At 71.6% G+C, this 112,760-nt stretch carries 104 protein-coding genes, 2 tRNA genes, 1 pseudogene and 1 riboswitch (2 of these 108 only partly in view); of the genes and pseudogenes, 57 read left to right on the forward strand and 50 right to left on the reverse strand.

Going from position 1 to position 112,760, the window contains the following annotated elements:
* The 5 genes from ACYVHU_RS15145 to ACYVHU_RS15165 all read left to right on the forward strand — a co-directional run.
* Window positions 1–1,631, forward strand: partial view of a polymorphic toxin-type HINT domain-containing protein gene (locus ACYVHU_RS15145; protein WP_498948814.1) — the 3' portion only. The gene continues 178 nt to the left of window position 1, outside the view; the window shows 1,631 of its 1,809 coding nt (coding positions 179–1,809); its start codon lies off the left edge, out of view; it ends in the stop codon at window positions 1,629–1,631.
* 21 nt (window positions 1,632–1,652) lie between these two features.
* Window positions 1,653–1,979: a contact-dependent growth inhibition system immunity protein gene (locus tag ACYVHU_RS15150; protein ID WP_432937609.1), complete on the forward strand. Its 327-nt coding sequence runs from the start codon at window positions 1,653–1,655 to the stop codon at window positions 1,977–1,979.
* Between the two features lie 692 nt (window positions 1,980–2,671).
* Window positions 2,672–2,998, forward strand: coding sequence for a contact-dependent growth inhibition system immunity protein (locus tag ACYVHU_RS15155; RefSeq protein ID WP_432937606.1), 327 nt, complete (start codon window positions 2,672–2,674; stop codon window positions 2,996–2,998).
* Between the two features lie 1,160 nt (window positions 2,999–4,158).
* Entirely contained in the window at window positions 4,159–4,476 is a 318-nt protein-coding gene (locus tag ACYVHU_RS15160) for a hypothetical protein (protein WP_078761901.1), read from the forward strand.
* A gap of 391 nt (window positions 4,477–4,867) precedes the next feature.
* Window positions 4,868–5,482, forward strand: coding sequence for a PIN domain-containing protein (locus tag ACYVHU_RS15165; RefSeq protein ID WP_078761900.1), 615 nt, complete (start codon window positions 4,868–4,870; stop codon window positions 5,480–5,482).
* A 148-nt stretch (window positions 5,483–5,630) separates the two neighbouring features.
* On the opposite strand, the gene ACYVHU_RS15170 is transcribed toward ACYVHU_RS15165, so the two are convergent.
* The 3 genes from ACYVHU_RS15170 to ACYVHU_RS15180 are packed head-to-tail and all read right to left on the reverse strand — an operon-like array spanning window position 5,631 to window position 8,283.
* Complete coding sequence (locus ACYVHU_RS15170) at window positions 5,631–6,290, reverse strand: response regulator (protein WP_078761899.1); 660 nt, start codon at window positions 6,288–6,290, stop codon at window positions 5,631–5,633.
* Window positions 6,287–7,447 (reverse strand): sensor histidine kinase, encoded by a 1,161-nt coding sequence (locus ACYVHU_RS15175; RefSeq protein ID WP_078761898.1) that lies wholly within the window; start codon window positions 7,445–7,447, stop codon window positions 6,287–6,289. The genes ACYVHU_RS15170 and ACYVHU_RS15175 overlap by 4 nt, the downstream gene beginning before the upstream one ends.
* Window positions 7,444–8,283, reverse strand: coding sequence for a type II CAAX endopeptidase family protein (locus ACYVHU_RS15180; protein ID WP_078761897.1), 840 nt, complete (start codon window positions 8,281–8,283; stop codon window positions 7,444–7,446). Before ACYVHU_RS15180 ends, ACYVHU_RS15175 begins: the two co-directional genes overlap by 4 nt.
* 682 nt (window positions 8,284–8,965) lie before the next feature.
* Here ACYVHU_RS15180 and ACYVHU_RS15185 point away from each other — a divergent pair.
* The 5 genes from ACYVHU_RS15185 to ACYVHU_RS15205 all read left to right on the forward strand — a co-directional run bounded on the left by ACYVHU_RS15185 (window position 8,966) and on the right by ACYVHU_RS15205 (window position 15,441).
* Entirely contained in the window at window positions 8,966–9,355 is a 390-nt protein-coding gene (locus ACYVHU_RS15185; protein WP_078761896.1) for an integrase core domain-containing protein, read from the forward strand.
* A gap of 150 nt (window positions 9,356–9,505) precedes the next feature.
* The gene (locus ACYVHU_RS15190; RefSeq protein ID WP_078761895.1) at window positions 9,506–12,199 is read left to right on the forward strand and encodes a helix-turn-helix transcriptional regulator; all 2,694 of its coding nucleotides are present in this window, start codon (window positions 9,506–9,508) and stop codon (window positions 12,197–12,199) included.
* Window positions 12,200–12,202: 3 nt separating this feature from the next.
* Window positions 12,203–13,081: an alpha/beta hydrolase gene (locus ACYVHU_RS15195; RefSeq protein WP_078761894.1), complete on the forward strand. Its 879-nt coding sequence runs from the start codon at window positions 12,203–12,205 to the stop codon at window positions 13,079–13,081.
* 9 nt (window positions 13,082–13,090) lie between these two features.
* Entirely contained in the window at window positions 13,091–13,846 is a 756-nt protein-coding gene (locus tag ACYVHU_RS15200) for an ABC transporter ATP-binding protein (RefSeq protein ID WP_078761893.1), read from the forward strand.
* A complete protein-coding gene (locus ACYVHU_RS15205) occupies window positions 13,843–15,441 on the forward strand; it encodes a hypothetical protein (RefSeq protein ID WP_498948815.1) in 1,599 nt (532 codons plus the stop codon). The genes ACYVHU_RS15200 and ACYVHU_RS15205 overlap by 4 nt, the downstream gene beginning before the upstream one ends.
* Window positions 15,442–16,617: 1,176 nt before the next feature.
* Here the strand turns inward: ACYVHU_RS15205 and ACYVHU_RS15210 are convergent.
* Window positions 16,618–17,829 (reverse strand): helix-turn-helix transcriptional regulator, encoded by a 1,212-nt coding sequence (locus ACYVHU_RS15210; RefSeq protein ID WP_432937582.1) that lies wholly within the window; start codon window positions 17,827–17,829, stop codon window positions 16,618–16,620.
* Window positions 17,830–18,087: 258 nt separating this feature from the next.
* Here ACYVHU_RS15210 and ACYVHU_RS15215 point away from each other — a divergent pair, with 258 nt between their 5' ends.
* From ACYVHU_RS15215 to ACYVHU_RS15230, 4 genes are all read left to right on the forward strand, one after another.
* On the forward strand, window positions 18,088–18,228 hold the full coding sequence (locus tag ACYVHU_RS15215) for a hypothetical protein (protein ID WP_235000959.1): 141 nt from the start codon (window positions 18,088–18,090) through the stop codon (window positions 18,226–18,228).
* Complete coding sequence (locus tag ACYVHU_RS15220) at window positions 18,225–18,623, forward strand: hypothetical protein (RefSeq protein WP_078761889.1); 399 nt, start codon at window positions 18,225–18,227, stop codon at window positions 18,621–18,623. Before ACYVHU_RS15215 ends, ACYVHU_RS15220 begins: the two co-directional genes overlap by 4 nt.
* A gap of 322 nt (window positions 18,624–18,945) precedes the next feature.
* A complete protein-coding gene (locus tag ACYVHU_RS15225; RefSeq protein WP_498948816.1) occupies window positions 18,946–19,227 on the forward strand; it encodes a hypothetical protein in 282 nt (93 codons plus the stop codon).
* Entirely contained in the window at window positions 19,227–20,438 is a 1,212-nt protein-coding gene (locus ACYVHU_RS15230; protein WP_498948817.1) for a tyrosine-type recombinase/integrase, read from the forward strand. The genes ACYVHU_RS15225 and ACYVHU_RS15230 overlap by 1 nt, the downstream gene beginning before the upstream one ends.
* Before the next feature lie 130 nt (window positions 20,439–20,568).
* Here the strand turns inward: ACYVHU_RS15230 and ACYVHU_RS15235 are convergent.
* Window positions 20,569–20,641: transfer RNA gene (locus tag ACYVHU_RS15235), tRNA-Arg, on the reverse strand.
* A gap of 314 nt (window positions 20,642–20,955) precedes the next feature.
* Window positions 20,956–22,221 carry an aspartate aminotransferase family protein gene (locus ACYVHU_RS15240; protein ID WP_498948819.1) on the reverse strand — a complete coding sequence of 422 codons (1,266 nt, stop codon included), beginning with the start codon at window positions 22,219–22,221 and terminating at the stop codon, window positions 20,956–20,958.
* 187 nt (window positions 22,222–22,408) lie between these two features.
* Between ACYVHU_RS15240 and ACYVHU_RS15245 the strand changes: the two genes are divergently transcribed.
* A complete protein-coding gene (locus tag ACYVHU_RS15245; protein WP_078761885.1) occupies window positions 22,409–23,878 on the forward strand; it encodes an NAD-dependent succinate-semialdehyde dehydrogenase in 1,470 nt (489 codons plus the stop codon).
* 42 nt (window positions 23,879–23,920) lie between these two features.
* On the opposite strand, the gene ACYVHU_RS15250 is transcribed toward ACYVHU_RS15245, so the two are convergent.
* The 4 genes from ACYVHU_RS15250 to ACYVHU_RS15265 form a co-directional block, all read right to left on the reverse strand.
* Window positions 23,921–24,601, reverse strand: coding sequence for a GntR family transcriptional regulator (locus ACYVHU_RS15250; RefSeq protein WP_078761884.1), 681 nt, complete (start codon window positions 24,599–24,601; stop codon window positions 23,921–23,923).
* Window positions 24,602–24,670: 69 nt separating this feature from the next.
* Window positions 24,671–25,420 (reverse strand): maleate cis-trans isomerase family protein, encoded by a 750-nt coding sequence (locus ACYVHU_RS15255; protein WP_078761883.1) that lies wholly within the window; start codon window positions 25,418–25,420, stop codon window positions 24,671–24,673.
* A gap of 28 nt (window positions 25,421–25,448) precedes the next feature.
* Window positions 25,449–26,399, reverse strand: coding sequence for a maleate cis-trans isomerase family protein (locus ACYVHU_RS15260; protein WP_432937569.1), 951 nt, complete (start codon window positions 26,397–26,399; stop codon window positions 25,449–25,451).
* Between the two features lie 60 nt (window positions 26,400–26,459).
* Window positions 26,460–26,942 (reverse strand): DUF3830 family protein, encoded by a 483-nt coding sequence (locus tag ACYVHU_RS15265; RefSeq protein ID WP_498948822.1) that lies wholly within the window; start codon window positions 26,940–26,942, stop codon window positions 26,460–26,462.
* 408 nt (window positions 26,943–27,350) lie between these two features.
* Between ACYVHU_RS15265 and ACYVHU_RS15270 the strand changes: the two genes are divergently transcribed.
* The 4 genes from ACYVHU_RS15270 (at window position 27,351) to ACYVHU_RS15285 (ending at window position 31,657) form a co-directional block, all read left to right on the forward strand.
* Window positions 27,351–28,331, forward strand: coding sequence for a D-2-hydroxyacid dehydrogenase (locus tag ACYVHU_RS15270; protein ID WP_078761881.1), 981 nt, complete (start codon window positions 27,351–27,353; stop codon window positions 28,329–28,331).
* A 55-nt stretch (window positions 28,332–28,386) separates the two neighbouring features.
* Window positions 28,387–29,871 (forward strand): amidase, encoded by a 1,485-nt coding sequence (locus ACYVHU_RS15275; RefSeq protein ID WP_078761880.1) that lies wholly within the window; start codon window positions 28,387–28,389, stop codon window positions 29,869–29,871.
* A gap of 656 nt (window positions 29,872–30,527) precedes the next feature.
* A complete protein-coding gene (locus tag ACYVHU_RS15280; RefSeq protein ID WP_078761879.1) occupies window positions 30,528–31,190 on the forward strand; it encodes a response regulator in 663 nt (220 codons plus the stop codon).
* Window positions 31,191–31,249: 59 nt separating this feature from the next.
* A complete protein-coding gene (locus ACYVHU_RS15285) occupies window positions 31,250–31,657 on the forward strand; it encodes a pyridoxamine 5'-phosphate oxidase family protein (protein WP_078761878.1) in 408 nt (135 codons plus the stop codon).
* On the opposite strand, the gene ACYVHU_RS15290 is transcribed toward ACYVHU_RS15285, so the two are convergent.
* A complete protein-coding gene (locus tag ACYVHU_RS15290; protein ID WP_078762070.1) occupies window positions 31,654–33,324 on the reverse strand; it encodes a sensor histidine kinase in 1,671 nt (556 codons plus the stop codon). The genes ACYVHU_RS15285 and ACYVHU_RS15290 overlap by 4 nt on opposite strands.
* A gap of 608 nt (window positions 33,325–33,932) precedes the next feature.
* Here ACYVHU_RS15290 and ACYVHU_RS15295 point away from each other — a divergent pair.
* Both ACYVHU_RS15295 and ACYVHU_RS15300 read left to right on the forward strand, forming a co-directional pair.
* Entirely contained in the window at window positions 33,933–34,754 is an 822-nt protein-coding gene (locus ACYVHU_RS15295; protein WP_498948823.1) for a hypothetical protein, read from the forward strand.
* A gap of 316 nt (window positions 34,755–35,070) precedes the next feature.
* The gene (locus ACYVHU_RS15300; protein ID WP_078761876.1) at window positions 35,071–35,820 is read left to right on the forward strand and encodes a hypothetical protein; all 750 of its coding nucleotides are present in this window, start codon (window positions 35,071–35,073) and stop codon (window positions 35,818–35,820) included.
* A 446-nt stretch (window positions 35,821–36,266) separates the two neighbouring features.
* On the opposite strand, the gene ACYVHU_RS15305 is transcribed toward ACYVHU_RS15300, so the two are convergent.
* The 4 genes from ACYVHU_RS15305 to ACYVHU_RS15320 form a co-directional block, all read right to left on the reverse strand.
* On the reverse strand, window positions 36,267–37,088 hold the full coding sequence (locus tag ACYVHU_RS15305; RefSeq protein ID WP_078762069.1) for a hypothetical protein: 822 nt from the start codon (window positions 37,086–37,088) through the stop codon (window positions 36,267–36,269).
* Between the two features lie 631 nt (window positions 37,089–37,719).
* Complete coding sequence (locus ACYVHU_RS15310; RefSeq protein ID WP_144390102.1) at window positions 37,720–37,950, reverse strand: hypothetical protein; 231 nt, start codon at window positions 37,948–37,950, stop codon at window positions 37,720–37,722.
* Window positions 37,951–37,974: 24 nt separating this feature from the next.
* Window positions 37,975–38,769 (reverse strand): RelA/SpoT-related domain-containing protein, encoded by a 795-nt coding sequence (locus ACYVHU_RS15315; RefSeq protein ID WP_159457260.1) that lies wholly within the window; start codon window positions 38,767–38,769, stop codon window positions 37,975–37,977.
* Between the two features lie 124 nt (window positions 38,770–38,893).
* Window positions 38,894–39,871: an LCP family protein gene (locus ACYVHU_RS15320; protein WP_490722752.1), complete on the reverse strand. Its 978-nt coding sequence runs from the start codon at window positions 39,869–39,871 to the stop codon at window positions 38,894–38,896.
* 668 nt (window positions 39,872–40,539) lie between these two features.
* Between ACYVHU_RS15320 and ACYVHU_RS15325 the strand changes: the two genes are divergently transcribed.
* The 5 genes from ACYVHU_RS15325 to ACYVHU_RS15345 all read left to right on the forward strand — a co-directional run bounded on the left by ACYVHU_RS15325 (window position 40,540) and on the right by ACYVHU_RS15345 (window position 45,840).
* Window positions 40,540–42,027, forward strand: a complete 1,488-nt coding sequence (locus ACYVHU_RS15325; protein WP_078761872.1) for a hypothetical protein — start codon at window positions 40,540–40,542, stop codon at window positions 42,025–42,027.
* Between the two features lie 153 nt (window positions 42,028–42,180).
* Complete coding sequence (locus ACYVHU_RS15330) at window positions 42,181–43,446, forward strand: ABC transporter substrate-binding protein (protein ID WP_078761871.1); 1,266 nt, start codon at window positions 42,181–42,183, stop codon at window positions 43,444–43,446.
* Between the two features lie 14 nt (window positions 43,447–43,460).
* Complete coding sequence (locus ACYVHU_RS15335; RefSeq protein ID WP_078761870.1) at window positions 43,461–44,393, forward strand: carbohydrate ABC transporter permease; 933 nt, start codon at window positions 43,461–43,463, stop codon at window positions 44,391–44,393.
* A 35-nt stretch (window positions 44,394–44,428) separates the two neighbouring features.
* A complete protein-coding gene (locus tag ACYVHU_RS15340) occupies window positions 44,429–45,250 on the forward strand; it encodes a carbohydrate ABC transporter permease (RefSeq protein ID WP_200813627.1) in 822 nt (273 codons plus the stop codon).
* Between the two features lie 185 nt (window positions 45,251–45,435).
* Window positions 45,436–45,840: a hypothetical protein gene (locus ACYVHU_RS15345; protein ID WP_078761869.1), complete on the forward strand. Its 405-nt coding sequence runs from the start codon at window positions 45,436–45,438 to the stop codon at window positions 45,838–45,840.
* A 13-nt stretch (window positions 45,841–45,853) separates the two neighbouring features.
* Here the strand turns inward: ACYVHU_RS15345 and ACYVHU_RS15350 are convergent, their stop codons facing one another.
* A complete protein-coding gene (locus tag ACYVHU_RS15350) occupies window positions 45,854–46,411 on the reverse strand; it encodes a hypothetical protein (RefSeq protein WP_078761868.1) in 558 nt (185 codons plus the stop codon).
* Between the two features lie 919 nt (window positions 46,412–47,330).
* Between ACYVHU_RS15350 and ACYVHU_RS15355 the strand changes: the two genes are divergently transcribed.
* From ACYVHU_RS15355 to ACYVHU_RS15385, 7 genes are all read left to right on the forward strand, one after another.
* Window positions 47,331–48,854, forward strand: a complete 1,524-nt coding sequence (locus tag ACYVHU_RS15355) for a sensor histidine kinase (protein ID WP_498948826.1) — start codon at window positions 47,331–47,333, stop codon at window positions 48,852–48,854.
* The gene (locus ACYVHU_RS15360) at window positions 48,847–49,587 is read left to right on the forward strand and encodes a helix-turn-helix transcriptional regulator (protein ID WP_498948828.1); all 741 of its coding nucleotides are present in this window, start codon (window positions 48,847–48,849) and stop codon (window positions 49,585–49,587) included. Before ACYVHU_RS15355 ends, ACYVHU_RS15360 begins: the two co-directional genes overlap by 8 nt.
* A 59-nt stretch (window positions 49,588–49,646) precedes the next feature.
* A complete protein-coding gene (locus tag ACYVHU_RS15365) occupies window positions 49,647–49,904 on the forward strand; it encodes a DUF6343 family protein (protein ID WP_078761866.1) in 258 nt (85 codons plus the stop codon).
* Between the two features lie 37 nt (window positions 49,905–49,941).
* Window positions 49,942–50,175, forward strand: a complete 234-nt coding sequence (locus ACYVHU_RS15370) for a hypothetical protein (protein ID WP_432937546.1) — start codon at window positions 49,942–49,944, stop codon at window positions 50,173–50,175.
* A gap of 70 nt (window positions 50,176–50,245) precedes the next feature.
* Window positions 50,246–51,169: a Rieske (2Fe-2S) protein gene (locus ACYVHU_RS15375; RefSeq protein WP_078762066.1), complete on the forward strand. Its 924-nt coding sequence runs from the start codon at window positions 50,246–50,248 to the stop codon at window positions 51,167–51,169.
* Entirely contained in the window at window positions 51,162–52,622 is a 1,461-nt protein-coding gene (locus ACYVHU_RS15380) for an aldehyde dehydrogenase family protein (protein WP_498948829.1), read from the forward strand. Before ACYVHU_RS15375 ends, ACYVHU_RS15380 begins: the two co-directional genes overlap by 8 nt.
* Window positions 52,623–52,765: 143 nt before the next feature.
* The gene (locus ACYVHU_RS15385) at window positions 52,766–53,002 is read left to right on the forward strand and encodes a hypothetical protein (protein WP_078761863.1); all 237 of its coding nucleotides are present in this window, start codon (window positions 52,766–52,768) and stop codon (window positions 53,000–53,002) included.
* A gap of 484 nt (window positions 53,003–53,486) precedes the next feature.
* Here ACYVHU_RS15385 and ACYVHU_RS15390 read toward each other — a convergent pair whose 3' ends face one another.
* Entirely contained in the window at window positions 53,487–53,786 is a 300-nt protein-coding gene (locus tag ACYVHU_RS15390; RefSeq protein WP_078761862.1) for an NIPSNAP family protein, read from the reverse strand.
* A 115-nt stretch (window positions 53,787–53,901) separates the two neighbouring features.
* On the opposite strand from ACYVHU_RS15390, the gene ACYVHU_RS15395 reads away from it, so the two are divergent.
* Window positions 53,902–54,792: an NAD(P)-dependent oxidoreductase gene (locus ACYVHU_RS15395; RefSeq protein WP_432937538.1), complete on the forward strand. Its 891-nt coding sequence runs from the start codon at window positions 53,902–53,904 to the stop codon at window positions 54,790–54,792.
* Window positions 54,793–55,004: 212 nt separating this feature from the next.
* Here the strand turns inward: ACYVHU_RS15395 and ACYVHU_RS15400 are convergent, their stop codons facing one another.
* From ACYVHU_RS15400 to ACYVHU_RS15440, 9 genes are all read right to left on the reverse strand, one after another.
* Window positions 55,005–56,264 (reverse strand): tetratricopeptide repeat protein, encoded by a 1,260-nt coding sequence (locus ACYVHU_RS15400; RefSeq protein WP_159457259.1) that lies wholly within the window; start codon window positions 56,262–56,264, stop codon window positions 55,005–55,007.
* Between the two features lie 134 nt (window positions 56,265–56,398).
* On the reverse strand, window positions 56,399–57,700 hold the full coding sequence (locus ACYVHU_RS15405; protein ID WP_235000955.1) for an ATP-binding protein: 1,302 nt from the start codon (window positions 57,698–57,700) through the stop codon (window positions 56,399–56,401).
* Window positions 57,701–58,257: 557 nt separating this feature from the next.
* Complete coding sequence (locus tag ACYVHU_RS15410; RefSeq protein WP_078761858.1) at window positions 58,258–58,518, reverse strand: GlsB/YeaQ/YmgE family stress response membrane protein; 261 nt, start codon at window positions 58,516–58,518, stop codon at window positions 58,258–58,260.
* Window positions 58,519–58,708: 190 nt separating this feature from the next.
* Window positions 58,709–58,981, reverse strand: a complete 273-nt coding sequence (locus ACYVHU_RS15415) for a GlsB/YeaQ/YmgE family stress response membrane protein (RefSeq protein ID WP_078761857.1) — start codon at window positions 58,979–58,981, stop codon at window positions 58,709–58,711.
* A gap of 115 nt (window positions 58,982–59,096) precedes the next feature.
* On the reverse strand, window positions 59,097–59,837 hold the full coding sequence (locus ACYVHU_RS15420; protein WP_432937530.1) for a GAF and ANTAR domain-containing protein: 741 nt from the start codon (window positions 59,835–59,837) through the stop codon (window positions 59,097–59,099).
* 153 nt (window positions 59,838–59,990) lie between these two features.
* Window positions 59,991–60,767 (reverse strand): ANTAR domain-containing response regulator, encoded by a 777-nt coding sequence (locus ACYVHU_RS15425; protein WP_078761855.1) that lies wholly within the window; start codon window positions 60,765–60,767, stop codon window positions 59,991–59,993.
* 595 nt (window positions 60,768–61,362) lie between these two features.
* Complete coding sequence (locus ACYVHU_RS15430) at window positions 61,363–62,520, reverse strand: glycerol dehydrogenase (protein WP_078761854.1); 1,158 nt, start codon at window positions 62,518–62,520, stop codon at window positions 61,363–61,365.
* A gap of 172 nt (window positions 62,521–62,692) precedes the next feature.
* Entirely contained in the window at window positions 62,693–64,804 is a 2,112-nt protein-coding gene (locus tag ACYVHU_RS15435; RefSeq protein ID WP_498948830.1) for a YhgE/Pip family protein, read from the reverse strand.
* Window positions 64,801–65,505, reverse strand: coding sequence for an ABC transporter ATP-binding protein (locus ACYVHU_RS15440; protein ID WP_078761852.1), 705 nt, complete (start codon window positions 65,503–65,505; stop codon window positions 64,801–64,803). Before ACYVHU_RS15440 ends, ACYVHU_RS15435 begins: the two co-directional genes overlap by 4 nt.
* Window positions 65,506–65,734: 229 nt before the next feature.
* Between ACYVHU_RS15440 and ACYVHU_RS15445 the strand changes: the two genes are divergently transcribed.
* The 4 genes from ACYVHU_RS15445 to ACYVHU_RS15460 all read left to right on the forward strand — a co-directional run bounded on the left by ACYVHU_RS15445 (window position 65,735) and on the right by ACYVHU_RS15460 (window position 69,288).
* Window positions 65,735–66,184, forward strand: coding sequence for a DNA-binding protein (locus tag ACYVHU_RS15445; RefSeq protein WP_078761851.1), 450 nt, complete (start codon window positions 65,735–65,737; stop codon window positions 66,182–66,184).
* Window positions 66,185–66,687: 503 nt separating this feature from the next.
* Complete coding sequence (locus ACYVHU_RS15450; RefSeq protein ID WP_078761850.1) at window positions 66,688–67,320, forward strand: pyridoxamine 5'-phosphate oxidase family protein; 633 nt, start codon at window positions 66,688–66,690, stop codon at window positions 67,318–67,320.
* Window positions 67,321–67,923: 603 nt separating this feature from the next.
* Entirely contained in the window at window positions 67,924–68,529 is a 606-nt protein-coding gene (locus ACYVHU_RS15455; RefSeq protein WP_078761849.1) for a methylated-DNA--[protein]-cysteine S-methyltransferase, read from the forward strand.
* Window positions 68,530–68,610: 81 nt separating this feature from the next.
* Window positions 68,611–69,288, forward strand: coding sequence for a DNA-3-methyladenine glycosylase I (locus tag ACYVHU_RS15460; RefSeq protein ID WP_078761848.1), 678 nt, complete (start codon window positions 68,611–68,613; stop codon window positions 69,286–69,288).
* A 178-nt stretch (window positions 69,289–69,466) separates the two neighbouring features.
* Here the strand turns inward: ACYVHU_RS15460 and ACYVHU_RS15465 are convergent, their stop codons facing one another.
* Window positions 69,467–69,757: a WhiB family transcriptional regulator gene (locus tag ACYVHU_RS15465; RefSeq protein ID WP_078762065.1), complete on the reverse strand. Its 291-nt coding sequence runs from the start codon at window positions 69,755–69,757 to the stop codon at window positions 69,467–69,469.
* A 499-nt stretch (window positions 69,758–70,256) separates the two neighbouring features.
* On the opposite strand from ACYVHU_RS15465, the gene ACYVHU_RS15470 reads away from it, so the two are divergent.
* Window positions 70,257–70,817, forward strand: coding sequence for a DUF4232 domain-containing protein (locus ACYVHU_RS15470; RefSeq protein WP_078762064.1), 561 nt, complete (start codon window positions 70,257–70,259; stop codon window positions 70,815–70,817).
* A gap of 387 nt (window positions 70,818–71,204) precedes the next feature.
* Window positions 71,205–71,792 (forward strand): DUF1918 domain-containing protein, encoded by a 588-nt coding sequence (locus ACYVHU_RS15475; RefSeq protein ID WP_078761847.1) that lies wholly within the window; start codon window positions 71,205–71,207, stop codon window positions 71,790–71,792.
* Window positions 71,793–71,889: 97 nt separating this feature from the next.
* Here the strand turns inward: ACYVHU_RS15475 and ACYVHU_RS15480 are convergent, their stop codons facing one another.
* Entirely contained in the window at window positions 71,890–72,480 is a 591-nt protein-coding gene (locus ACYVHU_RS15480; RefSeq protein WP_078761846.1) for a hypothetical protein, read from the reverse strand.
* A gap of 491 nt (window positions 72,481–72,971) precedes the next feature.
* Between ACYVHU_RS15480 and ACYVHU_RS15485 the strand changes: the two genes are divergently transcribed.
* The gene (locus ACYVHU_RS15485; RefSeq protein WP_498948831.1) at window positions 72,972–73,409 is read left to right on the forward strand and encodes a hypothetical protein; all 438 of its coding nucleotides are present in this window, start codon (window positions 72,972–72,974) and stop codon (window positions 73,407–73,409) included.
* Window positions 73,410–73,521: 112 nt separating this feature from the next.
* Here the strand turns inward: ACYVHU_RS15485 and ACYVHU_RS15490 are convergent, their stop codons facing one another.
* Window positions 73,522–73,824: a helix-turn-helix transcriptional regulator gene (locus ACYVHU_RS15490; RefSeq protein ID WP_078761844.1), complete on the reverse strand. Its 303-nt coding sequence runs from the start codon at window positions 73,822–73,824 to the stop codon at window positions 73,522–73,524.
* Window positions 73,825–73,889: 65 nt separating this feature from the next.
* On the opposite strand from ACYVHU_RS15490, the gene map reads away from it, so the two are divergent.
* The 3 genes and pseudogenes from map (at window position 73,890) to ACYVHU_RS15505 (ending at window position 75,457) form a co-directional block, all read left to right on the forward strand.
* Window positions 73,890–74,660: a type I methionyl aminopeptidase gene (map, locus tag ACYVHU_RS15495; protein WP_078761843.1), complete on the forward strand. Its 771-nt coding sequence runs from the start codon at window positions 73,890–73,892 to the stop codon at window positions 74,658–74,660.
* Window positions 74,661–74,771: 111 nt separating this feature from the next.
* A pseudogene (locus ACYVHU_RS15500) lies at window positions 74,772–74,963 on the forward strand (helix-turn-helix domain-containing protein); the annotation flags it as partial.
* Window positions 74,964–75,118: 155 nt separating this feature from the next.
* Complete coding sequence (locus tag ACYVHU_RS15505) at window positions 75,119–75,457, forward strand: lasso peptide biosynthesis B2 protein (RefSeq protein ID WP_078761841.1); 339 nt, start codon at window positions 75,119–75,121, stop codon at window positions 75,455–75,457.
* Window positions 75,458–75,650: 193 nt separating this feature from the next.
* On the opposite strand, the gene ACYVHU_RS15510 is transcribed toward ACYVHU_RS15505, so the two are convergent.
* On the reverse strand, window positions 75,651–76,889 hold the full coding sequence (locus tag ACYVHU_RS15510) for an MFS transporter (RefSeq protein WP_498948832.1): 1,239 nt from the start codon (window positions 76,887–76,889) through the stop codon (window positions 75,651–75,653).
* A gap of 497 nt (window positions 76,890–77,386) precedes the next feature.
* Between ACYVHU_RS15510 and ACYVHU_RS15515 the strand changes: the two genes are divergently transcribed.
* On the forward strand, window positions 77,387–77,848 hold the full coding sequence (locus ACYVHU_RS15515) for a serine hydrolase (RefSeq protein ID WP_498948833.1): 462 nt from the start codon (window positions 77,387–77,389) through the stop codon (window positions 77,846–77,848).
* A 307-nt stretch (window positions 77,849–78,155) separates the two neighbouring features.
* On the opposite strand, the gene ACYVHU_RS15520 is transcribed toward ACYVHU_RS15515, so the two are convergent.
* Window positions 78,156–78,244, reverse strand: a tRNA-Ser gene (locus tag ACYVHU_RS15520).
* A gap of 70 nt (window positions 78,245–78,314) precedes the next feature.
* Window positions 78,315–78,833, reverse strand: a complete 519-nt coding sequence (locus tag ACYVHU_RS15525; protein ID WP_078762063.1) for a SigE family RNA polymerase sigma factor — start codon at window positions 78,831–78,833, stop codon at window positions 78,315–78,317.
* A 477-nt stretch (window positions 78,834–79,310) separates the two neighbouring features.
* Here ACYVHU_RS15525 and ACYVHU_RS15530 point away from each other — a divergent pair, with 477 nt between their 5' ends.
* Together ACYVHU_RS15530 and ACYVHU_RS15535 are read left to right on the forward strand one after the other, a co-directional pair.
* Window positions 79,311–80,258: a hypothetical protein gene (locus tag ACYVHU_RS15530; RefSeq protein ID WP_432937514.1), complete on the forward strand. Its 948-nt coding sequence runs from the start codon at window positions 79,311–79,313 to the stop codon at window positions 80,256–80,258.
* A gap of 2 nt (window positions 80,259–80,260) precedes the next feature.
* Window positions 80,261–81,133, forward strand: coding sequence for a MauE/DoxX family redox-associated membrane protein (locus ACYVHU_RS15535; RefSeq protein WP_432937511.1), 873 nt, complete (start codon window positions 80,261–80,263; stop codon window positions 81,131–81,133).
* On the opposite strand, the gene ACYVHU_RS15540 is transcribed toward ACYVHU_RS15535, so the two are convergent.
* The gene (locus ACYVHU_RS15540; protein ID WP_498948835.1) at window positions 81,118–82,362 is read right to left on the reverse strand and encodes an ATP-binding protein; all 1,245 of its coding nucleotides are present in this window, start codon (window positions 82,360–82,362) and stop codon (window positions 81,118–81,120) included. The two genes, ACYVHU_RS15535 and ACYVHU_RS15540, sit on opposite strands and share 16 nt — an antisense overlap.
* 221 nt (window positions 82,363–82,583) lie before the next feature.
* Window positions 82,584–83,288: a hypothetical protein gene (locus ACYVHU_RS15545; RefSeq protein ID WP_078761836.1), complete on the reverse strand. Its 705-nt coding sequence runs from the start codon at window positions 83,286–83,288 to the stop codon at window positions 82,584–82,586.
* Between the two features lie 112 nt (window positions 83,289–83,400).
* Between ACYVHU_RS15545 and hisC the strand changes: the two genes are divergently transcribed.
* Window positions 83,401–84,480 carry a histidinol-phosphate transaminase gene (gene hisC, locus ACYVHU_RS15550; protein ID WP_078761835.1) on the forward strand — a complete coding sequence of 360 codons (1,080 nt, stop codon included), beginning with the start codon at window positions 83,401–83,403 and terminating at the stop codon, window positions 84,478–84,480.
* 69 nt (window positions 84,481–84,549) lie between these two features.
* Here the strand turns inward: hisC and ACYVHU_RS15555 are convergent, their stop codons facing one another.
* From ACYVHU_RS15555 to fbaA, 10 genes are all read right to left on the reverse strand, one after another.
* Window positions 84,550–85,815 (reverse strand): transcriptional regulator, encoded by a 1,266-nt coding sequence (locus tag ACYVHU_RS15555; RefSeq protein WP_078762061.1) that lies wholly within the window; start codon window positions 85,813–85,815, stop codon window positions 84,550–84,552.
* Between the two features lie 249 nt (window positions 85,816–86,064).
* A complete protein-coding gene (murA, locus tag ACYVHU_RS15560; RefSeq protein WP_078761834.1) occupies window positions 86,065–87,366 on the reverse strand; it encodes a UDP-N-acetylglucosamine 1-carboxyvinyltransferase in 1,302 nt (433 codons plus the stop codon).
* A 329-nt stretch (window positions 87,367–87,695) separates the two neighbouring features.
* Window positions 87,696–88,604, reverse strand: a complete 909-nt coding sequence (locus ACYVHU_RS15565; RefSeq protein ID WP_432937503.1) for a phosphoribosylaminoimidazolesuccinocarboxamide synthase — start codon at window positions 88,602–88,604, stop codon at window positions 87,696–87,698.
* A gap of 47 nt (window positions 88,605–88,651) precedes the next feature.
* Window positions 88,652–89,287 carry a hypothetical protein gene (locus ACYVHU_RS15570; protein WP_078761832.1) on the reverse strand — a complete coding sequence of 212 codons (636 nt, stop codon included), beginning with the start codon at window positions 89,285–89,287 and terminating at the stop codon, window positions 88,652–88,654.
* Window positions 89,287–90,594 carry an adenylosuccinate lyase gene (gene purB / locus ACYVHU_RS15575; protein ID WP_078761831.1) on the reverse strand — a complete coding sequence of 436 codons (1,308 nt, stop codon included), beginning with the start codon at window positions 90,592–90,594 and terminating at the stop codon, window positions 89,287–89,289. The genes ACYVHU_RS15570 and purB overlap by 1 nt, the downstream gene beginning before the upstream one ends.
* A 76-nt stretch (window positions 90,595–90,670) precedes the next feature.
* Window positions 90,671–90,931, reverse strand: a complete 261-nt coding sequence (locus ACYVHU_RS15580; protein WP_078761830.1) for a hypothetical protein — start codon at window positions 90,929–90,931, stop codon at window positions 90,671–90,673.
* Between the two features lie 87 nt (window positions 90,932–91,018).
* On the reverse strand, window positions 91,019–92,269 hold the full coding sequence (gene purD, locus ACYVHU_RS15585) for a phosphoribosylamine--glycine ligase (RefSeq protein WP_498948836.1): 1,251 nt from the start codon (window positions 92,267–92,269) through the stop codon (window positions 91,019–91,021).
* Between the two features lie 123 nt (window positions 92,270–92,392).
* Window positions 92,393–93,676, reverse strand: coding sequence for an adenylosuccinate synthase (locus ACYVHU_RS15590; protein ID WP_078761828.1), 1,284 nt, complete (start codon window positions 93,674–93,676; stop codon window positions 92,393–92,395).
* Between the two features lie 175 nt (window positions 93,677–93,851).
* Window positions 93,852–94,265, reverse strand: a complete 414-nt coding sequence (locus ACYVHU_RS15595; protein ID WP_078761827.1) for a DUF3151 domain-containing protein — start codon at window positions 94,263–94,265, stop codon at window positions 93,852–93,854.
* Window positions 94,266–94,349: 84 nt separating this feature from the next.
* Complete coding sequence (gene fbaA, locus ACYVHU_RS15600; protein ID WP_078761826.1) at window positions 94,350–95,372, reverse strand: class II fructose-bisphosphate aldolase; 1,023 nt, start codon at window positions 95,370–95,372, stop codon at window positions 94,350–94,352.
* Between the two features lie 356 nt (window positions 95,373–95,728).
* Here fbaA and ACYVHU_RS15605 point away from each other — a divergent pair, with 356 nt between their 5' ends.
* The gene (locus tag ACYVHU_RS15605; protein ID WP_078762060.1) at window positions 95,729–96,115 is read left to right on the forward strand and encodes a RodZ domain-containing protein; all 387 of its coding nucleotides are present in this window, start codon (window positions 95,729–95,731) and stop codon (window positions 96,113–96,115) included.
* Here the strand turns inward: ACYVHU_RS15605 and pyrE are convergent.
* The gene (gene pyrE, locus ACYVHU_RS15610) at window positions 96,112–96,657 is read right to left on the reverse strand and encodes an orotate phosphoribosyltransferase (protein WP_432937494.1); all 546 of its coding nucleotides are present in this window, start codon (window positions 96,655–96,657) and stop codon (window positions 96,112–96,114) included. The two genes, ACYVHU_RS15605 and pyrE, sit on opposite strands and share 4 nt — an antisense overlap.
* Window positions 96,658–96,713: 56 nt before the next feature.
* Here pyrE and cutA point away from each other — a divergent pair, with 56 nt between their 5' ends.
* The 5 genes from cutA to ACYVHU_RS15635 all read left to right on the forward strand — a co-directional run bounded on the left by cutA (window position 96,714) and on the right by ACYVHU_RS15635 (window position 101,425).
* The gene (cutA, locus tag ACYVHU_RS15615; protein WP_078761824.1) at window positions 96,714–97,058 is read left to right on the forward strand and encodes a divalent-cation tolerance protein CutA; all 345 of its coding nucleotides are present in this window, start codon (window positions 96,714–96,716) and stop codon (window positions 97,056–97,058) included.
* The gene (locus ACYVHU_RS15620) at window positions 97,055–97,651 is read left to right on the forward strand and encodes a hypothetical protein (RefSeq protein ID WP_498948837.1); all 597 of its coding nucleotides are present in this window, start codon (window positions 97,055–97,057) and stop codon (window positions 97,649–97,651) included. The genes cutA and ACYVHU_RS15620 overlap by 4 nt, the downstream gene beginning before the upstream one ends.
* Before the next feature lie 673 nt (window positions 97,652–98,324).
* Window positions 98,325–98,987 (forward strand): hypothetical protein, encoded by a 663-nt coding sequence (locus ACYVHU_RS15625; protein WP_432937490.1) that lies wholly within the window; start codon window positions 98,325–98,327, stop codon window positions 98,985–98,987.
* A 229-nt stretch (window positions 98,988–99,216) separates the two neighbouring features.
* A complete protein-coding gene (locus tag ACYVHU_RS15630; RefSeq protein WP_078761821.1) occupies window positions 99,217–100,839 on the forward strand; it encodes an NYN domain-containing protein in 1,623 nt (540 codons plus the stop codon).
* Between the two features lie 31 nt (window positions 100,840–100,870).
* On the forward strand, window positions 100,871–101,425 hold the full coding sequence (locus ACYVHU_RS15635) for a hypothetical protein (protein WP_200813626.1): 555 nt from the start codon (window positions 100,871–100,873) through the stop codon (window positions 101,423–101,425).
* Between the two features lie 59 nt (window positions 101,426–101,484).
* Here ACYVHU_RS15635 and ACYVHU_RS15640 read toward each other — a convergent pair whose 3' ends face one another.
* Window positions 101,485–101,826: a DUF5713 family protein gene (locus ACYVHU_RS15640; RefSeq protein ID WP_498948838.1), complete on the reverse strand. Its 342-nt coding sequence runs from the start codon at window positions 101,824–101,826 to the stop codon at window positions 101,485–101,487.
* A gap of 252 nt (window positions 101,827–102,078) precedes the next feature.
* Entirely contained in the window at window positions 102,079–104,352 is a 2,274-nt protein-coding gene (locus ACYVHU_RS15645; RefSeq protein WP_498948839.1) for an ATP-binding cassette domain-containing protein, read from the reverse strand.
* Between the two features lie 62 nt (window positions 104,353–104,414).
* On the opposite strand from ACYVHU_RS15645, the gene ACYVHU_RS15650 reads away from it, so the two are divergent.
* The 3 genes from ACYVHU_RS15650 (at window position 104,415) to ACYVHU_RS15660 (ending at window position 109,733) form a co-directional block, all read left to right on the forward strand.
* The gene (locus ACYVHU_RS15650) at window positions 104,415–105,416 is read left to right on the forward strand and encodes a helix-turn-helix transcriptional regulator (protein ID WP_078761818.1); all 1,002 of its coding nucleotides are present in this window, start codon (window positions 104,415–104,417) and stop codon (window positions 105,414–105,416) included.
* 356 nt (window positions 105,417–105,772) lie between these two features.
* Window positions 105,773–105,990, forward strand: a riboswitch (cobalamin riboswitch).
* Window positions 105,991–106,126: 136 nt separating this feature from the next.
* Window positions 106,127–108,589 (forward strand): ribonucleoside-diphosphate reductase subunit alpha, encoded by a 2,463-nt coding sequence (locus ACYVHU_RS15655; RefSeq protein WP_078761816.1) that lies wholly within the window; start codon window positions 106,127–106,129, stop codon window positions 108,587–108,589.
* Between the two features lie 70 nt (window positions 108,590–108,659).
* The gene (locus tag ACYVHU_RS15660) at window positions 108,660–109,733 is read left to right on the forward strand and encodes a ribonucleotide-diphosphate reductase subunit beta (protein WP_078761815.1); all 1,074 of its coding nucleotides are present in this window, start codon (window positions 108,660–108,662) and stop codon (window positions 109,731–109,733) included.
* Between the two features lie 77 nt (window positions 109,734–109,810).
* Here the strand turns inward: ACYVHU_RS15660 and ACYVHU_RS15665 are convergent, their stop codons facing one another.
* From ACYVHU_RS15665 to ACYVHU_RS15675, 3 genes are all read right to left on the reverse strand, one after another.
* A complete protein-coding gene (locus ACYVHU_RS15665) occupies window positions 109,811–110,602 on the reverse strand; it encodes an ABC transporter ATP-binding protein (protein WP_498948840.1) in 792 nt (263 codons plus the stop codon).
* A gap of 70 nt (window positions 110,603–110,672) precedes the next feature.
* Entirely contained in the window at window positions 110,673–111,773 is a 1,101-nt protein-coding gene (locus ACYVHU_RS15670) for a FecCD family ABC transporter permease (protein WP_078762057.1), read from the reverse strand.
* A 14-nt stretch (window positions 111,774–111,787) separates the two neighbouring features.
* Window positions 111,788–112,760: the 3' portion of an ABC transporter substrate-binding protein gene (locus ACYVHU_RS15675; protein WP_078761814.1), read on the reverse strand. It continues 26 nt past the right edge of the window; 973 of the gene's 999 nt are visible here — the last part of the coding sequence; its start codon lies beyond the right edge, outside the window; it ends in the stop codon at window positions 111,788–111,790.

The following is a 112,760-nucleotide window of genomic DNA, read 5'->3' on the forward strand; positions in this document are numbered from 1 at the left end:
GGAACGTGCCCGTCGCCGGCAACGAGGAACAGGATCCCCTCGACAGTCCGCCCGCTGAGGAGGAGCAGGAGGATGCCTCCTCACGGGACGACGAGGAGACTGTGCCGGGGCCGGCCGAGCCGCAGATCCAGCCCGCCGCCGACACCTCCGAGAACACCGCTGACGCCGGCGGTGGGCTCCTGGACAGCACGTGGCGCTTCCTCACCGGCGCCGGCGGGGGGATCGCCGACGACGCCACCGACCTGGTCGACACCGTCCTCAACCCCATCGACACCGCCACCGAGATGGCCACCAGCCTGGCCGGCGACGTCTGGGCCCACGGCCTCGAAACCGCCGACCAGGTCCGCGAGCGGCTTGACGAGGGCGACTACCTCGGCGCCGCGGAGACCTTCCTGAAGGAGAACATCCGCTACGGGGCGTGGGAGTCCCCGCTGAGCGTGGGCAGCCTGTACCGCAGCGTGGTCGACGAGGAGGTCACCGGCTCCTGGAGCAGCGGCGATTACGCCGGGGCCCTGGGGCGCGGCGCGTGGAACCTCGGCTCCTACTTCATTCCCGGCGTGGGGTGGCTGGGCCGAGGCGGCAAGCTGACCCAGGCCATCGCCGAGGGCACCCCCGACCCGCCCGGAGCCAACACCCCCCACTTCCACGCCGACGGTGCCGATCCCGGCCAGCCTCCCCCCAACTCCCCGGACGACCGGCCTGACCAGGACGGCCAGGACAGCCAGGACGGCGACGGATCCTCGTGCGCCCGTAACAGCTTCGTCCCCGGCACTCTCGTGCTGATGGCCGACGGCGCCCACCGCCCCATCGAGGACGTCGGAGTCGGCGATCATGTCTGGGCCACCGACCCTCTCACCGGGGAGTCCGGGCCGCGCCCCGTCACCGACCTCATCGACGGCCACGGCCCCACGACGCTGGTGGAGATCACTGTCACCGACACCGACGGCGACACCGGCCGGCTCACCGCCACCGACGGCCACCCCTTCTGGGTTCCCACCGCCCAGACCTGGACCGACGCCATCGACCTGACGCCGGGCGCCTGGCTGCAGACATCCGCCGGCACCTGGATCCAGGTCACCGCCCTGGACATCCGCACCGCCCACCAGCGGGTCCACAACCTCACCGTCGCCGACCTGCACACCTACCACGTCGCGGCAGGCCGGACAGACGTCCTCGTTCACAACGACGCCTGCCGTCTTGTACCAGGCGGAGGCCTACAGGCCCACGAGGATATGGGAGGCCATACCTTGGAGCGCCATGTCGGCGTCAGTGATGAGTATTTGCGTAATCGGACGATAGGAATCGGTCCCCCTTCGGGGAGGGTCGCGACGAGATGGACTGATAGGGAAACCGCGGAGCGTGCGGTCGCGACCGTCCTTGATCAGGAGAAAGTGAAGATCGAGGAGTGGCTGGAGAGGGTGGATACGGGATCGAAGGGCTATGTTCGACTAGAACTTGAGAATATAGATGTCGATCAGGGAGTTCTGGGTACATCTTTCGCTCGACAGGGGAGTAAGAAGAACCCGACCGGATGGGTGGAGGGAGCTCCAGAGAGGGTCACCGTGGTTCTGGAGAGGGATCCGGATAGTCCATTGGGGTACAGTATCTACACTGCTTACCCGGTTGAGTGATCCAGAGGTGCGAGAGGAGAGATGATGTACGAATATCTGAGAAAATTCTTTGCGGGGGGCATGCATCAGGACTGGGATCTCGATGGCGATAGTCTTGAGGAAATCTTTCGGAAGAGGCATGTAAATGCATTGGATGAATCGCGGAGGATACTCCACGAGATCGAGATGATGCTGTCCTCTGATCTCAGTGAGGAGGAGATCGACCACCTTGTCACCATCCAGTGGAGCAGCGGGTACGAGCCCGATGAGGACACGGAGACCTGGCGGGGTGTTCTGCGGGACATGATCGGATACATCCATGACATGCATCCGGAATTGGCAGATGGAGAGAGGCGAGAGAAGGAGTAGCAGAGGCATCCGGGAGGTACGCGAAGGATCGTATCGGCGCGCTCTGGAACCTTCGGGACGAGTGCGGGCTCCGGCTGGTCCTGGCCTACCTTCTCAACAGGGCCGATACGCATGGTCGTCATTCACAGGGGGTATGCCGCTGTGGCCGGTGGCCGTGGAGACTCTCTGTGAGATGACCGTGGATCCACGCCATCCGGGCCGGCCGTCCGGAGGGGGCCGGCGTGGGAACTCCCCGCCGAAGAGCTGGGCCGCGCGCTGCGGGAGTGTCCGCCGGGGTTGCCGCTGCCCGTGTCCGGCCGGTGTGCGGAGGAAGCGCCGGCGTGCGTGTTCATGTTCGCGCACCGGCGTCCTGGATAAGGAGACGACCGGTCCGGAGAAGGGCTGACCGCGGGCCTGCGCGCGCCAGGGCACCGGCGCCGATAACGCGCTCGCCGACGACGCCACCGACCTGGTCGACAGCGTCCTCAACCCCATCGATACCGTCACCGAGATGACCACCAGCCTGGCCGGCGACGTCTGGGCCCACGGCCTCGAATTTCACTCGGCAGGGGAGTGAGAAGAATCCGGCCGGATGGGTGGAGGGGGCTCCGGAGAGGGCCACCGTGGTCCTGGACAGGGAACCGGATAGTCCATTGGGGTGCAGTGTCTGCACTGATTACCCGGTTGACTGATCCACAGGTGTGAGAGGAGAGATGATGTACGAATATCTGGAGGACTTCTTTGCGGGAAGCATGCACCAGGACTGGGACATCGAGGGCGATGGTCTTGAGGACATCTTCCGGAAGAGGCATTCAAAATCACTGGATAAATCGCGGATAATTCTTCAGGAGATCGAGATGATGCTGTCCTCTGATCTCAGTGAGGAGGAGATCGGCCACCTTGTCACCATCGAGTGGAGGAGTGGGTATGAGCCCGATGAGGACACGGAGACCTGGCGGGGTGTTCTGCGGGACATGATCGGATACATCCATGACATGCATCCGGAATTGGCGGATGAAGAGAGGCGAGAGAAGGGGTAGAGGCATTCGGACGAGTGCGGGCTCCGGCTGGTCCTGGCCTACCTTGTCAACAGGGCCGATGCGCATGGTCGTCATTCACAGGGGTATGCCGCTGTGGCCGGTGGCCGTGGAGACTCTCTGTGAGATGACCGTGGATCCACGCCATCGGGGCCGGCCGTCCGGAGGGAAGCCGAAGTGGGCGGACACGCCGACGTGGGAACTCCCCGCCGAAGAGCTGGGCCGTGCGCTGCGGGAGTGTCCGCAGGGGTTGCCGCTGCCCGTGTCCGGCCGGGGCGCGGAGGAAGCGCCGGCGTGCGTGTTCATGTTCGCGCACCGGCGTCCTGGATAAGGAGACGACCGGTCCGGAGAAGGGCTGACCGCGGGCCTGCGCGCGCCAGGTGTGACGGAGGCCGGCAACCCTGGGAGGGATGAGAGACATACCGGTACCAGGGGAGGGAGCCCTGATGAGTTGCGCGAACGGTGACCGGACGCGGGGCTGGGGAAACGGCCGGTCGTCTCGGTGAGCACCGTGGGGAGGAACCGCGCCTCGGATGACGGCCCGCCGCCGGTCGAGAGGTCCGGGTCTTCGCCCCGCCCTCTGGGCGTGAGGGGGCGGCGGCTCTCGTGGCCTCCCCGGTGGGCCGCCCGGACCGGATCGGGCCGGCTCCGCGCGAACCGCGGCACCGCGTCCCCGCCACGTTGTGCGACGGCGCCGGCGCCGATGAGGAGGACGCGTCCGCCGCCGGCCCGCACACCTGGCACGGCGCGGCAGGCCGGACGGACATCCTCGTACACGACACCAACGAGGATCGTGGCGACAGCGGAGCGGGAGGCGAGACGCGAGAACAGGCTCCGGCCACCACCCGGCCGCGTGACACCCTCGGAACGGCGGCAGATGGAGAGCGTCCCGGTGATCACCGGGAGGTGGCCGGGAGAAGGTGAAGGATGTACCGGCCGGGTACCCCGGCAGGTCGTCGATCACCTTGGAGGAAGGAGCGCTTCCGCCCTCGGAGTCTTCCGTGAAGCCTGCTGGAAAGCGGTGGCGAATACCCTGAACTCGCCCGGCGGTCCGGTCCGGAAGACCAAGGGGGTCCGGCACCGTCCGTGGTCCCGGAACGGGGAATTCCAGGCCACGGTCCATATGAGCCGCATCATGGAACCCCGCCGATCAAGGAGGCGGTGTGCGTGGGATCGGCGATATCCAGGTCGTCACGTCCCCATGCCGCCGTGACATCCTTGACGGCGGTTACCGCTACGGAGGTGATCCGCCCGTGGGGCTGTCCAGAGAAGAGATCATGGGACTCGTCGAGAGGATCTTGGAGAACGATCAGAACGGTGTTGAAAGCGAGGAGGAGATGGCCAGGTTGGAGCGAGGAGTTCTCTGCCCTTATGTGACGGGCCTCATCTACCATCCGAATAGGTATGTCGAGGGCAGGGAGGAGTTGTCACCTGAGGAGATCGCCGAAATCGCGATGCGGTATGAGCCCATCGCCCTCTGAAGGGTGATGGAAGAACCTCTCACGGTGGTCGGCGCATTAAAGAGGAGAGACCGGTGGTCTGCGGCCACGGGGATCGTGGTCCGCTTGGCGCCGGACGGGGCGCGGCGACCGCTCCAGCGGGTGGTACCGCCTGCCCCGGCGCGCCCTCGTAGTGGCGGCCGGCGCACGCCCTGCCGGACCTGACACCGGACGGGACCGCTCTCGGTCCCGGTCGTCCTCACGCTCCGAGGCGGCGGGGAGCGGAGGCCGCTGACCGACGCGAACGGCCGGTCGCGTGGGCCGACTCCACCGAGCCGCCGGATGCCGAAGCCGGCCTCGCGGCTTTGGACGAGGCTCTCAACGCGCCTGAGCGCGATGTCGAGACTCCTGACACGACAACGAGTGGGAATGGATGAGTCATCGGCCGATCATCGACGCCGGTCCCGGCCTGAACTTCCTCTCGATCGATCAAGAGCGTCTCCTCATCGGCGTTCTGGGCAAGCTCAGTGCTCCAGAGGCTGTACAGAGCGAGGTTTTCGACAAATCCCGGCAGGATGAGCGTTTCCGCGCCGCCGCAGGTGTCCGGCGGAAGCCGGCCCTCGAGTGGATGCGGATCCTGTCCGACGACCAGACTCCCGAACTCGCAGCCGTCATCCAGCGCATCTCCCACCAGCCCATGGCTGAACGGCTGAAACGTCCCAAGGATTTGGGCGAGGTTATGGTCATCGCGCACGCGGTCGTCATTGCCGAGGCCGGCCAGAAGGTGACCGTGCTCATCGACGACGGAGAAGGAGCGCGGACGGCCACCTCGGAGATCAACCGCCTCGAACGGCTCCGCCGCAGCGGGCGTCCGGTGGGGTCGATCACCCTGGTCAGCACGCTGGCCATCTTGGAACGTGCAGTGCAGAAGAAGTACGTCCCGGGCAAAGCGGACATGCGTCAGCTCTACCGGCGACTGCGTGAACTGGATGACGGGCTTCCACCGATCGAGGCGACCCGGCTCCTGTCGTCCGATCTCTGGCCCTGACCGCCTGTTCCCACCGCACATGAGTGCGACGTGCACGCCCGGCGCCTCCCACTGAAAGGGACCAGCTCCACGGCAGGCGGTCGCCAAGTGTCCAAGAGCAGGCGGCCACGGTGGCCGACACTTTCGCGAGGATCCCACGCGGGACGGGCTAGGTCACCAGTCCGTGTCGGTAGGCGTAGACGACGGCCTGGACGCGGTCGCGTAGGCCGAGTTTGGTGAGGATGCGGGATACGAAGGTCTTGACGGTCTCGTGGCTGATGACGAGCGTCGCGGCGATCTCGCTGTTGGACAGCCCGTCCGCGATGAGGCGGAGGACCTCCAGTTCGCGGGGTGTCAGCGGGGTGTCCCGCGCGCCGTTCTCGACGGGCCGGATACGGGCGGCGTAACGGCCCACGAGCTGACGTGTCACCTGGGGGTCCAACAGCGCCGTGCCCATGGCCACGGTCCGGATTCCGTGGAGCAGCCGGTCCGGCGGCGCGTCCTTGAGCAGGAACCCGCTGGCTCCGGCCCGCAATGCCTCGTAGACGTACTCGTCCAGGTTGAACGTCGTCACCACGAGCACTTTCACGGGGTGTTCGACCCCGGCGCCGGCGAGCAGCCGGGTGGCCTCGATGCCGTCGAGGATCGGCATGCGCACGTCCATCACCACGACGTCGGGGCGCAGTCGGCGGGCGAGCTCCACGGCGGTGCGCCCGTCTCCGCACTCGCCCGCCACCGCCAGGTCGGGCTGCGCGTCGATGATGGTCGACAGCCCGGTGCGGATCAGCGCCTGGTCGTCGCAGACCAGCACTCGGATGGGCGTGCTCACGCCGGGCTTCCCGCGGGTATCCGCGCCCGGACGAGGAAGCCGCCGCCGCTCTGCTGGCCCGCGCTGAAGTCGCCGCCCAGGACGTTGACCCGTTCGCGCAGGTTCTCCAGTCCCCGCCCGCTGCCGCCGGGGGAGCCGGCCCGCGAACCGGAGCCGTCCGTGCCGACCTCCACGGTGATGTCCCTTTCGCTGTGGCGCACCAGGACCGAGGTCCGGCCGCCGTGGTCGTACTTGAGCGCGTTCGTCAGGGCCTCCTGAACGACCCGGTAGGCCACGAGGTCGGCGCTGCCGGTCGAGGTCGGCGGCGTGCCCTCCTCGGTCAGCTCCACCGGCTGCCCGGCCAGCCGCGTCTGCTCGACGAGCGTGAGCACCCGGCCGACGGGTGGTGTCCTGTCCTCGCCACCGGTGCCGTGGTCGGGGTCGAGCAGGTCGAGCAGGTGCCGCAGGTCCGTGATGGCCCGCCGGCCGGTGTCGCTGATGGCGACCAGGGTCTGGTCGAGGCGGTCGGGCGAGGCGGTCAGGTACCGGGCGGCCTCGGACTGCACCACCATCGCCGTCACGTGATGGGTCACGACGTCGTGGAGCTCGCGGGCGATCCGGGTGCGCTCGGCGGCGCGGGCGGCCTCGGCGACGTGGATGCGGCGTTCGGCCTCCGCGATCCGGGCGGAGCGCAACCCCGCGCCGACGCCCCATATAAGGGCCAGCACCAGGTAGAACGACAGGAACTCGGCCACCCCTTTGCCGGGCCCGAGGTGGTGGAGCGCGACCGCCAGGGCCGCGAACGCCACGGACGAGGCGATCATGGTGCTGCGCCGGTACCGCTCCAGATACGACCCTGCGCTCAGCAGCGCGATGGGCAGCGCGGTGCCGGCCACGAGGTGGTAGCCGCGCAACTGGTCGAGGACGAAGCCGCCCGACACCAGGATGAGACAGACGAGCGGCCACCGCCGGCGCACGGCGAGCGGAAGGCACTGCAGGACGGCCGCCACACCGGCCAGCAGATCAGCGGGACGGGTCGGCAGGCCGCCGACCTCCGTCCCGTTGCCGTGGAGCGCCGGCACGGTCGACGCCACGAGGAGCAGTATCCCCAGCGGGAGATCCCGGACCGTGACATCGAGCCGGTGCCACAGCTCCATGACACGTCGACGATCGATCACCGGGGCAGTGTAGCGGCGGAGTCGGCTCCCGCGGTCCGCCGGGAACCGAAGGGCACGATGTTTCCACGCCGGTGGGCCAGCCACAGGAACACCAGGGTCAGCAACGCCCCGAAGGCCACCGAGTACACGCTGCCCTCCGGTCCGAAGTCGCCGCCGGTGAGCAGCGCCGGACCCGACATCGTGCCCTCCAGGAGGCCCTGGTTGGTGCCGTTGCCGGAGACCACGGTGCTGAAGATGCCGGCCGCGGCGAAGTTCCAGCCGAAGTGCACGCCGATCGCCACCCAGAGGCTGCGGGTGGCGGCGTACACGGCGGCGAGCATGAAGCCGGCCTCGATCGCGATGGCGATGGCGCCCCACAGGGTCGCGTGCTCGTTGAACAGGTGCGAGAGGCCGAACACGAGGCCGGTCAGCGCCAGGGCCAAGTACGTGCCGATGTGCTCCTCGACGATCCGGAACAGCACGCCTCGGTACACCACTTCCTCGGTCACCGCGGCGGCGAGCATGAAGCCGAGCAGCCCCAGCGTGCCGGTCACCGAGCCCAGACCGATGACGTCGTAGTACCCGGAGGCGAAGAGGATCGCGATGACGGCCGCGAACATGCCGACGCCGATCAGGACGCCCCAGCCGGTCCGGGAGGCGGCGCCCTTCCAAGCCGCGTCCGTGGCGGGCCGGTGCTCGGTCCGCCGCACCACCCACCTGTACCCGAGCACGATCAGTATGGCGACCACTATGCCGAGGACGAGCGTGAGCCAGTCGTTCTCCACCACCGCGCTGACGCTGATGCCGCCCAGGGCGTATATCGCCATCACGGTCAGGAACTGCCAGACGAACCTCATGGAAACCCTTCTGCCGGGCCGCGACCGATGCGCCGCGGGCTGCACTGAACGCTACGGATCCGGCAGCCGGAAATCGTCACCTCACGGTGGACACCTGGCTGTAGCTCGCATGGGGGACAAGCCCTCGGGTGGCTCCGCCCCGACCCGCCGTCACCGGGGCCGGCCGGGGCCCTCGGGCGTTGGTGGGTGTACCCGGGGAGGCAACGCCTCAAGCGTCGCGGGGGCCTGGACGGAGACGGATCACGTGTTCACCGGGGACACGGGGCGCCGTGGCATCCGGTGGCGGGCCGTCGCTGCGTTCGCGCACCGATGCGGCCACCACCGTCGAGATCCGGCAGGTGCACCGGCTACGGGGTCGACAAGGTCCACGCCGGGCTGAACCGGCAGGGCCACCGCGCGGCCCGCCGCACCGTTCACCTGCTGACGCGCCAAGCCGGTTCGCGGGGCATCGCCCGCGGCAGGAGCCCGCGCACCACCACCCCGGCCCCGGGACCGGACATGCGCCCGGACCTGGTCGAGAGAGCGTTCACCGCGGATGCTCCGAACCGGTTGCGGGTCGCCGATATCACCTACATCCGCACCTTCGCCGGGTGGGTCTACGCCGCGTTCGTGATCGATGTGTTCTCTCGCCGGGTGATGGGCCGCGGTCGTTGCGCCCCGATCCGGCGCTGGCGCGTTGGAGATGGCGGTGTGGAACCGCGAGCACGTCGGGCGCAGGTTGGACGGGCTGGTCCACCACTCCGACCGCGCAGTGCAGTATCCGGTGGTGCGCTGCACCCAGCGGTCGGCCGAGGCGGGCGTGGTGGCTTCCGTCGGCGCCACCGGCGATTCCTACGGCAACGCTCTGGCCGAGGCGTCGCACTCGCTGTTCAAGGCCGAGCTGATCCGTGACCGCGGCCCGTGGAAGAACCTGGGGGAGGGGGAGATCGCGGTGGCCGGGTACGTGGACTGGTTCGACCACCGCCGCCTGCACGGCGAGATCGGCCTGATCCTCCCAGCGGAGTTCGTGGACGGCTTCTACCGGCAACAGAACGGGTCAACACAGGACGAGGCGTTGATTCCGCGCCTCTAAAGAACCCGACACGAGACAGCGCGGACAGCCCCGCGCTCTCGGCGGTGTCGAGGATGAGCCGCCCTGGGACGGGAAGCCGATCAGGCGCCGCCCGTTCGTCTCCCCGGAGCGGCGATCCGTATTCCGATCGCCCCTCTACAGTGGGTTTTTGTGCTCTACGGAAGGTTTGCGGAACTCAGTGCGCTCGACGAGGTGATCGCACAGGCCCGCCAAGGCTGCGGCGGGGCGGTTGTGCTCCGGGGTGAGGCCGGCGCGGGCAAGACCGCCCTGCTCGACGCGGCGGCCGGGCGGGGCGAGGCGATGAGGGTGCTGCGGACCAGCGGCGTCGAGTCCGAGTCCGACCTGGCGTTCGCGGCACTGCACCAGTTGCTCTGGCCGGTAGCGGGATCGCTGGAGGCGCTGCCCGGGCCGCAGCGCGACGCCGTGCGAGCGATCCTGGGGCACTCCGCCGACGGTGCGGGCGACCGCTTCCTCCTGGGCGCCGGCGTGCTGTCGCTGCTGGCCGAGGCCGCCGGTCCGGAGGGCCTGATCTGCGTGGTCGACGACTTCCAATGGGCCGACCGGGCCTCGGCCGACGCGCTGCTGTTCGCCGCCCGGCGGCTGGCCACCGAACGGATCGCGATGTTGATCGCCGTCCGCGGCGACGCTCCAGTCAAGGGAGTGCCGACGACGGTGGACGTGCGCGGCCTGCCCGAGGATGCTGCGGCCGAGCTGCTGGAATCCCGGCACGGGCTGCTCCTGGCCGCCTCGGTGAGACGGGAACTCATCACGCTGACCGGGGCGAACCCCCTGGCCCTGAACGAGATCGCGGCCCGGCTGACGCCCGCGCAACTCGCCGGCCGCCAGCCGCTGCCCGACCCGCTGCCCGGCGGCGCCCGGCTCTTCGGCGGCCGGGTGACCGCGTTGTCGGCCCCCGCGCGGCTGGTCGCGCTGCTCGCCGCCGTCGAGGCCGACCTTGAGGCGGTCCTGCGTAGCGCCGAGCGGTTGGTGGCCGGGGCGGGATCGGAGGCGGCGGCGTCAGTGGTGGCGGCGGCCTTCGCCGAACTGGAGGAGAGCGGGCTGGCCGAGGTTTCGGGCACCGACGTGCGCTTCCGTCACCCGCTCATGCGATCCGCGGTCCACGAGGCGGCCACCCCCGCCGAGGTCCGCCACGTGCACGCCGCCCTGGCGGAGCAGACCGCGGGCGACCGTAGGGCCTGGCATCTGGCTGGAGCCGCCCTGGGACAGACCGAGCCGGTCGCTCTCGCGCTGGCGGAGGCCGCCGCGCGGGCACGTGACCGCGGCGGATACGGTGCCGCCGCCACCGCCCTGTCCAGGGCCGCCGAGCTGACCCCCGGGCCGCGCGCCCGCGCCGTCCGGCTGAAGGACGCCGCCGTGGCGGCCTGGCTCGGCGGCCGCCCGGGGCAGGCGGAGTCGCTGCTGGCCGAGGCGCGCGAACGGGCCGAGGGGGACACCACCCTCGCCATGGAGATCGCCCAGCTTCGGGGCCGGTTCGAGCTGAACTCGGGCAATGCCGCCGAGGCCGTGCGGATCCTGGCCGCGGGCGACACCCTGGACATGCTGGCCGACGCCGTGGAGGCGGCCTCATACGTCGGCGACACGGCGGCCATCGTCGAGCTCGGCCGACGGGCGGCGGCGCACCCCGAGGGGTTCCTGCGGGACACGGTGGCCGGGATCGGGCTGACGCTGAGCGGCGACCCTGCCGGGCCGGGCCTCCTGCGGCGGGCACTGGCGCGGGCCGGCGAGCTGGAGGACGCGGCGGGCCGCCTGTGGGCGACGGCCGCGGCCAGCGCTCTGGGCGAATCGGACCTGGCGACCGAGATGGCCGAGCGGGCCGGGCGTGTGGCCAGGGTGTCGGGGATGACCGGGCAGCTGCCCGTCGTGCTGGAGTTCGTGGCGACAGCCGACCGCCTCGCCGGTCGGCTGTCGCGCAGCCAGGCCGTCTCAGAAGAGGGCCTGGCGCTGGCCCGGGAGGCCGGATATGAGAACACGGTGGCCGCGCACCTGGCCAACCTGGCCGTGCTGGCGGCGCTGCGGGGCGAGGCGGAGTCATGCGAGCGGCAGGCCCGCGAGGCGCTGGCCATCGCCATCCCCCACCGGGTGGGATTGAGCGCGGGGGTGGCGTCGTACGCGCTGGCACTGCTGGAGTTGTGCCTGGGCCGGTTCGCGGCGGCGCACGACCGCTTCACGGCCATCGCCGCGGCGGGACCGGGCGCCGGACATCCGACCGTGGTGTGGCGGACTGCGCCGGACCGCGTCGAGGCCGCGGTGGGCGCGGGCGACGAGGCCGGTGCCCGAGCGGCGCTTTCGGACTACGAGCGATCGACCGAGCACGCCGCGACGTCCGAATCCCGCGCGCTGCTGGCCCGCTGCCGGGGCCTGGCCGAATCGTCGGAGGACGCCTTCGGCGAGGCGCTGCGGCTGCACACCAACCCTTTCGAGGCGGCCAGAACGGCTCTGCTGCTGGGTGAACGCCTGCGGCGCGCGCAGCGCCCAGGCCAGGCGCGAGCGCACCTGCGGATGGCGTGGGAGATTTTCGAGCAGGCAGGTGCCCGGCCGTGGGCCCGGCGCGCGCGGGAGGAGCTGCGGGCGGCGGGCGAGAGCGGGCAGGCACCGCCCACACCCGTGCGCGACGCCCTGTCCCCGCAGGAGTTGCGCATCGCGGGCCTGGTCGCCGACGGGCTGTCGAGCAAGCAGATCGCCGCCCGGCTCTTCCTGAGCCCGCGTACGGTCGAGTACCACCTGTACAAGATCTATCCGAAGCTGGGCATCAGCTCCCGTACGGAACTGGCGCGACTAGTAGTTCTACAGAAGGCGTCCGCACCCGAAGACGGCATGCTCTGAGACATGCGCAGCACAGACATCTGGAGCGAAGAGTTCGGCGCCGCGACGGACACGCCGATCCTGCTGATCATGGGTTCGATGTCGCAGGGCGTCCTGTGGCCGGACGAGTTCGTCGGTCGCCTGACCGCCGGAGGCCGCCGGGTGATCCGGTACGACCACCGTGACACCGGCATGTCAGGCACCGCCGACTTCGCGACGGAGCCCTACACCTGGAACGACATCAAGAACGACGTCTACCGCGTGATGGACACCCACGGCCTGGACAGCGCGCACCTGGTCGGCCACTCAGCGGGCGGTCTGCTCGGCCAGCTCATCGCGGTGGAACAGCCGAAGCGGGTGCGTTCGCTGACCGCCATCGCCTCCTCGCCACTCGGCGGCGGCGAGGGCCAGGTCCTTATGCGGGCACTGACGGGCCAGCCGCAGCCCGAGGGCAGCCTGCCCGAGCCGACGCCGGAGTTCGTGGCCTTCTACCGCGCGTTGATGGCCGCCCCACCGCCGGAGAGCAGGCGTGCGCGGATCGACGGCATGATCGCCGAGCAGCGCGTGCTGCACGGCACCGGGCTGCCCTTCGACGAGGACGCGGCGCGCCGGCTGCAGGAACGCGTCTACGACCGGGCCCGCGACCTATCGGCAGTGGCCAACCATCGGTTGGCCGCGATGGCCGATCCTGATTTCGAGCCGGTGGGGGTGCTGGACCAGGTGAAGGCGCCCACGCTGGTCATCGAGGGCAGCCACGAGCCGGCCAAGCCGGGCCACGGTGCGGTCATCGCCGAGCAGATCCCGGGTGCGCGGCTGATGATCGTGGCGGGTATGGGGCACACGCTGCCGCTGGAGACCCACCGGGAGCTGGCCGATGCGATCCTCACGCACACGGCCGAGTGAGGGAGTCTGTTGCGGAATTCCTGCGTCCCCGCCGTCGAAGTGGCGGGCCTGACTCAGCGCTTCGGCACCGTGCTCGCCGTCGACCGGCTCAACCTCACTATTCCACCGGGGATGTTCTACGGCATCGTGGGCCCCAACGGCGCCGGTAAGACCACGATCCTGACGGCCATGTGCGGGTTGCGCCGTCCGACCGCGGGCACGGTCAGGGTCGCCGGCCATGATCTGCGCACCGCGCGCGAGGCAGCACTCGCACAGCTCGGTGTCATGACGGACGGGCTGTCCCTGCCCGAACGGCTGACCGCCGTCGAGGTCCTGCGCTACAGCGCCGGGCTGCGCGGCCTGGACGGCGGCTGGCGGGCGCGGGCGGGCGACCTGTTGGAGATCCTCGGGCTCGACGCGGTTCCCCGGACGCTGATCGTTGAGTACTCCACGGGCATGCGCAAGAAGATCAATCTTGCGCTGGCGCTCCTGCACCGGCCCCGGGTGCTGGTGCTGGACGAGCCGTTCGAGGCGATCGACCCGGTTTCGGCCCGTTCCATCGAGCAGGTGCTCAAGCAGTACGTCGAGGCCGGCGGCACGGTGGTGCTGTCGAGCCACATCATGGACTTCGTCGAGCGCAACTGCCGTCGGGTGGCGGTGGTGGCCGGCGGCCGGGTGCTGGTCGAGGGGCCGGTGGAGCAGGTGGCCGCGGGCTCAACGCTGAACGAGCGGTTCGTCGAGCTGGTGGGCGCCGATCCGGTGCGTACGCTGGAGTGGCTGGCATGACCCGCGCCTTGTTCGCGCTCAAGCTGCGATTGTTCCGCAACGGCTCACACAACGAGCGCGCTTTCAGCCTGGTCGCCGGGCTGATCCTGGCGGCCCTGGTGATCGCGGGCGCGTCCTTGAGCACCCGAGGCGTGATCCACGAGGGCTGGATCGCCGTGGCGCTCACGGTCTGGGGTGGCATGTGGCTGTTCGGGCCGCTGGCCCAGCCCCGCCATGACCCCTCCGTGATCTCCCGTGAGTGGCTGCGCGGTTACCCGCTGCGGCAGTGGCGGCTGGCGCGGGCGCTGTCGTGGACCGAACTGCTGGGCGTCGGCCCGCTGATCACACTGGCGTGCCTGTCGTCGCTGGTGGTGCTGGCCGCGCCGGGCGGCACGGTGGCGGTGGCGGCCGCCGTGGCCGCGGTGGTGGCCCAGCTGTATCTGCTCGTCTGGGCGGGCAAGACGGTGGCGGCACTGGCGGCCTGGCTGCTGCAGACCCGGGTCGGGATGACTCTGGCCGCCGTCCAGACCGCGATCATGCTCGCGCTGTCGTTCGCCGGATGGGTGCCGGTCGCGGCCTGGCTGCTGCCGCTCCTCGGCGTGGGGGACACCACCCTGGTGATCCCCACGGCCGGGCGACTGCCCGAGCCGATGGTCGACGTGCTCGCCGCATCGCCTACCGGCTGGGGGTACGGCGCGGCACTCGCCGCCCGCGACGGCGCCGGTGCGGGGCCGGTCCTGCTGCCACTTGCCGCACTGCTGGCATTGGGCGCCCTGTTGCAGCTCTGCTGGATCGCGCTGACGGTTCGCGTCCTGCGCCGGCCGCCTCGCCAGGCGAGAGCGCGGCGGCCCGCCGTACCGGGACGTGCGCTGTCCTTGCCGTTCACGACGCCGCAGGTGGCCGCGGTCGTCTCGCGAGAGCTGGCCACCTGGCTGCGGGACCCGGCGCGCGGCGTCGAGCTGCGCAGCGCCTGGCTGACACCGCTGCTGATGGCGCTCGTCATCGCCGCCACCGACTGGATCTGGGCGCTGCCCCTGGTCGGCCCGGCGGCAGCCGTGTTCGGCGCGATGGCCGCGGTCAACACCTACGCCCTGGACGGCACGGCCCAGTGGCAACTCCTCACCACACCGGGCGCCCTCAAGGCCGACGTGCACGGGCGAATGGCGGCGTGGGCGCTGATGTTCGGCCTGCCGTCCATCGCGCTGGCGGCTGTGCTGTGGGCCGCGACCGGCTCTCCCTTGGGAGGCGCCGCCGTTGGCGGCGCCATCGCCGCGGCCGCCGCGGGCTGCGCCGGGGCACCGCTGCTCGCGCTCGTGATGCCGGCCGTGGGCGCCGACGCCCGCGATCGCGTCTACCCGGGGCAGCAAGCGGGCGATCCGACGGGCGGGCAGATGACGATCTTCCCAGTAGTCCTGCTGGGTGCCATCCTGCCCGGCGTTATCGGTGGTCCGTGGTGGGGGAGCGTCCTGGTCGCCGGCCTGCTGGCCGCCATCGTCCTGGGCGTGACACCCGCGCTCAGCGTGCGCCTGCTCCGGCAGCGCGGCGCCGGCCTGCTGGAGGCGATGGCCGCCCGCGACACCGCGGTCCTGCGCGCAGCCACCGGCACCAGGAGCTGACTCACCCGACCGCTGGATACTCTCCGACACGGTCGGCTCGGAGCGACGCCGTGAGGTGCACCGGTGTACGCGGCGCGTGGGGGCTCCGCGGAACTCTGTGCCCCATCGGAGGCGGGGCGCGGTTTCCCGGACCGGTTCCGCGACGCCCCTACCACCGCCCGAACCTACGCCGAAATGCTCATCGTCCTCTCCGCGGTGTTTGGCCCGCAGGCGCGTCCACGCCATGGCCCGCTGGAGGGCTCGGGCGAACAGCCACGCTCAGCCCTGCCGACCGAGGCCGCTGAGCGCCGGCCGAGGGCCCGCCCCCTCGTGCAGGCGGCTCTCGGGCTCGTCGTCGCAGGCCTGGACCAAGGCAGGGATTCCGGCGGTGTTGTCGCCGGTGGGAACGGAGCGGCCGGTGACGGCACCGAACCGGCCGCCGCGGTGCGGGGTCCGCCGGGCCGAGTTAACGTGGCCCCGTTCAGGCGTACTCCCGGGGTGGTTCACCGCCATGGTCCGCTCGGCTCGGCGGAACGCCGCGGTCGATCCGCCGGTCCATGCCGTTTGGTGACCTCCCACACATGAGGGTGCGGGTCGACGGGGACGGCTTGCCACTCGACGACCACATCCGCTCCGCGCCATCCCGGTGCCCAGCGCTGAAAAGCCCGTGGGGATGGCCGCGCGTGAAAGAAGGAGCAACCTTCCGACTTCTTTTGCACCCAGCCCAGTGCTTCGTGTAGCCGCAGGCCAGAGGGCCTGTTGTCGGCGTCTTACTGTCATGCGAGGCCCGGCAGTCGCCGTCGGAGTCGCCGACACGAAACGAGACCCTGACCTGTAGCCGCAGCTCAGGGTCTCGTTCCGTGATTTCATGTGGCGCACTCGGGAGGATTCGAACCCCCGACCTTCTGTTCGGTCGAGGGGACTTCCGGACTCGCGAGGATGCCGGTCGACCCGTGGTCGCCTGCGAAAACTCCTCCCGGTTCTTCCCCCGGGATCATTGGGGCTCTCGCGCTGGTATGTACTGAATGTGTACGCGGAGGGGAGCCGTTTCAGCCCAGGTAAGGTGGCTCTTCCTGCCCGAACGCATGGCGCAGTCTGAGGCGCTGCGTGTGGTGGATGGGAAGTTCGTCGGAACGTTCTACTCATCCCCTGCCGAGTGCTTTCGTTGGGTACCCGGCAGGGAGTGGCGGGGGCAGGTCACGCGACGCCTAATACGGCGCGGACTTCGGGAACGTCCTCGAAGTCGGCAAGACGACAGAGCACGACCTGGGAACGCTCCGCCGTGCGGTCACTGGCGACATCGGCGGACAAGGCGAACATCCGCGCCGTCGTCTCCGCGGCCGCCTCCGGCTCGTTGGCGTCGGCGTAGGCGACCGCGAGCCACGACAGGTAGAGCGCGAGTTCTCGGGCGTGGGCGGCGTTATACCGGTTGAGCACATCCCGTAGTAGGGGGACGGCGCGCAGCGGCCGGCGAAGCTCTGTGTACACCCGCGCGTCCATGACGCGAAGCTCGTCCTCGCTCACCCAGTACGCCCATTCCGGCGCGGCTTCTGGCTCTGCGGCTACCAGTGCCTCGTGTGCGTGTTCAAGCGCCCGCATGGCGGCTTGGGCTTCCCCGATGCTCGCGTGCGCCCACGCGACACGATCGAAGAACAGGGCTCGTGCTTTACCAGGGGCGTCCGGCCCGGCGTCGTCGAGTGCCGCGCGCGCGAGGGCGAGCCCTTCCCGCTGGCGTCCGGTGTTCGTCCACTGGTAGGCCAGGGAGCCGGCGACGTTTCCGGCAAGGGTCAGGTCCCCGGCCTCGCGCGCGGCGGACACACCGAGACGGTAGGTCGCCTCTGCGCGGTCGTGGTGTCCGGCGTCGGATTCGATCCACCCCACGATCTGGGCCAGTTCCCCGATGGCGACCAGAAGGGACCTGCCCACCGCCTCGGTGTGCCTTCCCTCCCGGTAGAGCCGGAGCGCGGCGGCCAGTTCTCGGCGAGCGGGCGAGACCAGGTCGCGACCGGCGAGCACGTCGTCAGCGAGCCGCAGCCCGTGCACCCGTGCCGCCAGGTCGCGCGCGTCCTGCGCGCCGACGCGCCGGCCGGTCGAGGCCGTCAGCGGCGTCAGCGGGTCTCCATCGGGCAGCAGCGTGGTCAGGGTCGCTGCCGGGTCAGGCGAGTCATCAGAGGCGCCATTCGCGGCTATCGCGCGTTCGAGGCGGTCCCGTGGAATGTCGAGCGCGGTCGCGATGTGCGGAAGCCAGAAGCGGGGCACGCGGCGCCCCTTCTCCCAGCGGTAGACCTCTTGGCGGGTGACGGTCGAACGCCCGGACACCTGGGCCAGTTCTTCAGCGAGTCTGGATTGCGACCAACCGCGTTCCTTACGCGCTCGGCAGATCATCGCACCGAACGTCTCGGGGGGCATGGCTCCAGTCTGGTCTACAGATTGGCCTACAGGTAGGCCGATCCCCATTCCCCCCTGTTCGGCAAGGCTGGGGAACGAACCGACCCCCGCGACGCGGATCAGGCGTCCGGGGGCGTGGCCACCAGCTAATCAGGAGCTGATGACATGTCCGACCCTAAACCGTTTCCCTCCGTTGTGCCGGGGCGGCGGGGGCGTTCCCGCGCACACGCGGCCGGTCACGCCGCAGCCGCGCGGCTTCAAGCCGCTCACCCGCGCACGTTGATCTGGTACGGCGAGACGTCCGGCTGGTTCTACGCCATGGACACGTCCGGCCTGCCCATCTCGCCCCGGCTCGACACACTCGCCCGGCTGCTCTGGCAGCGTGCCGGTGGCCACCACCGCGGCGTGGGCGCGCGATGAGCGACCGTCTCGACCCGCTGGTGTTCGACGATCTCGTGGAACTGCGGGAATGGGCGCGCGCCATGGACAGGCCGTTGGAGCTCGTCGAACGCGCACCCGATTCCGACGTCTACGCCGTCCGGGCCGGACATGCCACGGCCGTGTGCCATGTCCCCATCTGCCCGGACGAGGCGACCCTGCGACGGCTCAACGCCGAGCACACCGGCCGTTGGCGCGTGTGGCGCTCTCTCGACGAACACGGCCGGCCCGCCGCCTGGGTGGCCACCAACCTCGGGGCCGCGGGAGCGGCGATGACCTTGCACGAGACCACGCCCGAGCGGCTTGAAGAGCAGATGAACGCCCCGCCACCCGCCTACGGCCGAGCCTTGGGGACACCGAGCCACGAGGCGGGCTGAGAACGGCCGGACACCGGTGGAGCGGCCTCGGTTCCTCCCCGGTAGCCGGCTGGACGGACGGCCCCGGCCTGTCGAAGAGGGGAAGGCCGGGGGCCGTTCGCATGCACCACCCGGAGACGGACGTGTCGCGCTGGGGCAACTACAGACCATGAAAAGCGGAGACCCCTTTGAACCCGCCCGACTCCTTTGAGGGGCCCGCGGCGATCCCAACTACGGAAACACCAAGGGGATATCCAGGTACGAGTGCCAGAGCCTGACCGTCGAGTCCGAATCGGGAGATGAGGCCACTGGCGACGCACTTCGGTCCATCCCGGTTCTGTCCGTGCTGAACGCCGGGGTGTCATCGGCCCTGCAAGGGTTCACGCTTCTCAGCCGAGGCCCGCTGCCGGAGGACCTCGGCAAACACGGCCCCACAGAGGAAGCGCTGACGTGGGTGGCCTACCTCTACCGGATGGCGCTCATCTTCGGACATGCGCCCGTCCCGGCCGTCGGGGAGGCTCTCGGCCTTCCGAAGTCGACGGCGAACCGATGGATCACCCGGGCGCGGGATCGGGGGTTGCTGACCGTGCAGGACAAGAGAGGACAGAGGAAGGTGGACGAGTAGTGGCACGTGTCTGGGTCGAAGACCGCAACGAGCACGCGGCGTACCGCGCGGCGGTCGAGAAGGCGAAGGCCGCGAAGCGCACGCCACCGGGCCGGTGGCGGGTGCGCTGGTACGACCCCGCTGGCAAGCCGAAGGCGAAGGTGTTCACCAAGAAGCCGCAGGCAGAGAACTACCGGACCGAGATCGAGAACGGACTTGCCGAGGGGTCGTACCGCGACCCGTCGGCGGGCAAGATCCGATTCCGTGAAGTCGCGGCGCAGTGGATCGACGCACAGGCGCTCAAGCGTTCATCACGGTCCAAGTACCGGGACGTGCTCGAAGACCACATCCTTCCCCGGTGGGGTGATCTCCCGGTGAAGTCGATCGAGTTCGACGACGTCGCCGCGTGGCTCGCCGGTCTCCAGAAGCCCAAGGAGGAGGGAGGGAGGAACCTCGGAGCATCTCAGACGCGCACCGTCCACTCGGTGCTGTCCATGGTGCTGGACTGGTGTGTTCCTCGGCGGCTCGCGGTCAACCCCGCGAAGGGGGTCCCAGTGCCGAAGCTCCCGCCGAGCGATCACGTTTACCTGACCTATGAACAGGTCGAGGCGCTTGCGACTGCTGCCGGGGAGCTGCGCACGAAGTACGGCAGGCCGACCGCCACGGCGGGAGTGAACCGGACGCTGATTCTCCTGCTCGCATACACGGGGCTGCGCTGGGGGGAAGCGTCGGCGCTCCGGGTGAAGCATGTGGACCTCGACCGTCGGCGCATCAAGGTCACCACGGCGTTCAACGAGGTCGACGGGGAACTGTACGAGGACACGCCGAAGACGGGAGAACGCCGCGTCGTACCCCTGCTCCGGTCGCTCGTCGAAGAGCTACGCCCCCTCGTGGCCGGGCGGGAACCTGACGCGCTGGTGTTCCGTACTGGGCGGGATAAGCCGCTCCGTATCCGGAACTGGCGGAACCGGGAGTTCAACAAGGCGCGCAAGAACGCGGGGCTCGACGGGATCGGGCTCACGATCCACAAGCTCCGCCACACTGCGGCGTCGCTTTCGATCGCGGGTGGTGCGGACGTCTACGTCGTTCAGCGGATGCTCGGCCACGCCAAGCCGTCGATGACGCTCGATACCTACGGGCACTTGTGGCCGGACCGACTCGACGAGGTCGCCGACGTGATCGACCTCCGCCGTGTCGAGGCGGTGAACAACGCGGCGAAGCGGGCCGCCTAGGGAAGGCCCCCGGGCCATGTGTACCGAATGCGTACCGGGAGCCCACGGCATCCTCGCAGGGAAGCGCGAGAAAAGACGAAGCCCCACCTGTTTTACCAGGCAGGGCCTCATCTTCGCTGTCTCATGGCGGCGCACTCGGGAGGATTCGAACCCCCAACCTTCTGATCCGTAGTCAGATGCTCTATCCATTGAGCTACGAGTGCTTGTTCTGTTGTCCGTCGCCTCGGCTTCCCTGTCCGGTCCCCCTGGCGACGTGAAAAACTCTAGCACAGCTCCGGAGAGGGTTCGGACCGTGAACGGCACCTCCGGGAGCGGGTGTGAGCGAGGCTACACACGCCTCTGGGAGTCGTCGCCGGCGGGCGGGGCGTGGCGGAAGGCCGCGCCCCCGGCGAGGACGGTACGCGACCAGGGGGCGCGGGGAGAACTCTCACCCCCGGCCCGGCCTCGGCCGTTGTCCGGACCCCGGCCGGGCGCACGCAGGGCCGCCGGCACGCGCCCGGGACCGCGGGTGCCCGGGTCAGGCCGTCGCGTCGGCGACCGCGCGCTCCCAGACGTCCAGGGCGGCGTCGACCTGTTCCTCGGTGACGATCAGCGGCGGGATCATCCGTACGACGTTGCCGTGCGGCCCGCAGGTGAGCAGCAGCAGTCCGTGTTCGACGGCGGCCCGCTGGGCCCGCGCCGCGGTGTCGGTGTCGGGGGATCCGTCCGGCGCGGTGAACTCGTTTCCGAGCATCAGGCCGAGCCCGCGCACATCACCGATCACCGGGTGGGCGTCGGCGACGCGGACCAGGCCCTCGCGCAGTCGTTCGCCCATCTGCGCGGCGTTCTTGACCAGCCCCTCCTCCTCGATCACGTCGAGGGTGGCCAGGGCCGCCGCGCACGCCACCGCGTTGCCGCCGTAGGTGCCGCCCTGGGAACCGGGCCAGGCCCGTTCCATCAGCTCGTCCGGCGCGGCGATGGCCGACAGGGGGAAGCCGCTGGCCAGGCCCTTGGCGGTGATGAGGATGTCGGGCCGTACGGCGGCGTGCTCGTGGCCCCAGAACCGCCCGGTGCGGCCGAAGCCGGTCTGCACCTCGTCGACGACGAGCAGGGCGCCGTGCCGGTCGGCGCGTTCGCGCAGCCCGGCCAGGAAGGACGCCGGCGCGGGGACGTAGCCGCCCTCGCCGAGGACCGGCTCGATGAAGAAGGCCGCGGTGTCGAGCGGCGAGCTGACCGTGGCGAGCAGGTAGTCGAGCTCGCGTAGCGCGAACGCGCCGGCCTCCTCCTCGGTCATCCCGTAGCGGTAGGCGTAGGGGAACGGCGCGACCGCGACCCCCGGCATGAGCGGCCCGATGCCGGCCCGGATCTTCACGCCCGAGGTGGTCATCGAGGCGGCGGCCATGGTCCGGCCGTGGAAGGCGCCCTGGAACGCGATGACGTTCTGCCGTCCGGTGGCCTGCCGGGCCAGGCGCAGCGCCGCCTCGACCGCCTCGCTGCCGGCGTTGACGAAGAAGAGCCGGTCCAGTCCGGAGGGGAGCACCGATCCGAGGCGTTCGGTCAGGCGCAGCAGGGGGCGGTGCATGACGGTCGTGTACTGGCCGTGGACGAGCGTGGCGACCTGGCGCTGGGCGGCCTCGACCACCCTGGGGTGGCAGTGCCCGGTGCTGGTGACGCCGATCCCGGCGGTGAAGTCGAGATAGCGGCGGTCGTCCTCGTCGTAGATGTAGGCGCCTTCGCCGCGGGCGGCGAGGACCGGGGTCGCCTGCTTGAGGGCGGGCGAGAGCCGTACCGGCTGCTCGGCCATGCTCGGACCTCTTCCGTAGGATTGTTGACAATCGTCTCGGCTATGGAATCATCCCGGCCATGGCGGTGTCCAGACGCGCCGCGCCCCGTGCCCGCGCCCTGTTAGCGGATCCGCCGGCCGGGAAGACGTAGGAGGCGGAACCGCGCCCGGAGGGGCGGAGCGAGCACGAGCCCGGAAGGGGGCCGACATGACCGCGGACCGCGAGGCACAGGTCGTCGACCAGGTGCCCAAGCAGTTGTTCATCGGAGGCGAGTGGCGCGACGCCGCCTCCGGGGCGACGTTCAAGGTGGAGGACCCCTCCACCGGCGCGGTGCTGTGCGAGGTGGCCGACGCCGGGGTGGACGACGCCTTCGCGGCGCTGACCGCCGCGGACGCCGCCCAGCCCACCTGGGCCGCCCACCCGCCGCGCGAGCGCGGCGAGATCCTGCGCCGCGCCTACGAGCTGCTGATGGCCCGCCAGGACGAGCTGGGCCTGCTCATGACCCTGGAGATGGGCAAGCCGCTCGCCGAGGCGAAGGGCGAGATCGCCTACGCCGCCGAGTTCTTCCGCTGGTTCGCGGAGGAGGCCGTGCGCATCGAGGGCGGCTACTCGGTGTCACCCGACGGCCGTTCCCGGTTCCTGGTGATGCGCCGCCCGGTCGGCCCGGCCATGCTCATCACGCCGTGGAACTTCCCGATGGCCATGGGCACCCGCAAGATCGGCCCCGCGGTCGCGGCCGGGTGCACGATGGTGCTCAAGCCCGCCCAGCAGACGCCGTTGTCGGCGCTGGCGCTGGCCGCAGTGCTGAAGGAGGCGGGGCTGCCCGACGGCGTGCTCAGCGTCATCCCGACCAGTGACGCGGGCGGCGTCACCGAGCCGCTGCTCACCGACGGCCGTATCCGCAAGGTGTCGTTCACCGGTTCCACGGCGGTGGGCCGCACGCTGCTGAAGCAGAGCGCCGACCAGGTGTTGCGCACCTCCATGGAACTGGGGGGCAACGCGCCGTTCCTGGTGTTCGACGACGCCGACCTCGACGCCGCGGTCGAGGGGGCGATGTTGGCGAAGATGCGCAACATCGGCGAGGCGTGCACCGCGGCCAACCGCATCTACGTGCAGGCCGGCGTGGCCGAGGAGTTCGCGCGCCGGCTCGGCGAGCGCATGTCGGCGCTGCGGATGGGGCGCGGCACCGAGGAAGGGGTCCAGGTGGGGCCGCTGATCGACGCGCGGGCGCGCGAGAAGGTCCAGGGCCTGGTGGACGACGCGGTGGGCCGCGGCGCGCGGGTGCTCGTCGGGGGCGGGCCGGGCGACGGCGCCGGCTACTTCTACCGGCCGACCGTGCTGGCCGACGTCCCCCAGGAGAGCCGGCTGGCCCACACCGAGATCTTCGGCCCCGTCGCCCCGGTCATCTCCTTCGAGTCCGAGAGCGAGGCCGTGGCGGCGGCCAACGACACCGAGTACGGCCTGGTGTCCTACCTGTTCACCCGGGACCTGGGCCGTGCCTTCCGGGTCTCGGAGGCGTTGGAGACCGGCATGGTGGGGCTCAACCAGGGGATCGTGTCCAACCCGGCCGCGCCGTTCGGCGGGGTCAAGCACTCGGGCCTGGGCCGCGAGGGCGGCCGGGTCGGCATCGACGAGTTCCTGGAGACCAAGTACGTGGGGATCGCGGGAATCGACTGACCGGTGCGCGCTCGGGGGCGGGCGGTCTCCGCCCCCGAGCGGTCAGCCGGTGGTGACGCCGTTACCGGACCCGTTGATGCGGTCGACGGTCTCCAGCATGTGCGACTCGATGAGGCGCAGCAGGAGGTCCTCGTCCCCCTCGGAGATGGCCTCGACGAGCTTGTGGTGCTCCTCGACCAGTTCGGCGGGTTCGGGGTAGACCTCCTGCATCACCGTCAGGCACATGCGGGTCTCGACGAGCAGGGTCTGGGCCATGCGTTCCAGCCGGGAGTTGCCCGAACAGCTCACCAGGGTCCGGTGGAACGCCTGGTCGGCGTCGCTGATGGCCACCCGGTCGCCGGTCTCGGCCGCCTCGACCAGGGCGTTCAGCGCCACGGTGAGCCGGGCCAGGGCCTCGCCGCGGTTGCCCCGCATGATCAGCTCGCAGGCGCAGCGCTCCACCGCGAGCCGCGCGGTGTAGATGTCGCGCACGTCGTCGGGCGTCAGATCGATGACGAACAGCCCCCGATGCCGCTCGCTGCGCAGCAACCCCTCCTGCACCAGGCGCTGCATGGCCTCGCGGAGCGGTCCCCTGCTCACGCCGAGGCGGCCGGCCAGGTCGGTCTCGCCGAGCTGGTCGCCGGGTGCCAGCGATCCGTACATGATCGCCGAGCGCAGCTGGTTGGCGATCAGCGCGGCGGTGGACTCCCGGGGAACCGGTTCGAGCTCGCCCGGAGCGGTCATGACTTCCACGCCCTCTCAGATCGTTCGCGCGCCCCGGAAGGTCGTTCCGGGGCGCATCGGATCACTTTTTCATGTTCTCACCTGTGCCAAATCGGACGGAACGCCTGACCGGAGCAGGGTGCCCAGACCGCTTCGAGGCCCGGTGACGCCGGCCAATCGCAGCCCCTCCCACACGCTGACCTGATTGGCGGTCAACACCGGTTTGCCCGTCCGTTCCTCCAGCGTCTCGAGGACACCGGCGGTGTGCAGCGCGGTGTCGGGGACGAGCACCGCCTCGGCGGCGGGGACGTCCCCGGCCGCGACGAAGTCGAGCACGTCGGCGGTCGTGAGCGTGCCGACCTCGGCGGCGGTCACGATCCCGCGCTCGGCCAGCGCGACGACCTCGACCCCGCTGTCACCGAGGAACCCCGCGAACCGCTCCGCGACGTCCTGCGGATAGGTCGCGGCGACCGCGACCCGCCCCACCCCCAGGTGGGCCAGCGCGTTGACGAAGGCGAACGAGGTGCTGGAGGCGGGCGCGCCGGCCGCCGCGCGCACCCCCTCGACCTGTGCGCGCGCGCCGTCGCGGCCGAACACGAAGCTGCCGCTGGTGCACGCCCACACCGCGGCGTCGACGTTCGCGGCCCGCAGGGCGCGCGCCCCCTCGGCGAGCACGTCGGCCCCGCCGATGTCCAACAGCGCGTCCACGCGGTGGGCGTCCTCGCGCATCAGCGTGTGCACGACCCGCAGCGCGACATCGCCGCCGAGACGTTCCTGGAAGTCCGGGTAGTCGTCCTCGGCGCTGTGGCCGGGGTACAGGAAACCGATCGTGGCCGTCATGGGCTGCTTCTCCTCACTCGGGGGCGGATCAGGCCGCGGTGCGGTCGGTGGCGTCCACGAGCCGCTGTCCGGCGCCGATCGCGCGGCGGCCGATCGCGGCGAGCGCCGACCACATCGTCACCTGGTTGGCGGCGATGACCGGTTTGCCGAGGGCGCGTTCCAGCGGCGCGATGATGTCGTAGGTCAGCACGTTGGTGCAGCTGATGAACACGGCCTGGGCGTCGGGCCGGTCGGCGTCGCGCACGGCCTGGGCGACCTCGGAGTAGGTGACCTTCCAGATGTGGTTGAGCAGGCCGAGCCCGACGCTGGAGACGGTGTCGACGCCGTGTTCGGACAGGAAGGCGAGCAGCCGTTCGGTGACGCTGTCGACGTAGGGCGTGACGACCGCGACGCGGCGTGCCTGCAACGCCTCCAGTGCGCGCACGAGCGCTCCGGAGGTGGTGACGGCGGCGGGTGCGCCGGCTTCGAGGATGCCGGCGTGCAACCGGCGTTCGCCCGCGGCGCCGTGGACGAAGCTTCCAGAGGCGCAGGCGTAACCGACCACCAGGGGCTCGGGGACGAGCAGGTCGCGGGTCGCCCGGCGTACGTTGCCGTCGTCGCTCAACGCCGACGCCATGTCCACGGTCACCGGGACCGGGACGAAGGGGAGCCGGGTGATGTACAGGGAGACGTCGTCGGGCGTCCACCGCCACAGCTCCCGGTCCAGCGCGAAGTCGAACGGCGCCACCACGCCGACACCGGACTGTCCGGGCGGCTCGACGAGCGCGGGGATCTCCACGACGTTGTCCAAGGCCCGGGACGGCCCGTGCGCGTCCAGGTGGGCCGGCCCGGCGGCCCACCCGTTGACGACGGGCGCGGCCGTGTCCGCCGTGGGCGCCGGGGGCGCGAGGGCCGTCGGTGCCTCGACCCACTGCTCCATGACCAGCTCCTCCTGCTCGTCACCACTCGGCCCACGGCCGGTTGTCAGATCGGTCCGCATCGGTCACTCACCTCCTTCGTTTCTCGTCCGACCGGTCCCGCGTCCGCGGGTCCGACCGGGTCACTCCTCCAGCCGCCGGTACACCAGCCGCTCGCCGACACCGCCCGAACGCCACACGTCGTTGCACGCCTTGGCCATGGGCGCGAGCCCGTCGACGATGGTGGCGTAGACGTTGCCGGGGACCCAGCCGACGTCGCCGTTGAGCAGGAGGTTGTTGCGGCCGTAGAAGATCGCGAGGTCGATGACACCGGGCAGGGAGTCGATGCCCTTCTCCTCCTTGAAGCGGCGGTCGAGCATGCCCTCGTCGAAGGAGAAGTAGACGACGTCGCCGGGGATGGGGGTGACGGTGGTGTTCTCGCGCCCGGGTTCCTGGTCGGCGAAGCGGGGCACCATCGTGTAGACCTCGTTGCGGGCGTACTTGGCGTGGTAGACGTCGCCCCCTTGGGGGAGGGCCGCCCAGACGGCGTCGCAGGTGCGGGGGGCGTCCTTGTCCAGGAGCTCCGCCACGCAGCTGACGCCGCGCTTTTCCAGGCTGATGGTCATGTACCTGGGCATAGTCGGATCGGCCCTTTCGTCGTCGGGCTGTTTCGGGTGGGTGCGGACGCGGTGGCTGAGTCGCGTCGGCGCCACCGGAGGGTGGCGCGGTCCCGCCGGGCAGGGCCGGTCGGGGCTCGCCAAGAGGGGCGAGACCAGCAGGAACACTGTCGAATTCGCCGCAGGACTGCGGATACGCGGATTGTTGACAATCATACGAAGGCTCCCTAGCGTGTCAATGGCCTCCGGGCGCCTGTCTGTTACATCCCCGTGACGGAAAGTCCCGGTACCGGTGGGGAGGGAGGCGGGCCGGCCCGGCCGCCCGCGGCGGCGCCCCGCGAACACGGGTACCGCGCTCGCGGAACGGGAATCGTCGATACTCCAACGCCGTGCCCGCCACGATCCGGGAGCCGCCTCGTGACCAGCAGATCCCCGAACCTCGTCGTCCTCCACGGCGCCGACCTGCCTCCCGGGCGGGAGCGCATCGACGCCCACCCCGGGCTCGGGAGCGTGCGCTACGCGACCGCCGACCGGCTCGCCGAGGCCCTGCCCGGCGCGACCGCGCTGTTGATCTGGGACCTGTTCTCCGAGGCCCTGGCGGCGGCCTGGCCCAAGGCCGACACGTTGCGCTGGGTGCACGCCGCCACCGCGGGCGTGGACAACCTCATGTTCCCGGGCCTCGTCGACAGCGACGTCGTCGTCACCAACTCCCGCGGGGTGTTCGACGAGCCCATGGCCGAGTACGTGCTCGGCCTGGTGCTGGCCTTCGCCAAGGACCTTCCCGGCACCCTCGCCCTCCAGCGGCGGCGGACCTGGCGGCACCGCGAGACCGAACGTGTCGCGGGACGGCACGCGCTCGTCGTCGGAACCGGACCCATCGGGCGCGCGATCGCCCGCAGGCTCACCGCCATCGGCATGACGGTGGAGGGCGCCGGCCGCACCGCCCGCGACGGCGACCCCGACTTCGGCACCGTCGTCGCCTCCGACGAGCTCGCCTCCGCGCTGCCGCGGGCCGACTACGTCATCCTGGCCGCACCGCTCACCCCGGCCACCCGAGGGCTGGTCGACGCCGCGGCCCTGGCCCGGATGAAACCCACGGCCCGGCTGGTCAACGTCGGCCGCGGCGCGCTGGTCGTGCAGGACGACCTGGTCGCCGCGCTGCGCTCGAAGACCATCGCGGGCGCGGCGCTCGACGTGTTCGACCACGAGCCGCTGGCGGACTCCTCCCCTCTGTGGGACCTGCCCGGGGTGATCGTCTCCCCGCACATGTCGGGCGACGTCCTCGGGTGGCGGGAGGAGCTGGTCGACCTCTTCCTGGACAACCTCGGCCGCTTCCTCGCCGGGGAGCCGCTGCGCAACGTCGTCGACAAGCGGCGGGGCTATGTGAGAGGCGGCTGAGACCGTCGCGGCCGGCCGCCGCGCAACCGGTACGCATCGAGGAGAAGGGGCTGTCATGACCACCGGAACCGAGGGGACCACCGACCGGTCCGCGCTCCCCGCGGGAGTGCGACGCGACCTCACCTGCCCGGCCGACCTGACCGCCGTGGAACTGCTCGCCGCCTACCGCGCGGGCGAGCTCTCACCGGTCGAGACGATCGAGTCCGTCCTGGCGCGCGTCGAACGGGAGAACCCGGCGCTCAACGCCTTCTGCCTGGTGATGGCCGACGAGGCGCGCGTCGCCGCGAGGGCCTCCGAGGAGCGCTGGCGCCGCGGGGAGCCGCGCGGACTCCTGGACGGTGTCCCCGCCTCGATCAAGGACGTCATGCTCACCCGCGGCCATCCGACGCTGCGCGGCTCGCGCACGATCGACCCGAAGGGGCCGTGGCCGGAGGACTCCCCGGCCGTCGCCCGGCTGCGCGAGCACGGGGCGGTGCTCTTCGGTAAGACCACCACCCCCGAACTGGCGTGGAAGGGGGTCACCGACAGCCCGCTGACCGGTGTCACCCGCAACCCCTGGGACCTCTCCCGCACGCCCGGCGGGTCCAGCGGGGGAGCGGCCGTGGCCGTGGCCCGCGGGATGGGCCCCTTGGCCACGGGGACCGACGGGGGCGGTTCGGTGCGCATCCCGGCGTCCTTCACCGGGGTGGTCGCGCTCAAACCCACCTACGGCCTGGTCCCCCACTATCCGGCGAGCGCGTTCGGCACCCTCGCCCACTCCGGTCCGATGACGCGGACCGTGGCCGACGCCGCGCTCATGCTCGACGTGCTGTGCGGCGCGGACAGCCGCGACTGGGCCGCGCTGGCCCGGCCGGCCGAGTCGTTCGCCCGAGGGCTGGACCGCCCGCTGACGGGGATGCGCGTGGCGTTCAGTCCCACGCTGGGCCACGTCGAGGTCGATCCGGACGTCGCCGGACGGGTCGCGGCCGCCGCGGCGGTCTTCGACGAGCTCGGCGCGCGGGTCGAGCCGGTCGATCCCGGGTTCGCCGATCCGGTCGGGGACTTCCACGTGCTGTGGTTCTCCGGCGCGGCCAAGGCCACCGAGGCCCTGGACGAGGAGCGGCGCGCGTTGCTGGACCCCGGACTGCGGGAGATCGTCGAGGAGGGGCTGACCTATTCGGCGCAGGACTACCTGACGGCGATGGCGACCCGCATGTCGCTGGGCGAGCTCATGGGCCGCTTCCACGACACCTACGACCTGCTGCTGACCCCGGCGACGGCGATCCCCGCGTTCGAGGCGGGGCGCGAGACGCCGCGGCGGTGGCCGAGCCGCCGCTGGACCTCCTGGGCGGGGTTCAGCTACCCGTTCAACCTGACCCAGCAGCCCGCGGCGAGCCTGCCGTGCGGGTTCACGGCCGAAGGGCTGCCGGTCGGCCTCCAGATCGTGGGCGCCCGCCACGCCGACGGGCTCGTCCTCGCGGCGGCGCGGGCGTTCGAACGGGCCCGCCCCCAGGAGTGGTGGCCGGCGCCACCGGACGGCCACGGCCCGGCCCGGACATGACGACGCCCCCGCCGGTGACACCGGCGGGGGCGGACGAGGTGGGAACGGCACGGCGGTCGCCTCACGGCGGATGGCACAACGCGGCTCCATGAGACCGCCCGGACGTCCCGCCGTGGCGAGAGCCGGACGCGGTATTCCGCGAAGGCGAATTGTGAGCCCGGGGGACACTTACTACCGCACCGCCCCGCACCACCTGACAACATACGCCACCCGGCCGGTATTCCCGTGCACCGCGCTGACGGGGGTCGGCCGGGTGGCGCGGCTCCGGGACCGCGTGGTCCACGCCGCGCGCGACACCGTTCCCGGCCCGGAGCCCCTCAACGTCCGGGCCGGCCCCTCGACGGCGAAGCGCACCTGGACCGTCCGGCCGGGAGACCGGGACGGGTTCCGGGGCCGTCGCGCCCAATCGTAGGCCGATACGGTCGGTCACGTCCGGGGTTCGCGCAGTTCGCCGTCCTCGCCGGGGGCGGCCGGGAAGGCCGCGACGGGGCGCTGGCGGCGCGAGGTTGTCCCAGATCACGGTGGGTGACCGAACGTGAAAACCCTCTCGTCCCTTTCGGGACCTTGGTCCTGGCGGGAACGAGCCCTTCGGCGCGATCGGCTGTCGGGCGGCGCGTTACCGTCATTGCAGGGGACGAGTAGGAGGCGGAGGCGAGATGACGAGTACGGCCGCGCCGGAACCGATCACGGTCTTTCTGGTCGACGATCACGAGGTCGTGCGACGAGGGGTCGCGGCCCTCCTGGAGGGGGAGGGCGACATGAGGGTCGTCGGCGAGGCCGGCACCGTCGAGCAGGCGGTGGGCCGCATCCCGGCGGTGCGCCCCAGCGTCGCGGTCATCGACGTGCGGTTGCCCGACGGGTCGGGGGTCGAGGTGTGCCGTGAGGTCCGCTCGCGCGATCCCGGCATCGCCTGCCTCATGCTCACGTCGTTCGCCGACGACGAGGCGCTGTTCGAGGCGGTCATGGCCGGGGCGGCCGGCTACGTCCTCAAGCAGATCCACGGCGCCGACCTGGTGGGAGCGGTCCGCACCGTCGCCGGCGGGGGCTCGCTGCTCGACCCCAAGAGCACCGCGCGCATGCTGCAACGCCTGCGCGGCGCGACCGCGGAGCCCGACCCGTTGGCCGCCCTCACCCCGCAGGAACGCCAGATCCTGGAACTGATCGGCGAGGGCATGACCAACCGCCAAATCGGGGAAAGGCTCTATCTGGCGGAGAAGACGGTGAAGAACTACGTGTCGAGCCTGCTGGCCAAGCTCGACCTGAAACGCCGGACCCAGGCGGCCGTGCTCATCGCCCAGATGCGCAGTAGGAAGTCGTGATCCTGTGGCCGGACCGGCCGCAGCGCACGGCTGGTGAGACATGGGGGGAGACGGGGGAAATGGGGATCGACACCGCGGGGATGGAGGTACTCGAACGCGCTGAGTGCCTACGGTTGCTCGCCATGGCGCCGATCGGGCGCATCGTCTTCACCGAGCGCGCGCTTCCCGCGGTGCAACCGGTCAACTTCCTCGTCCACGGTTCCGACATCGTGGTGCGCACCTCCGAGGGGTCCCGGCTGGCGCGCGCCACACGCGACGCGGTCGTCGCCTTCGAGGTCGACGAGTTCGACATCGAGGCCCGGACCGGATGGTCGGTCATGGTGGTCGGCCCGTGCCGGGCGGTCGAGGACCCCGCGCAGCGCGCCGAGTTGGAGCGGCTGCCGCTGCGTCCCTGGGCGCCCGGCCCGCGCACGCACTTCCTGCGGATCGCGATCGAGCTGGTGACCGGGCGGCGTATCCCCGGCTAGTCGTCGGACGCGCAGGGCAGCGGGACCCGCCACGCAAGGACGGTCCCGCCGCCCTCGCGCGGCGTGGTGGTGAACTCCCCGCCGAGGGCGCGGGCGCGCTCGTCCATGTTGCGCAGGCCGCTGCGCCGGCCCCCTTCGGGGATGCCGACACCGTTGTCGCGGACCTCCAGGGACAGCTCCCCGTCCACCGTGACGCGGACGTTGACCTCCTCGGCGTGCGCGTGGCGGGTGGCGTTGGACAGGGCTTCACGCAGCACCGCGAGAAGGTGTTCGGCGATCTCTTCGGGCACCGAGGTGTCCAGCGGCCCGTCCAAGGTCAGTCCCGGACGGCGGCCGAGCGCGCGACCGGCGGTCTCCACGGCGGCCAGGACGCGCCCGCGCAGCGACATGTCGGTCGACGTGGGCGGGTGTTGGAGGGCGAACACCGTCGAACGGATCTCGCGGATCGTCTCGTCGAGGTCGTCGATCGTGCGCTGGAGGCGTTCGCCGGCCTCGGCGTCGTCGACGAGGCGCAGCGTGCTCATCAGGGTCATCGCCGAGGCGAACAGCCGCTGGATCACGGTGTCGTGCAGGTCCTTGGCGATGCGGTCGCGATCCTCCAGGACGACCAGCCGTTCGGCGTCCTGGCGGGCCTCGGCGAGTTCCAGCGCGACGGCGGCCTGGCCGGAGAAGGCGTCGAGCATGCCTCGGGTGGAGCTGTCGAACGGCGCCCGGACGCCGGACTTGCCCAGGAGCAGGACGCCCCGGGTGTGCTCGGGGGTTCCCAACGGGATGAGCAGGCCGGGCCGGAATCCCCGGTGGCTGAGCATGGGGCAGTTGGCGTAGCGCAGGTCGGGGATGACGATGGCCTTGCCCTCGCGGTAGGCGGCGCCGCACTGCGTCTCGGAGATGACCACGGGGGTGCCGATGATCTCCTTGGCGAGCGGGCCGTCGGCGATCTCGGCGACCAGGTTCTCGTCGGCGGCGTCGGGCAGGAGGACCACCGCGATGTCGGCGTTGGACATCTCGCGCGCCTGCTGGGCCAGGTAGCCCAGCACCTCGTCGGTGTCGACGCCGGACAGCAGCCGTGTGGTGATCTCGGTGGACGCCGACAGCCAGCGTTCGCGCTGTCGGGTCTCCTCGTACAGGCGGGCGTTCTCGATGGCGACACCGGCGGCGGTGGCCAGCGCCGTCACGATGGCCTCGTCCTCCTTGTCGAACTCCCCGCCGTCCTCCTTGTCGGTGAGGTAGAGGTTGCCGAACACCTCGTCGCGTACCTGGATCGGCACTCCGAGGAAGGTCGTCATCGGGGGATGACCCTCGGGGAAGCCGGTGGCGCTGGGGTGGTCCTGGACCCGGCTGAGCCGCAAGGGGGCGCGTTGCCGGGTGGGAAATCCCAGGAGCCCGTCGCCGTGGGGGAAACGGCTGATGCGCTGCGCCTGCTCGTCGCTGATGCCGACGGGGATGAACTCGACGAAGTGCCCCTCCTCGCCGATCACGCCCAATCCGGCGAAGCGCGCCCCGGCCAGGTGCGCGGCGGCCTCGGTGAGCCGACGCAGCACGGTGGCCAGGTCGAGGTCGCTGCCGATCGACACCACCGCGTCCAGGAGGGACCGTACGCGGTCGCGTGTGGACAGTGCGGCCTCCAGGCGGGTGTGCAGCTCCGAAAGGAGATCGTCGAGGCGCATCTGGGGCAGCAAGGGGCGCTGCCCGGAATCGTCGTGGGGCTCGGGCACGTGTCCACACCTCCGGTGTACACGCTATCCCGATACGCGATGAGGGAGGGCGGGACCGTCCTTTTCGGGACGACCGGGACTGGTGGGGCCGACGAGGAGCGGTCACGCAACCCGGTATCCGCGCGATCGCCGGGGTCTGTCTCCACCGGGTCCGAAATGCGGTGGGGGCCGCGCGAGCAGACGAGGGGAAATGAGGGGAAAGCTGCTCTGTTCCGGGTCGGTGGGGCTGTGACCGCTCCCCTCCGTGGCGGCGCCGGGCCTTCCCGTTCCCGGCGCCTGGATCCAGCACATCGTTCCAAAATGGCGTTGGAAAGCAGCCAAAAGATAGGAAATGTGTGGACTTTAGTCCTGAAAGCGAAAAATCATCTTTCTCGGGTGGGCGGCCTTCCAGGGGATCCAGTAAAAGCGCTGGTGAGAGCCCGGGGACTGGTCGATCGCGAAGAAGCCGCCGGAGAATTCCCGAACAGGGTTGCGGACACGCAGGATCATGCTACGGTCACGATCAGTAACCGGATGGGCGGTCCTGAACCGCCCATCCCGCCGAAGGGAGATGATGCGCCGTGGCGTGTGACGGCCGGACGACGCAGCGCGGACCGCGCGCCGTCGTCGCCGCGCGCGCCGCCGACGGGCGTATCTCGTGGCGTCTGCTGGTCCTCGCCGGAATCGCCGCCGCGGCCTGGCTCCTCGGCGCGGCCCCGGCCACCGCCGACACCCTTGACGAAGCCCTTCTCGGTGACACCACCGGTGCCGTCGAGGAGGCCACCCGCGCCCTCATCCCCTCGACGACCACCACGGGGGACCCCGTCACCGACCTGGCGTCCCACCCGATCGAGGTCGTCGACGAGATCGTGGCCCCCGCCGGGATCGGGCCGGTCGCCGACCTCGCGCCGGTGGCCGCCCTCGCCCGCCATACCCGAGCCGACGTGGAAACCGCGGTCACCGGCGTCTCCGACCCGGCCCCCGGCCAGCCCGCCACCACGGCGCCCCGGCCCGAGACCGCCCCAGCGCATCGGGAGCCCCGGCCCGTCCCCCGGCAGGACGGGCCCGAGACACCGCGCCCCTCCGCGCCTCCCCTCCTCGCCGCCACCACGGTCGAGACCACGCCCGCGGCCACGACGGCGACAACGGGCGAGGTGGGACACGGCCGCGCCGACCTGCGCGACGACACGGCCGGTCCCGAGCGCGACCTCCACCGCTCCCCGGCCCAGGCCACCGCCCCGGCGGCCCCCCAACAGGCCGGCGCCCCGTTCACCTTCGTCACGGGATACCTCGCGACGGTCCCCGAGCCCCGTCCCGCGGCCTCCGGCCGCGCCGTCATCGGCGGAGCCGAGCGGGGCATGCCGCACAACCCCGTCGACGATCCGTCGTTCTCCCCCGACTAGCGCCCGTCTCGCGCTCGGCCAAAGGCCGATCGGCTTTTGCGCTCTTGAGCTCTCCCGTCCCAGCCGTATCCGGCTGGGGGCTGACGTGAGTCCCGTGCACGCGACGGGACACGGGATTCACGTCAGTCGGCGGTCCGCTCGACCCCTCGACTGACCCGGCCCCGCCGGCGCGTCCCCCAGGCGCGCCCCGGCCGGCCGCGGCCCCCTGGTCAACCCACTCCCGCGGTGCGCTCCCCACCGAGACGCCCGCGCTCCGGGACGCCGTCCCGGAGGGATCGACACCTCCTTAACGACACATCTGCAAAGGACCTCGACCATGTTCCGTCTCACGTCCACCCCCGTGAAGCTCGCCCTCATCGGCGCCGGCGCCGCCGGATTCATCGCCCTGGGCGCCGGCGCGGCGTCCGCCGACGTGGTCGGCTCCATCGCCGGCGCTCCCGGCATGGCCGCCCAGCACGTGACCCCGACCGTGGCCGGCGCTCCCGGCGCCGCCCTGCACGCCGTGGGAGAGGTCGGCGGCGAGATGGGAGGGCTGCGCACCGGGCCCCGTGGGGGCGGTGAGCTGATCGACCCCGCCGCCCTGGGCTCGGCCACCGGACTCGACGGAAGCGGACCCGTCACCCTGAAGCCCTCCGTCGGCGACAACGCGCTGGGCACCCCGGCCACCAACGGGCCGATCCAGCGGATCAACCACATGGGCGACGCCCCGTCCCTCTCCGTCAGCAGGCTCGCGGGGACCACGGACTCGCTGGTGGGCGGGGGCCCGCTCGGGGGGCTTGTCCAGATCCAGCCGGGCCAGACCGAGGTCACGCCCGGGATCCGGCACCACGCGGGCGGCGACGTCGAGGACGCCGCCTCCCGTGAGCGCACCGGGGACCGGCCGACCGGCGAGCGGCCCCGTGGTGGTCTGCTCGGTGCTCTCCTCCCCGGCGGGACGCCGCTCGACCGGGGCGCGGCCACCGGCGACGCCGGCGCGCCCCGAGAGGGCGAGCGCGTGGGCGGCCTGCTTGACGGGATCACCCAGGGCACCCCGCTCGGCGAGATGACCCTGCCCTTGGGCCTGTAGTCCACCATCGGCGCGCGTGACCGCCCCGGCGGGGGCCGGGACGGTCACGCTCCGCGGCCGGTGGGGGCAAGGACACACCCCCCACATCCGTGGAAGGAGCGCGCTCCACCGGCGTCGTGCCACTACCTTGGCTGGTGGAGCGACGAGCCGGAACCGTCTTTCGGTCACAGGACCGGACGAGGACGCCCGCGGCGACACCGGTACACCGCATCGGAGACGCCGCCACGGGGGACCCGGTGCCCGGCGTCCCGCCGGATGGGTGCGCACGTCGAGGGGCCGTGCGCACCGAACGGGCGAGGCCCCGTGGCCGGAGCCGGTCCGGCCCACCGCTTCGGCGCTTCCCAGTGGCCGATCCGGGCGGACGCCCGCTGGGAGGAACGGGGTGGCCGCATCCGCGGCCACCCCGTTTCACGTTCCCGCCGGGTTCGGCGCCCGACGCCCTCGGCTCACTTCTCCCGGCTCGCCCGCCGGGATCGGCCCAGCAGCGCCGCCACGTCCACCAGGGCGCGGCAGCGCGCGAACTCCACCGGGGTGAAGGGGATCCCCTCCCGGCGCACCACCAGCACGCCGCCCTCGGGGGCGGGCAGGCACATCACCGCGCCGGACACGTCGTCGGGGGCCATCCCCTCGGGAGGCCCGGGACGTAGCTCCACCTTCTGCGCGGCGGACAGGTCGGCCAGCGCCGACGGCAGGGTCGCCGGGTCGGTCACCAGCCCCGACACCAGCGCCAGCGTCCGGCTCGTGGTGTCACTGAGCTCGTGGGCGTCGGCGGTCCGGACCACCGGGTCGTGCCCGCCGGCCCGGACCACCGCGTCGGCCAGTTCCCCGGGACCGATCCCGGGCGGCGCGGTGGCCAGGAACTCGTCGACCGCGTCGGTGTAGCCCGGGTACACCTGGACGAGCCGGATGTCGACGCCGAGCCGCGCCAGCTCGGCGGTCAGCGTGGCCAGCCCTCCGGGAACGTCGGTGACGCCGACCCGGATGCGCCACAACTGCTCCTCCCGCCCGCCGGCCGCAGACGCCGTGGGCTCGGCCGGGGCGCGGTGGTGCTGCCACCAGCGGTGTCCCGAGGCGATCACGATCAACACCGCGCCGAGCGCCGGCAGCACCGCCGCCCCGTGGTCGCTGTGACCGAGCGCGAGCACGAAGGTGTGGGCCGCGCCCGCCGCGAGCAGGAGCGCGCCTAGTTCGAGGAGTTCCCGGCCGAGAAAACCCGGGCGTCGCCGGGGAGCGTGGTGGCGGGCGTGGTCGAATCCGCTGTGACCCATGCCGGTAACGATGCCCCGGTCACGTTGCGCTTCGACGACCACACGTGACGGCCTCGTAACGTCGAGCGGTGATTCCGGTCACGTCCCCCTGGCGGGGCCACCCCGCCAGGGGCCGGGCCGTCGTCCAGGAGGGGATCTCGCGATGGCGGCTGTCGACGAGTGTCCGCCCCCTCCGGTCCCGCTCGGTCCGTCCGGCGCGTCGCCCGGTTCCGGCGGCCGCGCGGTGGCCCACGGCCAGGTCGGGAAGGTGGTGCGCCCCACCGGCGCGGGGGGCTCCCGTCCGGGGCCGCCCTCGCCGGCATTCGGGGCGATGACGGGTTCGCGGCGTCGTGCCCCGGTACGGTCCACGGCCCGAGCGTGGGGAACCGGGTGGCCGGCCGGCCCCGTAGATCGTGCCGCCGGGGCCGGAAAGTCCGGCGGCCGCGATCCGGCCGTCTCGGCGCAGAAGGGCCGCCCACGGGAACGCCCCCGTCGCCGGTGGCCCGGTGACGGGGGCGGAGGAAGCGGAAGGGCTACTGCTCCTCGGTGCCCAGGCCGTTGGAGCACGGGAGGACGACCTGGTAGGGAAGCGCCGGTCACAGGGCAATGGCCCGCAGACGGTTGGAAACACGACCGAGGTCGGGACGCCGCCTCAGGCGATGCGGGCCGCCAGGGCGTCGAAGTCGAGGAAGTACCGCCCATGGCTGTGCCGCAGGGCCTCGCGGTCACTGGCCCCGAGAACGACGATCTCGACGGAGGGACGGCCCCGGTACTCCTTCTCGGCGGCGAACCGGGCCTCCAAGGCGTCCCTGCGGCCCTCGTACTCCTGTTCACGCAGGACACGTCCCGAGGAACGGTCATACACCACGAGAACATTCGTCATGGCTCGACGATACCTGAAGAGCCTCTAGACATCCCTGGCAAGAGCCATCTCATTCATGTCCTCCCGGAGCTTCGCGAGGTAGTCGTGCACCCGCCGCCACCCCTCCTGGACGCCTGGATCGCCTTCGCCGACACCCGCTGCCTCCGCCTGCTCAAGAGTGGAGATCACGTCGCTGACGGCGATCGCCAGATCGACCATGGATGCGCGCCTCCGATAGGCCGTGTCGTACCGGAGGTCAAGACCCGTCTCTTGCTCGGGGGTGAGGCTTTCTGCGTGGTCGGCCAGCCGGTGTCGCCGGTGTTCGGGAGGTTCTCCGTAGCGAATACCCCGCCCGACGAGGTCGGACAACTTCTCGAACATGTCGGCCCACTCGTGCTGCCAGCGTGTCCGCACCTGGATTTCGACGGGCAACCCACCGGGGTAGACGATGACGTGGACCGCTCGATAGCCGGAACTGGGGTCTTTTCGGCGGTCGACGAGACGCGGTGCGCGGCTTTCCTCCTGGAACACCCCCATGAGCGTCTCCGTCACGCGATCCTGCTCCCTTCTCCCGCCGTCCAGCACGATTCGCATTCCCGCGAGGTCCTGCATGCTCTTCAGCCAGGACCCGCCGTGCCGCCTCAGCTTCTCCAGGACCGTCCCCGTGTTCTTGACCCGGGACGAGGGAGTAAAGCCCAGGCCGCGCACGGTGCCAAGGGCGGATTCCAAAGCTTCGTCGTAGGCGAGCAGCAGCCGGCTCAGATCCGTCAGGTCGTCCTCGGAAGGAGAGGCCGAGGAGATCAGACGTTCCCCAAGCCGGACCACCTGCGACTTGCTCATGGGAAGGGGCATGGGTCAGTGGTAACAGAAAAGCGGCCGTCATCAGCCGCTTTTTGGAGGGCCGCCCATGGGAACGCCCCCGTCGCCGGTGGTCCGGTGACGGGGGCGAAGGAAGGAGGAAGGGCTACTGCTCCTCGGTGCCGGTGCCCAGGCCGTTGGAGCACGGGTTGGCGGTGGCGTCCCTGCCCTCGATGGCCTCACTGGGCAGGGCCGAGGTGCCGCCCGCGGGGTCCTCGGCGGCGGGCTCGGCCGGGTAGGAGGCGGTCGGCGTCTGCGACGGCGACGGCTTCGGCTCCTCGGGGGCGCCGCTCTCCAACGCCGCATCGTCGACCGGCTCGTCGGCGTTGATCGCCGCGAACAGCTCGGCGGCCTTCTCCTCGTTCCACACGACCCGGTTGGGGTCGTAGGGGGCCTGGAACCAGGGAACGGTGTAGAAGGTGATGTCGCGCAGGTCGACGTCGGCGAGCGTGGAGCCGATGGAGATCATCCTGTCCAGCGTCAACTCGGCGTCGGTGGCGGTGTGGTCGGTGACGGCCCCCAGCAGCGCGGTCATCTTGCTGGGGCTGGTCAGCACGTCGCTGCTGGTGACCTCGTCGGCGAGCGCGCCGAGGAACATCTGCTGCCGGTCGATGCGGCCGATGTCGCCGCCGTCGCCGATCTCGTAGCGGGCGCGCACGAACGCCAGGGACTGCTCACCGGTGAGACGCTGCTGCCCGGCCTCCAGGTCGAGCTTGGCGCGCTCGTCCTTCATCGGCTGGGGGATGCACATGTCCACGCCGCCGATGGCGTCGACCATGTCACGGAAGCCGACGAAGCTCAGGTGGACGAAGTGGTCGATGCGGATCCCGCTCAGCGTCTCGATGGTCTTGACCACGCACGGCGGCCCGCCGTGGAACAGGGCGGCGTTGATCATCCCGTAGTAGCCGGTGGTGCCCTCGGTCCCCTCGTAGGGGGCGCACTCGGGGAGCTGGACCAGGGAGTCGCGGGGGAAGTTCACGACCGTGACGCCGTGATCGGGCGAGACGTGGGCGAGCATGAGCGAGTCGGAGCGCTCGCCGACGAAGTCCCGTCCGCCGTACTCGGCGTTGCCGCCGGTGCGCATGTCGGAGCCGATGAACAGGATGTTGACGTCGTCGCCGATCTTGGGCGGGCGCTCCTCCTCGTTGAGCGCTGAGGCGAGGTCGTGCTGGACCATGTTGCCCCGCAGGGAACGGTAGTAGGCGTAGGCCGTGCCGACCCCGGTGAGGAGCACGACCACCAGCGCGACGGCGGTCCAGCCGAGCACACGTTTCCACCGCCGTCGGGGCGGGGCGGCGGCGTCGGGCGTGGCTGTGGAGGCGTCATCGGACATGAATAAGGGGTGCCTTCTATCGGCGGGCGTCACAGGACCTGGAGGTGCCGTGAGGGGCGAGGAGGACCAACGGGTCCGCGCTGAGACGTGCAGCGCGCCGCGGGGGAGGGGGAGGACCCGTATGGCGTGTTGACCGATCTTACGAGAATCCATCGCGGATCGCGCGCCCGGGCCGGTGATTGCCGTCTTACCCGTGCCCGGAGAGGAGGGGGCGCCATCGTTCCGGCACCGGGGTCGTCCGGATCGTGATCCGGCGATGATCCCGCGGTGACGTGCGGAAGTCCCGGTGGGGATCGGGGCGCGGCCGAATGTGGCCGTCCCCACGCCGTCCGGCTCCGGCCCGATTCGACGGCCGAAGAGAGTAAGCCATAGCCATCTGTCGCGTTTCTCCGGGAAAGTCCCGGTAAGGGGCGGCGGACATGAGGACGCGACGACCATCGGTGGGCCGCGCGGCCTGGGCGCTCGGCGCCGTCTGCGTCGGATACGCGGTCGCGGGAGTGACCCTCGTCCCGGCCGGGCTGCCGTTGGGCTGGGACGAGGCCGTCTACGTGGGCCAGTACGATCCGCACCGTCCCGCCCCCTTCTTCAGCGCGCCCCGCGCCAGGGGGGTGTCGGTGCTGGCCGCGCCGGTCGTGACGGTCACGGCGTCGGTGGTGGCGCTGCGCTGTTTCCTCGCGGCGGCGGGCGCGCTCGCGATGTTCGCGGGGTTCCTCCCCTGGCTGTGGGTCCTCCCCCGGCCCTGGGCCGTGCCGTTGGCCGCGTTCGGGTACGCGACACTGTGGCCGGCCCTGTTCTACGCGGGCGCGGCGATGCCCAACACCTACGCGGCGATGGCCTGTGCCGCCGCGACCGGGTGGTTCCTGGACGCGGCGCGGCGGCCGGGGGCGCGGTCACCCCTGTGGGCGCTGGCCGTGGCGCTGGCGGTCGCCGGGCTGATGCGGCCCGGTGAGGCGTTCTGGCTGACCGCGCCCCTGGCGGCGGCCGTCCTGCTCGTCCCCCGTTGGCGGCGGACCGGGCTCGCCGCGGCGGTGGTCGCGGGCGCGTTCGTCGGCGTGCTGCCGTGGATGGTCGAGGCGTGGACCGGCGGTCACGGTGGTCTTGCCGCGCGGATCGCGCGGACCGGCGAGATCCAGGGCGGCGCCGGGCCGACGTTCGCGCTGCCGCTCGCCGCCTCCGCGCTGGACGGTCCCCTGCTGTGCCGGCCGTGCACGGACGGCGTGCGCTGGCCGGCCGTGCTGTGGTGGCTCGTGCTGCCCCTGTTCGTCGCGGCGGGGGTGAGGACGGCGGTGCGGGCGCGCAGGGCCGCGGCGGGATGGCTGCCCCTGACCGTCGGGGTCTGCCTGGCGGTCACCTACGTCTTTTTCATCGGCTACGCGGCGCCACGGTTCCTGCTGCCGTCCTACGCGCTGCTGTTCCTGCCGGCCGCGCTGGGCGTCGTGGGGATGGTGGAGGCGGCGCGTCCCCGCTGGCGGCCCGTCATCGTCGCGGTGATCGCGGTGGGGCTCCTGGCGCACCTGGTGATCCAGGGGGTGATCCTGCGGCACTGGGTGGGCGTGCACGGCGAGGTGCGGCGGGACCAGGGGGCCGTCATCGCCGAACTGGACCGCCTGGGGGTGGATCCGCCGTGCGTGCTCACGGGGACCGAGGCGATCCCGATCGCCTACCGGGCGGGATGCGCCTCCGCGGCGGTCGGCGGCCACAACGGCACGCACACGCTGGAAGGACTGCTCGCGCTGTCATGCCGCACGCCCACCGCTCTGCTCACCCGAGGGGGAGGACCGGCGCCGCAGTGGGCGGAGGGGTGGAACGTGTACCCGGTGGCCGGCGAGGCGGGGCCGTGGGCCATCCACGTTCCTCCGTGGACGCCGGAGGCCGGAAGGGACGGGGTCCCCTGCCCGATCGGGTGACGGACCGCTCTCGGCTACGCAAAGTACCGATTCCCTCGCGAAGGGAAGTCGCCACTGTCATACTTGGCCGTCGGGGGAGCGGCCGTGGTGACCCGCCGGCACCCGTCCGCCGTCTCCCGCGACGCGCTCCCGGCACAAGGAAGGGCGGGGCCGATGACGTCCGGATCCTCCCCGATGTCCCGCAGGCGTTTCCTCGGCCTGGCCGCGGCGCCCGTGGCGGCCTCGTTCGCGACCGCGGGGTGCGGCGACAACACCGGCCGTCCCGATGGCGACCCCGGGACGCTCGTGCACTGGTACCACCAGTACGGCGAGGAGGGGGTGCGCGAGGCCGTCGAGCGTTACGCGGCGTCCTACGACCGCGCCCGGGTGCGGGTGCAGTGGACTCCCGGCGACTACGCCACGCGCCTGCTGGCGGCACTCCAGGGGGGAGCTCCGCCCGATGTCTTCGAGTACCAGACCAAGGTCGACCTGGTCAGGGCCGGTCTACTGGAACCGCTGGACGACCTGATCGCCGACGTCCGCGACGACTTCTCCCCGGCCGCGCTGGCGATCCACACCGTCGACGGTTCCGTCTATGGAATTCCACAGGCTGTGGACACCCAGGTGCTCGTCTACCGCAAGAGCCTTCTCGACGACGCCGGGACCGAGCCGCCCCGCACCTGGGAGGCGCTCGCCGACGCCGCGCGCACGCTCACCCGTGACGGCCGCAAGGGGCTGTTCCTCGGCAACGACGCCGGCGTCTCGGTGGCCGGGCCGATGATGCTGTGGTCGGTCGGGCTCGAACAGGTCACCGCCGACCGGCGGCCGGGGTTCGCCGATCCCGCGGCGGCCAGCGCGTTCGAGCGGCTGCGCGACCTCTACGAGGAGGGGACGCTGCTGCTCGGAGCCCCCACCGACTGGGCCGATCCCGCGGCGTTCGTCCAGGAGCTCACCGCGATGCAGTGGACCGGGCTGTGGGCGCTGCCGCGCATCGAGGAGGCGTTCCCCGGCGACTACGGTGTGCTGCCCTGGCCGAGGTTCACCGAGGCCGGTGCCGACTCCGTCCCCGTCGGCGCGTTCGGCGCCATGGCCGCGGCCGAGGGCGGGGCGGCCGATCTCGCCAAGGACTACATCCACTGGCTGTGGATCGAGCGCACCGACCTCCAGGAGGACTTCAACCTCGGCTACGGCCTGCACATCCCGCCCCGCGGCTCCATCGCCTCCTCGGCCCGCCGGCTCGCCAGTGGTCCGGCCGCCGACGCCGTCGACTACGTCGACGAGCTGGGCCGGCCCTCCAGCCCGCCCGAATGGACCTCCGCCATGGACGCCGCCTTCAAGGACGCGCTCGGCAACATCGTCAAGGGCGGTGCCGCACCCCGCGAGGAGCTGGAACGCGCGGCACGGACGGTCCAGGACGAGCTCGACGCGCTGTTCGACTGAGACGGGCGGGCGACATGAACGGCACGCCACGGCGGAGAGGGTGGGAGGGGATCACCGACCGGCCCGCGTGGGCTTTTTGGATCCTCGCGGGTCCCTTCTTCGCGGGGCTGGTGGTCTTCGGTCACCTCCCCCTGCTGTGGAGCATCTACCTCAGCTTCTTCGAGGCGCGCAACACCGTCACCCCCACCGAGTTCGTCGGCCTGGCCAACTACGCGCGCATGCTCACCTCTCGGGCCTTTCTCGACAGCCTTCTCACCTTCACGCTGTTCGCGCTGTTCGTCGTGCCGTTGACCTTCGCCCTCTCGCTCGGACTGGCGCTGCTCCTGCACCGGGCGCGGCGCGCCCGCCCCCTGTTCCGGACGGCCTGCTTCCTGCCCGCAGCCTGCTCCTACGTCGTCGCCGCCCTGGTGTGGAGGCTGACGATCTTCAACGGCCTGCCCTCGGGACTGGCCAACACGGTGATCGGCCACTTCGGCGCCGCCCCGATCGCCTGGCTGGCGGTGACCGACCCGCCCTGGTACTGGCCGGTCCTGGTGTCCCTGCGGCTGTGGCTCCAGGTCGGCTTCTACGCGCTCATCTTCCTGGCCGGACTCCAGCGCATCCCGCATTCGCTGTACGAGGCCGCCTACGTCGACGGGGCCTCCCCCGGGTGGACCACCTTCCGCCACATCACGCTGCCGCAGTTGCGCGCCACGTCGATCGCGGTGCTCCTGCTCAATCTCATCGCCGCCTACCAGGCGTTCGACGAGTTCTACAACCTTCTGGGCGCCGACGGGACCTATCCGCCCTACGCCCGCCCGCCGCTGGTCTACCTGTACTACACCGCGTTGGGGTCGGGGCAGGACCTCGGCCGTGGCAGCGCGGGCGCGGTGATCCTCGCCCTGCTCATCGCGGCGGTCACCCTCGTCCAGGGGCGGCTTCTCGGGATCGGCCGGGGGCCGCGGTGAGCGCGGCGGGACGGTTCGCGGGTCGCGTGCCGCGGGTGACGGTGGGGGCCGTGGTCCTGTACGCGACGTTGACGCTGGTCGCGCTGCTGTTCCTGCTCCCCTACCTGCTGATCCTGCGCAACGCGCTGTCCACCGACGCCGACATCACCTCGCCCGGTTGGTCACCGCTGCCGCGCGAGCTCGACTGGGGAGGGTTCGCGGCCCTCTTCTCCGGCCGGGACCCGCTCATGGCCACCGGACTGCGCAACTCCGCGGTCGTCGCGGTCCTCCAGACGGCCGGACGGCTCCTGGTGTGCTCGGCCGCGGGCTACGCGCTCGCCCGGGTCCCCTACCGGCATGCCGGCAAGCTCGTCCTCGTGGTCCTCGCGACGTTGATGATCCCGGCCGCGGTGACCTTCGTCCCCACCTTCGTCGTCGTGTCGTCCCTGGGCTGGGTCTCCTCCTGGCGGGGGCTCATCGTCCCCGGCCTGTTCAGCGCGTTCACCGCGTTCCTGTTCCGGCAGTACTTCCTGGCATTCCCACGGGAGCTGGAGGACGCCGCGCGGGTGGACGGGCTCGGCTACTGGGGGACGTACTGGCGGGTGGTGCTGCCGAACTCGCTGCCGTTCCTGGCGGCGATCGGCCTGATCTCCTTCGTGGAGAGCTGGAACTCCTTCCTGTGGCCGCTGGTCATCGCCCAGGACGCCTCGATGTGGACCGTTCAGGTCGTCTTGTCCACCCATCTCACCGCCCAGACGGCCGACCTCCAGGGCCTGTTCGCCTCGGCCGCGGTGTCGGTGGCCCCGTTGGTCCTGGTCTTCGTCCTGCTTCAGCGGCACATCGTCTACGGCGCGACGGAGGCGGGGATCCGACGGTAGAGGAGAACTGTTCGTAACACGTCGGATACGTATCGCAGTAACGGCCTGCTGGGGACGCGAAATCGCTTATAAGGTTTACCGCGCATCGCGAGAAATTCCTTGTTTTTCGTCGGAGCCGTGCCGTACCGGTGTCTCCCCACACCAGGGACGCGCATCTGGTCTCCGCCCGTCGGAGCGGACCCCTCATGCCCCTTCCCGAACCGGCCGGACCCGATCCCGTCCGCCTTCCCCACATCCATGGCGCCGAGCCGCAGCGTGACCTGGTCGATCGCATCACCAGCGGTCTCGGTGCCCACGAGTGCGTTGTCATGGGCGCGTTGACCGCGCGCGACCGCCAACGCATCATCGCGGCGGGCAAGGTCGCCGGAAAGCGCCTCAAACGATCCACCGTCATCACCGAGACCGACGCCGGTATCGAGATCGCCTTCGACGACGACACCGAGCTGCTGATCAGGCCGGCCCCCGACCCCCTGGTGTTCGAGTCCGGGTCGGAGGAGGCGGCGGACATCTCGTCGTCGAGGCTCGACCCCCGGCGCCGTCACGCCGTGGACGAGGACACGCCGCCGAAGAAGCGGGTTCCACGGGACTGAGTCGCGGGGGCGCTCAGTCCTCCAGTGACACCCGGAAACGTAGTGACGCCGTGGTGTCCGCGGCCGGCTCCGGTGCTCCGTCGCCGGCCGGCCGCAACTGGAAGTACAGGTGGGCCGTCTCGCCCGGCCCCAGCGCGCGGGGCCCGGGCACGTTCTCCAGGGGGCCCGGGGTCAGCGGCTCCCAGGCGGGGGAGTCCCAGGAGCCGGGCCGCCATGACGCGGGTTTGAGGAGGGCGCGGACCTCCAGGGGAGACTCCGCCGGGAGCGGACCGTCCACGACGGGACCGGCGATCCCGATGGCGTCGATCTCGGCGCGCGAGGGGCCCGCGTTGACGATCCGCACCCTGTACCACATGTCGCCCCATGGATCGGTCAGTCCGACCGGGGTGGCGCCGCTCAGGCGTATGACGGGCCGGGACAGGGCGGAACGTCCCTCGGAGGTGGTCACCAGGGGGGCGCCGTCCCGGTCGGCGTGCGCGAAGTAGGCGTATGTCGCACCGGTCACGGCGGCGGCGATCCCGGCCACGGCGGCGGCCCCGATGGCGGCGAGGACCTTGGGAACGATGGCCACGGGAGAACTGTGGTCCTTTCGAACAGGAACGCAGCGGCTGTGACAGGCCCGATATGGCCGTGTCGAGAGGCTACCGGGCCGGGGCGGCCCGCGGCGGACAACGGAGAATCCGGCCCTCTGCGCGGCGAGGGACCGTCCGCGTAACGTCGCGCCGCGGGCCGAGGGGCGTGGCGCGCGGGGCGGGGAGACGACGTCCGTCCCGCTGCGCTCTTCACCCCGTCCGTCCTCCCGGCCGGCACCCCCCACTCTGCCCGTGGCCATGCCGCCACGTCATCCTCAAAGTCGATGACGTCGCCGCCGTCCATGGCCGACGGCAGAGGCGGTTGGACGCCCATTCCCCGATCCTCGCGACGGTGGGACGGCGTGGGAAGGCGGGAACGAATTCCCGGCCCCGACCGCCCCGGCGTGGAATTCGGTGAGCGTGTTTCCCGGAAAACTCTCCTGTCCGGCGAGGTGATTCCGTAGGGTGCCTCCTGCGTGCCCCCGCCGGACGCTGGAGACGGACCTGAAGAGCGGGTCCCGTGTCGCCGCCCGGCGGGCAACGCCATGTGACGTGGCCTGGAGTGACTGCTACGAGAGGAACCCGGACGGAGCGAGCCCGAGGGCGAGGGGAACCGTATGGATGATCGCGCTATGTCATCGTTCAATGACGTTTCGCCAACGAAAAAGAATAGCGATGGACGAGCGCCGAAAAGGGGACCAAATCCCCATCCAACCGATTTCTTTTTCCGTCTTTCCCCGGGTTACGTCACGGCGGTCTCCGCTATTTCCGTCACAGACCGGTTTCCCTCCCGCCTCCTCCACGGAGGTCCTCCCCCCGGCTCCGTCCGTCCGGCGAGCTCTGCGGGGGCGACCGGCCCATGCCCACCGGCCCGGCGCCCCCGATCGCGTTCCCTCCGCCGAAAGAGCCCCGAGCAACGTGCGAAAACTCGTCTTCGAAATCTCCCTCGCGCTTCCCGCCGTCGCCGCCACGGCGATGGTCCTCCAGCAGGTCGAAACCGGGACCGAGAGGGTCAGCGGCGACGTGCCCGCCACCCTGGCCATGTTCGCCTCCGGGACCGCGGTCGCCACCTCCTTCCTCGCGGAACTGACCGCGTGCATCAGCGGACACCCGCCGCTGCGCCGGATCTCGGCGGCGATGGCGGTCTACGCGCTCGTCGTCGTGCCCGCGACCGCCGCCGGTGACGGGGGAGACACCGCGACCGTCCTGCTGGCGACGGCCCGGCACGCCGCCGGCCTGTGTACCGCGCTGCTCCTCCTCGCCTCGGCCTCCCCCTACGACCGGCCGCGTCCCTGGAGACTTCCGGGGTTTCGGACCCCGGCGGGGGGTTCGCGCGGGGGCGCCATCGCGCTCGGCTGCACCCTGGTCGCGGTGCTCGCCGCCGCCTCGGCGCCCGAGGTGGCCGCACCCCTGGTCACGTCACCGCTCATGGGGGCGGCGGTATCGCTGCTGTGGGTCGACGCCGGGCTCCTCATGATCGCCTCGGGGCTGATCCGCTACCGTCCCGTATCCGCCTGGACGGGCGTCGGCGTGATCGCCATCATCAGCGGGCACGCTCCCCGGCTGCTGCTGGGGGAGCCGATCGTCTCCTCGGTCCTGCTGGTTCCCGGGATGCGCCTGGTGGGCCTCCTCCTCATCCTCTGTGTCGTCCTGCGGGTCGCCTTCCTCGTCCACCGCCAGATCACCCTCGACCGCGAACAGTTACGCGACGCCCGGGCCGAGGCGTCCCAGACCCGCGAACGCATGTCGGAGCAGGTCCACGAGCTGCGTAACGCGCTGGCCGGGGTGGACGGGGTCGCCCACCTGCTCGCGCTCGGCGAGGGCGGGGACGTCGAACTGGACCGGGCGGCGCTGCGTGCCGCGCTGTCGGCCGAACTCGGCCGCATGCGCGCCCTGCTCGACGAGGGGGTGTCCTCCCGGCCGGAGGAGCCCGTCAGACTGGCCGGCCTGTTACGGCAGCTCGTCTTGATCCGGCGTACCACCGGCATGCGGATCGACCTGTCGGTGGAGGAGGACCTCGCCTCGACGGCCCCCCACCGGGTCATCGCCCAGGTGGTCACCAACGTGCTCGCCAACTGCGAGCGGCACGCCCCCGGCGCGCGCGTGACCGTGACGGCCTACCGGACCGGAGATCAGATCAGGATCCGCGTCCACGACGACGGTCCCGGAGTGCCCCCGGGACAGCAGGAAGAGGTGCTGCGCCGCGGCGTCAAACGGGAGGGCTCGCCCGGGCAGGGCATCGGCCTGCACCTGTGCCGCGAGCTGCTGTCCGCCCACGGGGGACGGTTACGGCTGGTCTCGGCCCCTCCCGAGGAACCGGGCTGCACCGTCCTCGTCGATCTGCCCGCCCGTCCCGTGCGTCAGGGATGGGCGCCTCTGGCGCACGGGACGGCACGGGGCGAACGCCCGCACACGCTCGGAGGTGACCGTGCCGGTGCCTGACCCCGGTTCCGGGGGCGCGGCGCGCAACACCGTTTCGGCGCCCCGCGTCCTCATCGTCGACGACCACGAACTGCTCAGCACGACGATGGAGCTCGCCCTGCGCGCGCAGGGCATCACCGCCTTTCGGCCGCGCTCGCTCGACCCCGACTCCGTGCGCGCCGCCGCAGCGGATGGTCCGGCCGGTCTTCTGCTGCTCGACCTCGACCTGGGCAGCGGCGCCGACGGCGTCCCGGTGGACGGGATGCTCATGGCGGAGGACCTCCGCGCGGAGGGCTGGATCGTGCTGATCCTGACCGGGACGACCGAGAAGACCCGTATCGCCGCGGCCATCGCCGCGGGGGCCGTGGGCTGGATCTCCAAGTCGGCGCCCTTCCCCGACCTGGTCCGGATGATCGTCGACGCCGTCGCGGGCCGCCCCGTCATCTCGGCCCAGGAACGCGAGCACCTGCTCGATATCCACCGACGGGCGCGGACGCACCGGCGGACGGGGCGGGAACTGCTCGGGCGGCTCACCGCTCGGGAGCGTGAGGTCCTCAACGAGTTGGTGGCCGGCCGACGAGCCGCGGTGATCGCGCGGGACTCGGTCGTCTCCATCGCCACCGTGCGCTCCCAGATCCGTTCCATCCTCACCAAACTGGAGGTCTCCTCACAGCTGGAGGCGGTCGCGCTGGTCCGCTCCCTGCCCGGGTGGACCGATCCGGGGGGTGGGTTTGGCGGTCCCCTGTCCGGATAGCCGGAAGGGAACGGAGGGCCACGCCCACCGCGTGGCCCCGACCGGACATGGGAGGACCGATGCGCGGCGGCGAACGGCCGGGACGGCCGGCGAGGGGAACCCCGGAACGCCCCCGAAGCGCTCTCAACCTACGGCTGGCGCTGGCCATCCTCGGTGTGGTGATGTGCGTGGCGCTGGGGGTCCTGGCCCTGGTCAACGGGTTTATGATCCTCGCGGTCCTGCTGGGGGTGCTCGCGATCATCGGCGTCGTCGACATCTGCGTCGTCATCGTCCGCCGGCGCCGGCGGGGTTCCGGGTACGACTCGCTGTTCGAGTAGGCGCCGCGTCCACCGTTCCCCGGAAAGGAGAGCCGTCGTGTCCGAACCGCTCGGCCAAGAGCCGCGTACCACCCACGACCGCGATGTCGCGCCACTGTTGCGCGACGACGAGGAACAGGAGGGCCAGCGTCCCCGCGAGGAGGGACGTCAGGTGACCGGGACCGGGGTGCCCACCGACATCCCGCGCGAGGACGACGACGAGCGGGCCCGCTCCCGCGACGAGGGGCCCTCGACCGGAGGCTCCGCCCACGACCACGTCCCCAGACCCTGACCTGGCACGTCGCCGCCCGGACGAGCGCGCCATGGGATTCAACGCGGGACTCGCGGGTAGCCGCCCGCCCATGAGACTGGGAGAACGGATCCACCGGATCGAGCGGGCCACCGGCCTGGACCGGGCGGTCACCGCCATGCAACGGGTCACCGACCGCATCCCCGAGGGCGGGGTGCGCGACGTACTACACGGGGTGCAGCTGGGGCACCCGCTGCACCCCCTCCTCGTACAGGTTCCGATCGGCGCGTGGCTGTCGGCGGCGGTACTCGACTTCACGCCCGGCTCGGAGCGGGCCGCGCGGCGGCTCGTCGACGTCGGGCTGGTCGCCAGCCTGCCCGCCGCGCTGGCCGGCTCGACCGACTGGTCGCAACAGCAGCAACGGCACAAGCGGGTCGGCGTCGTCCACGCGGGTCTCAACACCGTCGCGACCATGCTGTACGGCGCGTCGTCCCTGGCCCGCCACAGCGGGCGGCACGGGCTCGGCAAGGCGCTGGGGATGGCCGGACTGGGAGTGGTCAGCGTCAGCGGCCTGCTCGGCGCGCACATCTCCTACGCGCTGTCGGGCGGCGCCAACCACGCCGACCACGTTCCCGACCGGATCCCCGACGGCTGGCACGACATCGGCACCCTGTCGGAGTTCCCCGAGGGGCGGCCGGTCCACGGTGTCCTCGGTGACATCCCGTTGGTCATCGTCCGCACCGGCAGCGACGTCCACGTCATGGCCGACGAGTGCGTCCACATGGGCGGTCCGCTCTCGCAGGGCGAGTACGCCGACGGGTGTGTCACCTGCCCGTGGCACGGCAGCACCTTCCGCGTCACCGACGGGTCGGTCGTCAACGGCCCGGCCACCACCTCGCAGCCGGTGCTGCGCACGCGCGTACGCGACGGCATCGTCAGCGTGCGGCGGGCCGATGCGGGGGTGGCGGTACCCGCGCAGCGCGCGGAGGAGGCCGCCGCGGAGAAGACGCGCGCGAAGGGGAGCGCGCGTGGTTGAGCAGGCACACGCCCCGGCCGCGCCCCAGGTCCGGGTGCCGCAGGTCCGGTCCGGCCGCGATCCGGTCGGTGGCGGTGACCTGACGATCCTGAACCCGCGCGACGGCTCCACCGTCGGCCGTGTCCCCATGGCGACGCGCGCCGACATCGACACGGCGTTCGAACGCGCCCGCCGGGCCGCTCCCGGCTGGGCGCGTACCCCCGCCACCGAGCGGGGGGCCGCGCTGCGCGCCGCGGCAGCGGCGTTGCGGGAGAACGTCGACAACCTCGCGGTGCTCAACGCCCGCGAGACGGGCCGTCCCGTCGCGGAGGCGCGCGAGGGCGTCACCGCCGGTGCGGGGACGCTCGAGCAGTACGCCGAACTGGGGCCGCTGCACCGTGGCCGCAGCCTCGTCGGGGACTGGTCGGCCACCGATCTGATGGTCGCCGAACCCCGCGGTGTCGTGGTCACGTTGACCCCGTGGAACGATCCGGTCGCCGTGAGCTGCGGCATCGTCGGCGCCGCGTTGGCCACCGGCAACACCGTCCTGTACAAGGCCAGCGAGCGCGCCCCGCACACCGGCGCGCTGTTCGCCGAGATCGTCGCCGCGGGCCTGCCCGAGGGGGTGCTCAACGGACTCACCGGTGACGGCGCTGTCGGGGCGGCGCTCGCCGCGGACCCGCGTGCCGACGTGGTCGCCCACGTCGGGGGGACCGCCACCGGGGACTCCATCCGGCAGGCCACCGCGCACACCGGCGCCAAGGCGCTGCTGGAGAACGGCGGTAACGACCCGCTCATCGTCGACGAGGGCGTCGACCCGGAGTGGGCCGCACACCAGGCCGCCATCGGCAGCTTCGCCAACAGCGGACAGATCTGCACCTCCGTGGAGCGCATCTACGTGCACCGCGCGCTCGCCGACCGCTTCGTCGAGGCCCTTGTCGCCGAAGCCGCGCGGCGCGTCCCGGAGTCGGCCGCGGCCGGCGAGGTCGAGCTGGGGCCGCTCGTGGACCGGCGGCACCGCGACGCCGTCCACGCCCACGTCGAGCAGGCGGTGCGCGCGGGCGCGACCCGCCTCATCGGGGGCGAGATGCCGGACGGCCCCGGCGCCTACTACCCGGCGACGGTCCTCACCGGCTGCACCCCGGCGATGACGGTGATGCGCGAGGAGACGTTCGGTCCGGTCGCGGCGGTGCGCGTGGTGGACTCCTTCGACCAGGCGCTCGACGAGGCCGGCGACGACCGCCACGGGCTCGCCGCCACCGTCCTCACCCCGTCCATGGAACACGCGCAGCGGGCCTGGCGGGAGCTCCGGGTGGGCACCGTCAAGGTGAACGCCGTCTTCGGGGGAGCGCCGGGAGGTGCGGCGCAGCCGAGGGGCGTCAGCGGCCAGGGGTTCGGGTACGGTCCCGAGCTGCTGGACGAGATGACGACGGTCAAGGTCGTCCACATCGAGCCCGCGAAGCACCCGGGGTAGCCGTCCGGACCCGGGGGACCCGCGCAGACGTGTGACGCATGGCACGGGGTGATGAGGGTGAGCCATGACCCTTCCCCGTTGTCTTCACGCGTGGCCGTCCCGGTCGGGGCGGCCACGCGCCGTGTCAGGACAGGAGAATCCCCATGCGCCAGGCGGTCATTCCGCGCGACATCGCCCAACGGGTGCTCAGGATCCCCGAGGTGGTGGCCGTGGTCCCCCATCCCCTCGGCCGTGGGGACGCCCTCGAACTCCATATCCGCGCCCGCCACCGACACGCCCTCCCCCGGGTCGCCGCCGCCGTGCAGGCGGTGCTCTGCCGTTTCGCCCGTGGCGGCCACATCGCCGTCCGCCTCGACCCCCTCGACGACCTCCCCGGGTGATCGTCCCGCACGGCCCGGCGCGGGACGGGGCGTCACCCGCCCGGCGGGGCAGGGGCACTCCGATGCCGCCACCGGCGCGCGGCACCCGCCGTCGCCGGGTGGACGAGACGCGGGTGCCCCCGGGGAGCCGCGCGGCCCCCGCGTGGCCGGAGGGGTGCGGTCACGGCCTGGACCGTTCTGTCCGTGCGTGTTTTCGGGCTTGGAGGAGTCGGGGCGGTGGAAGACGGGACGAGGGGACTTCGGCGGGAAGGCCCGCGTCCGCGGCTTCTCGATCGGCGCGTGAGAAAGCGTCCCCGTCCCGGGGTTCCGGCGTCGTGAACCGCCGGACGGCGGTGCGCCATGTCGACATATCCCCGCGCCGCCAAGGGCGGAGCGCGTCGGACCCCCGTGAACGTCCGCGAAGGGCGCGTTTCGAGCCGGGATCGGTGGCCGCGATCGTCGCCGGAACGGCGAACGGTGACGCCCCCCGTTCCCCCGAGGAGGATCAGTAGACGCGGATCACCTCGCGTTTCTCGGTGGAGAGAAGGTAGTCCCCGGGGTTCAGCCGCATCGCCTTCCGCTCGGCGGACTCCCAGTATCGGCGGTTGCGTTCCTCGAAGCTCTCGGGGCCGTCATAGGACAGTGCCCACACGAATTGGTTCCGATCCCGATCGATCCATGCTCCGTCGATGGTGAAACCGAATTCCAGACGCAGCGGAACCACCTCGGCGCGCCACCGCTCGACCCACTCGTCCAGCAGGCCGTCGCGGACGGTGGAGACACGGTGCTGCGTGATGACCGGCATGAGAGCCCCCAGGGATGGTCGGAGTCCTTCGGCTACAGCACGTTCCGGATTCGAGCGGGGGCTGTTCGCTGTGGTGCCTCCGGTTAGCGGCCGGAAGCCGGGTTAGCGTGCGGGCATGCACGTATCAGTCGACAAGTTGCCCGCCCCGACCGTCGCGGTCCTCGGCACCGGCGTCATGGGCGCTCCCATGGCGCGCAACATCGCCGCGGCGGGACTGGCGGTGCACGTGTGGAACCGCACCCGCGCCAAGGCCGAATCGCTCGCGGAGGCGGGGATCACCGTCGCCGAGGACCCCGCCGCCGCGGTACGGACCGCCGACATCGTCCTCACCATGCTCACCGACGGTCCCGCCGTGGAGGAGGTGATGCGCGGCATCGGGGTCTCCCTGGAGGGAAAGGTGTGGGCGCAGACCACCACGGTGGGCCCCGAGGCGGCCACGCGCCTCGCCGACCTGGCCGCCGAGCGGGGGATGGCGTTCGTGGACGCGCCCGTGGTCGGGACCCGCGGACCGGCCGAGACGGGAGGGCTGAAGGTCCTCGCGGCCTGCGACGCCGACGTCCGTGACCGGCTCGTCGCGGTCTTCGACGCGATCGGCTCCGAGACGGTCTGGTTGGACGGGGGCCCCGGCGCGGCCAGCCGGCTCAAGCTCGTCGTCAACAACTGGGTGCTCGCCCTGAACACGGCCACCGGGGAGACCCTGGCCCTGGCCCGGGCCCTCGGCGTGGAGGCCCAGTACTTCCTCGGAACGGTCGCCGGAGGCCCGCTGGACGCGGGATACCTCAGGGCCAAGGCGGAGGCCATCCTCGAAGAGGACTTCACCCCCGACTTCTCGGTGGCCAACGCGGCGAAGGACGCGCGGCTGATCCTGGACGCGGCCGAAAGGGAGGGGATACGCCTCGACGTCGCCGAGGCGACCGCGCGGCGGTTCGAACGGGCGGTACGGGAGGGGCACGGAGGACGGGACATGGCCGCCGCGTACCTGGCGAGCTTCGACGGGGAGCGTTGAACCCGGCACCCGCGCGGGCGGGCCGGCCGAGGGCCGGTCGGCTCCGGTTTTTCCCGGGTCGTGGGGCGCGGCCGGTCCGTACGGCGCGGACACGGGGAGCGCGGGTGAGGGCGTGGCCGGCGTGACGGCGGGGAACCGCCGCGGGACCGGTCCGCGGCTTCACCGGATCGGGCCGGCCCGGGGGCGTGGGCGCCTCCGTCGTCCTGCGGGGGTCACGGCGTCCCGCGCGGCGTCCCCTCCTCGGCCGCGCAGGTGAGGGAGCGCAGCGCGATCGCGCGCTCGGCGGGCGCGTCGGGATGGTCGGGGTTGCGGGACAGGGTGAGTTCGGCGGCGGCCAGGGCCGCGCGCCGGTCCCCCAACTCGTTGCGGAGCACCGCGTCCAGGTACGGGAAGAGATCGACGGAGGGGAACAGCTCGGACGCGGCCCGCGCGACCTCGGCGGCGTCGCCGGGCCGCCCCAGGCCGTAGAGCGCGTGGACCGTTGAGGAGTGGACGTCGACGTCGTGGTGGCCGGACCTGACCAGGGGGAGCAGGAGTTCGGCGGCGCGCTCGTGCTCGCCGGCCTCCTCCAGCAGCACCCCCAGGCAGCCGCGGGCGTCGGGGTTGTGCGGCTGGTCGTGGACCAGGGCGTCCAGGATCTCGCGGGCCCGACGGGCCGATCCGGCGGAGGCCAGGCGGAACGCGACGTCCAGCTGTTCCTGGGCGAGGTCGGGGTCGTCGCCGGCGGCGTGGGGCACGGTGAGGTCGGGCAGCCCCAGGGCCGCGCAGGTGTCGAGGTAGAGGCCGCGCAGCGGTTCGGGGACGCCGACGCTCAGCAGGGTCCCCCAGGTGGCGCGGGTCCACTTGAGGGGGGCCTCGCGCAGCGCCGAGAGAAGGGCCTCACCGGCCTCGGCGTGGCGGTCGAGGCGCAGCAGCGCCTGGCCGAGCCGGAACCGCAGCCCCGGGTCGCCCGGGGCCAGGGCGACGGCCGCCCGGGCCGCCTCCACGGCCTTCCCCCACTCGCCCGCGGAGCAGTGGACCGCCCGTAGCGTGTCGTGGCCGTCGGGGGCATCAGGGTCCAGACGCAGGGCCTCGGTGGCCGCGGCCAGCGCCTCCTCGCCGCACCCGGGAACCTCCATGGCCGCGAGCGCGAGGACGCGCAGCGCCCACGGGTCGTCGGGGGCCAGGCCGGCCGCGTGCCGCGCGTAGCGCAACGCCTCCGCGTGGTGTCCGTGCCCGTCCACGAGCAACGCGGCGTACCAGCCGTATCCGTAGGGCAGGTCGGGGTGGGCGGTCACGAGGTGCTGGGCGGAACGCGCCGCGCCGTCGAGGTCGCCGAGGGTGTGCTGGGCCCAGGCGAGGGCGAACAGGGCGAGCGGGTGGTCGGGCGCCTCCGCGAGGAGTTCGCGGGCGGCCCGTTCGGCCTGTTCGGGGCGGCGCAGCCGCACCAGTGCCGAGAGACGCCGCGAGCGCGGATCCTCGGTGGGGTCCATGGTGGCTCTCCTCTCCTCGGCCTGGTGTTCCGCGCGTGGTCGCAGGGCGCGCTCCGCCCGTCTCAGCCGGCCGCCGCCACCGCCGCGCCTCCCGGCCATGGGCGCGTCCGGCGCCGTCGGGGCCGGGAGACGGGTCACCCCCGCCCGCGCCCCCGTAGGTAGGCGACGAGGTCGTCGTAGGCGCCGCCCTCGTTGGCGAACAGCGCCACGCCGCGCGCCGCGTCGAACCACGGCCCCGTGGAGGGACGGACGTCGCCCAGCGCGGCCTCGAAGTCGGCCATGTTCACCATCCGCACCTCGCCGCTGTGGGCCGAGTCCACCAGGGCGCGTTCGGCGGCGGTGTCGCACACGTGGGCGAGGTCGGCCCCCGAGAAGCCGTCGGTGCGTTCGACCAGGTTCGCGAGGTCGATGCCCTCGATCGGCCGGTCACGCAGGTGGTATTCCAGGATCGCGCGGCGCGCGGGCGCGTCGGGCGGAAGGACCAGGACCGTGCGGTCGAAGCGTCCGGGGCGCCGCAGGGCGGGGTCGACGTCCCAGGGCTGGTTGGTGGCGGCGAGGACGAACAGGCCCTCGTTGTCCCTGTCCACGGCGTCGAGCTCGGTGAGCAGCTGGTGGACGGTGGAGCCGGGGCCGGAGGAGGCGCCACGACGACGGCCGAGCGCGTCGAGCTCGTCGATGAACAGCACGCAGGGGGCCGTGCGCCTGGCCTGGTCGAAGAACGCCGAGATGTTGCGCTCCGAACTGCCGACCCACATGTCGAGGACGTCGGAGATGCCCACGGAGAGGAAGTGCGCGCCGAGCTCGCCGGCGAGCGCGCGGGCCAGGAACGTCTTGCCGCAGCCGGGCGGGCCGTACAGCAGCAGTCCTCCGCGCAGGCTCTTGGCGTAGAGGCGGCGCAGTTCGGGGTTGCGCATCGGGGCGAGGAAGGCGGCTTCCAGGCGCTGTTTGACGTGCTCCATGCCGCCCACGTCGGCGAGGGTGAGGGTGGGGCGTTCGACGTCGTGGACGGGGAGGACGGGATCACCGGGGGAGGGGGAGCGGAATCGCGGCTCGGCGATGCCCCGCACCTCCTCTTCGGCGGCGGCCCAGTCGAATCCGGCGGACGGCGCGGGAGGCTCCTCGGGGGCGGCCCGGTCCGATCCCGAGGAGAGGGGGCCGGTGCCGGAGGGGGCGGGGGACGCCGGAGGTGGAGGGACGTCCAGGGCCCGGGCCATGAGGGAGCGAGCCTGTTCCGAGTGCGGGTCGACCATGAGGGCGCGGCCCGCCTCGGTGATGGCGGCGGCCGTGTCCCCGCTGGTCAGCAGAAGCTCCCCGAGGTGGACCCGTAGTTCCACGTTGTCGGGCGCTGCCTCGGCGGCGGCGCGAATGCTCGCGAGGAGCGCCGGGCTGATGTCCATGCTCGTCCTGCCGTACTCGCCGTGCTGACGAGACGGCACATTACCGGGAAGTGTGCCGGTTACATGTTTGATGCGCCGAAAATCCGATGTGGTGGGTGGGGAAGCCGCGAGAGGCGGGGCCGGGGCTGTGATAGCGCGGACCTTCCCGGCCGCCGAAGCCCATGCGTGGGGGAGACCGGAAGGTCGTGGATCCCGATGTCGCCTTCTCCTCTGCCGGGTTCCGTCGCGAGGAGCGCCGCGCGGTTCCGTAAGACGGTCGGCGTCGGTGGCGGGTATCGCGGCCGCCACCGCCACGGCGGCGCCGATGTCACCCGCCGTCCAGGCGCGGCGGCGCGGTCCTTCCACGCCGGCTCCGCCGGCCGCGACCGCGCGAGATCCCGCCAGGACACGGGGTGCGCGGCCCGGGACCGGCCGGGTCCGGCGCCGCCTCCCGGTACGGCCCGGTTGAGGGGTGGTTCACCACCGCCGACCCGCGCGCCCGGGGATGGGAGCATCGGGGCTCGACCTCGCCCGCGCCCGGTTCCGGCCGGTCCACGCCCCGACATGACGAGGACCCGGGTCGAGCGCCCGGGTCCTCGTCCACGTCGTCGTGCGCGTCAGGCGTGCGCGTGCCCGCGTCCCCGGCCGCGGATCAGCGCGGCGAGGTAGACGCCTACAGCGGCGAGGACCACCTGGATGACGAGCGTCAGCCAGAACGAGAGGCCACCGCTGATCGCCGCGCCGATGAGGGCCGCGACGATACCGATGACGATGGTCAGCCAGATCGGGATGTCCTGTTTCCCCGGCACGACCAGCCGTCCCAGCGCACCGACGATGAGACCGATGATCAGTCCGCTGATGATGCCGCCGATCTCCATGTCCCTGCCTTCCGGTCGCTCGTTTCCTTGTCGACACGACCCCTGCCCGCACGCGGGACGAATCAACTTCTCATCCGGAAAAGTGGGCGAATCGGCAGGTCGGGAAAGGGGTGTTCGCTCTCGGTGGTCCCGCACGGGCGAGGGCCCGGCGTGTGGACGCCGGGCCCTCGGTCGCGTATGGATGTCCCGTCTATCTCCTGGAGCGTCCCGCGTAGACGCCGGCCACCAGGTAGACGCCGATGACCGCCAGGACGAGCTGCGTGATCAGCTCCCACCAGTCGATCCCCGGGGTCTCGGCGTAGCCGAAGAACCCCGCTATGGCGGTGCCGATGAACGCGGCGACGATCCCGACGAGGATGGTCAGCCAGATCGGGATGTTCTGCTTGCCCGGCAGGATGAGCCGGGCGAGGGCGCCGATGACCAGGCCGATGACGAGCGCGCTGATGATGCCGGTGATCTCCACAGTCGCACCTCTATCTCTCCTAGAGAGCCTTGTACGATTTCTTCCCGATGACCAGCAAATAACCCCATCTCAGGTGATATGTCGTTGTTTTGGGGCCGCTCTCGGTCATCCGCCTCTACGCGGGCTCGACGAACTCCCGCCCCATCCTCGGAGGCTCGCCGGTGATCGCGGTGATCATGTCCGCGGCCACGTCGCGGAGCTTGCGGTTGCGCTGCTGGGAGGCCCGCCGCAGGATCTCGAACGCGGCGTCGGCGTCACAACGGGCCTGGGCCATCACGATCCCGATCGCCTGATCGATCACGGCGCGCGAGATCAGCGCCTGGCGCAACTGCCCGGTCGTGTGCTCCTGGTCGGAGAAGCGGCGCAGCAGCCGCAGCATGCCCGTGGCCTGCTGGGCGAAGGACTCGATCGCGGTGATGCGGTCATCGTCGAACATGTGGGGCTTGTCGCCGTAGAAGTTGAACGCGGCCAGCCGCTCACCGTTCGCCTCCACGGGGACCGCCATGGCGGGCAGGACCCCGTTGGCCACGGCCTGCATCCCGTACTCGCCCCAGCGAGGGTCGGAGGCCATGTCCTGGACGACGATGCGCTCGCCCGTGCGCAGCGAGCGCAGGCACGGCCCGTCGTCGTAGCCGTACTGGAGTTCGTCCAGCTGGAGCGCGACCGCGTCGCTGCTGGCGACCGTCACCGGTGTCCGGCCGCGGTGACGCATCGTGATACCGCAGTGCACCTGTTCGGGCAGGACGCGCACCGACAGCCGCGCGAGTTCGTTCAGCTGCTCCTCCACGGTCTCCAGCGAGACCAGGAGATCATAGATCTCCCCCGGGGAGGGGAGCCGCGGAAAAGAGTCGGTCATGACGCTCCTCGGCCGGTCGGTGGCTCCGCGGTGACGCCCGGCGTCCGTGGACACGAGCGGGGGCGGTGCCGGAGGAGCGCGAAGCCCTGTCATAGGCCCCCTTGCCCCTGAACAGGACGTTCAATCCGGTCCAGGGGCCATCGTCGTCGCCGCTCACCCCTCGGAGCCGTTGACCAGACGGCGGCAGATGTCGACCAACCGGATGTTGAGCTCCTGCGAGGTCTTGCTCAGCAGCTTCCACGCCTCGGGTTCGGAGATGCCGTGCCGTTCCATGAGGATGCCCAGCGCCGTCCCGATCAGGCTGCGGGTGCTCAGCGCCCGGTTGAGGTTGGCCACCTCGATGCGGTGCTGGAGCTCGATCGCGATGTGGTCGATGGCGACCGTGATCAGGCCCGGCTCGTGCCGGTCGAACGATTCGAGGGACGTCGAGTACATCGTGATCAGGCCGATGCGTCGCTCGGCGCTGGCCAGGCGGGCCGCGTACAGGCTGCGGATGTTCAACGCCGCCGCGCGTTCCAGGAAGCCGTTCCACGAGTCGTCACTGTGGTCGGTGAGGCTGTAGGATCCCGGGTCCGCCAACGTGACGTGCAGGCGGGGCGCGGAGCCCAGGAAGACCTGGGAGTCGCCGAGCTGCTTGGCCACGTCGTCGCTGTAGGCGGTCACAGGGGAACTGTTCTTCCCGGTACGCGCGGAGAGGAAGGCGTGGTCGCACAGGGACAGACTGCCGACCAGCGCGTCGACGACCCGCTGTGCGGCCTCCTCGACGCTGCCGCTCGTGCCGACCTCCTCCGCCAGGGTGACCAGGCGGCGGGCGAACGCGGTGGTGTCGCCCACGCCGTTGGGGCGGGGGTCGGTAACCAGTTCTTCTGTTGAGGGAAGGGCGACGCCTTCCGTGGCTGCTGAACGGTCGTTCGCTCGGCTGTTCTTCATCGGGTCCGGAGATCTCCACGGCGCGCGGGCACCTATGGTCGACGGCGGACGGACGGTTCCCGCCCACCAGGCCGCGGCGGGACGTGTCCGTGTCCCGCCGGTGGCCTTCCTCGGTGACCCGTCCCTGCCCGCCGCGCAGGCGATCGCACCCCCTGTAGGGGAGGACACTTGCGCACGGCGAAACGCCCCATCGGGATGCTGATGAGGTCGGCTGATCGTGGATCCCCGGGCATCGGTGCGCGACCCGTCGGTTCACAGGCCGTCCGGTGTCCGGGACGATCAAGGGTCACCGAAGTAGTAAGGCCACGCTTCCGGACCTTGAAGAAAAGAGTCTAGAAGAGCCGGGAGCCCTGTGAGGACAGGGATTCGCGGCGAGACCTCCGGATCTGGAGTGGTGATGCCGTTTCGGGCGAAAGAAGACTTCGACGGCATCTGTGTGGTTTGCCGAGCTTTCAGGGACGCGTCCCGTTCGGCCGGGCGGCCGGAAACGGTCACCCGTGGAAACGGGTGACCGGACGGGACGGCGGTGCGGGGGACGTCGGCACGGAAGGGCGGCGTCTCCCCGCCACGGCGCGGCGGCGGGGGACGCCGGTCCTCAGTGCCGTTTCGGCGCCTTCGGCTCGGGCAGGCCGGCCGCGGCCCGCACCGAGCGCGCCAGCGGCTCCACCGCCTTGAGCGCGTCCAACACGTCCTCGGCCACCACCTCGAACGGCATGTTGTGGATGGTCTCCTCCGGCGCGGTCGCCGCCTCCACCACGGTGCGCAGCACGTCGTCCTCCACGTCGCCCAGGCCCACCTCGGTCAGCGTGGTCGGCAGCCCCACCCGCGTCGTGAACTCGATGAACTCACGGATCTCGGCGGTCGGCGCGCCCTCCAGGATGAGCTGGGTGATCGACCCGATGTTGACCTTCTCACCGTGGGCCAGCCCGTGCGTGTGCGGCACCGCGGTCAGACCGTCGTGGATCGCGTGCGCCGCGGCCAGACCCGCCGATTCGAACCCCAGCCCCGACAGCAGCGTGTTCGCCTCGACCACCGCCTCGACGGAGGGGGTGACCAGGTTCGCCCGCACCGCCTCGATCGCGGGGAGGGCGTGCTCCCACAGGATGTCCCACGACAGCCGCGCCAGCGTCGTCCCGGCCCGGGTGGCGCGTCCCCCGGCCATGGTCGGGCCGTTGCCGCGCTGCACCGCCCGCGCCTCGATCCAGGTGGCCAGCGCGTCCCCGACACCGGCGATGAGGAACCGGGCCGGCGCGTTCGCGACGAGCCGGGTGTCGATGAGGACCAGGTCGGGGTTGCGCGTGTAGAAGCGGTAGGACTCGAACGCGCCCTCCTCGGTGTAGACCACCGACAACGCCGAGGTGGGCGCGTCGGTGGAGGCCGCCGTGGGCACGCTCACCCAGCGGATCCCCGCGTTGTCCCCGGCCGCCTTGGCGGTGTCGATCGCCGCTCCGCCCCCCAACCCGACGACCACGTCGACGCCGTGCTTGTCGATGATCTCGGCGACCCGGCGGGCCTCCGCCGCGGTGGGCATACCACCGAACTCCTCGAACCGCACCGGCAGTCCCGCCTCCTCGAAGGAGGAGGTGATCGCGGACTCGGTCAATCCACGCACCACGTCATCGGACAACAGCAGCGGATTGGCGCCGATCCGCGCGACATGGGAGCCGAGTTCGGCGATGGCCCCGGGGCCCTGCACGTAACGGGCCGGGGAGATCAGCGAGCGGGTCGTCGGTTTCGAGTTCGTCCCGGCCATCACACACCTCTTCGTCGTCGGACGGATAGCACTCGGCCGCCGTCGAACGTCGCGGACGACGGCGGCCCTCACCCGCCCGGCTGACCACGTGCCGCGCGGCTAAACTCCGGGCCCGGCGGGCGGCGGCCATGGCGAACCTCACCCGTCGGCCGGGAACCGCGGCCGCGCGACGCTACAGCTTCAGGTCCGGATGCAACCTCGCCATCGTCCAGACCCGCCTTCCGGCCACCGACCGCCATGTCAGCAACAGGGCTCCCGCCAGGTAGGCGCCGAGCACCCCGCACGCCTGCCACACCACGGTGAGGTCCCCGCCCGAGATCAGGTGCCGGGTCGCCGCGACCACCCAGCTCATCGGCAGGAACGGCGCGATCGCCTGGAAGAAGCCGTGACTGGTCTCGATCGGGTAGGTTCCGCCCGCCGAGGTGAGCTGCAACATCAGCAGGACCAGCGCGACGATCCGGCCAGCGGCGTTGAACCGCACGTTCGCCCAGTACACGACGGCGGTGAAGGTCGCGGCGGTGAGCGCGAGCACGCCGACCAGGCCGGGCCAGCGGGCGGCGTCCAACCCGAGACCGACACGCAGCGCCGCCAGCATCACCAGCGTCTGGGCGACACCGATGACCAACGCCGGCGACCAGTTCGCCAGGGCGATCCGCCACGCGGGGGCGTTGGCCGCCAACGCCCGACCGGACACCGCGGGCAGCACCATGTAGGTCACCATCGCGCCGACCCACAGCGACAACGGGAGGAAGAACGGGGCGAACCCGGTGCCGTAGTCGGGGGCCTCGTTGTCGATGTCGCTGCTCAGCCGCACCGGCGAGCTCATCATGTCGCCGTGCTCGGCCCGGGAGGCGTCGTCGTAGGTGGGCACCTGCTCGACCCCGTCGGCCAGGCCGTCGGACAGCGTCGCGGAACCGTCGCTGAGCTCGCCGATACCGTCGTCGAGCCGGACCGCGCCCTCCTCCAGCGCGCTCAGCCCCTCACCGAGGTCGGCACTGCCGTCGTAGGCGTCGGCCAGCCCGTCCCGCAGGTCACGGCTGCCCTGGGCGAGCTCGGTCAGGCCGGCGTCCAGGGCGTCGACCTTGTCCCGCGCGGCCTCGGCGTCGTCGGCGAGGGTCGGCGCGGCGTCGGCGATGTCGGCGGCGATGCCGGAGACCGTGTCGGCCTGCTCGGCGATGTCGGAGATGTCGGCGGCGTGGCCCTGGACGTAGTCGTCGAAGGCGGTCGCCTGGCTCACGGCCTCATCAGCGCTGGACAGGAGCCCGTCCACGGCCTCCTTCAACGCCGGGTCCTCGCGCAGTTCCGGGTGCGCCGTGACGTACTCCTGGAGGGCCTGGTGGTCGTCCTGGAGGTCGGCCACCCGCGACCGCGTCCCCGTGGGCAGGTCGCCGAGCGCGGACGACAGGTTCGAGGCCGCGGTCGAGACGGCGTCGGCCGCGGTCTCGATCTCGGGGGCGTTGTCGCGCAGCAGCGGGATGTAGGTGTCGGCGATCGCGTCGAGCTCGTCGGTGGCGGCCGACACCTGGTCCGACGCCGAGGTCGCCCCGTCGGCCAGCTCCTGCGACCCGGAGTACAGCGTTCCCAGGCCGCTGGACAGGTCACCGGAGCCCGCGGCGGCCTCGGACGCGCCGCTCGCCAGCTCCCCCGAACCGTCCTTGGCCGTCCCGGCGCCGTCGGCGAGTTCGGCGGCGCCGTCGGCGGCCTCCCGCGTGGCCTCGTGGATGTCGTTGAAGCCGAGGAAGATCTCGTCGAGGTAGTCGGCGATCGCGGAGGAGGCCGCGGCGTTTTGCACCTCGGTGAAGGCCGACCGCATCAGGGAGCGGACGATGTAGCCGTTGGAGTCGTCGTAGTGGGCCTCCAACATCGCGGGCACGGGCGTCGCGTCGTCACGTGAGGGCGAGGCCAGGCGCTCGCTGAAGTCCTCGGGGATCCGCAGCGACACGTAGTAGCGGCCTTCGCGCAGCCCCTGTTCCGCCTCCTGCGCGTCGACCAGGTTCCAGTCCAGGTCGCCGCCCTCGACCAGCTCGTCGGCGAGCGCGCCGCCCGCGTCCAGCTCCTCTCCGCCGACCTCCACCGGCCGGTCCTCGTCGACCAGCGCGACCGGCAGCTGGTCCATCCGGCCGAACGGGTCCCAAAACGACCACAGGTACAGCCCGGAGTACAGCAATGGGATGAGCACCAGCGCCGCGAGGGCGGCGGCGGGCAGGGGGGCCCGCAGGAAGGAGAGCATCGACAGCCCGCCGAGTCGCAGCGCGGGGATCCCGCGCGGTCGCGGTCGTCTCACGGCCGCGCCTCCCCCGTCTCGGAGCCGTCGGCCGGGCGTGTCGCCGGATCGTCGCCGGGGCGGCCCAGCGCGACCACGTCGGCCAGGTCGTGGGCGGCCCCGGCGTCGGCGCAGGCGGCGATGACGGTCAGCCCGCCGTCGGCGAGCTCGCGCAACGTCCGCCACAGCTCCCGTTGCCGATCGTGGGGCAGGCCGCGGTCGGCGTCGTCGACGAGGAGCAGCCGGGGTTCGTCGACGAGGGCGAGCGCGACACCGAGCCGGCGCCGCTCCTCCGCCGAGAGCCCGCCCACGGGGCGGGCGGTGTCGAGGTCGTCGAGGCCCGCGGCGCGCAACGCGGCGCGGGTGAGGGAGCGGCGGGCCGGGCGCAACCGGAGGTGCAGGCGTTCGCGCAGGTGCTCGCGGACGCGCAGCCGGCCGTCGAGGTCGTTGACGCCGTCGCTCAGACCGAGCGCGGCGATGCCCCGCACCTTGGCCTCGGCGCCGGGAAGTTCGTGGCCGTCGACCCGCGCCGAACCCGAGCTGGGGCGCATCCGGCCGCCGAGGGTGAGCAGCAGCGCGGTGCGGCCACCGCCCGACTCGGCCTGTAGCGCGGTGAGGGATCCGGGCGCGGCGGTGAGGTCGACGTCACGGTAGACCCATCCCCGGCCGGTCCGTAGGGACAGCTCGTGGGCCTGGACCCGGGCCCCCGTCGCGAATCGCATGTCGGAGCTCCTACCGGACACTTTTTGAACTGACTGGTCAGTTCAAATATAACCCCGGACGAGGCGGAACCCATTCCACGTCTCTCGCTTCCGGGGGCGGACCGGTGCCGCCGGCGTCCGCCGGGCTGCGCGGTGGAACGGGGAGAAGGGGGATGGTGAAGACGGTCGTTGAACAAATTGTTCAACATATTCCGTTGACAACGACTTGCTTGAGTCGCAGAGTGGAGGCATGACCGACGAGCACGCCCCCTTCTCCCCTCCCGACCCTGAGGACGCCCGCCGCAGGCGTGTCCACACCGCGCTGTTCCGGATCACCGAGCGCCACGCCATCGACGAGGCGCGCCGCAGGTGGGACGAGCGGCGTATCCCGATGGAGCCCCTGGACGCGGTCCGCCGCGTCGCCGACCTCGCCTCCGGTGTCGCCCCGACCGCGCCGGACGAGCCCGCCGTCGACGCCGAGGACATCACCGCCGCGCTGACCCTCGCCCCGCGCGCCCGCTCCGAGCTCGACGCGCTGGAGGCCGGCCTCCTTCAGATGGCCCGTGGGCGCGGCATGACCTGGCAGGAGATCGCCTTCGGCCTGGGACTGGGCACCGCCCAGGCCGCCCGGCAACGCCACGACCGCCTCGCCGGCCGCACCGCCCGGACGGAGACCACCGAGGGCACCGAAACGAACTGACCCCGGACACGGCCCCCGGCCCGGGGGCCGGCGCGGTGTGGCCGGCGCGCGTCTCGATGTCGGCGGGCCGTTCCGCCATTCACCTGTCCATGGCCGGCGGCGCGCGCCCCGTGAGAACACGCGAGCCCCGGTGGAGGGATCTCCACCGGGGCTCGCGCACGTTGCCAGGACGATGCGGCGGTCGCCTCTCGGCGCGGGGCACAACGTGGCTCCGAGGCCGTCCGGATTCCCGCCGAGGGCGGGGCCGGACGCGGTATTCCACGAAGGCGATAGGTGAGGCCCGGGGGACACTTGCTACCGCATCGACCTGCACCCGGTACAACAGGACCTCCCCCTCCGCTATTTCCCCTTGCGCCGGATGTGACCGGTGGCACCCGCCGCTCCCGCCCGCGCGTACCGGTATCGGCCACCGGAAAACGGTGGCGCGCGGGGAACGCCTGCGCAAGGCTGGTCGCGGCCGGCGCGCCTGGGCGACGGCAGGGTCACACCTGGAGGCGGATGACATGCACAACATCGACGGCCTGGTGGAGATAACCTCTGAGGCCGAGCTCGCGAAACTGGTCGGTGCGCCGATGCCGCAGTCCATCGCCAAGGAGCGGAGGGCGTTGCGGGACCTCGACCGGGAGTGGCTGGCGGCGTCCCCGTTCTGCCTCATCGCGACCTCCGGGGCGGACGGGTCCTGCGATGTCTCCCCGAAGGGGGACCCGCCCGGATTCACCCTGGTCCTCGACGACACGACGATCGCGATCCCCGACCGTCCGGGCAACCGGCGCGTCGACGGGTTCCGCAACGTGCTGGCCAACCCCCATGTCGGTCTGGTCTACCTGATCCCCGGGCGGGGCGACACGCTGCGCATCAACGGGCGGGCGCGCCTGGTGAGCGACGCCCCCTTCTTCGACCGGATGGTGGTCAGGGGGCACCGGCCCTCCCTCGCCCTGGTCGTCGAGATCGAGCAGGTGTTCCACCACTGCGCGAAGGCGTTCCTCCGCTCCTCGCTGTGGAAGCCGGAGACGTGGAACCCCGAGGTGCTCCCGAGCCGCCCGCGCATCGCCAAGGCGGTCGAGGACCGTGAGGAGACGCTGGAGGAGCTGGAGACCTACTACGGCGAACAGTACGCCCAGCGGCTCTACGGGTGACCGGCGGTCCCCGTACGCCCGCGGCCGACACCTCGGGGAACGTGTGACAGGACCGGTCCGAGGCGTTGCGCGGCCCCCGCCCGGCCCGTCCGCGTCCCCGGGGACGCGGTGGCCATGAGCGCGGCGGTCGGCGGGATGGAAGTGGTAGGGCGCGCGGTCGTCCACAGCCTGTGGACGGCGCAACGTCGCCGAGCCGGGAGGACTCCGGCGCCGCGCGCGGAGCGGGCCACACCCCGGCATCCGGATGACCTCGCGTCCGTCGGCTGATGTCCACCGTTCGCGGATCCGCCGTCGTTCCAGCAGGTCATGGCCTGACCCGGCCCCACCGTGCCGGAGTCCCCGATCCGGACGGCGCGGCGGACACCGGGCCGGGAAGGCTCCCCGCGACCCCGCCCCCATTCCCGGCTAGTGTCGGGGGAGCGGCGTCGAGGCGTGGCCGGCCCCCTCACCCACGGACCGTCTTCCCGCCCCCTGTTCTCAGGATCGAGCGGAAGGCGTCGAGGGCCGTGCTACGCGGACAGCGGCCCACCCCGGCCTCCGCCCCCTCGCCCGTCGTCGACGGCATGGGGAACCGCGCAGAACCCACCGCACCGGAGCGGCACCATGAACGAACGCGACACCGTGAGCACCTCCTTCACCGACCCGGCGGACAAGGACGGGACCACACCACACCGCCGGCGTCCCGTGACGGGGGCATCGGACGAGGACCCGTTCGACGTCGCCTACCGGACCGTCGACAGCCCGGTCGGCCCGCTCCTGCTCGCCGCCACCCAGCGCGGCCTGGTCCGGGTCGCCTTCGAGGTCGAGGACTTCGACCGGGTCCTCGGCACCCTCGCCGCGCGTGTCGGACCGCGCGTCCTGGCCGCTCCCGCGCCGTTGGACGCGGCCGCGCGCCAGGTCGAGGAGTACTTCACGAGGCGCCGCACCTCCTTCGATCTGGGGATCGACCTGCGTCTGACCTCCGGATTCCGCCGCGAGGTCCTGACCCGGCTCGCCGAGGTCCCCTATGGCACCACCGTCGGCTACGCGGCCCTGGCGACGGCGGCGGGGAGCCCCCGCGCCGTGCGGGCCACGGGAACGGCCTGCGCCACCAACCCCTTGCCCGTCGTCCTTCCCTGCCATCGGGTCGTGCGAAGCGACGGGGGGATCGGCGGTTACATCGGCGGCGTCGACGCGAAGCGGGTCCTGCTCGACCTGGAGGCGGCCTAGCGCGTCGTCGCCTCGTCTACGCTCATTGCCCGGAGCGGCCCGTGCCGTTCCGGCGCCAGTCGCCGTTTCCGGGGAGGACGGATGGACCGTATCGGGGAGACGCAGGACCAGGCCGGCGGGCCGGGGCGGGTCGGGACCGTCACCGGGGAACCGGGGCCGGAGGGGACCGGGCTGGTGGTGGGTGAGGACGGCCTGGCCCGTCCCCCATGGGCCGCGGCCGACCCGTTGTTGCGGGCCTACTACGACACCGAGTGGGGGATGCCGGTCCGAGACGAGCAGGGGATGTACGAACGGATCAGCCTGGAGGCGTTCCAGGCGGGTCTGTCCTGGGCGACGATCCTGCGTAAGCGGCCCGCCTTCCGCGCCGCGTTCGACGGATTCGATCCCGAGGCGGTGGCGCGGTACACGGAGGACGACGTCGCCCGGCTCATGGCCGACGCGGGGATCGTCCGCAACGAGCGCAAGATCCGCGCCACCATCACCAACGCCAAGGCCACCCTCGCGCTTCGCGACGAGGGTGGCCTGGCCGATTTCGTCTGGTCGTTCAGGCCGGCGCGGACCCCCGCTCCGCGGACCATGGCCGAGGTGCCGACCCGTTCGGCCGAGTCGGCCGCGCTGTCGGCGGCGCTGCGCCGTAAGGGGTTCGCGTTCGTCGGTCCCACGACCATGTTCGCCCTGATGGAGGCGGTGGGCATGGTCGACACCCACCTGTTGGGCAGCCATCGCCGCGGCAGTTCGGGTGTGTGGACCGCCGCGTGATCGGGTCGGGACCGCGGGCGGCCGGCGTGGTGTCGTGGGAAGTCCTGCGGGCTCGCAGGTCGTTGACGTAGCATTCTGGCGTGCCCGGGGCCGGCGGGTGGCGTGACCGCCGCCGGCCGAAGGCGCCGCCCCCGTTGTCCTGCCGGGGACGGTCACCTCCGGGTGCGCCGTGGTCGGGTCAGGCGGGCTGTCGCGACTGTTCGTACTGCTCGCGGGCGCCCTCCAGGAGGTCACGCCACGACTTCACCTCGGGCCTGCGGCGTAGCAGGGCACGGCGTTCGCGTTCGGTCATCCCTCCCCAGACACCGAACTCGACCCGGTTGTCCAATGCGTCGGCCAGGCACTCGGTACGTACCGGGCAGCCCCGGCAGATGAGTTTGGCTCGGTTCTGCGCGGCTCCCTGGACGAAGAGCGCGTCGGGATCGGACCCCCGACACGCCCCTTCGTTGGCCCAATTGGTGTTCCACATGTGCCCCACTCCCAAGATCAGCATGTGTTGTGTTGTGGTGTTCCTGCCGACGGGCGCGGTCGTCGGCATGCGGCGTCGAGGGGCGGGCGTCGGGAAAGGAAGACGAACCGGACGGGGGCGTCCGGCCGTGGGGGTCATGACCGTTGCGACGCGGCCTTCCTCGTTGCCGCTGGTGATGAAATTACGGCTCACCGTGCACAGCCAACAGGCCCCATTAGGCCCATTTTCGATATGGCCCAGCTGGGCCATTGCCTAGGCCGAAACTAGTCACCTCACCCCTACAGAGGGTGATTATCGGATTTGTGACATGCGGGGATATTGGTTTCGGCTGGTCCGTGAGGAGGGGAACGCGGCCGACCGGCCGATAGGACGGGCAGGTCGGAAGGGCGGAGCGGGTCCAGGCCGCGTTCGAGGGGCAACCCCGTGGGGGCGGCCGGCGTCAGGATGGCAGACGAAGGACGACGGCCCCCGGAGGGGAAACATGTCCGAGAAGACCCCCATGTCCCGTTCTCGCGTGACCGGTACGGCCCTGCTGGTGGGTGCCACCTCGACCGTCCTGGTGACGGCGGGGGCGACGAACGCGCTCGCGGCGGGACCCGTGAGCGCCCCGTTGAGCGTGGCCGACTGTACCGCCGCGGTGCTGGAGGTCGACGAGGTCGGCAGGCGCACGGTGGACGGGACCACCCACATCGATTTCGAGATCGTCAAGCTCCCGCCCAGAACCCCCTACGACGACGAGGCGTGCGTCATGTACGGCGACCTCGCCGCCATGTACTGGGGCGACTCCGAGGGCAACCCGATCGGCGCGCCCGGGGTGCGTGATGGCGCGGGAGGTGATCCGTTCGCGCTCTTCCCCGGCGAGGCGGCCCGGCTGACCGTTGCCAAACCCGATCCGGACGGACGCGATCCGGGGGAGTGCGACCCGGTCGAGGTGGCCGGCGTCCACCTCTTCTTCCGCAATGACGAGGGGGCGGAGTACGTCCCGACGCGGGGGGCCGATCGGATCTGCGTGGACCCCGCCGCGGGCGATTCGCGTTTCTCGCCGCTGACGCGGCCGTGACCCCCTGGGACGTCGCGGCCCGCTCCTCGCGCCCCGCCCCCGGGGGAAGGGGCGGGCCGGTCCGCCGTCGGGTCGTGTCCCACAGCGCCTTGGACAGCAAAAACCCGAGGATGTTCTAAAACTTCTCATGTGTGCTCCTCGTGCGTTCGAGAGGTCGCGCGTCTCCTCCGCGTCGTCGAGGGATCGTCTGGAGAGGGAGGGGGAGCGTGGTGAGCGGAGGGGAAAAGGCGAAAATGAGCGGCTTTCTTGTTTTTGGAGGAATGGCCGCAGCAAGGAATTGACTACCTAGCGCAAATAAATGCGTCCACTTCGTCACTGTGGGTAATCGGTCCGGCGTCGTGAGGCATCGTCTGAAAGGGGGCGGTGTCGGTGAAGAAGGTGGGCGTCATGGAGCTACGTCGCGTGCTGACCATGGGGATGGTCATCGGGGCGATGACGGTGACGATGGGGGCCGCGTCCCCGGCTTCGGGGGGAGGGGTGGGGGACATGATCCACTGTTCCTGTTCCTTCACCGGGCAGATCCACAAGGGGGAGATCATCGGCGTGAGCAAGGGGGAGCGCGGTATCACCTACCTGGTCAGGTGGGGTGACGGCCGCGAAGGCTTGGTGAGTGCCAACGCGGGCTGCGTCGTCACCGAACCGCAGGCAACGGGGGATCCGGGTGCCGTCACCCCGTCTCCGGCCGGGAAGCCCGAAGCGGCGGGCGGCACTCCCGGGGGCGCGGCGCCGGACCCGGGCGGGGCGGGGCAGCCCGGAGACGCCCCCGAGGAGGTCGAGGCGGCACAGCCCGCGGCCGTCTCGGCGGACCCCGGCACGGGACAACCGGCCGCCACGGCGGAAGACCCGGGCGGGGTGGTGGAGGGAGCCGATGGCGCGGGACAGCCCGCGGCCGATCCCGGGGCTCCGGCTGTGGTGGACGATGTTTCCGGCGTCGACGTGGAGGTGGGGGGATCGGGAAGCCGGGAGGATGCCTGATCGGTGACATCAACGTCACCGGGACGGGCACGCACGTCCCCGGATCGGATCCGGCCCCGACCGGGGGGAAACCGGTGTACGACGGCCCGGTGGGGTGTCAGGTGGTCTGCCAGCCACTGGCCTGACCCGCCGTCGTCACGCGCCGGCCCAGGCCCGTGATCCCGATGTCGGCGACCCGGGTCTCCGATGTCCGGGTGGCCGCTGTCCCACCCGTGGGGACGCCCTGGTCTCGGCAGGCTGAGAGTTCGTCGGCCAGCGTGACCAGACGCAGGACCGTCGGATGGGGGCGGCCGGCCTTCACGACCGGCCCCAGGGCCACCCGCAGACGCTGGGCGCTCACCCGCCGCGTGAACGCCGTCCCGGCGCGGTCGGTGCGGGAGGCGGCCAGGATCTGATCGACCAGGAGGATGAGATGGTCGAGAAGGTGGTCGTCCCCCTCGCCGTCGCGGGAGTCCGGTTCGGGGATCCGCCGGCACAGTTCCAGCACGGCGTCGAGGAGACGGTGGCGCGGGTCGTGGGCGTGGGGTGCGGGTGGGTCGAGGAGGCAGGCGGTGAGGAGCTGGTCCAGCGCCTCGACGATCCGCTCGTGCGAGTCGGTGCTGGGAGCGCGCCGGCCCGTGAGGGGGCCGGCCAGCCGATCGCGTTGGACGCGAAGCTCGTCGAGCGGGTTGGGGCTCGAAACCTGCATGGGACATGACCTCCGATGGGCGTGCGCGCCCTCGCGACCGGGTGGGGCGTGCCCGGGGAGTGGCGGCCGGTCGGGGGCACGCGTGGGTTGTGGGAGGGGAGGCTGGTCCGCGTTTCCGCCGACCTCGTCACTGTGAGGAATATAGCAGTCGCTCACTGTAGTCATCGAGGGGTTCCCGAAGCGAGGGGGGCGTGGGCGAAGGGTGGTCTGCCCGGCAGGTCATGGCCCGGCCGAGACCCGTGGTGAGGACCGCCCGCGGTCAGGTCCCGAAGATCGGAGCACCGACGATGTCCGTCTCGCGTCCGGCTCGTTCCCGTCCGTCGCAACGCGACGTTCCCGCAGGTCCCGGCCAAAATCCCAGCGGCGCCGCCCCCGGGGGTCCGGTCCACGATGGGCGGACGCCGTCCGGCCGGGACGCCGGCGCGCCCGCGCCGCCTCCGGAGGTCCGTTCCGGCCCGGTCCCCGTTCCCCTGGTGGTGGCGCGGGTGATCATGGCCGCGCAGGGTCTCCTGTGCTGCCTGGCGGGGGCCGGCCTCCTGGTGGCGGCGGTCGTGGCGGCCCTGGCGGGGCTGGAGGCGTCCACGGTCCCGTTGGAGGACGACTACCTGGGGCCCGGCCCCATGGCGGTGGGGGCCGGCGTCGCCATCGTGGCGGCGGTCGGTTCCCTGGTCTGCCTGGGAGTCGCGGTGCCGGCCCTGCTCCTCGCCGCCCGGCTTCGCCGCCGGTGTTTCAGGGCGTGGATCTGGTCCGTGGTGTTCGAGGGCGTTCTGGGGGGAGTGGCCCTTGCCGCTCTCGTGTTCCTCGGCGCCGGAGCGGGGGTGTTCGCGGCAGGGGTGGCCGCGGTCGGCTGCTGGACGGCGTTCGCGCTGTTGTGCGCGCCGTCCGCGCGGCGCCACCTCGCGGGGGCGCGGGCGCCGGGCGAGGGGTGACCGCTCCACGGGCCCTTGGCCTGCTCATGGCGGGGCCGGCCTGGTGGCGTGCCGGGGCGCCGTGCCCGGTCCTCTCCTCCCGCGATCTCCGACGCGACCGCGGGTCCGAGGCTTAGGAGGGCAGCCGCTCGCGCGCGCCGTGACCGGAGGTGGTCGGTTCGCCGCCGGGTTCGGACCGGTTGATCTCGGCCCACACCGCGTCAAGGGAGAGGCCAAGGACATCGGCGATCGCCGCGATGGTCGGAAAGGCGGGGGTGGCCACGCGACCCGACTCGATCTTGCGGAGGGTCTCGGGTGAGACGCGCGCGTCGAGCGCGACATCGAGCATCGAGCGCTCCCCCCTGGCGCGACGTAGGAGGGCGCCGAGGCGCTGTCCGCGTTCGATCTCTGCGGGAGTGAGCGGCAACCTGACCATGGATCCGATTGTAATACCGGGATAATATGACCGGTATAGTTATCGGTCCCGTGAGGAGACGCCGCATGATCGAGATCCTGAAACCCGCCGAGCTGGCCCAGGCGAAGGACACGGGCGCCCTGGTCGCCGACATCCTGCAGACACTGAAGAGGCGCAGCACGGTCGGCACGAACCTGCTGGAGATCGACCAGTGGGCCAAGGCGATGATCGTCGAGGCCGGGGCGGTGTCCTGCTACGTCGACTACGCGCCGTCCTTCGGCCGCGGCCCGTTCGGCCACTACATCTGCACGGGCGTCAACGACGCCGTGCTCCACGGGCGGCCCTACGACTACGCGCTCGCCGACGGCGACCTGTTGTCGCTCGACCTCGCCGTCTCCCAAGGCGGGGTCGCCGCGGACGCCGCCATCAGCTTCATCGTGGGCGACGCGAGGCCCCAGGAGAGCGTCGCGCTGATCAGCGCGACCGAACGCGCGTTGGCCGCGGGGATCGCCGCCGCCCGGCCCGGGGCCCGCACCGGCGACATCTCCCACGCCATCGGCACGGTCCTCAGCGAGGCGGGCTACCAGGTCAACACCGAGTTCGGAGGCCACGGCATCGGATCGACGATGCACCAGGACCCGCACATCTCGAACACCGGACGGCCCGGCCGTGGGTACCGGCTGCGCCCGGGGCTGCTGCTGGCACTGGAACCGTGGGTCATGGCGGACACCGCCAGGCTCGTCACCGACGCCGACGGGTGGACGCTCCGAAGCGCGACGGGCTGCCGGACGGCGCACAGCGAGCACACGATCGCCATCACCGACGACGGAGCCGAGATCCTCACCCTGCCGAAGTAGCCGCACTCGTGTTCACCACGGGTGGGCCAGGGACCGGAACCCGATTCCCTACAAGGGCGAGGCCCTGTCTTTAGCCTGATAGTGCGACCTGATCAGGAAGGGACAGGGCCTATGCCCAACGATACCCCGCCAACAACAGCCGGTTTCGGGAAGCGCGTGCAGTTCTACCGCACACGCAACGGACAGACCCGCGCGGTCGTGGGCGGTCTGGTCGGCCGCTCGGCCGGGTGGGTGAGGGCGATAGAGACCGGCCGTCTCGGCGTTCCTCGGCTTCCCCTGTTGCTTCGACTCGCTGAGGTTCTCCAGGTGCAGGACCTGGCCGAGCTCACGGGAGGGGAGCGGCTTTCAGCGACGACGATCACACGGGACGCCCACGAGGCGCTGCCGACGGTCCGTACAGCACTGACGACGTACCGCCTGACGACCCCCGATTCGGAGTCGGGTTCTGGGGTGCCGTCCTGCTGCTGCGTTTCCAGCTCAAGCACAGCCTGGCGGTTCTCGCCGCGCTCAAACGCCGTACCCGCGCCGCCGCTGTTGTTACCGAGGCGGCCGACGCGGTCGCCGCAGTGCGGGCTGCCGCGCGTTGGTTCCCCGGGCGCGCCGCCTGCCTGGAAAACTCCCTGGTCGCCGCGCTGACCACAATACTGACGCGGCGGTCAGTCGATTGGTGCATCGGCGTTCGCCTGACGCCCTACGCCGCTCACGCCTGGGCCGAGGCAGAGGGAATCCCTGTTGGAGAACAGGTGGAACCCGACCGGCCGTTCACCGTGATCACCCGAACCCGAAAGGCGCCATGACCCGGTACAGCTCCCACGTGACCGCTGCCCTGTCGGCCGTCGACGAAGACACCTACACGCTCAACCCCGACGGGTCACTCCTCACGTAGACGACCGCGGCGACGTTGATCGCGTCGACCCTCGACGGCCTCGACGTGCGCCCAGGGGCGAAAGTGCTGGAGATCGGTAGTGCAACTGCGGTACCCGCCCCGGATCAGGTCTTCGACAAATTCTCCTCTTCGCTGGTGAGGGTCCTGACCTCCCGAAAACAGAGCGTGATGACACCTGAGACGATGATGACCGCGCTGCAGATCCACAGGGCCACATCCAGCGAGATGGCCTCTGACAGGAAGCCGGCGGCGGCGGTACCGATCGGCACCGCGGCTAGTGAACCGAGCGCATCGTAGGAAGCGACGCGGGAAAGGTACTGGGGGGGTACCCGTTCCTGGACCGTCGTGTCCCACAGGACGTTGAAGACCGTGGCGCCGACGCCGTTGATGACCGCCCCGAGGGCGATGATCCAGGTGTTGCCGGTGGCGATGGCCAGGAAGATGCTGGGCGCGGCGAACAGCAGCGTCATGAACACCGCGGTCCTTAACGGGTACTTCGTCCTGATTCTCAGTGCGATGAAGCCACCCAGAATGTAGCCCAGGGAGTTGGCGGAGAGAATGAACCCCCAGGACGTCGCTCCGTCGAGGTGAAGATCGGCGGCGAGGGGACCAAGGACGTTCAGTGTCGCGTAGACGGCTGCCATGATCACCATGAATTGGAGCACGACGATGAAGACCCAACGCCGTGAGTAGAACTCCCGCCAGCCGGTGCGGATGCTCTGGAACATGCTCTCCCCGGTTGACGCGATGGCGGGGAGAAGCATCCGAGAGATCAACAGGGCACTGAGGAGGAAGGTCAGTGCGTTGACGGACATGGCCCATCCGGCGCCCAGGTTGGCCACGATGAGCCCAGCACCGGTTGCGCCGATGATGACACCGAGCTGCATCGACAGCGACATCAGGGAGTTCGCGGCCTGTCGTTTCTCGGCCGGAACGATCATGGGCATGACGCTTTGTGAAGCCGGAATGAAAAAAGACGCGGCTGCGCCGTTGAGGAGCTGGATGGCGGCGAGATTCCAGGTCTCGGCGCTGCCGCTCACGAATAGGTAGGCTGTGGCGAGTGCGCTCAGTCCGACGACGGAATCGGACCAGGCCATGATGGATGTCCGGGAGAACCGGTCGGCGAGCGCCCCGCCGAACAGCAGACCTGGTAGTAGGGCGAATCCCCGAGCAGCGACGACAATCCCAATGCTCGCCCCTGAGCCGCCCGTCGCTAGGATACCGAAAGCGAGTGCGACCGGGGCTATTCCGTTCCCCAATAGTGCAAGAAAGCGTGCGGCTATCAGTCTTCTGAACTTCGGTATCTTCAGGACGTCGATGATGGGATTCGGATTATTCTTCACGCGGTCCTCTTCTGTGAATCAAATGGATATCACTCTACTCCCTTTCTCGGAGTAGGTCGATGATTTCAAGGAACCGCTCCTCGGCTTCAGTTTCTGGATGTTCCCAGCGCAAGGCTGACTCGCTTTCGATGGTGTGGGGGAGCACCTGGGGGACAGGGTGCCGGAGATCGGATCTCCGGTTTCGGTCCGTGCTTCCACAAAAGCGGGAGCACGGCGTGCTCGGGCTCAAACGTCACACCGTCCGCGATCCAGCGGGATACAAAGGCCCTGCCTCCGGAATCCGGTCCGGTGCCGGAGGCGCCGTGGAGGATACGCGGATGAAAGATCACGAAGTCGCCGACCCCTAGGTCCCAGCTCATGAGGTCGTCGGCAGAGTAAAGGCAGGGGGAGATCGCATGCTCTGGCGTGCGACTGAGCCTAGGACCGCGACCAGCCCACGAAGCCTGCGCGGGGCGACGCTCGGGCAACTCCTCGAGGAGTACACGAGTGAGACCGGTGTGAGCGGTGTCTCCTATGGTCCGCTCGCACGGGGCCCGCAGGTGGCGCCGACCGAGCGTCGGCTCACGGGCGGTCACCCTGTCCACGGGACCACGCATGACGAGAACGCCGCGACCCTGGGCGGTATGGCCGGACACGCGGGCGTGTTCGCCACGGCCGATGGACTCGCCGACTACGCGGGCGTGATCCTGCAAGCGTGGAGCGCCGACTCGGCGTTCGGTGCCTACGTGCGCGAGTCGTGGGAATCGGCTGTACGCGTCGACCAGGCGACGCACCGCGGGCTTGCCTGGCTGCTCGCAGACAGCGGCCTCGTCTACCACCACGGATTCACCGGAACCAGCCTGTACCTGCATCCGCAGACGGGGCGGTACCTGGTGCTGTTGACGAACGCGATCGCCTACGGGCGCGCCCGTGTCGGACTTGCCGAGGTGCGCGAGGTCGCTGCAAGTCTGTTCGCCTAGAACCACGGCGACACGAAAGGGCGCCCCGCTCCACAGCCTGTGGAGCGGGGCGCCTTCACGCTGTGGACAACGGCATGCCCCATCCGGTGCGGCTGGTGCGCGTCGGGTACCGGCCGGTGTCAGTGACTCGGAGCGAAGCGGTCGTGTCGGTGCGGGTACCTGTTGGGGCTTTCCGCCACGCAGGCGGTTCGAGGTGTGGCCATGACGGCGCCGAGACACCGTGCTTCCGCGTGCGACTGCAACTAGGACCGCGACTAGCCCATGAAGAAGGGGCCCCGCGCCGAAGCGCGAGGCCCCTTCCGACCTGCGGAGGATCGGGGATTTGAACCCCGGAAGGGCGTGAACCCTAACCGCATTAGCAGTGCGGCGCCATAGACCGGACTAGGCGAATCCTCCTGGCTGGGACAAGCGTACCGAGAGCGAGGGCCGGGAGCAAAACGAACTCGGGAAGCGGCGTCACCGGACGTCAGGAGGTGGCCCGCTCGATGGCGAGATCGGCGTCGCGGCGGAGCTTGGCGACCGCGCGGGAGACCGTGCTCTTCACCGTGCCGACGCTCACCCCCAGCCTCGACGCGATCTCCGCCTCCGACATGTCCTCGTAGTAGCGCAGCACCACGGTCACCCTCTGGCGCTGTGGCAGCCGGTTCACCGCCCGCGCCACCGCGTCGGCGAGATCGGTCTGCCAGGTGGGGTCGTCCATCCGCTGCTCGGGGATCTCGTCGGTCGGGTAGACGTCCACGCGGCGGCGGCGCCACTCCGAGATCTGGGTGTTGACCATCGCCCGGCGCACGTAACCGTCGCGGGCGCGCGGATTGGCGATGCGGTCCCACGAGAAGAACGTCTTGACCAGGGCGGCCTGGAGGAGATCCTCCGCGTCGGCGTGGTTGCCGGTCAGCGACTGGGCCATGCGCAGGAGGGCCGGTCCGCGGCTGGCGACGTAGTCGGAGAACTCCTCGTACCTACTCTGCCGCGTTGCTCCGTCCACACGACCACCGACCTGCTTCCCGCGAGCGCGTCCCCAGAACCCGGACACGCGCTCTTCGTCACATCCTCACGCCCCTCACTGTCGCACGGCCTCTGTCATCACCGGCTCACAAGAGCCCCATCTTCCGACAAACCGGATCTATGGGCGAGTGAGAGGAGCGTCCCGATAGGCGAAACAGGTCCCCTGATGAGGAGGTGGATCTGTCCCCCGACGGGCGTGTTCGGCGGCGAATCCGCCGATACGGCGGGGGAGCGGAGGAGAAGACCATGAGGTGAGAACGACATAGGAAATATTTCCTGATAGGTCGGAGTGTCAGTCCTCTGGCGGCCTCGGCTGGTACGAACAATGCCGGGAAAGACCGTCATGTCCGGACGCGCGGCCCCCGGGCACGTGTCGCCCGCGCAGTGGCCGTGCGGGAACATGGCGGTTGCGGTCCCGAGGGACCGCAAAGCCGTAACTCGCGGAAGGGGGACGCTGATGCCGGTGGACACGCGGGAGCGCCGCAGGCTTACCGCCGCCCTGCTGGGCGGTGGGACCGCCCCGGTTCCCGACGAACCCGATCCGGGGGTCGTGCGCGGCACGCTGGTCGACATCGGCCCGCACCTGATCAGCGTCGCCACGCCTCAAGGCGAGGAGCGCTTCGTCCTCGCGGAGGACAGCGTCCTGTGGCGGGGGCGGGTCGCCGACGTCACCGAGCTGAGCCCCGGCCAGGACGTCATCGTCCGCACCCACCCCGACAACCGGTGGGTGGCCCAGCGCGTGTGGTCCGGGCTGGCCCGGGTCACCGGTGTGATCGTCGCGGAGGAGGACGGCCTCCTGGAGGTCGACACCGGACACGACCGCCGTAACAGCGTCGTCGCCATCCCCTACCGCTCCTCCGGCCGCATCCAGGTGCGCCACCCCATCCTCAAACCCGGCTACCTGTTCGACGCGGTCGGGCTGGACAAGGACGGCGAGTTCCAGGCGATGATCCCCGTGACCTCCCAGCCGCCCTATCCGGTGGCGGAGACGCCGCGCCGGCCCGCGGTACGACGCCGGCCCACGACGGTCTCGGGCACGGTGGGATGGTACGACCCGGCCGAGGGGCGTTCCGGCGATCCGCTGGCGACCGCGACCGGCGCGGCCTACCCCGCGCTCGACCGGTCCGCCGACTGCGGTCCCGGCTGCGACCAGGTCACCAGCTGCGCGCCGCTGCCATTGCTGTCCATCGGCACCTCCTTTCGGCTGCGCAACGACTGCACCGGCCGCTCCGCGGCGCTCCAGGTCATCGCCTGCGGATCGGCCACCGCGCGCTTTTGCGACCGCTGCGCCACGTGCGGGTCCGAGGAGCGGGGCCGTATCGCGCAACTCACCCTGACCAGCTTCATCGCCTTGGGCGGGCTCCCCGAGGCGGGCTGTTTCAACGCGACCCTGACGGTGGGCTGATCATGATCGACGTCGTCCGCGAGATCCAACTCCTGGTCCTCGCCGTGATGCTGCTGCTGGGCGCCGCGGCGAAGTTCACCGACCGCTCCATCAACGGGCAGGGTCCGGCGGGGCTGCTGCCCGTGCGGTTCCACCGGCCCGTCGCGCTCCTGCACGGCGGCACCGAGGCCGCGCTGGCGGTGGGACTGCTGGTGCTGAAGGGCCAGCCGGGGAACATCGTCCGGGGCGCCACCGCGCTGATGTTCGTCCTGGCGGTCGTGACGCTGATCCAGTTGCGCAAACGCGATCCGGAGATGGGGTGCGGCTGCTTCGGCGGCCTGAGCAGCGAACCCGTGGGCTGGCGCACGATCACCCGCGCGGGCCTGCTGGCCGTCGCGGCGGTGAGCACGGTCGGCCTGCCGGTGTCGGGGGTGACGGCACTGCTGGGATCCGCCTCGGCCCACGCGATCGTGCTGGGCGCCGAGATCGTGGTGCTCGGCGCGCTGTCGCCGGAACTCAAGGAGATCGCGTTCCGGTTGACGCACCGGACACCGTGCGAGCTGCGTCAGGTTCCGCTACGCCGGACGATGGCCCGATTGCGCGCCAGTGATCTGTGGGAGTCCAACCGGGCCACCATCACCTCGGCCGAACCCGTGGACCTGTGGCGGCACGGCTGCTGGAGGTTCGTGCGGTTCGCGGGCCGCCGTAACGGGCGGGACGTGGACGTCGTGTTCGGGGTGCCGATCACCGGAGGCAAGTCGGGCGTGCGCGCCGTGATCGTCGACGCCGAGACCGGGACGACGCTGGTGGGTTTCGGCGAGGTCGCCGGGCTGTCGCGGCCCGACCGCGCGCGAGGCGGGGACGGGGCCGCCAGGGCTCCCTACGAAGCCGTGTGAGCGCCTGGCGGGGAATCGGCGGGGCCGTGACGCGCGCCGGGGCGACGGCCCGCCCCGGCAACGGAGGCCGGGCGGGACGGGGCGGGGGCGTCCCCGTGTAGGCCGATCTCGTCCTTCACCTTGGCCACGGCGGCCCGCGCGTCGGCGCGGCGGATCGTCGCCCCCTCCGCGAGGTCCCACGCGGCCCGGCCACAGGACTGGACGAGGAACGGGTGCCCGCCGGTGGCCCGGTAGAGCTCGTCGAGCGCCTCGGGGGTGAAGGCGACACCCCGGGCCCGGGCGGGCGCGACGAGGGCGTGTTCGGTGGCCGCGCGGTCGAGGGGACCGAGGCCCAGATGCTGGAACAGACGGTCGGCGTATCCCTTGGCGGTCGACAGCGCCCTGGGAAGGTCGGGCAGCCCGGCCGCGACGACGACGAGGGGCGCGCCGCTGCGGGCCATGCGGTGGCAGGCCGCGCACAACGCCGAGAGGTCGTCGTGGGAGGCGTCATGGAGCTCGTCGGCGAGCAGGCAGATGCCCACGCCGAGGTCGGTGGCCACCGACGCCGCGGCGGTGAACAGGTCGGCGAGGTCGGTTTCGAGGTCGCCGGAGTCGGCCTGACCGCGCACGGCCACGGCGTCGACGACGGGCCGGCGACGGGGGACGGCCCCACGGCCCGCGCCGGCGGCCGGGGCGGGGGAGGCCAGGACGAACGACTTGAGGACGCCCAGGGCGTGGTCGGCGCGTTCGGGAGCACGGTGGCGGGGGGCGAGCTCGCGCAGCGCCGTGTGCACCGCGGTGGCGATCGGACGGCGCAGGGAGTGGCCGGGACGGGTTTCGAAGCCGCCGGTGCCCCACATCCGGCCGGACGCCATCGAGCGGAAGGTGTCGAGGAGGACGGTCTTGCCGACCCCGCGTGGCCCGGTGAGGAGCACGCTGCGGTCGGGGCGGCCGTGCGCGACGCGATCGAGGAGCAGGTCGAAGCGCCGGAGCGGGATCTCGCGACCGGCGAGCTCCGGAGGGCGACGACCCGCGCCGGGGGTGTAGGGGTTGTGCAGGGGGTCGGGACGCCCGGACACGGGCGCGGGGTCCAGCGCGGCCTCCAGGGAGCGGTAGAAGGCCGCCGATGAGGTGGCCGCCCAGTCGATCCGGCGCAGGGCGTGGCGTTCGTCGGGGTGGGGGAGGGGGACCTGTCCGACCCCACCGTGCCGTACCGCCGTCCGGAACGGTGGAAGCGCTGCCGTGGTCATGTTCCCCCTCCCCCTTTCGTCGAACAAGTGTTCGACTCGGTATGACTGTAGTGGATCCTCCGGCGGCGTGCCAGCGCCTTGGGGTGGGTTGGGGAAAGTCGTGGGAAGACCGCCCTCGCGACGGGGACGGCGGAAAGGGGGAGGGGCGGGCACGCCGAGGCCGGGACGGGCGCGGCGTGGATGACGGGGGATCGGGCGGACCAGGGGTGGGGGAAGGCGCGCTAGCCCAGCAGCACCCTGCGCTCACGCTCCAGCGCGGCGTCGGCGAAGCCCTCCAGGGTCGTGGTGGTGTCGTCGGAACCGCTGATGAGCGTCGTCATCGCGACGTGCCCGCCGTCACGGTAGACGAGATTGTGCATCCACACCCGCTCCCCCCGCGAGGTGGCCGAGACGGAGAAGGCCCGGCTCTCCTCGCCGATGCCGGCCAGGTCGAGATCGCGCACCCGGTAGGAGGTGGGCACGCCGCCGAGGGTGATGGTGTAGGAGGCGCACTCGCGCGGCGGCCCGGAGTCGAGGACCGCGCGCGCCGTCTCCTCGGGGAGCGCCAACAGCAGGTGGGTGACGGTCGTGGAGTCGGAGACGAAGGTCGCCAGCGAGGCGGGGGCCGTGCGCACCTCGGGGATGCGCCCCCAGCGGTTCGCCGCGTCCATGCACGCGGGCTTGTCGGAGTCGGCCTCCTGGCGGACCGACTCCAACTGGCGCACGGAGGCGAGCCGTTCATAGGTGCCGGTCTCGCTCTGGTCCGCGACGAACTTGAGCGCGCCGTACTCGACCATCTGGGCCGTGCCGAGCCGGGCCGCGGCCTCGGCCCCGGGATCGGTGGGGGCCGGCGCGACGTTGCCCGCGCAGCCCGACAGGGCGCACAGGAGGGCCGCCGCCCCCAGGGCCGCCACGCTGGCCTTCAGGGTGTTCCGGGGGTGCTCCATGGTGCGCTTTCCTGTCCTGTGCGATATTTCGGGAGAGGGGGTGACAGCGGGCACCGGATGGGCTCGCCCTGCGTGACACCCCATATACGTAGAGTATCGAGGAAGGTCAGCGGTGTCGGAGCGGAACTCGCCATACTTCAGGGCCGTACTCGGGACAATCCCCCCCTATCGGCCGGGCCGCGCGGTGGTCGGTCCCGACGGCCGATCGGCGAAGCTCTCCTCCAACGAGTCGCCCTACGGGCCGCTGCCCTCGGTCCTGGAGGCCATCACGGCGGCGGCGACCGGGATCAACCGCTACCCCGACAACGGAGCGGCCGAACTCACCGCCGCGCTCGCCCGCCGTTTCGACGTCCCCGAGGAGCACGTGGCCCTCGGAGCGGGGTCCGTGGGCATCCTCCAGCAGCTCCTGGAGACGGTCGCCGAACCCGGCGCCGAGGTCGTCTACGCCTGGCGGTCCTTCGAGGCCTACCCGCTGCTCGCGGGCCTCTCCGGCGCGACGTCGGTCCAGGTGCCGCTCCGCGACGAGACGCACGACCTCGACGCCCTGCTCGCGGCCGTCACCGAGCGCACCCGGCTCCTCCTGGTGTGCAACCCCAACAACCCCACCGGCACGGTGGTGCGCGGGGAGGAGCTCACCGCCTTCCTCGACCGGGTTCCCGACCACGTGCTGGTCGTCCTCGACGAGGCCTACCGCGAGTACGTCCGCGACCCCGCGGTTCCCGACGGGCTCTCCCTCTACCGCGACCGTCCCAACGTGGCGGTCCTGCGCACCTTCTCCAAGGCCTACGGGCTCGCGGCGCTGCGGGTCGGCTTCCTCGTCGGCCACCCCCACGTCGCCGAGGCGGTGCGCAAGACGATGGTGCCGTTCGCGGTGAACGCGCTCGCCCAGGCCGCGGCCGTCGCCTCGCTGGAGGCCGAGGAGGAGCTGCTGGAGCGGGTGGAGAGCACGGTCAAGGAGCGTGAACGGGTGCGCGGCGCGCTCCTCGCCGACGGCTGGACGGTCCCCCCGACCGAGGCGAACTTCGTCTGGCTGCGGCTGGGCGAGGCCACGTCGGACTTCGCCGCCGCGTGCGAGGCGGCGGGCGTGGCGGTGCGTCCCTTCGCCGGTGAGGGCGCGCGCGTCAGCATCGGGGAGCCGGCCGACAACGACGCCTTCCTCGCGGTGGCGCGGTCCTACCCGACGCGCAACTGAGACGGGACGCCGACGGGGGCGGCCCGGTCGCGCGTCCGGCGACCGGGCCGCCCCCGTGCGGCCACGCCGTTACTTCCCGGCCTTGTCCTTGTCGAGCTTCTCGACGATCAGGCGGTACAACTGCCGGGGACGACCGGGCTGGAGGGTCCGGTTGGGCGGCAGCGGCCAGGCCAGCCCCTCCTCGACGAGCGTGCGCAGCAGCCGGCGCGCGGTACGCGGGGTGACGCCGAGCATCCGCCCGGCGCCCTCGGCGTCGACCACGAGCGGCGCGTCCTCCTCGGCGATCTTCTCGGAGAGGCGCAGCAGGGTCTCGCGTCCCTTCGTGCGCAACGGCTCGCCGGACTGGCGCTGGGGCGCGCGCTGGGCGGGGACGAGGGAACGGCCCTCGCGGTCCACCGCGAAGCTCTGCCGGGTGGCCTGGGCCCTGCTCAGCGCCGCGCGGGCGTGCGCCTCGGCGTCCTGGGTGGTGCGGCCCATGCCGATGCCGACCTCGATGGTGATGCCCAGCTCGGACTTGATCCGCTCGACGAACGGGGGCTGGCGGAATCCCTCGGTGGCGCTCACCAGGGAGCCGCGGGTGGCCGTGACCATGAAGGTGTGGTCGTCCACCGGGTGCGCCGTGGCGTTGATGCGGTGCGCCTCCTGCAACAGCAGCCGCTGGAGCGACAGGCGCAGCTCGTCCCGCCAGTAGCGGGGGGTCGAGCGGCGGGTGGAGTCGCGCAGCGTGGGAACGTCCACGATGACCACGCCGAGCTGGGCCTCCTCCAGACGATGGTGGGCACCGAGCAGGCCGGCGGTCTGCAACGCGCTGCGCACGCCCGCGTTGGTCGGGCGCAACCGCAGGGTGGGGACCCCGACCGCCTCCAGCCGTTCGGCGACCCCCCGCACGCAGGTGATGGCCATGCGGGTGGCCTTGCGGCGCCACAGCCCCTCGTGGAACGAGGTGAGCGCCGCGGTGCTGGCGAGCTCCTCGTGCACGTGGATCCCGTCGACGGGCAGGTCGACCTCGGAGTAGGCCTCGACCACGTCGGCGCGGCTGAGCACGTCCAGACTGGCCCGGGTGGGGTCGTAGCGCTCATCGAGGGTGGCCCGCAGCAGCGCCTCGTGCAGGCTCGCCCCGCCGAGCGGCACATAGGTGGCGGGCATGGTCAAGACGCCGGCCTTGCGCGCGAACTCATAGGGGACCGGGCTCGCGAACAAATAGGCGTCGATGGCCGACCCCAGACGGAGGACCTTGTCGGTGGCCTCCTGCTCGTCTCGATAGGCGGCGGCGATGAGTCTGGCGTTGAGCGGTCCCGTCGAGCCCGGGCCCATGAGCATGACGCGCTCGACCACCTCGTGCGGCCCGATGACGCCGATCGTCAAATCGCCGGTACGCTGCGCACTCACCTCGGGTTGCTCCCCGCTACCATTCCACGCTCTTCACTATGTGCGCCCACTGGTCCCGACCCAATTCCTGTCACGGCATGATTGCCGAGATCGTACCCATTGTTCGGGGGCCATGAAGATCGTTTGCCACAGAACGTCAAAAGGCCGGGCGGGGGACCACCCCCCCGCCCCGCCGTGAACTGGGACGTTACGTGATCAACCAACCTCTTCCCGTGACACGTCGGCGCCCAAAGCGGCCAGACGCGTCGCGAACTGAGAGTGACCGCGGTCGACGAGGTAGCCCGGTGCGACGATCGTCTCCCCGTCGGCGACCAGACCGGCCAGCACCAGCGCGGCGCCGGTGCGCAGGTCGTGGGCGACGACCTCGGCCCCGTGCAGCGCCGTCGGACCGTGGACGATCGCGCGGGTCCCGTCGACCTCGACCTTGGCCCCCATCTTGTTGAGCTCGTCGGCCAGCGCGAAGCGGCCGTCGTAGATGGCCTCGTGGATGTAGCTCTCACCCTCGGCCAGCGTCGCCAGCGCCATCAACGGGGACTGCAGGTCCGTCGCGAAGCCCGGGTAGGGCGAGGTGACGGCGTTGATCGGCCGCAGCTGGGTGGCGGGGTCGCGGCGTACGTGCAGCACGGCGCCCTGCTGGGCGAACTCCACGCCCATCTGCTCCAGCTTCCAGCGGGCCACGCCCAGGTGCTCCAGGTGCGCGCCGACCAGGCTGACCTCACCGCCGGTGGCCGCCGCCATCATCGCGAACACGCCGGCGTCGATGCGGTCCGACATGATCGTGTGCTCGACGGCGCTGAGCTCCTCGACGCCCTCGACCGTGATGAAGCCGGTGCCGCCGCCGGTGATCTTCGCCCCCATGCGGGTGAGGAAGTCGATGACGTCGAGGACCTCGGGCTCCAGCGCGGCGTGCTCGATGACCGTGGTTCCCGGCGCGAGGACCGCGGCCATGATGAGGTTCTCGGTGCCGGTGTGCGAGGGGGTGTCGAGGTAGAGGTGGCCGCCCTTGAGGTTCCCGGCCTTGATGTTGATGTGGTTGCGCTCGGCGTCCTCGGTCACCTCGGCGCCGAGACGGGCGAACCCGCGGTAGTGGAAGTCGAGGTTGCGGCTGCCCAGGTTGCAGCCGCCCACGCCCTCGATCCGGGCCTGGCCCATGCGGTGCATGAGCGCCGGCACGAAGAGCACCGAGCCGCGGAAGCGGGCCGCGATGTCGGCCGGCAGGACCGCGCGTTCGGGGTCGTTGAGCTGGGAGGCGTCGATGACGATCGTGCGCTCGGGCTCGTGGAACTCGACCTTCGCGCCGATGTGCTCGGCGAGTTCCAGAGCGCGGCGGACGTCTTCGATGATCGGAACGTTCCGCAGGACGGTGCGCCCCTTGGACGCCAGCAGTGCGGCGCCGATCATCGGCAGGACGGCGTTCTTCGCGCCCTGGATGAACGCGGTTCCGGTGAGGGGACGGCCGCCTCGAACGCGGTAACGAACCTCCTGGCCCATGCTCATAAGCTCCTTCGTGAGGCAGAATCTGGTGGTACTCGCCGGGAATGCATAACCGTCGAACGCGGGGTTTCACGCGGAGCGCTCCGACGAGAATGGGCTCAACCGGTGGCCATCTGGCGATGACTCTATAGCAACGTACTTCGTACGCCTGATCATCCCGCAACGAATCACCGGTTACCCGGGAAAACGCGCCATATGCAACCAAGGCAGATCGCCCGCCGGCGAATGCGGACGGTCCTACGCGCAAGAGGGGATCACGGCCCCATGCGACCGAACGGACCGGTTACCACTGTAAGTGCTGGGCGCGCTCCCTGGGGCCATCGTGGCCGGGATCACCCGGCGTCGACGGAGCGTCCGGTGAGACGCTCGAAGGCGGTGACGTAGGTGGCGCGCGTGTGTTCGACCACCTCCGCCGGCAGCGGCGGCGGCGGGGTGTCGGCGGCACGATCCCATCCCGAGGCCGGCGAGGTCAACCAGTCGCGGATGTACTGCTTGTCGTAGGAGGGCTGGGGACGGCCGGGGACCCAGGAGTCCGCCGGCCAGAACCGCGACGAGTCGGGGGTGAGGACCTCGTCGGCCAGGACCAGCCCGCCCTCGTCGTCACGGCCGAACTCGAACTTGGTGTCGGCGAGGATGATGCCGCGCTCCTCGGCGATCTCGCGGCCCCGCGTGTAGATGGCCAGGGTGAGCCGGCGCAGCTCGGCCGCCAGCTCCTCGCCGTGGCGGGCCGCAACGGCCTCGTAGGAGACGTTCTCGTCGTGCTCGCCGACCTCGGCCTTTGTCGCCGGTGTGAAGATCGGCTCCTCCAGGCGTGACCCGTCGACCAGGCCCCCGGGCAGTTCGACACCGCAGACCGTGCCGTCGACGCGGTACTCGGCCAGGCCCGAACCGGTGAGGTAGCCGCGTGCCACGCACTCCACCGGCACCATGTCCAGGGCGCGGCAGACCAGCGTGCGGCCGGCCCAGTCGGAGGGGGCGCCCGGCGGCGGCGTGTCCGAGAGCACGTGGCAGGGCACCAGGTCGGCCAGGCGCTCGAACCACCACAGCGACATCTGGGTGAGGATCCGTCCCTTGCCGGGGATCTCCGTGGGCAGCACCCAGTCGTAGGCGGAGACGCGGTCGCTGGCGACCATGACGAGGTCGCCGCTCTCCGTCCGGTAGAGGTCGCGGACCTTGCCGGTGTGCAGGTGGGTCAACCCGGGGACCTCGACGGGGACGGGCTTTTCGACGAAACCGCTCATGGTGTGCTCGCTGTGCTCTCAGATGCGTAAGGACGGGACGAGGCCGCTCAGCGACCCCGCCGAGGAGGCGGGGGCGGACCGGGCGGCCAGTGGCCGGGAGGCTGAGGCCGCGGGCCGAAACGGCCATCGTGGCCGGACGGCCCCGGAGGGTGCGGCGGTCCAACAGGCCGGGTGGGACCACCGAGCTCCGCCAGCGCCTCGCCCGGCGGCGGCAGGAGACGGCGGACGCTGTCGCGGATGTAGCCCATGGCGGCCAGACCGAGCAGCCGCGTCCCGGTCCAGGTGTGCACCGTCCCCGTCGAGAGGTCGACCAGCACCGGGCGCAGCATCGTGCCGAACCCGACCGCGGTCTTCGCCGAGGCGGCGGCCTGCGCCGGGGGATCCGAGTGGACGGCGACGACCGCCGCGATCGTGCACGCGCCCTCCAGGAGGCCGACCCCGCCGCCCACCACCGCGCGGGTGTGGGCGGCGGCGTGCCCGCAGAAGTCGCGCAGCATCGGCGCGGTCGCGACCTCGGCCCTGGTCACCGCCAGGCACAGGGTGACCGGGGACAGGGCGACGGTGTCGGAGAGCAGCCCGACCAGGGCCGTGCCGGGGCCGAGCCGCTGCTCCTCGGTGACCCTGGCGCGCGCGGCGTACAGGCGTCGCCGGACGACCTCGGTGTACTGGTCGGGCCGCATCATCAGGACAGGTTCTTCAGCCGGTCGAAGACGCCGCCGAGCCGTTCGACGAAGCGCTCGGGGCGGCACACCTCGTCCAGCCGGGCCTCGTCCAGTTCGATGTCGCGGGAGGCGGCCTCCTCGCGCAGCGTCTCGCGGAAGGGGGTGCCGTTCTCCCACGTCCGCATCGCCGCGGTCTGCACCAGCGCGTAGACGTCCTCGCGCGACAACCCGCCCTCGATGAGCTCGGAGACGACCGTGGAGGAGTAGATGAGGCCGTGCGTGGAGTCGAGGTTGGCGCGCATCCGCTCGGCGTCCACGACCAGGCCGGTGACCAGCCGGTTGGTCAGGTGCAGCAGGTAGTCGGTGGCGATGGCCGCGTCGGGCAGCGCGATGCGCTCGGTGGAGGAGTGGGAGATGTCACGCTCGTGCCACAGCGGGATGCCCTCCATGACCGGCACGATCTGGGCGCGGACGATGCGGGCCATCCCCGCGACGCGCTCCGACATGATCGGGTTCTTCTTGTGGGGCATGGCGCTGGAGCCCTTCTGCCCCTTGCCGAACGGCTCCCACAGTTCGCGGACCTCGGTGCGCTGGCCGTGGCGGACCTCCAGCGCGATCGCCTCGCACACGGTCGCGATGATCGCGAGCGCCGACACCCATTCGGAGATGCCGTCGCGGATGACCACCTGGGTGGAGACGTCGGCGCGGCGCAGCCCCAGCCGCTCGGCGACGTAGGACTCGACCGCGGGGTCGATGTTGGAGTAGGTGCCGACCGGTCCGGAGATCGCCATCACGCCGACCGACTCGCGGGCGCGGCGCAGCCGGTCGCGGGAGCGCGCCATGGCGAAGGCGAAGTCGGCGACGCGGTGGCCCCACACGTCGGGCTCGCCGTGGATGCCGTGGGTGCGGCCCACCCGTAGGGTCTCCTGGTGCTCCAGCGCGTGGTCGCGCAGCGTGGCGACGAGCGTGTCGGCCTTGGCCAGCAGGATGTCGGTCGCCTCGACCAGTTGGGCGGCGAGCGCGGTGTCGAGCAGGTCGGAGGAGGTCATGCCGAAGTGGACCCACTTGGCCGCCTCGCGCGGCTCGGTGTTGTCGGCCCAGGCCGTCAGGAAGGCGATGACGTCGTGCTGGGTGACGGCCTCGATCTCGGCGACCCGCTCGGGGGTGGGCGGCGGCGCCTGGCGGACCGGCTCCACGGAGTCGGCCGGGATCGTCCCCGCCGCCGCGTGTGCCTCCATCACCAGGGTCTCGACCCGGCACCAGAGTTCGTACTTGTGGGCGTCGCTGAAGACGCGGCCGATTTCGGGGAGGGTGTAGCGCTCGATCACGGGACCATTTTGGCAGGTGTCCGCCACGCGGGGGCAGGCGGTGCGCGGTTGCGCGGGGAGACGGCCCGGCGGGATCTCAACGGGGGAGGGGGACGGTCGGGGCGCTGTCGGGCGCGGCCTCACCACCCGCGGGCGCGGCGGTCCCTCCCACCACGGGCGGGGCCACATCCGCGGCGCCGGGCAGGGCGCGCACCGACAGCGCGCCCTGCCCGACCACCCGGACCGCGACCCGGTCGCCGGGCCGCAGGTGTGCCTGGGCCAGGACCTTCTCGGGAAAGAGGATCGAGCCGTCGTCGGTGACGTAGGCCTCTTCGGCGCGGGACGCGATATCTTCCATGCCGCCTCCCTGCCCGCGAAAAAGCACATCTTTCCCGACAGGGAGGACGAACTTCGCGGACGCCGAGAAACCCGACGTCCGGCAGTGTCACGTGTTCCGGGCAGCGGCCTTGGCGATGTCGCTACGGTGGTGCGCCCCCCGCAACCCGATCTCGGCGACGGCGGCGTAGGCGCGTTCGCGGGCCGCCTCCAGGTCCTCGCCCGTGCCCACGACGCTGAGCACCCGGCCGCCCGAGGCGACGATCCTGCCGTCAGCGTCCCGGGAGGTCCCGGCGTGCAGCACGTAGGCGCCCTCGACCGCGTTCGCGGCGTCCAGGCCGGTGATGACGTCGCCCTTCGCCGGCGTCCCCGGGTAGCCCTCGGCCGCGACCACCACGGTCACCGCCGCGCCCGGGTGCCAACGCAGCTCCGGCAGCGCCCCCAGCCCACCGGTGTCGGTGGCCAGCAGCAGCGATCCCAGCGGCGTGGCCAGCCGGTCCAGCACGACCTGGGTCTCGGGGTCGCCGAAACGCGCGTTGAACTCCACCACCCGCGGACCCCGCGAGGTCAGCGCCAGGCCGACGTAGAGCAGCCCCTGGTAGGGCGTGCCGCGCCGGGCCATCTCGGCCAGGGTGGGGCGCACCACGGCGGCCATGACCTGCGCGACCAGATCCTCCGGAGCCCACGGCAACGGCGTGTAGGCGCCCATCCCGCCCGTGTTGGGGCCCTCGTCGCCGTCCAGGGCGCGCTTGAAGTCCTGCGCGGGCAGCAGGGGGACCGCGTCGACGCCGTCGCACAGCACGAACAGCGACACCTCGGGGCCGTCGAGGTACTCCTCGATGACCACCCGCTCACAGGCGCGGGCGTGCCGCAGGGCCGTTTCGAGATCGTCGGTGACCACGACGCCCTTACCCGCGGCCAGCCCGTCGTCCTTCACCACGTGGGGCGCGCCGAACTCCTTCAGCGCCTCGGCGGCCTCGGCCTCGGTGACGCAGACCCTGGCGCGCGCGGTGGGCACGCCGGCGGCCTCCATGACCTCCTTGGCGAACGCCTTGGAGCCTTCCAGCCGGGCCGCCTCGCGGCCCGGGCCGAACACCGGGATGCCACGCGCGCGCAGTTCGTCGGCGACGCCCGCGACGAGCGGCGCCTCGGGGCCGATGACGACGAGCCCGGCGCCGACGCGCTCGGCGAGATCGGCCACGGCCCCGCCGTCGGCGGGGTCGACGGGGTGCAGCTCCGCCAGGTCGGCGATGCCCGGGTTGCCGGGCGCGCAGTGCACGGCGGTCACGTCGGGGTCGAGCGACAGGGCGCGGACGAGGGCGTGCTCGCGGCCGCCACCACCGAGGACGAGGGTTATCACAGGAGGAACCCCAGGGGGTGTGAGGAAACGGACGGGACGTCCCCACGGCGATCCCGCGACGGAGTTCCCCCAGTGGCCGGGAGAGGGCCCCGACGTCGAGACCAACGTGGGGAAGCGGACGGGTCAGACGAGGGAGCGCAGCTCCAGGGTCTGGTCACGGCCCGGGCCGACGCCGATCGCCGAGATCGGCGCGCCGGACATCTCCTCCAGCGCGCGGACGTAGGCCTGGGCGTTCTTGGGGAGCTCCTCGAAGGCGCGGACGTGGGTGATGTCCTCGTTCCAGCCGTCGAAGTACTCGTAGATCGGCGTGGCGTGGTGGAAGTCGGTCTGGGTCATCGGGATCTCGTCGTGGCGCACGCCGTCGACGTCGTAGGCCACGCACACCGGGATGCGGTCCAGGCCCGACAGCACGTCGAGCTTGGTGAGGAAGAAGTCCGTGATGCCGTTGACCCGCGTGGCGTAGCGCGCGATCGGGGCGTCGAACCAGCCGCAGCGGCGGTTGCGACCCGTGGTCACCCCGTACTCGTGGCCCTGGCGGCGCAGCCACTCGCCCGACTCGTCCAGGAGCTCGGTCGGGAACGGCCCCGATCCGACCCGGGTGGTGTAGGCCTTGAGGATGCCCACGACCTTGGTGATGCGGGTCGGGCCGATACCCGAACCGGCGCACGCGCCGCCCGCGGTGGGCGAGGAGGAGGTCACGAACGGGTAGGTGCCGTGGTCGATGTCCAGCAGCGTGCCCTGCGACCCCTCGAGGTAGACCGTCTTGCCCTCGTCCAGGGCCTTGTTGAGGATCAGGGAGGTGTCGGCCACGTAGGGGCGCAGCTGTTCGGCGTAGCCCAGGTACTCGTCGAGGATCTGCTCCAGCTCCAGACCGCGACGGTTGTAGACCTTGGTCAGGATCTGGTTCTTGTCGTTGAGCGCCAGCTCCAGCTTCTTGCGCAGGATCTTGGCGTCGAACATGTCCTGGACCCGCACGCCCGCGCGGGAGATCTTGTCGGCGTAGGTCGGGCCGATGCCGCGCCCGGTGGTGCCGATGCGGCCCTTGCCCAGGAAGCGCTCGCTGACCTTGTCCAAGGCCCGGTGGTAGGGCATGATCAGGTGCGCGTTCGCCGAGATCAGCAGCCGTTCGGTGGAGACACCGCGCTCCTGGAGGCCGCGCAGCTCCTCGAACAGCACGGCCGGGTCGATGACGACGCCGTTGGCGATGACCGGGACGACGTCGGGGGAGAGGATGCCCGACGGCAGCAGGTGCAACGCGTACTTCTGGTCGCCGATGACGACGGTGTGGCCGGCGTTGTTGCCGCCCTGATAGCGCACGACGTAGTCAACGCGGTTGCCGACCAGGTCGGTGGCCTTGCCCTTCCCCTCGTCCCCCCACTGGGCCCCAACGAGCGTGATCGCCGGCATCCGCGTCTACCTCTTCAATCTCTGTCCGACCGAGGACCATGGCACGGTGTCCCTGCACATGCCTGAGCCCCTGGCGCAAGAAAACGACAGGGGCTCTTGCATATCGAGGGTACACGACCCTCAACGGGACGTTAAGGGCGTCACCGGGCTCCCCGCCCGGGGGAGGCGTCCCAGCTCAGGAGGACAGCGCCGCGGCGGCCTCGGCGCTGCTGTCCCGCAGGAACGTGGAGCAGCGCTCGGCCTCGTCGGTCTCGCCGATCTCGGCCGCGGCGCGGCCGAGGGCGTGCAGCGAGCGCAGGAAACCGCGGTTGGCCTCGTGCTCCCAGGGGATGGGGCCGTGCCCCTTCCAACCGGAGCGCCGCAACTGGTCCAGCCCCCGGTGGTAGCCGGTGCGGGCGTAGGCGTAGGCGGCGACGGGGTCGCCGGCGGCGAGCGCCCGCTCGGCGAGCGTGGCCCACGCGGCGGAGTAGGCGGGGAAGCGGGCCGCGACCTCGGCCGGGTCGCCGGCGGCGAGAGCGGCGCGGGCCTCCTCGTTCTCGGGCAGACGGGTCGCCGGGGGCTCCCCCAGCAGGTTCTGTGACAGGTCCATGCCCCCATCCTGCCAGCGCGCGGGCGCCTTCCGCGGCAGCCGAGGGGCCTCCGGCCGCGGCCGGAGGCCCTGACAGGCGCGTGGCTACTTCATCTTGTTGCCCGCGGACTTCAGCTGCTGCGCGGCCTCGACGACGCGCGCCGCCATGCCGGCCTCGGCGGCCTTGCCGTAGGAGCGCGGGTCGTAGACCTTCTTGTTGCCGACCTCGCCGTCGATCTTGAGCACGCCGTCGTAGTTCTTCATGACGTGGTCGACGATCGGACGGGTGAAGGCGTACTGCGTGTCGGTGTCGATGTTCATCTTGACCACGCCGTACTCGATCGCCGCGTGGATCTCCTCCAGGGTCGACCCCGAGCCGCCGTGGAAGACCAGGTCGAACGGCTTGTCCTTGCCGTACTGGGCGCCGACGGCGTCCTGGATCTCCTTCAGCACCTCCGGGCGCAGCTTGACGTGGCCGGGCTTGTAGACGCCGTGCACGTTGCCGAAGGTCAGGGCCGCCATGTAGTAGCCCTTCTCGCCCAGGCCGAGGACCTCGGCGGTGCGCAGGCCGTCGCCCGGCGTGGTGTAGAGCTTCTCGTTGATCTCGCCGACGATGCCGTCCTCCTCGCCGCCGACGACGCCGACCTCGATCTCCAGGATGGTGCGGGCCTCCTTGGAGGCGGCCAGCAGCTCTTCGGCGATCTGGAGGTTCTCCTCCAGCTCGACGGCGGAACCGTCCCACATGTGCGACTGGAACAGCGGCTCCTGGCCCCTGGCCACGCGCTCCTTGGAGATCTCCAGCAGCGGACGGACGAAGCCGTCGAGCTTGTTCTTCGGGCAGTGGTCGGTGTGCAGGGCGATGTTGACCGGGTACTTGTCGGCCACGATGCGGGCGTACTCGGCGAACGCCACCGAGCCGGTGACCATGTCCTTGACGGTCGCGCCGGACAGGAACTCCGCGCCACCGGTGGAGACCTGGATGATGCCGTCGCTCTCGGCCTCGGCGAAGCCGCGCAGGGCGGCGTGCAGCGTCTGGCTGGAGGTCACGTTGATCGCGGGGTAGGCGAAGCCCTGCGACTTCGCGCGGCCCAGCATCTCGGTGTAGACCTCTGGGGTGGCGATGGGCATGGTGATGACTCCCTGCTCTGGCCTTGGAGTTGTCGATGAGAACGGCTCCGGGGGCTCCCGGGGCCGGGTCGTGCACGGGATGTCCCGTCGGGTTTCCGGTGCAAGTATCGCGAACACCGGGTGCCCACGAAAGGTCTAGACCAAAAAGCCGGAAATGGCCTCTCGGATCCATCGTGCCGAACCGCGTCCCGCCGAGGGGAGCGGCGCACGGTGGGTACCACCGCTGACGCGCTGCGTGACCGGCCGTGGGGGGCGGCGGCGAGAGTGCCCCCGCCCGTCGAACCCCCCGGGTGATACACGCTACATTCAGCACCGTGGGACGACATCGCAATGATCCTCGGGGCGTTGGCCAAATGCTGGCCATCGTCGGAGCGGTCGTGCTGTTGATCATCCTGGTGGTCCTGGGCGGGTACTTCTTCTACCGTTCCCTACCCGGAACCGGCGACGTCGTGGTCCCCGAGGGATCCGCGGCGCTGGCCGAGCCGCAGGACGAGATCACCGACAAGAAGGTGCTCTACATCCGGGTCGTCGGAGAATCCAGCGACGTGCTCGTCAGGATCCCCGGCGGGGAGGTCATCACCGACACGACCATGCAACAGGGCCAGTACGCCACCTATGACCAACCGCGCCTGGACGTCACCATCGGCGATCCAGACGCGGTCGAGGTCCACGTCAACGGCAGGCCCAAGGACATCAGCGGTGAGGGTCCGGACTACGCCTTCACCGTGGAACAGGAGGGTTAGCGGCCTTCCCCGACGTCCAGATCGGACAATTCAAACGCGGCGCGGTACTCCAGTCCCTCGCCGGCGACCTTGGCGCGCGCGCCTCGGTCCACGATGACGGCGACGCCGACGACATGGGCGCCGGCCTCGCGCAACGCCTCCACGGCGGTCAGCACCGATCCCCCAGTGGTCGAGGTATCCTCGACCGCCAGCACCCGGCGTCCCTTGACGTCGGGTCCCTCGATACGCCGTTGCAGACCGTGCGCCTTACCGGCCTTGCGCACCACGAAAGCGTCCAGCCGCCGTCCGCGGGCGGACGCCGCGTGCAGCATCGCGGTGGCCACCGGGTCGGCGCCCAGCGTCAGGCCGCCCACGGCGTCGTAGTCGAGGTCCGCCGTGGTGTCCAGCATCACGCGGCCCACCAGCGGAGCGCTCTGGCCGTCCAGCGTCACCCGGCGCAGATCGACGTAGTAATCGGCCTCGATGCCCGAGGACAGGGTGACCTTGCCGTGCACCACGGCCTTATCGTTGATGTGTCGGAGGAGATCCTCGCGGTCGCTCATGTCCCATGAGCCTAGGACGTGCGGATCACTGCCCTGAGCAGCGGAGGAGGCGCGACATGACGGATCCTCGGTCCGCGGCCGGACACGTGCGGGTCGAGACCACGGTCGACGACCGGGCCGCGGCCGAACGGCTGGCCCGCGCGGTGGTCGAGGCCCGCCTCGTCGCGTGCGCCCAGGTCGGCGGCCCCATCACGAGTTTCTACCGCTGGGAGGGGGAGGTCCAGGCGGACCAGGAGTGGACGGTCGTCATGAAGACCACCGCCGCCCGCCTCGACGAGCTCACCGCCCGCCTCCTCGACCTCCACCCCTATGACGAACCCGAGGTCGTGGCGGTCCCCGTCACCGGTGGATCCGCCGGCTACCTCGCCTGGGTGAGCGCCGAGACCGGCCCGAAGACGTGACCCCGTTCTCCGTCGTCCTGCTCCACGACCCGTTGCGCGGGCCGGCCGATTGGGGCGCCCTGCCCGCCGACCTCGCCGAGGAGGGGGTCGAGGTGGTGGTCCCCGAGGTCGTCGTGGGCGACACCGCCCCCTACGCCGCGCGCTACGTCGCCGGGGCGGCCCTGGAGATCCGCCGAGCGGCTCCCTCGGCCCCGCTCCTGCTCGTCGGCGAGGGCGGGGCCGCACCGCTGCTGCCGGGGGTCGCCGCGGCCCAGCGCGCCGCGCACCGCCGCGTCGCCGGGTACGTCCTCGCCGACGGACCGCTCCCGCAACCGGGCACGCCCACGCGGGCCGCCCTCGCCGCCGCGCAGCTGCCCCACGTCCACCACACCGGCCCGCCGCCGCCCCCGGGATACGACACCGAGCCGCTCCCCGTGACGGCCGACTGGCCGGACGCGCCCTGCGGCTACCTCCTCTCCGACCCCGGATACGCCGGTTGCGCCCGGCTGGCCCGCCTGCGCGGTTGGCCCGTCGTCGAGTCCCCGTCCGGTCCCGGTTCCCCGGCCGGCGCGCTGCTGGGGCTCGCGGCCGATCTGCTCGCCAGGGATCGCTGAACCTGCTTCGCCTCAGGAGGGCTCGGCCGCGTGGATGTCGTCGCGTCGCTCCATGGCCGCGCGGGCGGGACAAGCCGGACGATGGGCCGCTCGCCGCTCCAGCGGTGAAGGAGCACGCCGAAGCCGCGCGGAACCGATCGCCGGCGATGACCGGCGTGGTCCCCAGGCCCGCCGCGGCCGGCGATACCCGCCGCGGTCGCCGGGCACGCTGCCGGGACATCGCCGGAGCCGGCCGACCGGGCACGGCGGCGCTTCGGCCCGCGGCGCTGCGGCTGGGCGGCGCCGTTGCGGGAACCGCTGGCCGGCGCCACCGCGAGCGGGATTCCCCGGGTGGCGACGAGGGCGAGGTGCCTGCCACCGGCCCGTGTCGGGCGGCCCGGATGCGGGAGGGGCGATCACCGCCCGGGACGGGTCCGGCCGCCCCGCCATGCCCCGGGGACGGCAGCGGTCCCACCGGTGACCACGGCTCCCCACCACGGTTCTCAAAGACGCACCCGCCCCTTCCCCGCAGCAGAGCCGACGGGCATCCAGACCGACAGGCACACCGCCGAGACTCCCGCCCGGCCCTCTTAGCGCGGCCTTAACGTCGGCGCAGCGCATCGCTAGCACGCGACACGCGAGTCTGTGACATGTCGGCGCAAGCGCGCCGTGACACAGACGAGAGGGGCACCACATGGCCGCCAATGGATTCGGACGCACCCCCCTGCTGCTCGCGGGAACCGCGGCGGTCGGGCTGATCGCCCTGGGCGGTGCCGGACTGGCCTTCGCCTCCGGCCTGGGCGCCGACGCGCCGGCGGAGGCCCGCGGCGACGGACAGCACGTGGAGGCGGCGTCCTCCACGCCCGACATCGAACCCGCCCGGTCCGCGGGCGGCGAGTCGAGCGGCCCGGCCGAACCGGCCGGCGGCTCCGAGGAGACGATCCTCGACCTGGCCCGCGTCCTGAACCTGGCCGAGGAGGCCGTCCCCGACGGTGTCGTCCACGACGTGGAACGCGGGGGCGCCGGGTGGGAGATCGACGTCGTCGTCCTCGACGAGGAGCGCGAGTACGAACTGCGCGTGGACCGGAGCGGCGCGGTCAGCACGGAGCGGGAGGGTCGCGCCGATGACGAGGACATGCGGGCCGCGCAGGCCGGGGTCGGTCTGGTGGAGGCCGCGCAGGCGGCCGAGCGTGAACTCGGCGGCACCGTCACCAGCGTGCAGTTCGAGGCAGCCGAGCGTGACGACGACGATGACGACGCCGAAGAGCGGATCGCCCGCTGGGAGGTCGAGGTCGACGATGACCGCGAGATCGGCGTGAGCGCCGAGGACGGTGCGATCCTGCACACCGACGACTGAGCGGCCCGGACCCGGGCAGTGGGCGTTTGCGCGGGTCACCGCCCTGCCCCGAAACGACCCGGCTCCAGGACCGTATCCCCTTCCCCGATCCCAGGTGTGCGGCCCGGCACACAAAACGTCACAGACTTGGTTAGGCTGTGGCCCGGCCTGTCTTTGGCCGAGTACCGATCTTCGGGTGAACCCGGCCACCGACCCGGGCAACCGAACACAAGGGAAGGGGCGGTGTCGCGTGGATCGCTGCGCGTTGTTCGTTGACGCCGGCTACCTCCTGGCCGACGGCGCGATGGCCGTGCACGGAACCCGCAACCGCGATTCCGTGTCCTGGGACTATGCGGGACTCGTACAGCTCCTCAACGAGGTCGCGCGTGACCGCACGGGGCTTCCGGTGCTGCGCTGCTACTGGTACGAGGCGACCCCCGAGGGACGCCGCAACCAGGAGCAGGACGGCATCGCCGACATTCCCGGTGTCAAGTTCCGAGCCGCGCGCATCCGTCCGGGCAGACGGGAGGGCGTCGAGAGCTATGTCCAACGGGATCTGATCACGCTCGCCGGAACCGGGAGGCTGTGCGACGCCGTCCTGGTCGGCGGGGACGAGGACATGGCGCAGGTCGTGGCCGACGTCCAGGACCTCGGCGTGCGGGTCACCGTCATCCACGTCTCCGTCGAGGGGAACTGGACGATCTCGCGGGCGTTGCGCCGCGAGTGCGACGACCTGATCGAGATCGGGGCCGGTCACCTGCGTCCCTACGTCAACCTGCTCGCCGGGAGCGGAAACGGCGAGGAGGCGGCGCCCGCGTCGCACTCCCCGTTGAGCAACGGGCGTTCGCGCTCGGCCGAGCGCGAGGTCAACCGCCGGCCGGTCTCCGCGCACGCGGGGGCCGCACGGGTGGAGCCCGCCCCCTCCGGCCTGGACGCGGTCTTCGCCGGCACCGGAGCCCAGCAGGCGCCGTCCGGTAGCGCGATGGAGCAGTTGCGCGCGATGCGGCAGAGCATCGCCCAGCAGCGCGGCGGCGACCATCTCGCCCCCCAGGGCTCCAGCGGCATGGAACCTCGGGGAGGCGCCGCCGCGGGGGTCGACGCCGACGGATTCCCCACGGGCGGGCACACGCCACCGCCGGCGCAGCCGGCCACCGGGGCGCACACGAGCATGGCGCACTCCTCCGCCTCCACGGGGCCCAACCCGAGTCACGCGGTGCCACCGCAGACCGGGGCCCACCCGGGCATGCGCGGGATGCAGCAGGGCGGGTACGGCACGCCGCCGCAGGGGCAGCCGCAACAGCACCCCACGGGAGCCCACCGCAATCCGGTGATGGGGGGTTCGCCCTACGAACGCGAGGCGCCACCGACACGCGGGGCCCCGCCGGGGCCCGATCCACGGTACGGGCCCGCCACAGGGGAGAATCCGGGATTCGGAGGTAATACCGGACCAAACCCTACTTTTGGGGCCAGTACGGGAACTGATCCCGCGTTCAGGAGCATCCCCGGAGCCGGACAGGACTCCGGGACCGCTACTGGCCCCCGCCCCGCCGACCGTGTCCACCACGGTCCCCACACCGACCCGGTCCCCCGGCCGGGGCATCATGTCCTGCCGCGGTCGCCGGCACGGACCGTCGAGGAGGCCGTCGCCATCGCGCGGAAAGAGGGCGACGGCTTCGCCGAATCCATCGCGCGTGACGCGCCGGCCCTCTGGCGGGAGGCCGTGCTGGCACGCAAGCCGCGCATGCCCTCCGACCTGGAGGCGCGGCTGCTCCAGGGTTCGGTGCTGCCGATCGACTACCTGCTGCGTGACGAGGTCCGCCACGCACTGCGGCAGGGCTTCTGGGAGGCCCTCGAACGTTCGCACGCACAGTAGATCGCCGGCGGCAAGCACAGGGAGGTGGCAAGTGACCCGGGTGACGACGGCAGACCTCGATCGGTTGGAATTCCGGGCCGTGCAGTCCGGCGACCACGCCGAGGTCGCGAGGGAGCTGGCCGACCTGGCCAACCAAGTCGACGCCGACAGCGAGATCTGTCGCGCCGAGCTGTTCGTCCGCGCCGGTGAGCAGTGGGAGATGGCCCAGGAGTTCGAACTGGCCGTGGCCATCTACCAGCGCGCCATCGACGACGGGGGCGTCACCATCATCGACGCCCGCGCGTTGCAGTGCGGCGCCCTTCTCGAACTCGACCGTGTCGAGGAGGCCCGGACCCAGCTCGACCGGCTCCGCGCCGAGGGACCCCGCAACCTCCCCACCTACATCCACATCGCCGAGACCCTACAGGCGCACGACGACCTCACCGGAGCCCACGAGTGGGCCACCCTCGGGGTGGAGCGCTTCCGCCACCAGGACGTCTCGCCCTACATGCACGACCTCCTGCTGGAGCTGTTGCGCATCCGCTTCCGGATCCGCATGGACCTCGGCTTCACCGAGGACGACCTCGACCGGCTGCTCGACGGCTAGCGCCTGTCGCGAAAACGGATGGCCCTGACCGGCGGCCCGATCCCGTTGCCGGACGCCGCTCACCAGTCCCGGGTGGCGATCAGCTCCTCGACGTCGGCGTCCGGGAACCCGTAGGCGGACGCGACGAACCAGAAGCCCTCAGCGATCTCCTCCCGCGCAACCGTCTCGATCTCGCTCCCGGCCGCCTCGAACTCCGCCTCCAGGAGGTTGAACTCCTCCGTCGCGGCCTGGGTGAGCGCGTACAGGGCCGCCAGATCCGACGGCCGCTCAGCCTCGATCCGCTCGCACAGCCGCAGCAGGACCATCCGGCCCTTGTCGACGACGTGATCGGGGAAGTAGGAGTCCGCGTACAGCTGTCGCAGAAAAGCGTGCCCCGCCACCTGCGGATTGGTGATCGGCATAGTGTCCCGTCCCCTTGGAAGAACCGACGGGCCGATCATGCCCGGCGCCGCTGACAACGAGCCGCACCTGAGGGCCGAACCGGCGGTGACCGGCGTTTTCGCACCAGGCCCTGGCGGCACGGCCGCGCGGACCGGCGGCGCCGGCACGTCACGGGCCGGCGCGGGGACCGCTCTGCCCGGGAGCGATCCCACCTGCTCGGCCCGAACGACGGTCCCCGGTCCGGCGCCGGGCGGAACGCGCCCCGACGAGGCTCAGCCGAACGCCCGGCCCCGCAACGCCGCCCCGGTCAACGAGCCCTCCTCCCGGGCGAGCTCGTCGGGGGTGCCCTCGAAGATCACCCGGCCGCCGTGCCGGCCCGGACCGGGACCGAGATCGATCACCCGGTCGGCGTGCCAGATGACGTCGAGGTCGTGCTCCACGACGACCACGCCGGCACCGGAGTCGACCAGGTTGTCCAGGACGCGCAACAGGGTCGCGGTGTCGGACGGGTGCAGCCCGGTCGTCGGCTCGTCCAGGACGTAAAGGGCGGCGGGCCGCGCGTCGCCGGCGAGTTCCCGGGCGATCTTGAGACGCTGGCACTCACCGCCCGAAAGGGTGCCGAGCGGCTGGCCCAGGCGGAGATAGCCCAGCCCGACGGTACGCAGCACGTCCAGCGTCCGCACGACCGCCTCGTCGCCGAGGCGCTCCACCGCCTCGGCGACGGTGAGGTCGTCGACGTCGGCGATGCTGAGCCCGCCGACGGTATGCGCCAGCGCCTTAGGGGAGAAACGCCGCCCCTGGCACGCCTCGCAGGTGACCTCCTGGCCGTCCATGAAGGCCAGGTCCGTGTAGATGACCCCCAGCCCGCCACACGGGGCACAGCCTCCCTCGGAGTTGGCGCTGAACAACTTCACACCGACCCCGTTGGCCCGGGCGAAGAGCCGGCGGATCGCCGGAGCGATGCCGGTGTAGGTCATCGGGGTCGATCGGCGACCGGTGGACACCGGACGTTGGTCGATGACCACGGCGTCGTGCCGCTCCACGAGCTCCGCGGCGAGGCTGGACTTGCCCGAACCGGCGACACCGGTCAACACGGTGAGGACACCGGTGGGGATGTCCACGGTGACGTCGCGCAGGTTGTTGCGGGACGCCCCGCGGACCGTCAGAGCCCCCGTGGGCCGGCGCCGCGGCGGCGCGGACGCCGAGCGCGCCCGCACCACGCGGCCGGTGGGCGTGTCGGCCCGACGAAGCTCCTCCCAGGGGCCCTGGAAGACGACGTTCCCGCCGGCGTCGCCGGCGCCCGGACCGATCTCGACGATCTGGTCCGCCACCCGCATCACGGCGGGATCGTGCTCGACCACCAGCACCGTGTTGCCCTTGTCCCGCAACCGCAGCAACAGGTCGATCATGGACGTGACGTCGTGGGAGTGCAGGCCGACGGTGGGCTCGTCGAACACGTACACCATCTCGGCGAGGCTGCTGCCCAGGTGGCGGACGGTCTTGATCCTCTGGGACTCGCCGCCCGACAGCGTCGTGGTGGCCCGGGACAGGGACAGATAGCCCAGGCCGATCCGTGTCATCGCGTCCAGGCGCTCCCGCAGCGCCTCCACCACCGGGGCGACATCGGGCCGCGTGACGCCGGCGACCAGCGCGGCGAGGTCGGCGACCTCCATACGCGTCATCTCGCCGATCGTGCGGCCCAGGACGGTCGCCGTCCTGGGCGCCTCGGCGAGCCGCTCACCCCGGCACTCCGGGCAGACCTCGCGCCGGGTGAAGCGCGCCAGCACCTCCTGTTTGCGCTGGGACAGGTCGTCCGAGGTGCGCAGGTAGATCCGCTCGAACCGTTCGACGATCCCCTCGTAGTCCTTCGGTGGCCGCGTGCCGAGCCGCGCCGCGGCCTCGCCGCCGTACAGCAGCGCCCGCCGTTGCTCCGCGCTCCACTCGCGGAGCGGCGTGGTCGGCTCGAAGGAACCGATGTCGGCGTACTGGGAGTACCAGTAGCCGCCCCTGCCGAAACCGGGCAGCAGGATCGCCCCCTCCTCCAGGGACCGGTCGAGGTCGAGGAACCGGTCGACGGCGCTGACCACCGTCTCCCCCAGCCCCGAGCAGGTCGGACACATCCCCGCCGGGTCGTTGAACGAGAAGTGGTTCGACTCGCCCACGTGGGGCTCGCTCACCCGCGAGAACAACAGGCGCAGGTAGGTGTAGGCGTCGGTGATCGTCCCCACCGTGGAACGCGCGTTGCCCCCGATACGGCGCTGGTCGATCACCACGACCGGGGACAGACCGTCGATGTGGTCCACCTCCGGCCGACGCCATTTGGGCAGCCGGTTGCGGACGAACGGCGGATAGGTCTCGTTCAACTGGTGGCCGGCCTCGGCCGCGATGGTGTCGAACACCAGCGAGGACTTCCCCGACCCGGACACCCCCGCGAACACGACCACGGCGTTGCGGGGGACGTCGATGTCGACGCCCTTGAGGTTGTTCGTCCTGGCGCGCCTGATCCGGATCATCCGCTGCGCGCCGTCCTGCCGTCGCATCTGCATGGCCATGACGCTAGGAACAGATGTGGCCGGATCCTGACCGCGAAACCGGCGATGATGGGGGCATGGCCGATGTCACCCGCCGGATGCTCGACCTGCTCGCCACCCTCCAGAGCGGGCGTGGCTTCTCCGGCGACGAGCTCGCCCGTCGACTGGAGGTGAGCCCCCGCACCCTGCGCCGCGACGTGGAACGCCTGCGCGCCTACGGATACCCCGTCACCACGCGCCCGGGCCCCGGCGGCTGCTACCGACTCGGCGCGGGCCGCGCCCTCCCGCCCCTGGTCCTCGACGACGACGAGGCGGTCGCCACCCTGGTCGGACTGGCGATCGTCGCGGCCACCACGCCGCCCGACGCCCCCGGCGGGCTCGACGGCGCCGCGCAGCGCGCCTACGGCATGATCGACCAGCTCCTGCCCCGCTCGCTGCGGCCGAAGGCGCGGGCCCTGCGGGCGACCCTCGAAGCGGCACCCCAGTCCGGCCCGTCCGCCGACCCCCGGACGCTCGTCCTGCTCGCCGGCGCCGCCCACCACCACGAGGTCGTCACCTTCGACTACGAGGACAGGAACGGGGTCGGCACGCACCGCCGCGTCGAACCCCACCGCCAGGTGGTGCGCCACCTGCGCTGGTACCTGTTCGGCTGGGACCTCGACAGGGACGATTGGCGTGTCTACCGGGTGGACCGCATCGGCGGCGTGCGCGGCACCGGGACGTCCTTCACCCCCCGTCCCCTCCCCGCCGACTCGGTGGAGGACTACCTGCGCACCGCCATGCGCCCCGACCGGCGGCGCGTGGTCCTCACCGTCGACGCGCCCGCCACGGCCGTCGCCGACGTCTTCACCTGGGAGGACTGCGCGATCGAACCCCTCGGGGCGGCCACCAGCCGGCTCACGACCTGGATCCACTCACCCGAGTGGCTCCTGCTCAAGCTCGCCTTCCTCGACGCCGACTTCACCGTCCACGAGCCGCAGGACCTTCACGCCTGGTGCGCGCGGTTCGCCCGGAGGGTCCTGGAGGCGGTGTCCGGTCCTTCCCCCGAACCGTCCAGCAGTCCGCGGCCGAGCAGGTAGGCGTCCCACAGGTCGGTGCCGCGATGGTCCACACGCGCGATGTCGGCGAGGTGGTGGTCGGCGTTGACGGCGACCGTGCGCGCCAGGTGCCCGAACAGGGGGCCGTCCGACAGCGAGCCGCCACAGGCCACGCACCGCTCCCGCGCGATCCCCTCGCGTGCGCACCTCCTCGACGGTCGCCTGGTGGCGGAGAGGCGCCCTCAGAGCGGTCCGTCTCGTCGGTCCACTGTTCCACCCGCCGGGGCCGCCTTCGCGGAGTGCTCGGGGGGCCACGGTCCGTTCCGCCTACCAGATCGGTGAACCAACGGTGGCGCGCCGATATCTTGCGGCTGTCGCGACCTGTCGCCACCAGATGTAGTATCTCTCCCGCTGATGGTTCACCCGGTGCATTCCCCGGGTGAGGCAAGAGGGAACCCGGTGGGAATCCGGGACTGCCCCGCAGCGGTGAACGGGAACGGAAGCCGTCAACACGCACTGGGTGCCACACGCCTGGGAAGCGACGGCCGGTAGGCCGGGCCGGAGGAATCCGCCCACGCCCGTGAGTCCGAAGACCTGCCATCGGCGTGCGCGCGTGCGCGCACGGAACGGGGCCTCGAGGGAGGGCCGCCGCGCGAACCAGGGACGGACATGGGCCGACATGTGCCCACTCCCGGACGTGTGCCCTCCTGCTCAGGACCCGGCCGGTTACCGTCTACCTGGTTGGAGTCACCATGTCCCTCGGCACCGAGGTCGCGCCGTCAGCGGGAGGAACCGCCGACCCCATGGAACGGGTTCGGATGGTGGTCGGTGAGGCCTGCGCCGGACTCGCCGGCGTCTCGGCGGAGACGGTCCTCGCGGAGGCGCGGCGCAACCTCTACCCCGGCATCACCCCCGCCGAGCTGGAGCTCGCCCTGGTCATGGCGGCCAGGACCTTCGTCGAGGTCGACCCCGGCTACTCCTACGTCAGCGCCCGGCTGCTGCTGGACAAGCTCCGCCGCGAGGCGCTGGGATTCCTGGCCGGAGGGTTCGACGAGGCGGGCCAGGCGGAGATGGCCGCCCGCTACCCGGCCTACCTCAAGGACTACATCGCCCGCGGGATCGAGCTGGACCAGCTCGCCCCCGAACTGGCCGACTTCGACCTGGACCGGCTCGGCGCGGCGCTGCGCCCCGAACGTGACCTTCAGTTCACCTTCCTCGGTCTCCAGACCCTCTACGACCGCTACTTCCTGCACAGCGGCGGCGTCCGCTACGAGCTGCCGCAGGCGTTCTTCATGCGCGTGGCGATGGGCCTGGCCCTGCGCGAGGACGACCGCGACGCCCGGGCGATCGAGTTCTACGACCTGCTGTCGTCGTTCGACTTCATGTGCTCCACGCCGACGCTGTTCAACTCCGGCACCCGCCGCCCCCAGCTCTCCTCCTGCTTCCTCACCACGATCGGCGACGACCTCCAGGCGATCTTCCACGGCATCTCCAACAACGCGATGCTGTCGAAGTACTCCGGCGGCCTGGGCAACGACTGGACCCCGGTGCGCGGCATGGGCGCCCACATCAGGGGCACCAACGGCAACAGCCAGGGTGTCGTGCCGTTCCTGAAGATCGCCAACGACACGGCGGTGGCGGTCAACCAAGGGGGCAAACGGAAGGGGGCCGTCTGCGCCTACCTGGAGACCTGGCACATCGACATCGAGGAGTTCCTCGACCTGCGCAAGAACACCGGTGACGACCGGCGCCGCACCCACGACATGAACACCGCCAACTGGGTGCCCGACCTGTTCCTCCAGCGGGTCGAGGCCGGCGCCGAGTGGACCCTGTTCTCCCCCGACGAGGTGCCCGACCTGCACGACCTGTACGGGCCGGAGTTCGCCGAGCGCTACGTCGCCTACGAGCGGGCCGCCGACGCCGGCGAGATCCGGGTGTGGCGCCGGGTGCGCGCCGTCGACCTGTGGCGGCGCATGCTGACGATGCTGTTTGAGACCGGCCACCCGTGGATCACCTTCAAGGACCCGTGCAACCTGCGCTCCCCGCAGCAGCACGTGGGCGTGGTGCACTCCTCCAACCTGTGCACCGAGATCACCCTGAACACCAGCGCCGACGAGGTGGCCGTGTGCAACCTCGGCTCGGTGAACCTGGCCGCCCACGTCGGGCCGGACGGGTTGGACGCCGACCGGCTGCGCCGTACCGTGCGCACCGCCGTGCGGATGCTCGACAACGTCATCGACGTGAACTTCTACACGATCCCCGAGGCCGAGCGCGCCAACATGCGCCACCGCCCGGTCGGCCTGGGGCTCATGGGTTTCCAGGACGCGCTGTTCGAACTCCGGCTGCCGATGAGCTCGCGCGGCGCCGTGGAGTTCGCCGACGAGAGCATGGAGCTCATCTCCTACCACGCGATCGAGGCGTCCAGCGACCTCGCCGCCGAGCGCGGCTCCTACGCCACGTTCGACGGGTCGCTGTGGAGCCGGGGCGTGCTGCCGATCGACTCGCTGCGGCTGCTCGCCGAGGCGCGCGGCGGCGACCTCGACGTCGACACCACCGAGCGGCTCGACTGGGACGCCCTGCGCGCCAAGGTGCGCTCCCAGGGGATGCGCAACTCCAACGTGCTGGCGATCGCGCCGACCGCGACCATCGCCAACATCACCGGGGTCGGCCAGTCGATCGAACCGATCTACCGCAACCTGTACGTGAAGTCCAACATGTCGGGCGACTTCACCGTCATCAACCCCTACCTGGTCCGCGACCTGAAGGAGCGCGGGCTGTGGGACGAGGAGATGGTGACCGAGCTGAAACTGCACGACGGCAGCCTCGGCGAGATCGCGCGCATCCCGGTCGACCTGAAGGAGCTGTACGCGACCGCGTTCGAGATCGAGCCGTCGTGGCTGGTCGACGCGGGGGCGCGGCGCCAGAAGTGGATCGACCAGGCGCAGTCGCTGAACCTCTACATGGCGGCGCCCAGCGGCCGCAAGCTCGACGAGCTGTACCGGCGGGCCTGGCGGTCCGGGTTGAAGACCACCTACTACCTGCGCTCGCAGAGCGCGACCCACGTGGAGAAGAGCACCCTGCGCGGCACCGACGGCCGGCTCAACGCGGTCGCGGCGACGCCGCCGGCCGCCGCGCCCTCCCCGGCGCCGGCCCCCGCCCCCGTCACGGGCGCGGTCTGCTCCATCGACGACCCCGAGTGCGAGGCGTGCCAGTAGCGGCGCCCTCCCGGCCGGGGCGGCGCCCCGCCCCGGCCCCGCTCACCCGACCTCCTGAGAGAACGACGAGATGACCACCGTTTCGGAGAACGACACCACCGGCCTCGGTGAGATCCAGCGCGACGCCGGCAGGGTCGACGTCGGCGACAAGGCCATGATCAACGCCCGCGCCGACGTCAACCAGCTCCTGCCGCTGAAGTACCACTGGGCGTGGGAGAAGTACCTGGCCGGCTGCAACAACCACTGGATGCCCACCGAGGTGGCGATGCAGGCCGACATCGCCCTGTGGAGGTCGCCCGACGGCCTCACCGACGACGAGCGGCTGATGCTCAAGCGCAACCTCGGCTTCTTCGCCACGGCGGAGTCGCTGGTCGCCAACAACATCGTGCTCGCGGTCTACCGCCACCTCACCAATCCCGAGTGCCGCCAGTACCTGCTGCGCCAGGCGTTCGAGGAGGCCGTGCACACCCACACCTTCCAGTACATCTGCGAGAGCCTCGGCCTGGACGAGGGCGAGCTGTTCAACATGTACCGGGAGATCCCCTCGATCACCGAGAAGGACGCCTGGGCGCTGAGGTACACGCGCAACCTGGAGGACCCCGACTTCGCGACGGGCACGCCAGAGGCCGACCAGGCGTTCCTGCGCGACCTCGTCGCCTTCTACGTGGTGTTCGAGGGGATGTGGTTCTACACCGGCTTCGCGCAGGTGCTGTCGCTGGGGCGGCGCAACAAGATGGTGGGCATCGCCGAGCAGTACCAGTACATCCTGCGTGACGAGAGCATCCACCTGAACTTCGGGATCGACGTCATCAACCAGATCAAGATCGAGAACCCGCACCTGTGGAGCGAGGAGTTCCAGGCCGAGGTGCGTTCGATGCTGGCGGAGGCGTGCGAGCTGGAGATCGCCTACGGCCGCGAGACGATGCCGCGCGGCATCCTGGGGCTCAACAGCGGGCTGTGCGAGCAGTACATGCGCTTCATCACCGACCGGCGGGCCGAGCAGATCGGCCTGGCGCCGATCTTCGGCGAGACCGAGAACCCGTTCCCGTGGATGTCGGAGATGATGGACCTCAAGAAGGAGAAGAACTTCTTCGAGACCCGCGTGATCGAGTACCAGACAGGGGGCGGCCTGGACTGGGACTGACCTGTCGATCCGCGTAGGGGGCGGCCCGGCCGGCGTGTGAGGCGCCGGCCGGGCCTCCTCGTGTCCGACGGGCGGGCTCAGCGTGGTGGGAGCAGCACGACGTTGGGGGCGCCGGTCAGCGGATGGAGGGCGACGTCGGCCTGGACCCGGTACACCTCGGCGAGCAGGTCGGGGGTGAGCACGGCCGCGGGCGTGCCGGCGGCCACGACCCGGCCGTGGTCCACGACGTAGAGCCGGTCGCAGAACAGCGCGGCCAGGTTCAGGTCGTGCAGCACGGCCAGCACGCTCGTGCCGAGCCGGCGCACGACGGCCAGCACGTCGAGCTGGTGCGCGATGTCGAGGTGGTTGGTCGGCTCGTCCAGGACCAGCAGGGCGGGTTCCTGGGCCAGCGCGCGGGCGAGCAGGACGCGCTGCCGTTCACCGCCCGACAGGGTCGGATAGGACCGGGCGGCCAGATGGGCGGCGCCGACGAGTTCCAGTGAGGTCATCACCAGGCGCCGGTCGTCGTCGTTGTCGGGGGAGAAGGCCCGCTTGTGCGGGGCGCGGCCCATCGCGACGACCTCGTCGACGGTCAGTTCGAAGTCCGCGCCGTTCTCCTGGAGGACGGCGGCCACACGCCGGGCCAGCGCCCGTTGCGACAGCGCCCACAGGTCCTCGCCGTCGATGCGGACACTCCCGGTCCGGGGCCGCAGGGTCCGGTGCACGGTGCGCAGCAGCGTGGACTTGCCGGCGCCGTTGGGGCCGATGACGCCGACGAACTCGCCGGGCGCGACGTCGAGATCGACGTCGCGCACCAGGTCGGTGCCCTCGACCCGGCAGCCGACCCCGCGCAGCGACAACGACGCGGGGTGGACGCCGTGGTGGCTCATGGTGTGGTCCTTCCGGGTGGAAGAGGGGAGTGGAAGGGGTGTCCACAGGCTGTGGACGGAGGGGGCGTCGTCACGGGCGGCCCCGCCGGCCACGCGACTCCCGGTGCATCAACCACAGGAAGAACGGGGCGCCGGACAACGCGGTGAGGATGCCCACCGGAAGTTCCTCGGGGCTGGCCAGGGTACGCGAGGCGAGGTCGGCCAGGACGAGGAACACCGCACCGAGCAGCGTCGCCACGGGCAGCGCCCGACGGTGGTCGGCGCCGACGAGCAGCCGGGCGATGTGCGGCATCATCAGGCCGACGAACCCGATCACCCCGCTCACCGCGACGATCACCCCGGTGACCAGCGCCGTCAACAGGAACATCTCGGTCCGGAACCGTCCCACGGCCAGCCCCATCGTCGTCGCCGCCTCCTCACCGGCCAGGAGCAGGTTGAGCGACCGCGTCCGCGCCGCCAGCGCCGCGAGCAGCAGCACCACCACCGCCGACGGCAGGGTCAGCGTCTGCCAGGTCGTGCCGCCCAGCCCGCCCAGCGTCCACCGGGTCACCGCGGTCGAGGCGTGCGGGTCGCCCGAGGTCATGATCAGCAGGCTCGACGCCGACAGGAACACCTGCCCGACCACGACCCCCGAGAGCACCAGCCGGGTGGAACCCGTCCGGCCGCCCGTCCGCGCCAGCAGGTACACGGTGACCAGCGCGACCAGCGCCCCCAGGAACGCCGACAACGGCAGCGAGTACACGCCGAACAGCCCCACCCCCGACACCACGACCAGCACCGCGCCCAACGTCGCCCCCGAGGACACCCCCAGCAGGGAGGGGTCGGCCAGGGGGTTGCGCACCAGCGCCTGGAGCACCATCCCCACCAGGGCCAGCCCCGCGCCGGCGACCACCCCGAGCAGGACGCGCGGCAGCCGGGAGGAGAGCACGATCCGCTCGTGCGTCGCCGGCCACGACACCTCCACCCACCCGGGCACCACCCGGTGGAGCATGATCCCCCAGGTGTCGGCGGGGGAGACCGCGACCGATCCCACGGCGATCCCCGCGGTCACCGCCGCCACCAGCCCCGCCACCAGCAGCGGCAGGACCACGGCCACGCTCAGCCGGCCACCGCCGCGGCGGACCGGCGCCGCGCTTCCCGCCGCCCGCCGTGCCGGCCGCCCGATCCGCATCCGCGCGCGCACGCTCAGAACACGCCCGGATGGAGCTGTTCGGCGATGTCGGCGACCGCGTCGCCGACCCGGATCCCCACCAGGGCCGAGGTCAGGGGCAGCACCGCGAACCGTTCCCGCTCCACCGCCGGCGTGCCGGCCAGCAGGGGGTCGGCGAGCACGGCCGCCCGCTTGTCCTCGATGCCGGTGGAGCCGTAGTCGTAGAACAGGATCGCCTCGGGCGCGCGTTCGGCGGCCTGTTCGATGGACACGTCCGCGAAGGTGTCGTCCACGTCGTCGAAGACGTTGCGTCCGCCGGCGCGGGCGATCAGGTCGCTGCCGATGCCGCTGCCGCCCGAGGTGAACACGGTCGCCCCGATGGAGTCCACGACGAGCACGTCGACGGGGTCGACGCCCTCCAGCGCCGCCTCGGTGCGCGCGAGCTCGTCGTTCATCTCCGAGATGAGCTCTTCGCCGCGCTCCTCCACCCCGAAGATCGCGGCGACGTTGCGGATCTCCTCCTCCACCGTGCCCACCGTCACCTCGTCGACGCACTGCTCGATGTTCTGGTAGGTGAGGATGCCCGCGTCGGCCAGCGCGGCCCTGCCGCGCCCCTGGGTCTCGTCGAACGCGCTGGCGAAGCCGCCGTAGACGAAGTCGGGTTCGGCCGCCAGCAGGTCCTCGAACGACGGGTACTCGTCGGCCAGCACCGGGACCTTCTCGTAGGCGTCGCGGTACTCCGGCACGATCTCGTCGTCGAGGAACGCGGTGCCCACGAGTCGGTCCTCCAGGCCCAGCGCCAGCATCACCTCGGTGACGTGCTGGTTCATGGTGACGACCCGTTCGGGCGGCGCCGTCACGCTCACTTCGACGCCGCAGTTGTCCAGGGTGAGCGGGCGGCCCTCGGCGGATCCGGTCGCCGGGTCGGCGGCAGGCTCGGCGGGGCCGGCGCCGCAGCCGGCCACCAGGGCGGCGCAGGCCAGGGCGGCCGGGAGCGCGAACGCGCGC

Source organism: Marinactinospora endophytica, from assembly GCF_054780875.1.

Bases quoted from the DNA above. Each gene is read 5' to 3' on its own strand.
- ACYVHU_RS15150 (WP_432937609.1), top strand. From the start codon at position 1,653: ATGATGTACGAATATCTGAGAAAATTCTTTGCGGGGGGCATGCATCAG.
- ACYVHU_RS15155 (WP_432937606.1), top strand. From the start codon at position 2,672: ATGATGTACGAATATCTGGAGGACTTCTTTGCGGGAAGCATGCACCAG.
- ACYVHU_RS15165 (WP_078761900.1), top strand. From the start codon at position 4,868: ATGAGTCATCGGCCGATCATCGACGCCGGTCCCGGCCTGAACTTCCTC.
- ACYVHU_RS15180 (WP_078761897.1), bottom strand. From the start codon at position 8,283: ATGAGGTTCGTCTGGCAGTTCCTGACCGTGATGGCGATATACGCCCTG.
- ACYVHU_RS15185 (WP_078761896.1), top strand. From the start codon at position 8,966: ATGGCGGTGTGGAACCGCGAGCACGTCGGGCGCAGGTTGGACGGGCTG.
- ACYVHU_RS15195 (WP_078761894.1), top strand. From the start codon at position 12,203: ATGCGCAGCACAGACATCTGGAGCGAAGAGTTCGGCGCCGCGACGGAC.
- ACYVHU_RS15205 (WP_498948815.1), top strand. From the start codon at position 13,843: ATGACCCGCGCCTTGTTCGCGCTCAAGCTGCGATTGTTCCGCAACGGC.
- ACYVHU_RS15210 (WP_432937582.1), bottom strand. From the start codon at position 17,829: ATGCCCCCCGAGACGTTCGGTGCGATGATCTGCCGAGCGCGTAAGGAA.
- ACYVHU_RS15220 (WP_078761889.1), top strand. From the start codon at position 18,225: ATGAGCGACCGTCTCGACCCGCTGGTGTTCGACGATCTCGTGGAACTG.
- ACYVHU_RS15240 (WP_498948819.1), bottom strand. From the start codon at position 22,221: ATGGCCGAGCAGCCGGTACGGCTCTCGCCCGCCCTCAAGCAGGCGACC.
- ACYVHU_RS15245 (WP_078761885.1), top strand. From the start codon at position 22,409: ATGACCGCGGACCGCGAGGCACAGGTCGTCGACCAGGTGCCCAAGCAG.
- ACYVHU_RS15250 (WP_078761884.1), bottom strand. From the start codon at position 24,601: ATGACCGCTCCGGGCGAGCTCGAACCGGTTCCCCGGGAGTCCACCGCC.
- ACYVHU_RS15255 (WP_078761883.1), bottom strand. From the start codon at position 25,420: ATGACGGCCACGATCGGTTTCCTGTACCCCGGCCACAGCGCCGAGGAC.
- ACYVHU_RS15260 (WP_432937569.1), bottom strand. From the start codon at position 26,399: ATGCGGACCGATCTGACAACCGGCCGTGGGCCGAGTGGTGACGAGCAG.
- ACYVHU_RS15265 (WP_498948822.1), bottom strand. From the start codon at position 26,942: ATGACCATCAGCCTGGAAAAGCGCGGCGTCAGCTGCGTGGCGGAGCTC.
- ACYVHU_RS15275 (WP_078761880.1), top strand. From the start codon at position 28,387: ATGACCACCGGAACCGAGGGGACCACCGACCGGTCCGCGCTCCCCGCG.
- ACYVHU_RS15280 (WP_078761879.1), top strand. From the start codon at position 30,528: ATGACGAGTACGGCCGCGCCGGAACCGATCACGGTCTTTCTGGTCGAC.
- ACYVHU_RS15285 (WP_078761878.1), top strand. From the start codon at position 31,250: ATGGGGATCGACACCGCGGGGATGGAGGTACTCGAACGCGCTGAGTGC.
- ACYVHU_RS15290 (WP_078762070.1), bottom strand. From the start codon at position 33,324: ATGCGCCTCGACGATCTCCTTTCGGAGCTGCACACCCGCCTGGAGGCC.
- ACYVHU_RS15300 (WP_078761876.1), top strand. From the start codon at position 35,071: ATGTTCCGTCTCACGTCCACCCCCGTGAAGCTCGCCCTCATCGGCGCC.
- ACYVHU_RS15305 (WP_078762069.1), bottom strand. From the start codon at position 37,088: ATGGGTCACAGCGGATTCGACCACGCCCGCCACCACGCTCCCCGGCGA.
- ACYVHU_RS15310 (WP_144390102.1), bottom strand. From the start codon at position 37,950: ATGACGAATGTTCTCGTGGTGTATGACCGTTCCTCGGGACGTGTCCTG.
- ACYVHU_RS15315 (WP_159457260.1), bottom strand. From the start codon at position 38,769: ATGAGCAAGTCGCAGGTGGTCCGGCTTGGGGAACGTCTGATCTCCTCG.
- ACYVHU_RS15320 (WP_490722752.1), bottom strand. From the start codon at position 39,871: ATGCGCACCGGCGGCAACGCCGAGTACGGCGGACGGGACTTCGTCGGC.
- ACYVHU_RS15325 (WP_078761872.1), top strand. From the start codon at position 40,540: ATGAGGACGCGACGACCATCGGTGGGCCGCGCGGCCTGGGCGCTCGGC.
- ACYVHU_RS15330 (WP_078761871.1), top strand. From the start codon at position 42,181: ATGACGTCCGGATCCTCCCCGATGTCCCGCAGGCGTTTCCTCGGCCTG.
- ACYVHU_RS15335 (WP_078761870.1), top strand. From the start codon at position 43,461: ATGAACGGCACGCCACGGCGGAGAGGGTGGGAGGGGATCACCGACCGG.
- ACYVHU_RS15345 (WP_078761869.1), top strand. From the start codon at position 45,436: ATGCCCCTTCCCGAACCGGCCGGACCCGATCCCGTCCGCCTTCCCCAC.
- ACYVHU_RS15365 (WP_078761866.1), top strand. From the start codon at position 49,647: ATGCGCGGCGGCGAACGGCCGGGACGGCCGGCGAGGGGAACCCCGGAA.
- ACYVHU_RS15375 (WP_078762066.1), top strand. From the start codon at position 50,246: ATGAGACTGGGAGAACGGATCCACCGGATCGAGCGGGCCACCGGCCTG.
- ACYVHU_RS15385 (WP_078761863.1), top strand. From the start codon at position 52,766: ATGCGCCAGGCGGTCATTCCGCGCGACATCGCCCAACGGGTGCTCAGG.
- ACYVHU_RS15390 (WP_078761862.1), bottom strand. From the start codon at position 53,786: ATGCCGGTCATCACGCAGCACCGTGTCTCCACCGTCCGCGACGGCCTG.
- ACYVHU_RS15395 (WP_432937538.1), top strand. From the start codon at position 53,902: ATGCACGTATCAGTCGACAAGTTGCCCGCCCCGACCGTCGCGGTCCTC.
- ACYVHU_RS15400 (WP_159457259.1), bottom strand. From the start codon at position 56,264: ATGGACCCCACCGAGGATCCGCGCTCGCGGCGTCTCTCGGCACTGGTG.
- ACYVHU_RS15410 (WP_078761858.1), bottom strand. From the start codon at position 58,518: ATGGAGATCGGCGGCATCATCAGCGGACTGATCATCGGTCTCATCGTC.
- ACYVHU_RS15420 (WP_432937530.1), bottom strand. From the start codon at position 59,837: ATGACCGACTCTTTTCCGCGGCTCCCCTCCCCGGGGGAGATCTATGAT.
- ACYVHU_RS15425 (WP_078761855.1), bottom strand. From the start codon at position 60,767: ATGAAGAACAGCCGAGCGAACGACCGTTCAGCAGCCACGGAAGGCGTC.
- ACYVHU_RS15430 (WP_078761854.1), bottom strand. From the start codon at position 62,520: ATGGCCGGGACGAACTCGAAACCGACGACCCGCTCGCTGATCTCCCCG.
- ACYVHU_RS15440 (WP_078761852.1), bottom strand. From the start codon at position 65,505: ATGCGATTCGCGACGGGGGCCCGGGTCCAGGCCCACGAGCTGTCCCTA.
- ACYVHU_RS15445 (WP_078761851.1), top strand. From the start codon at position 65,735: ATGACCGACGAGCACGCCCCCTTCTCCCCTCCCGACCCTGAGGACGCC.
- ACYVHU_RS15450 (WP_078761850.1), top strand. From the start codon at position 66,688: ATGCACAACATCGACGGCCTGGTGGAGATAACCTCTGAGGCCGAGCTC.
- ACYVHU_RS15455 (WP_078761849.1), top strand. From the start codon at position 67,924: ATGAACGAACGCGACACCGTGAGCACCTCCTTCACCGACCCGGCGGAC.
- ACYVHU_RS15460 (WP_078761848.1), top strand. From the start codon at position 68,611: ATGGACCGTATCGGGGAGACGCAGGACCAGGCCGGCGGGCCGGGGCGG.
- ACYVHU_RS15465 (WP_078762065.1), bottom strand. From the start codon at position 69,757: ATGTGGAACACCAATTGGGCCAACGAAGGGGCGTGTCGGGGGTCCGAT.
- ACYVHU_RS15470 (WP_078762064.1), top strand. From the start codon at position 70,257: ATGTCCCGTTCTCGCGTGACCGGTACGGCCCTGCTGGTGGGTGCCACC.
- ACYVHU_RS15475 (WP_078761847.1), top strand. From the start codon at position 71,205: ATGGAGCTACGTCGCGTGCTGACCATGGGGATGGTCATCGGGGCGATG.
- ACYVHU_RS15480 (WP_078761846.1), bottom strand. From the start codon at position 72,480: ATGCAGGTTTCGAGCCCCAACCCGCTCGACGAGCTTCGCGTCCAACGC.
- ACYVHU_RS15485 (WP_498948831.1), top strand. From the start codon at position 72,972: ATGGCCGCGCAGGGTCTCCTGTGCTGCCTGGCGGGGGCCGGCCTCCTG.
- ACYVHU_RS15490 (WP_078761844.1), bottom strand. From the start codon at position 73,824: ATGGTCAGGTTGCCGCTCACTCCCGCAGAGATCGAACGCGGACAGCGC.
- map (WP_078761843.1), top strand. From the start codon at position 73,890: ATGATCGAGATCCTGAAACCCGCCGAGCTGGCCCAGGCGAAGGACACG.
- ACYVHU_RS15530 (WP_432937514.1), top strand. From the start codon at position 79,311: ATGCCGGTGGACACGCGGGAGCGCCGCAGGCTTACCGCCGCCCTGCTG.
- ACYVHU_RS15535 (WP_432937511.1), top strand. From the start codon at position 80,261: ATGATCGACGTCGTCCGCGAGATCCAACTCCTGGTCCTCGCCGTGATG.
- ACYVHU_RS15540 (WP_498948835.1), bottom strand. From the start codon at position 82,362: ATGACCACGGCAGCGCTTCCACCGTTCCGGACGGCGGTACGGCACGGT.
- ACYVHU_RS15545 (WP_078761836.1), bottom strand. From the start codon at position 83,288: ATGGAGCACCCCCGGAACACCCTGAAGGCCAGCGTGGCGGCCCTGGGG.
- murA (WP_078761834.1), bottom strand. From the start codon at position 87,366: ATGAGCATGGGCCAGGAGGTTCGTTACCGCGTTCGAGGCGGCCGTCCC.
- ACYVHU_RS15565 (WP_432937503.1), bottom strand. From the start codon at position 88,604: ATGAGCGGTTTCGTCGAAAAGCCCGTCCCCGTCGAGGTCCCCGGGTTG.
- ACYVHU_RS15570 (WP_078761832.1), bottom strand. From the start codon at position 89,287: ATGATGCGGCCCGACCAGTACACCGAGGTCGTCCGGCGACGCCTGTAC.
- ACYVHU_RS15580 (WP_078761830.1), bottom strand. From the start codon at position 90,931: ATGGAAGATATCGCGTCCCGCGCCGAAGAGGCCTACGTCACCGACGAC.
- ACYVHU_RS15590 (WP_078761828.1), bottom strand. From the start codon at position 93,676: ATGCCGGCGATCACGCTCGTTGGGGCCCAGTGGGGGGACGAGGGGAAG.
- ACYVHU_RS15595 (WP_078761827.1), bottom strand. From the start codon at position 94,265: ATGGACCTGTCACAGAACCTGCTGGGGGAGCCCCCGGCGACCCGTCTG.
- fbaA (WP_078761826.1), bottom strand. From the start codon at position 95,372: ATGCCCATCGCCACCCCAGAGGTCTACACCGAGATGCTGGGCCGCGCG.
- pyrE (WP_432937494.1), bottom strand. From the start codon at position 96,657: ATGAGCGACCGCGAGGATCTCCTCCGACACATCAACGATAAGGCCGTG.
- cutA (WP_078761824.1), top strand. From the start codon at position 96,714: ATGACGGATCCTCGGTCCGCGGCCGGACACGTGCGGGTCGAGACCACG.
- ACYVHU_RS15625 (WP_432937490.1), top strand. From the start codon at position 98,325: ATGGCCGCCAATGGATTCGGACGCACCCCCCTGCTGCTCGCGGGAACC.
- ACYVHU_RS15640 (WP_498948838.1), bottom strand. From the start codon at position 101,826: ATGCCGATCACCAATCCGCAGGTGGCGGGGCACGCTTTTCTGCGACAG.
- ACYVHU_RS15645 (WP_498948839.1), bottom strand. From the start codon at position 104,352: ATGCAGATGCGACGGCAGGACGGCGCGCAGCGGATGATCCGGATCAGG.
- ACYVHU_RS15650 (WP_078761818.1), top strand. From the start codon at position 104,415: ATGGCCGATGTCACCCGCCGGATGCTCGACCTGCTCGCCACCCTCCAG.
- ACYVHU_RS15655 (WP_078761816.1), top strand. From the start codon at position 106,127: ATGTCCCTCGGCACCGAGGTCGCGCCGTCAGCGGGAGGAACCGCCGAC.
- ACYVHU_RS15660 (WP_078761815.1), top strand. From the start codon at position 108,660: ATGACCACCGTTTCGGAGAACGACACCACCGGCCTCGGTGAGATCCAG.
- ACYVHU_RS15665 (WP_498948840.1), bottom strand. From the start codon at position 110,602: ATGAGCCACCACGGCGTCCACCCCGCGTCGTTGTCGCTGCGCGGGGTC.
- ACYVHU_RS15670 (WP_078762057.1), bottom strand. From the start codon at position 111,773: ATGCGGATCGGGCGGCCGGCACGGCGGGCGGCGGGAAGCGCGGCGCCG.